This is a genomic window from Mycolicibacterium sp. XJ879 (assembly GCF_053483935.1).
In genome coordinates, this window is record NZ_JBEFTH010000002.1 from 511,640 (window position 1) to 624,820 (window position 113,181).

Here is a 113,181-nt window from a genome sequence, read left to right on the forward strand (position 1 = left end):
CCCCGGTTCGAGGCGTATTCGTTACGCCTCGAGCAGCCGCTGACCCGGCCCGACGGCTTTGCGGCCGGCTACCCGCAGGGCCGCCCACATCGTCACCTGGTTCGCGGTCACGACCGGCTTGCTCAGCTCGGCTTCCAATCGGGCGATCAGGTCATAAGTCGGCAAGTTGGTGCAGCTGATGACGATCGCCTCGGCGTCAGCCACGTCGGTGCTGCGCACCAGCTCGGCGGTTTCCTCATAGGGCACCGCCCAAATGTTCGAGGTCAGCCCCAGCCCCGACGTCGCGACCACCTCCAGGCCCGCTTCCATCAGATAGCTGGTCAACCCGATGGTCAGGTCCGTCGTGTAGGGGGTGACGGTGGCGACCCGATGCACCCCGAGGTGCCGCAGCGCGGTGAGCATCGAACCGCTGGTGGTGACCGCGGCCGGCGCGCCGGCGGCCTGCATTGCCGCGACCAACGCGGCCTCGCCGGCCATGCCCTTGACGAAGCTGCCTGCCGTGCACGCATAGGCGGTCACCAACGGCGCGACCGCGAGCACGTTGGCCGCGCCGGCGACGACGTTGTCGGCGTCCGAGACGTGCACCGCCATGTCGACGGTCACCGGTAACGGCGCATACCGCAGCCGGGTCACGTAGAGGCTGACGTCGTCGGGCACCCACCGCCATAATTCGCGGTCCAACGCGAAGTCATACGGTGTCACAACACCTATGCCGACCTGCTGCAATGGTGGGGGCGGCACCAGTTCCCCGAGGGTCATTTCCATAGTGTGAGGCCAGATCGCCAAACCGGCAACAGATTGTTGACAATCATACGGCGTGTCCTTAGCCTTCGGGACGTGTCGACCACCCGCGACAGCGATTCGATCGCCCCGTGTCATAGCTCATCCGAGCAGCTCAGACCAGGTTTCGAACCGCCTGTGGTGGCGGTGTTGTGCGCCGACGAATCCGACCGCCCCCCGGTCCTCGATGATCTGTCCGTCGAGTTCCGGTTCTGCACCGCCGCCGACCTCGCCGCCGCGGTGCGCGGAGCGCAGGCGGTGCTGCTGTGGGACTACTTCTCCACCGCGGTGCGCGACGTGTGGCAGCACGCCCAGGCACTCGAGTGGATCCACGTCACGGCCGCCGGCGTCGACACGCTGCTCTTCGACGAGCTCCGTGACTCCGACGTCGTGGTTACCAACGCGCGTAACGTCTTTGACCGCCCGATCGCCGAGTACGTGCTCGGCGCGGTGCTCGCATACGCCAAGGACAGCCGCACCAGCTTCGACCTGCAGCGCGACCGGCAATGGCGCCACCGGGAGACCCGGGGCATCGCCGGAAGCCGCGCGCTCATCGTCGGCACCGGGGCGATCGGCCGCGAGATCGCGAGGCTGCTGCGGGCGGCGGGTATGCAGGTGCGCGGCGCGGGCCGGGTGGCCAGACCCGACGACCCCGACTTCGGCGAGGTGGTGGCCAGCGCCGACCTGACCGCCGAGGTCGGCTGGTGCGATCATCTGGTGCTCGCGGCGCCGCTGACCGACTCGACCCGCGACCTCGTGGACGCGTCGGTGCTGGCTGCGATGAAGCCCGACGCGCACCTGGTGAACGTCGCCCGCGGCCCGATGGTCGTCGAGTCGGCACTGCTGGACGCGCTGCAGCGCGGCGAGATCGGCGGTGCGACCCTCGACGTGTTCGAGACGGAGCCGCTGCCGCCCGACCATCCGCTGTGGGAGGCCCCGAACGTGACCATCACCCCGCACATGTCGGGTGACGTGGTCGGCTGGCGCGAGACGCTGGCCGAGCAGTTCGTGGCCAACCTGCGGCGCTGGCTGGCCGGTGAGCCGCTTGCCAACGTGGTCGACAAGGAGCTCGGCTACGTGCCCACAAGTGGTGCGCGATGATCCCGACCGCTGCCGAGCTGGTGCAGGGATACCGCGCCAAGACCATCTCGCCGGTGGAGGCCACCCGAGAGGCGTTGGCCGCCATCGAATCCCACGACGACGCGGTGAATGCGTTCGTGCTCGTGGACGCCGAGGGCGCCCTGGCGGCGGCCAAGGCGTCGGAGGCTCGCTGGCATGGCGGCGAACCGCTCGGCCCTGGCGACGGGGTGCCGACGTCGATCAAAGACGCGCTGTGGACCAGGGGCTGGCCCACCCTGCGCGGCAGTTGGCTCATCGACGCCGCGGGCCCGTGGGACGAGGACGCCCCGAGCGTCGCGCGGTTACGCGAGACCGGCGCCGTGCTGCTCGGTAAGACGACGACGCCGGAGTACTCCTGGAAGGGCGTCACCGACTCACCTCGCTACGGGGCGACCGGCAACCCGTGGGACCCCACCAAGACGGCGGGCGGATCCAGCGGCGGCAGCGCGGCGGCCGTCGCGCTCGGAATGGGGGTGTGGTCGGTGGGCACCGACGCGGGCGGGTCGGTGCGCATCCCGGCGGCATTCACCGGGACCGTCGCGCTGAAGCCCACCTACGGGCTGATCCCTGCGTATCCGCCCAGCCCGTTCGGCACCCTGGCCCACCCCGGCCCGATGACCAGGACCGTCAGTGACACCGCGGCGCTGATGGATGTGATCACCGGGTTCGACGCGCGCGACTGGGCGGCGATGCCGACACCGGCGGAGTCGTTTCTGGTCGGCCTCGACGACGGCGTCGCGAGTCTGCGGGTCGCGTTCTCCCCGAACCTCGGTTTCGTGCGCAACGACCCCGAGGTCGACGCCGCCGTGCGGGCCGCGGTGAGCGTCCTGGCCGATGCCGGCGCCCGGGTCGAGGAGGTCGACCCGGGTTTCGCCGACCCACTGGACGCCTTCCAGGTGTTGTGGTTTTCCGGTGGGGCGAAGGTGCTGCAGGGCTACGGTGCACTCGACGACACCTGGGCTCAGCGGGTCGACCCCGGGCTGCGCCGCACCGCCGCGATCGGCGCGAAGTTCTCGGCGTCGGAGTACCTGGACGCGATGGCGGTGCGCATGCGGCTAGGCGAGCTGATGGGCCGGTTCCATCAGAGCTACGACGTGTTGGTCACCCCGACCCTGCCGCTGCCTGCGTTCACCACCGGCGCCGACGTGCCGGACGGCTGGCCGTCACCGGACTGGGCCAGCTGGACGCCCTACACCTACCCGTTCAACATGACCCAGCAGCCCGCGCTGAGCGTGCCCTGCGGCTTCACCTCGGCGGGGCTGCCGGTCGGGCTGCAGATCGTCGGGCGCCGGCACGCGGACGCGCTGGTGCTGCGGGTGGGCCGCGCGTACGAGGCGGCGACCGACTGGCATCGGCGCACCCCGGAACTGATCGCACAAGGAGTTCGATGAGCAGGCTGATCACCGTGTCCCTGGACAAGCGGGGCGTGAGGTGTGTGGCGCGGTTGCTCGACGCCGCTGCCCCACGCACCTGCGCGGCGGTGTGGGATGCGCTACCGGTATCGGCACAGGTGTTCCACGGCAAGTACGCGCGCAACGAGATCTACACGCTGCTACCGGGTTTCGCCGACGTCGACCCCGGACCGGAGAACACCACGGTGACTCCGATCCCGGGAGACCTGTGCTGGTTCACGTTCAACTCCGATCAGCTCGGCAACCCGGCCTACGGCTACGAGAACACCACCGGCACCGGCACCACCGGTGCGATCGTCGACCTCGCGTTGTTCTACGGGCGCAACAACCTGCTGATCAACGGCGACCAGGGGTGGGTGCCGGGCAATGTGTTCGGCGCGGTCATCGAAGGTCTCGACGAGATGGCCGACGCCTGTCAGGACCTGTGGATGGGCGGGGTGCGTGGCGAGACGCTGAGCTTCGCGCGCGCCTGAAGCACTCGCGGCGTCACACCGGCTGCAGGCTGATCGGTTCCTCGCTCTCCCCGGGGTCGGGGTCGCCGCAAGAACCGGGCTCCCACGCGTAACGCAGGCTTCCCGCCAAGCTCGCCGGATCGAACGAGTACGTCAGATCGGCCGGGCCGGTGCTGCCGTCGGCGCACAGACGTCCGTTGAAGACATCGTGGCGCTCGACGAGCCATGGGCCGTCGGCCTGCCTACGGATCTGAGCGATCATCCCGGTGGAGCTCGAAACCGTTCCGCCACAAAAGCCTTCGGCATTGCACTGCGAGGTGATCGACCACGTGTTCGTCGTCGGTCCGTTGACGAACCGGTACTCGCCGTCGAGTCGCCCGTCCGCCCATGCCGGGCTCGCCAATCCGATGGCGGCGCCGGTGAGCGCCACCGCAGCGACCGTCGCGGGTCTGATCACCATGACGCCAGCATCACACGTCCGGCTCGCCGGCATCGCCGCCCAACCCGGGCACGATGTCACCGAGCCTGAACGAGACCGGCTGCTCGAGCTGCTCGTAGCTGCACGAGCGCGGGTCGCGGTCGGGACGCCAACGGTTGAACTGCGCGGTGTGCCGAAACCTTTCACCCTCCATGTGGTCGTAGCGGACCTCGACCACCCGCTCGGGGCGCAGCGGCACAAACGACAGGTCCTTGCCCGCGTTCCAGCGTGAGCCCTCGTTGCGGCGCGGGGTGCGGTCACCGGCCAGCTGCGCGGCCCAGTTCCACGGATGCTCGTCGAATATGGTGACCAGCGGCTGCAGTTCGGTGAACAGCTGCCGTCGCGTGGCCATCGGGAACGCGCCGATCACCCCGACGGAGGCCAGCGTGCCGTCGTGCCGGTAGAGGCCCAGCAGCAGCGAGCCGATGGCGTCGGCGCCCGATTTGTGCACGCGGTAGCCGGCGACCACGCAGTCCGCGGTGCGCTCGTGCTTGATCTTGAACATGACGCGTTTGTCGGGCTGATAGTCGAGGGTCAGGGGTTTGGCGATCACCCCGTCGAGGCCGGCGCCCTCGAACTCCACGAACCACCGGTGTGCGGTCGCCAGGTCGGTGGTCGCCGGGGTCAGGTGAAACGACGGACCCGAGTGCGCCAGCGCGTCGGTGAGCGCGGCACGACGTTCGGTGAACGGACGTGCGGTGTAGTCGTCGTCGCCCAGGGCTAGCAGGTCGAAAGCGATGAACGACGCCGGCGTTTGTTCGGCGAGCAGGTTGACGCGGCTGGGCGCCGGATGGATGCGCTGCTGCAGCGCCTCGAAGTTGAGGCCGTGGTCGGTCGCAGTTCTGATGGGTAGGACGATCTCGCCGTCGATGACGCACCTGTCGGGCAGTTCGGCGACGGCGGCGGCGACCAGTTCGGGGAAGTAGCGGGTCATCGGCCGCTCGTTGCGGCTGCCGAACTCCACCTCGTCGCCGTGGCGGAAGCAGATCGACCGGAACCCGTCCCATTTCGGCTCGTAGGACGCATCGGGTGGGATCGAGGCGACCGATTTGGCCAGCATCGGCCGCACCGGCGGCATCACGGGCAGGTCCATCAGGGGTAGTCACATCTTTTCGCCGGGCAGCTTGCTGGCCTGTTTGATCCATGAGAAGACCTGGTCCTCGTCGAGTTCGTCCTGCTGGATGTCCAGGTAGCGCACCTCCGGGTGTTTGGAAGTCTTCGGCGGCACGGGGTCCAGCGAGGCCCCCTTGAGGAAGGTGATCTGCACGTAGTTGGTGTAGCACCGAAACGACAAAAACCAGCCTTCGTCCTTGTGGCCATAGAACGGCTGGTTCCATTTCACGGCCTTGTGCACGTCGGGGACCGCGCGTTCGATGAGGGCATCGAGGCGCTCACCGACCCCTTGCTTCCAGCCGGGCATCGCCGCGATGTAGTCCTGCACGGGGCCGTTCCCCTCACCCTTGGGGATCTGCGGGTTGCCGCCGGACAGCAGTTTGGGTTTCTTGCGATCGGTCATCGGCTCACCTCCCAGTTAAACCCGTCGGGGTCGGTGAAGGTTCCCGCCGGGCTGTTAACGACGATACGGTGCGATCCAGCACCGTCCGCGGACACGCCCGCGTTCTTGGCCAGCGCGCGACGCTTTAAGAGCGCCAACGTGACCGGTCCGGGTGCGAACGAAACATATTTACGGCCAAAGCTTTTGGCCACCTCCAGCCCACGCTCGACATAGAAGCTCTTGCTGGCTGCGACGTCGTCGACGCCGAGTTGAAGGATGAACTCCTCGATGGTATGGACCTTCTGATCGCCGCTGGGGCCCCGGTCCTTCTTCGATGACGACGCGATGGTCCAGATGGTCCCGTCCGGCCCGGTCACCCCGCCGCCGTAGCCCCACAGCGACTTCTTGGGGGGCTTCAGTTCCGTCGCGCCGGCCTGAAGTGCGGCGTCGACGTACGCGTCGACCGTGGACGGCCGCGACACCACCAACGAGAGCGTGAAACCGCGAAAACCGGTGGTCGCCGCGTCTCCGGCACGCGCGCGCACCGGCAGTTCCGCACCGAACGCGGCCGCGACAAACGCGTCGACTTTCGCGGGGTCAGGGGTTTCGAGAACGACAGCTTCGATGCCCGTCATGCATAGGTCCTTCCGATGTGTGTGGCCGCGTCTCAAATTGAGAGTAACACTCTTGATTTGAGAGAGATAGACTCAATTCGTGGTGAGCACCGGACGACCCAGCCAGGCCAGAACCCGGCTGGCACGGGCAGCCGTTATCGAAGCCGCCCGCACCTTGTTCGTCGAACGTGGTTACGCGGCGACGACGGTCGAGGCCATCAGCACCGCCTCGGGCGTACCCCCGGCCACCATCTACCGGCTCTTTTCGTCCAAGCGCGGCATCCTCAAGGCGATCCTCGACGTGTCGATCGCCGGCGACGACCAGCCTGTGGCATTGCCGCAGCGCACGAAGGTTCAAACAGTTCTCGCCCATCCCGATCCGCGTAATCAGGTGGCGGGTTTCGTCGCGATCGCCTCGGAGGTGAACTCGCGCACCGCGCCGGTCTACCGCATCCTCGTCGGCGCGGCGAGCTCTGATCCGGATGCCGCCGCGCTACTGGAGGACCTCAACCGCCAGCGGCGCACCGGTCAGGGGCGGCTGGCCCGTGCGCTGGGCAGGGCCGGCGCATTGCGGCCGGGTCTTCGGGAGGCTGAGGCCGCCGACAGCATCTATGCGTTGATGTCTCCGGAAATCTACCGGCTGCTCGTCATCGACCGGGGCTGGTCGCCGAAGCGCTACGAACGCTGGCTCACCCAGTTGCTCGTCGACGGCCTGCTCGCGCGATGACATTGCTCGTCGTGGGCGGTCTACGTGAGTATGGAACCTGTGGACCTCCCCGTGCTGCCGCCGATCGAGCCGATGCTGGCCAAGGCGCAGGCCAAAGTTCCCGACGCGGCAGGCGTCTGGTCGTATGAACCCAAGTGGGACGGATTCCGGGCGTTGGTGTTCCGCGACGGCGACGAGGTGGTGCTGCATTCGCGCAACGGTAAGGACCTCGGCCGGTATTTTCCCGAGCTGATCGAGGCGCTGCACGACGAACTGAGCAGCCGCTGCGTGCTCGACGGCGAGATCGTCGTCCCGCGCGAGATCGACGGCCGCACCCGGCTGGACTGGGAGTCGCTGAGCCAGCGCGTGCACCCCGCGGCCAGCCGGATCAAGATGCTCGCCGAGCAGACGCCCGCGCACTTCATCGGCTTCGACGCGCTGGCGACCGGAGACACGTCGCTGCTCAAGGAGCCCTTCCGCGTCCGGCGCGAGGCGCTGTCGGAAGCGCTGCACGCCAAGCAGTGGTGCCACATCACCCGCACCACCGAGGACCCCGAAATCGGCGCGCAGTGGCTCGAGGAGTTCGAGGGCGCCGGCCTCGACGGCGTGATCGCCAAACGGCTCGACGGCCCCTATCTGCCGGGCAAACGCGAGATGGTCAAGGTCAAGCACGCCCGCGACGCGGACTGCGTGGCGATGGGCTACCGGATCCACAAGAGCGGGGAGGGTATCGGTTCGATCCTGCTCGGGTTGTACCGCGACGACGACGAACTGCAGATGGTCGGCGGTGCAGCCTCTTTCACCGCCAAGGACCGGCTCAAGCTGCTGGCCGACCTCGAACCGCTGCGCGAGGGGGACGAGCTTCGTGAAGGTGACCCGAGCCGGTGGAACTCCTCGGCCGACAAGCGCTGGATCCCGGTGCGGCCGGAGAAGGTGTGTGAGGTCGCCTACGACCAGATGGAGGGAAACACCGTGAACGGCAGGCGGTTTCGGCACGCCGTGAAGTTCCGGCGCTGGCGTCCCGACCGTGACCCGCGCAGCTGCACCTTCGACCAGCTCGACGTTCCGATCAACTACGACCTCTACGACGTTCTGGAGTCCTGAAATGGCGAGTGCGGCAGAGGAAATCGATGTCGACGGGGTCAAGGTTCGGCTGACCAGCCCCGGCAAGGTGTACTTTCCAAAACTCGGCAAGAAGAAGGGCTCCAAAGGCGCGCTTGTCGACTACTACCTGGCCGTGGCGAACGGTCCGATGCTAACGGCACTCAAGGACCGACCGACGCACCTGCAGCGCTTCCCCGACGGGATCGAAGGTGAAGAGATCTACCAGAAACGGGTGCCGCAGAAGCGTCCCGACTATCTGCAGACCTGCGTCGTCACGTTCCCCTCCGGGCGCACCGCGGACGCGCTGAAGATCACCCACCCGTCGTCGATCATCTGGGCCGCGCAGATGAGCACGATCACGCTGCACCCGTGGCAGGTGCGCTGCCCGGACACCGAGCATCCCGACGAACTGCGCATCGACCTGGATCCGCAGCCCGGCACCGGTTTTGCCGAAGCCGCCGCGGTGGCGGTGGACGTGCTCAAACCGCTGCTCGACGAACTCGGGCTGGTCGGGTATGCGAAGACGTCGGGCGGTCGTGGTGTGCACGTGTTCCTGCGCATCAAGCCGGACTGGGATTTCATCGCGGTGCGCCGCGCCGGTATCGCGTTGGCCCGCGAAGTGGAGCGGCGCGCACCCGATGCCGTCACGACGGAGTGGTGGAAGGAAGAAAGGGGAGTGCGGGTCTTCATCGACTACAACCAGAACGCCCGCGACCGCACCTTTGCCTCGGCGTACTCGGTGCGCAAAACCCCGATCGCGACGGTGTCCACCCCGTTGGCGTGGAAGAAGTTACGCGACGCCGACCCCGACGACTACACCATGTCCACCGTGCCGAAACTGGTGGCAGAGCGCGACGACCCGTGGGCCGACATCGACAAGACCGCGCAGTCGCTGGCACCGCTGCTGGAGATGGTCGAGGCCGACAACGAACGCGGCCTCGGTGACCTGCCCTATCCGCCGAGCTACCCGAAGATGCCGGGTGAACCGCCTCGGGTCCAGCCCAGCAAGAAGGTGGCCGCCCACTGGGACGAGGACGGCAACCCGGTGGCGGATCGCTAGACGCGAAGCGCCCGTACACGGTTTGCTATGCATATGAAGGTTTCGGTGCTTCGCAAGTTGCTCGCCGCGCTGGCCCTGGTGGCGATGGTGGGCGGCGGCATCGGCATTGCGGCGGTGGTGATCACCGGCGGCCTGTCGCAGGACCCCGCACCGCAGGCCACGCCGCGTACCACGCTTGCTCCGCCGCCACCCAAGGTGCCGACGCCGACGGAGTTCAACGTCGACGTGGTGGTGACCGACCAACAGTGCCAACCCGGCGGCGGCTGCACCTACCAGTACACGATTCAGCCCAAATACATTGGCTTGCATCCGCTCCCGGAAACACCGTTCACGGTGTTCTACGAGGTGATCGGCGGGAACGAGCCGCAGAAGGGCGAGTTCACCGTGCACAAGGACCAGGCCAAAATCCTCAAGGACGTCACGCTGGAAGGCCCTCCGGCCGCGCAGCTCAACGCCAACGTCCTGGACGTGACCGGCTGACGATGAGCAGGCCGTCGCTGCTGCGCGCCAAGGAGGGGCTGCCGCGCGGCGTGCTGGGCGCCGCCGACGCGCGGTTTGCGACGGTCGTGCGGATTTTCGCCGGGATGTTCCCGGGTCGGCGGTTCGGCGGCGGCGCGCTGGCGGTCTTCATCGACGGCCGCCCGGTCGTCGACGTCTGGACAGGCTGGTCCGACCGCCGCGGTGAGCAGCTGTGGACAGCCGACACCGGCGCGATGGTGTTCTCCGCGACCAAGGGGGTGGCGGCCACCGTCATCCATCGGCTCGCCGACCGCGGCCTGCTCGACTACGACGAGCCCGTCGCGACGTACTGGCCTGCGTTCGGCGCCAACAACAAGGCCGACATCACGGTGCGTGATGTGTTGCGGCACCGCGCCGGGCTGTCGCACCTGCCCGGCGGCCTCACCAAGGATGAACTGTTGGACCATGAGGTGATGGAGGCCAAGATGGCCGCCGCCGCCGTCGACTACCTGCGCGGCCGGCCCGCCTATCATGCACTGACCTACGGTTGGCTGCTCTCCGGCCTGGCGCGCGCGGTGACCGGATGCGGTATGCGCGAGTTGATCCGCGAGGAGGTGGCGCGTCCGCTCAACACCGACGGGCTGCATCTGGGCCGCCCGCCCGCCGGCTCACCGACCACGGTGGCGCAGATCCTCGCGCCGCAGAGCAGCCGGGCCAACCCAGTGTTCAACTTCGTCGCGCCCAGGGTGGCCGGGCTGCCGCTTTCTGGAGCCTTCGGCGCGATGTTCTTTCCCGGCGTCAAATCCTTTGTCCAAGGCGATATCCCGTTCCTCGACGGTGAGGTCCCGGCCGCGAACGGCGTGGTGACCGCCCGCGCGCTGGCGAAGATGTACGCCGCGATCGCCAACCAAGGCCAGATCGCCGGCACACAGTTTCTCTCCGAAGAGCTGGCCCGCGGGCTGATCGGCAAGCCCAAGCCGTGGCCGGACCTCAACATCGGTTTCCCAATGCCGTTTCACCTCGGCTACCACGAGTCGCCGATCCCCGGTCTGCTCAAGGGATTCGGCCATATCGGACTGGGCGGAACGCTCGGCTGGGCCGACCCGGAAACCGGCAGCGCGTTCGCGTTCGTCCACAACCGGTTGTTGACGCCGATGGTGTTGGACATGGCGTCGTTCGCGGGTCTTGCCGGCCCGTTGCGCAGCGCGATCAGCGTCGCGCGGCGCGCCGGACCGGCTGCCGTGCCGAAATACGGTGCGCGCTACCGAGATCCGATCGTCAAAGCGAAGGGCCGGCCCTAGTTCGCCGGGACGACGCCGCGGGCCTGCGGTAGCGGCAGATCGTTGTAGGTCGCGATGCCTGGTGCGGCGGCGACCACGGCGGGGATCGCGTGGATCGGCGGCATGGCCGTCATGATGTGGCCGAGCTCGAAGAAGTCCTCGATCGAGGCGGCCTGTTCGATCATGTCCTGCGGCGGCAGGAAGCCGACCGTCATGTTGACCGTGGGCCGCCCGTCGATGGTGATCTTCCAGCCGTCACCGTCGATCGGCCAGTCCGGTTCCAGCGTCTGGCCCTTCTTCCACCGCACGCTGATCTCGACCACGTTTCGGCCGTCGACGATCCCCTGCCACCTGACGTAGACACCGGCGACGTGACCCGCAGGGATGGTCCACGACGTCATCACGAGATCCTCGGTGGTCTGCGCGTATTCGGCCACGCACTTGATTTCGTCGAGCTCGACACCGAGCGAATCGGCGACCAGCCGCACCGCCTCGGCGAACACCGCGGTCCCGGTTTCGGCCATCGGCGCCAGATCCGGATCGTCGATCGCCGTGCCGAAGCCGACCGGCCGCTCGGTGTCGGGGGAGTCGTAGAGGGTGGTGTCGGCGGACTCGGCGATGGTGATCTTGTCAACGCGGTCACACGCGGACGCGGCGACGATGGTGAGCAGTTCGGCGAAGCCCGGGCTCACCCCAGAACCGAACAGCGTGGCGCCGCCCTTCTTGCACGCCTCTTCGAGCCGGTCACGGTCGGCGCCCAGGTTGTGCCCGGTGATGAACGACGCCGACGACACCACGTTCACTCCGGCCGACAGGATCCGCACCAGTTCGTCGACGTTGATCCACATCGGGTTGTAGACCACGACCTCGGGCTTCAGCGCGAGCAGCGCGTCGACGTCGTCGGTGGCTTGGACTCCGAGCGGTTCGAGCCCGGCCAATTCGCCGGCGTCGCGGCCGACCTTGTCGTTCGACCACGCGTAGAGGCCGACCAGTTGATAGTTCGGGTTCTTGGCGATCGCCCTCACCGAACTCTTTCCGACGTTTCCGGTGGTCCATTGGACGACGCGGTAAGCAGTGTTTGGCACTTGCACAGCATAAGGTGATCTGGTGTCGAGACGCAGCTTTTTACCGAGCGGCGAAAAGTCATGCGCTTCCGTTTTAGGCTGCAATGATGAGTGGGCGAGCCCGGGGCCGTCCACCCCGGATCAGCCGCAGGAAGATCGTGGCGGCGGCGCGGCGCCTGGCGACCGACGACTTGACCATGCAGGCCGTCGCGGACGAACTCGGGGTCACCCGCAAGGCGCTGCACTACTACGTCGGTGATCGTGAAGGGCTGCTCACGCTGGTGTTGCTCGATCGGTTCGAACGCGAACTCGATACCGTCGAATTGCCGGTCACCGGCGACTGGCGCGCGGTGCTGAGCGCCTACGCCGTCGCGTTTCGCGATGGGCTGGTCCAAGTCGGAATGTCCACCGACTTCACCCAGTTACGAGGTCTCAGCGCGACGGCGGCGCTGTCGCTGGCCGATCGGCTGCTCGACACGCTGCTCACCGCGGGTCTGGATCCCGACAGCGCTCGCCACGCCCTCACGGCCGCCTCCAACATCGCGCAGTCGGCAGCGCAGAGCATCGCCGCGCAGACCGAGTCCGGCGTACACCATCACCGCGCCGAGACCGCCGTCGCGCTGCAACACGAACCCGAGGGAACCTACTCGGCGCTGCGCAGGGTGCTCGAATCCGCGCGGACCGACGTCTACGACGCCGAAGCACAGTTCGATTTCGAACTCGGCCTGCTGATCGCCGGCGTGGCACGGATTCTGATGGATTCTCGAGCCGCCGGCGACTAGCGTCGCCGATCAGACCGTCGGGGTGAGCGCGACCTTGCCCGTGCGTTGCTGACCACCGCGATCGAGCCACGTGACGTCGAGGACGTCACCGGGGTAGTGGCGGTCCAGCACGTAGGTCAGCGCGGTGGCCGAGTCCAAGGGCACGCCGTCGAGGGAGAGCAGGATGTCGCCGTCGACCAACCCCGCACGGTCGGCGGCGCCACCACGCAGCACCTCGGCGATGAATACGCCGGGGCCACGTTGTGCCGTGCGCACGCCGACGCCGAGCAGCACCGGCGGCCCGATGTGCACGCTGTCGGAGGGGATCCGGGCGCGGATCTGGTCGGCGATGGCCATCGCGTCGTTGATCGGGATCGCATAGCCTTCACCGCCCGGGCCGAGCCGGTAGTTCACCGACGCCGCCGTCGTGATCCCGACGACCTGGCCGGCCGCGTTCACCACGGGTCCGCCGGAGTCGCCGGCGACGACGGGCGCCGCGAACTCGATCAGCCCGGTCAGCTCGTCCTTGCTTCCGGTCAGGGTGTCCTCGGCGTTGACGGTGCGACCGAATCCGGTGATGGTGCCGACCTCGCGGGTCAGCGGCCGGTTGCTGCCCATCGCGTTACCCAGCGCGACCACCGGCTCACCGCCCGTCAACGTCGTGGAGTCACCGATCGGGGCGGTGGGCAACCCCAGCGCACCGATCAGTTGAAGCACCGCGATGTCGTGGCGGCGGTCATAGCCGATCAGCTCGGCGGGGTAGGTGCGCCCCGCGACGGTGGCGTTGATGCGGTCTGCGCCCGACACCACGTGGAAGTTGGTCAGCACCTGGCCGTTGGGATCGAGCACGATTCCCGCGCCGTTGCCGATCGCGTTCTGGTAGTCGATCTCGGTGTCGAGGCGCACGACGGCGGGTTCGACCTGTGTTGCCGCCGCCAGCGGGTCTGCGGGTGCGGCCATGGACGTCGCCGGGCTCAGCGGCGCGAACAGCGCCAGAATCGCGGCAAGCGCGATCAGCAGCACCGGTCGCGGGCGACGGTTGGGGTAATTGCCCATGCGCCCATATTGCCCGAAAAGTGCGTAGCTAATCGTCTAGCGCGACGCCACCACGCAGCCGTCGGCGCCGTCGGCGGGTCGGCTCGGCTTTGCCAGAAGGACGCCGGTTGCGAAGTTTCCCGTTGGTGGACGCCGATCCGGCGGCGTCGTCGTCATCGCCAGCAGAAGTGTCGTCGCCGTCCGATTCATCGTCGTCGGATGCGTCACCGGCCGAGTCTTCCGCGGTGATTTCCGCAGGGGTGTCCCCGGTGACGTCCTCATCCGCCCCATCGGTCTCTTCGGCCTCGTCGGCCTCAGCTGATGCTTCTGCCTCGTCGTCGACCGAGCCGACCGCGCCGCCCTGCTCGTCGTCCTTCTTGCGGCCGCGACGGCCCCGCGGCTTCTTGGTCTTCAGCGGTTTCGGCGGCGGGGGCGGCAACTCGGCCACATAGGCCAAATAGAACGCGAAGACACCGAGCAGCGCGATCGCGGCGGCCGCGCCGTAGCTGCCGAACAACCACTGGCCCGCAGTGTCGAGCGAAAGCCAGATCTCGCTGATGGCCGCGCCCAGGATCAGCACCCCCGCGACGACGTGCAGCACTGTCGCGGTGACCCGCAGTCGCAGCGCCAACTGAGGTGTGCGCAACTCCGGTTTCCTGGTGCGCACCCATTCGAGCACCGCAGGCAGCGCGGCCAGGCCGATGAGCACGCCGACGACGATGCGCGCCACGGTGCCCAGCGTGTGCGAGGTAGTGCCTACCAGCTCCCACCAGCGGGGCAGCACGAAAAAGAAGTACAGGACACCGGCAATCAGAGAGAACAACGCGTGCCAAATCACCGCGATGGTGCGGCTCATGCCCCTCCTACGCGCCCCGTGAGCGCTGGTCGGTGTTTTCTTGGCCGGGGTGCGACCGTAACCGTCGCACCCCGGGCCGCGTGCGGAGGATGCGGGATTTGAACCCGCGAGGGCTATTAACCCAACCCGCGTTCCAGGCGAGCGCCATAGGCCACTAGGCGAATCCTCCGCGGGCCATGGTAACCGACCTGGCCCATATGGCCGTCAAGTTGTCCGCGGCGGTGGTATTAGACTCGCCTCGGACCCCGCGTGGCGTCCATCCTGTGAACTCCCCCAGGGCCGGAAGGCAGCAAGGGTCAATGGGCTCTGGCGGGTGCGCGGGGTCCCCTCAATTTTTCCGCTCTGTCCATGGCTCGAAGTGAAAGGCGCACTGTGTCGTTTCAGTCGCTTGGCTCCGACGAGCTCGCCGCACAGCATGAGCAGCAACAGCGCAACTACGCCGAGCTGCAGGCCAAGGGCCTCAAGCTGGATTTGACCCGCGGCAAGCCGTCCTCCGCCCAGCTCGATCTGTCCAACGCCCTGCTCGAGCTGCCCGGCTCGGGCCCGGACGCGTTCCGGGACGCCGACGGCACCGACACCCGCAACTACGGGGGCGCGCACGGCCTGCCCGAACTGCGCGCGATCTTTGGCGAGTTGCTCGGCATCGCCGTGCCCAACCTGATCGCAGGCAACAACGCCAGCCTGGAGCTGATGCACGACGTCGTGGTGTTCTCGATGCTGCACGGCGGCATGGACTCGGCGCGGCCGTGGGGCGCCGAACCGGCGGTCAAGTTCTTATGCCCGGTGCCCGGCTATGACCGGCATTTCGCGATCTGCGAAACGCTGGGCATCGAGATGATTCCCGTGCCGATGCGCGACGACGGCCCGGACGTCGACCTGATCGAGGAGCTGGTGGCCGCCGACCCCGCGATCAAGGGCATGTGGTGCGTGCCGGTCTACGCCAACCCGACCGGCGTGACGTACTCCTGGGAGACCGTGCGTCGGCTGGTCCAGATGCGCACCGCGGCAACCGATTTCCGGCTGATGTGGGACAACGCGTACGCGGTGCACACCTTGACCCACGACTTCGAACGCAGCATCGACGTGCTGGGCCTGGCCGAGGCCGCGGGTAACCCGAACCGCCCGCTGGTGTTCGCCTCGACCAGCAAGATCACCTTCGCCGGCGCCGGCGTCAGCTTCCTCGGCGGCTCGCTGGGCAACATCGCCTGGTATCTGCAGTACGCGGGCAAGAAATCCATCGGCCCGGACAAGGTCAACCAGCTTCGCCACCTGCGCTTCCTTGGCGACGCCGACGGGGTGCGGCTGCACATGCAACGCCATCAGCAGCTGCTGGCCCCCAAGTTCGCGGCCGTGCTGGAGATCCTCGAAGACCGGTTCGGCGAGTCCAAGATCGCGTCGTGGACCGAACCCAAGGGCGGCTACTTCATCAGTTTGGACGTGCTGCCCGGCACCGCTCGGCGCACGGTCGCGCTGGCCAAGGACGCAGGCATCGCGGTTACCGAGGCCGGTGCCACATTCCCGTATCGAAAAGACCCGGAAGACAAGAATATTCGGATCGCGCCGACGTTCCCGCCCGAGCCCGAGCTGCGCGAGGCGATCGACGGTTTGGCCACCTGCGCGTTGTTGGCGGCCACCGAGGCGCTTGTCGGCGCGTCTGGGTAGCCTGCGAAGCGTGGCGCTCTACCGCAAGTACCGGCCCGCGACCTTCGCCGAGGTCGTCGGCCAGGAGCATGTCACCGAACCGCTGTGCACCGCGCTGACGGCCGGGCGCATCAACCACGCGTACCTGTTCTCCGGGCCGCGCGGCTGCGGTAAGACGTCGTCGGCGCGCATCCTGGCCCGCTCGCTGAACTGTGCGCAGGGGCCGACCCCGACCCCGTGCGGGGTGTGCGACTCTTGCGTGGCGCTCGCGCCTAACGGTCCCGGCAGCGTCGACGTCGTCGAACTCGACGCGGCCAGCCACGGCGGCGTCGACGACACCCGGGAGTTGCGGGACCGGGCCTTCTACGCCCCCGCCCAGTCGCGGTACCGCATCTTCATCGTCGACGAGGCGCACATGGTCACCCCCGCGGGCTTCAACGCGCTGTTGAAGATCGTCGAGGAGCCACCGGATCACCTGATCTTCGTGTTCGCCACCACCGAACCGGAGAAGGTGCTGCCGACCATCCGCTCGCGCACCCACCACTATCCGTTCCGGCTGTTGGCGCCGCGGATCATGCGTGGGCTGATCGAACGGATCTGCGCGCAGGAACAGGTCCAGGTCGACGACGCCGTCTATCCGCTGGTCATCCGGGCCGGCGGCGGATCACCGCGGGACACCCTCTCGGTGCTGGACCAGCTGTTGGCAGGGTCGGAAGCGGGTGCGACGGGCAACCACATCACCTATTCGCGGGCGCTGGCGCTGCTGGGCGCCACGGATGTGGCGCTCATCGACGTCGCGGTGGACGCGCTGGCGGCCGGGGATGCCGCCGCATTGTTCGGTGCCGTCGAGTCGGTGATCGACGCGGGCCACGATCCGCGCCGGTTCGCCAGCGATCTGCTGGAACGCTTCCGGGACCTGATCGTGTTGCAGGCGGTGCCTGACGCGATCGCCCGCGGGGTGGTGGACGGACCCGAGGACGTGCTGGACCGGATGCGCGAGCAGGCCGAGCGGATCGGCACCGCGACGCTGACCCGCTACGCCGAGGTGGTGCACGCCGGGCTGGGTGAGATGCGCGGCGCCACCGCGCCTCGGCTGCTGCTCGAGGTGGTGTGCGCGCGCCTGCTGCTGCCCTCGGCCAGCGACACCGAATCGGCGCTGCTGCAACGCGTTGAGCGCATCGAGAAGCGCCTCGACGTGTCGATACCCGCATCGGACGCGGTGGGTTCGTCGGCGCCCAAGCAGTTCGTCCGCAAGAGCCACGCGCCGCCGCCGACGCCGCAACCCGAGGCCACACCCGCGGCGCCGCCACCCGAACCCGCGCCCGCGCCGGAACGCCCGTCGGCGCCACCGCCCGCGTCGGCACCGGAACCGCCGTCGTCACCGCCGCCGGTGCGGCCACCGTCGGATCCGGTCGTGGCGGCCCCGCCGGCGGCCACCGGGCTCGACGCCGCCGCGGTGCGCCGAGTGTGGAGCACGGTGCGTGAGAAGGTACGCAACCTGCGGCGCCCCACCGACGTGATGCTCGACGGCGCCACCGTGCTCGCCGTCGAAGGCGACACGCTGGTGCTCAGCCACCCCTCCGCGCCGTTGGCCAAACGCCTTGTCGAACAGCGAAACTCCGACATCATCCGGGAAGCGCTCAAGGACGTCCTCGGTGTCGATTGGAAGATTCGGTGTGAGGCGGGTGCCGCCCCGCCCACCCCCGCTGCGGCCAGCCCCGGTTCCCCCGCGCCCAGCCAGCACCACGACGACGAGGAGAGCATGCTGGCCGAGGCCAGCAGCGAAACCTCCGAGACGCCGCGTCGCGACCCCGAAGAAGCCGCGCTGGAACTGCTGCAGAACGAACTGGGTGCCCGCCGCATCGACGGCTAGCGACGAAAGGCTAGGCCGTCCACCACGGGCGCAGCGGAAGACCGCCGTCGTCGCCCTGGTTGTTGGGCTTGACCGCAAGCACCTGGTGCAGCTGAACGGTGTTGGTCTCGAAGCCCAGCCGCGAGCCGGCCATGTACAGCCCCCACACCTTGGCGGTCGGCAGGCCCACCTCGGCGACGGCCTCATCCCAGTGCTCGACGAGGTTGCGGCACCAGTCGCGCAGCGTGAGCGCGTAATGGTTGCGCAGGTTCTCTTCGTGCACCACCTCGAGGCCGACGTCCTGGGCTTGGGTGATGATGCGGCCCGAGCCGGTGAGCTCGCCGTCGGGAAACACGTAGCGGTCAATAAAGCCGCCTGCGGTCGGCGCGGACCTGTTGTCGGGGCGGGTGATGCAGTGGTTGAGCAGAAGCCCGCCGGTGCGCAGCTTCGAGCGCAGGAACCGGAAGTACGCCGGGTAGTTGTGCACGCCGATGTGCTCGGTCAGACCGATCGAGGACACCGCGTCGAAACCGGATTCGCGCACGTCGCGGTAGTCGCCGTGGCGCACCTCGGCCAGATCGGACAGCCCGTCCTCGGCGATGGCCTTCTGCGCCCAGATGGCTTGCGCCTTGGACAGCGTCACGCCGACCGCCGACACCCCCTGGCTCGCGGCGTAGCGCACCATGCCGCCCCAGCCGCACCCCACGTCGAGCAGGCGATCACCGGGTTCGAGGTTGAGCTTCTCGAACACCAGCCGGTACTTGTTGTCCTGCGCCTCCTCCAGCGTGGCGTCGGCGTGCGGATAGCAGGCGCAGGTGTAGGTCATCGACGGGCCCAGCACCCACTCATAGAAGGTGTTGGACACGTCGTAGTGGTGGTGGATGGCTTCGGCGTCACGGGTTTTACTGTGCCGCAACCCTTCTGCGATGCGACGCCACCGCGGCAGTGCCTCCTGCGGCGGCGGCGCGATCGGCTTGAGGTGCTCGAAGCCCAGCGATCGCACGATGTTGGCCAGCACCCGCGGCGACGGCCGCTTGAACTCCATCTTGTCCGCGAGCGCCTTGAGTAGGTCATAGGGGTCGCCCGGATGCACACCGCGGGCCTCCAGATCACCTGACACGTACGCCCGCGCCAGCCCCAGATCCCCTGGCGCGGTGGCGAGATACGTTGTGCCGCGCGGTGTCAACAGGTCCAGGCCCAGCGAGGCGTCCTGCGGCCCGGCCGTGCTGCCGTCGTACGCGCTGAACCGCAGCGGCAACCGGCCGCCGGCGAGGATCTCGAGGATCTCGGCGAGCGTGAACTTGCGGGTAGGTGTGGAAGTCGAGTGTTCTTTGAACGTCGTCATCGTCGTTGCACCGCCTTCGCATACAGGTCGAGGAGACGTGAGTCGGGATCATAACTTTTTTTGACGGTCTTGTAGGTTTCACCGCCGTAGAGGTCGTCAAACTCGTCGCGGCTGTAATACGCATCGGAATACAGCGATTTGTGCCCGTCGAGTTCGCTGACCTTACGTTCGATGAGTCGGTTCGTGTGGCCCTGCTCGGCTGGCCAATCCGGGCCGACCGGCACCGACGACCAGAAACCGATGTTGACGTAGGTGCGGTCGGGCCGGATCGGATACAGCGGCCAGGTGTCGCCCGAGTTCTGGTCTCCGCGAAGTTTCAGGGGGCACAACCAGATCGGTTCGATGGGCACGTTGTCGACGAACCAGTGCAGGAACTCGGTGGTCCGCTCGATCGGCACCTCGATGTCTTGGACGACCCGTTCGCGAAGCGGGTTGGTCGGCCTGGAGAGCGTGCGTGCCTCGATGCGGTCGGCGACGTTGAACCGCTGGTCGACTGCGATCAGCTTCCAGTAGAAGCTGCTGCGCCGCAAGCGCCGCGGCCAGATCCGTCTGATCCGCGGGTTCTGCACGCCGAACGCGCGCGAACACCAGAACCAGTCGGTGTCCCATCGCCACAGGTAGTCGTGGATGGTGAGCCGATCGTCCTTGGCGCCCTCGGAATGCTGAATCGAGCGGTAGTAGATCTGCTGGCCGGTGTAGTCGCTGACCGGACCCGGCGTCGAGGTCTGCGTGCCCAACACCAGATAGCTCTCGTCGGTGGAGAACACCACACCGTCGAGGTAGTCCACTGGTGTGCCGTCGTGGTCGCGGGTCGCCACGATGCGCTCCATGGCGGCGACCATGTCCTCGAGCGTGTGAAAACGTAGATGGCGCAACGCGACGAACGGTTTGACGGTCTCCAGCTCGATCTTGAGGCGCACCGAATAGCCAAGCGTGCCATAGGAGTTGGGAAACGCCCGATACAGCTCGACGTGTTGGTCGGGGGAGGCGGTGAGCACCTCGCCGGTGCCGGTCAGGATGTCCATCTCCAACACCGACTCATGGGGCAACCCGTTGCGGAACGACGTTGACTCGATGCCGAGCCCGGTGACCGCCCCGCCCAGGGTGATCGTCTTCAGCTGCGGCACCACCAGCGGGGACAGCCCGTAGGGCAGGGTGGCCGCGACGAGGTTCTCGTAGGTGCACATGCCGGCGACGTCGGCGGTGCGAGCATCGGGGTCGACGGAGATGACACCGGTCAGGCCCGAGACGTCGAGTCCCTTGGTCGTGGTCTTGGCGCGAGCCCGGAACAAATTGGAGGTCGGTTTGGCAAGACGTACGGTGGCGTTCGGCGGGATCGCCCGGTAGCTGGCCAGCAGCCGCTGGACCCCCGCCGCGTGGGCAGCACGTGCGTCGGTCTCATCAGCAGACACAGATATACGCTAGTCGGCGTTCGCAGCCGATGCGACCGCACGATCAAACCAGGAGATATCCAGATGGCACAGGTCAGCGCAGCCAGCACGGTCTTGATCGACGCGCCGCCGGAGACGGTGCTGGCGGCGATCGCCGACTATGCGACCGTGCGCCCCAAGATCCTGTCGGAGCACTACCGCGACTACCGGGTGCTCGAAGGCGGACAGGGTGCGGGCTCGGTCGCGACGTGGAAACTGCAGGCCACCAAGTCGCGGGTGCGTGACGTCAAGGCCAACGTCGACGTCGCGGGCCACACCGTCATCGAGAAGGACGCCAACTCGTCGATGATCACCAACTGGACCGTGGCGCCTGCGGGTCCGGGGTCGTCGGTCACCGTCAAGACGTCCTGGCAGGGCGCCGGCGGGGTCGGCGGTTTCTTCGAGAAGACGTTCGCGCCGCTGGGTCTGCGCAGGATCCAGGACGAGGTGCTGGCCAACCTCAAATCCCACGTCGAGCGGGAATCTCGTTAAGGGTCGATTAACAAGCACCTGCGGTGCAGGCAATCAACCCCTTAGAGCGCAAAGCGGCTAGCTGGTGGCCAGGAACCCCGCGATGCCGCGCACTACCGCGTCGGCGTACTTCTGTCTGCCTTCGGGCGTCTTCATCAGCCCGGAGTCGACCGGGTTCTTCATATTGCCCAACTCGACCAGGATCGACGGGTACTGCGCGAGGTTCAGGCCCGCGATGTCCGAGCGCGGGTTGAGCCCACCCTCGCCGATGTAGGTGGCGGGCACGAAGCCGGACGCCTTGAGCTGGTCCCGCATGATCTGCGCGAACCGCGGCGACGGCCCCGCCTGCGCCTGGTTGAGCGGCGGCGAGGAGTACAGCACATGGAAACCGCGCCCCGTCGGAGGTCCGCCGTCGGCGTGGATGCTCACGATCGCGTTGGGCTTCAGCGAATTGGCCATCGCGGCGCGCTGGTCGACACATGGGCCGAGCGCATTGTCATTGCCACGAGACATCGCGGTGCGCACGCCGAGCTTGGTGAGCGCCTGGCGGATGCGCAAGGTGGTGTCCCAGGTGAACGTGTGCTCGGCGTAGCCGTCGTCGGTCGACGTGCCGCTGGCCTGGCAGTCCTTGGTGCCGCCGCGGCCGGTCGGCACTTGGCGGCCGATCGAGTCGTCGTTGGCGCCGTTGTGGCCGGGGTCGAGGAAGACGATCTTGCCGGCGATGTTGGACGGGGCGGCGCGGACGTCACTGGCAGGGATGATGAGCGTCGACGCGGCGACGATCAGACCGGCGGCCACCGCGGCTGAGCCGCGTATTGCTGTGGCGGCGCCGACACGCAGGCGGGCAAGCACGGGCGTCACCGTAGCCTCGAGCACGACTACGCTGAAAGGCCAAACCGCCCCATGCGGGCGACAGCAACCAAGTCGAGACCAATACGCAAGGGGACCGTCATGCAACCCGGAGGCATGCAGCCCGGAGGCCAGCCCGATATGTCGGCGCTCCTCGCCCAGGCACAGCAGGTGCAGCAGCAGTTGATGGAGGCGCAGGAGGCGCTGGCCAACTCGCAGGTGCACGGTCAGGCCGGCGGCGGGCTGGTGCAGGTCACCATGAAGGGCAGCGGCGAGGTGGTCGCGGTGTCGATCGACCCGAAGGTGATCGACCCGAACGACGCCGAGACGCTGCAGGACCTCATCGTCGGCGCCATCGCCGACGCGGCCAAGCAGGTCACCATCCTGGCGCACGACCGGCTCGGGCCGCTCGCGGGCGGGATGGGCGACCTGGGTCTGCCGGGAATGTAATTGTTCGAGGGCCCGGTCCAAGACCTGATCGACGAGCTCGGCAAGCTGCCCGGCATCGGGCCGAAGAGCGCGCAGCGGATCGCGTTTCACTTGCTGTCGGTCGAGCCGCCCGACATCGACCGGTTGACCGCGGTGCTGTCGAAGGTGCGCGACGGCGTCAAACACTGCGCGGTGTGTGGCAACGTATCCGACGACGACCGCTGCCGCATCTGCTCGGATGCCCGCCGCGACGGGTCGGTGGTGTGCGTGGTCGAGGAACCCAAGGACGTGCAGGCCGTCGAACGCACCCGCGAGTTCCGAGGCCGCTACCACGTGCTCGGAGGTGCGCTGGATCCGTTGTCGGGCGTCGGACCGGATCAACTGCGGATTCGCGAGCTGCTCAACAGGATTGGTGAACGCGTCGACGGCGTCGACATCACCGAGGTGATCATCGCGACCGACCCGAACACCGAGGGGGAGGCCACCGCGACGTATCTGGTGCGGATGCTGCGCGACATTCCGGGGTTGACCGTGACCCGGATCGCGTCGGGCTTACCGATGGGCGGTGATCTGGAGTTCGCCGACGAATTGACGCTGGGCCGGGCGCTGGCGGGCCGCCGCGCGCTGGCGTAGCGCGGCGAGTTTCCGCGGGTTTTCCGCGAAACGTACGTTAGCGCGGCCGCCTCTCGCACTTTTCCTCGTTAACGTACATCTCGCGAAGGTGTCGGTGCGCGGGTGCAGTATTCGCGCATGGGGGACGTCTTTCTGGGCAGCGAAGCCCTCGCCGAAGGCAAGCTCACCGAGCACCAACTGCGTCGGTGGTATCGGACCGTCTTCCGCGATGTGTACATCTCAAAGGACTCCGAGCTCTCGCTGCGAGATCGGATCAGGGGCGCGTGGCTGCGATCGCATCGTAACGGCGTCATCTCCGGCGTCGCAGCCTCGGCTCTGCACGGTGCTTCCTGGGTGGACGTGGATACGCCGATCGAGCTGATATCGCCACGTCTACGCCCCCAGCAGGGACTCGTGGTGCGCAACGAGACGGTGGCGCCTGATGAAATCACCAAAATCGCGGGGTTACCTGTGACAACACCTGCGCGAACGGCATTCGACCTAGGCCGATATCTCCCCAGAAGTCAGGCGGTCGCCAGACTCGACGCGCTGACACGGGCCGCACCATATTCAACCGAGGACGTAGCACTACTTGCCAAACGCTATTGCGGTGCGCGCGGCCTCAAAGCGTTGCGTATCGCGCTACCGCTTGTGGATGGCGGGGCGGCCTCGCCTAGGGAAACCTGGCTCCGGCTGTTGTACATCGATGCGGGATTGCCCAAGCCCGCCACGCAGATTCCGATTGTCGGTGCGAATGCCCGAGTCATCCGCTGGGCGGACATGGGTTGGGACGACTACATGGTGGTGTCCGAGTACGACGGGGATCAGCATCGCGCTCGCCGGCAATATGCGAAAGACATTCGCGCTTTGCGGCAAGCGAGGAGTCTCGGCTGGATCGTCGATCAGGTGATCAAGGAGGACCGCGACGCCGAGATCATCAAGCGGGCCTGGGATGCGATGGTTTCCCGCGGTTGGCGGCCGACGACGCCGCCTCGATATCCGTGACTGCGGCCTCGCGGGCGCACCGCACCTAGGCCCGGCGGGGGGCGACCAGCCGCTCGCGGCGCAACTGCTCGACCTCGGGCAGCTCCAAGGGCGCCAGCTCGCCGACGACCCGAGACAACAGGTGATCGGCCAACTGCGGGTTGCGCGCCAGACACGGCCCGTGCAGGTAGGTGGCGACGACGCTGCCCTGCACCGCACCGTCGATGCCGTCGCCGTCCCGGTTGCCCGCCCCGCTGACCACCCGGCCGAGGGGCCGAGCCATAGCACCCAAAACCGTTCCCCCGCGGTGGTTCTCGAAACCGGTGAGCCGCTCAGTGAGCCCTTCCAGCAACGGCTGCGACACCACCTCACCGATCGAGCGGTCATCCTGCGGCGCCGTCGTCGCATCCAGGAGGCCGACCCCCTCGACCCGTTCGCCCGACGATGTCTCATACCAATGCCCCAGCACCTGGATCGCCGCGCAGATCGCCAGCACCGGGGCGCCGCGCGAAACAGCTCGCTGCAGACCCGGATAGCGCAGCAAGTGTGTGGTGGCCAGCCGCTGCGCGTAATCCTCCGCTCCGCCCAACGTGTACAGGTCCAGCTCGGCGGGCACCGGATCCGCTAGCGTGATCTCGATGATCTCGGCGTCATACCCGCGAAGCCGCAACCGCTCCCGCAGCACCACCGCATTGCCGCCGTCGCCGTAGGTGCCCATCACGTCGGGCAGCACCAACCCGATCCGCACCCTCGACTCAGCCACGGCGCTCCAATACCCGGTTCAGTTGCAGAAACGCGGTGTAGTTCGCGATCACCTCGACGTGCCCCGGCGGACACGACGCGATCGCAGCGACGGTGTCGTGCACCAGCGTGTGCTCGACGCCCGCATACCCGAGCCGCACCGCGAGATCGGTGCCGCGCTCACCGGCCGCCACCACCTTCGTATCGCCGAAGTGCTCGAAGCGCACATCCCACAGCCACGACAGATCCTCGCCGTCGGGCACCTGCCCGTTGACCGAGATCACCACGCCCGCACCGTGTTTATCGACCATCGACAGCGCCTCCTGCCACCCCGCGGGGTTCTTAGCCAACAGCATGCGCACGGTGTGCTCACCGAGCCGCACCGTGCGGTAGCGCCCGGCGACCTCGTCGACCGCCGACACCGCCGCCACCGCCGCAGCAGGATCGGCGCCCATGGTCACCGCCGCCGCCACCGCCTGGGTGGCGTTGCCGCGGTTCACCGCTCCGGGCAGCGCCAACGTCATCGGCAAGGTAAACCCGTCCGGTCCATAGATATTCGTCTCGTCGAACCACCAGTGCGGGCGGGGACGTTTGAAATCCGTTCCGGTGGAACGCCACTGCGCACCATCGCGCACGATGATCTCGCCGGAGCGCGGGCAGCTCACCGAATCGTTGGCCCATCCGCCGCCGGCGGCCACCCACACCACGTGCGGGCTGTCATAGGCCGCCGACGTCATCAGCACGTCGTCGCAGTTGGCCACCACCACCGCCGCGGGATGCCGGGCCAGCCCGGCCCGCAGCGTGCGCTCGATGTGGTTGATCTCGCCGACGCGGTCCAGCTGGTCGCGTGACAGGTTCAGCAGCACGATCACCTCCGGATCGACGGCATCGGCCACGTGCGGCACGTGCATCTCGTCGACCTCCAACGCGGCCAGCGGCGCGTCACGGGCCCCGGCGAGTGCGGCCACCAGCCCGGCGTCCATGTTGGCGCCGGTGTCGTTGGTCGCGACGGTTTCAGCGGCACCGGGTGCCGCGCCGATCGTGCGCAGCGCCGCGGCGGTCATCCGGGTGGTCGTCGACTTGCCGTTGGTCCCGGTCACCACCACGGTGCGACGGCCCCGCCCCAGCTGCCGCAGCAGCGACTTGTCCAGCGTCAACGCCACCAGGCCGCCGATCATCGCGCCGGCGCCGCGTCCGGTGACCCGCGACGCCCAGCGCGCCGCGGAACCGGCCGCCAGCGCGCCGCGCCCTCGTATGGTGACCATTCCCGGAAGTCTATGAGGGCGCCGAAACCGCGGCCGACACGCTGCACCGCCGACCGGCGAGGTCCCTGGTTTGTCGGACTACCGTGCCATCCTCAAACTGTGAGCCACTTGTGGGGCCGACCGGCACACGAGGCCGGCGCCGGCTGGGCGGTCGTCGACGTGGAAACCACCGGTTTCCGCCCCGGCCAGGCTCGCATCGTCAGCATCGCCGCGCTTGCCCTCGGCGACGACGGCAACGTCGAACAGAGCCTGTACAGCCTGCTCAATCCCGGCGTCGACCCGGGCCCCACCCACGTGCACGGGCTGACCGCCGAGATGCTGGAGGGCCAGCCGTGTTTCGGCGACGTCGTCGGGCCGCTGATCGAACTGCTCGACGGTCGCACCCTGGTCGCCCACAACGTCGGTTTCGACTACTCGTTTCTGGCCGCCGAAGCCGAGCTGGTGAACGAGGAGCTGCCCACCGACACGGTGATGTGCACCGTGGAGCTGGCCCGCCGCCTCAGTCTGGGCACCGAGAACCTGCGGCTGGAGACGCTGGCCGCGCACTGGGGCGTCACACAGATGAAGCCGCACGACGCCCTCGACGATGCGCTGGTGCTCGCCCAGATCCTCAAACCCGTGCTGGTGCGCGCACGCGAACGCAAGGTGTGGCTGCCGGTGCATCCGGTGACGCGGCGACGCTGGCCCAACGGCCTGGTCACCCACGACGAGGTCCGCCCGCTGAAGATGTTGGCGTCGCGGATGCCGTGCCCGTACCTGAACCCCGGCCGCCACATCGACGGCAGGCCCCTGGTGCAGGGCATGCGCGTCGCGTTGTCGGCCGAGGTCGACCACACCCACGAAGAGCTGGTCGAACGGATCCTGCACACCGGGCTGGCCTACACCGACACCGTCGACATGTTGACGTCGCTGATCATCTGCAACGAGCCCGAACCTCAGCAGGGCAAGGGCTATCAGGCCAAGACGCTCGGGGTGCCGCTGGTCAACGACGCCGACTTCCTGGCCCGCCTCGACGACGTCGTCACCGGCACCGGTATCGAGGAGTTCACCGACACCCGAGCCGCCGGCGAGCAGTTCGCGCTGTTCTGACCCGAAGCGCTACCGGGGTCGGTTGCGTGTGGGCTTCAGCTCGGCTGAGGGCGTGCGGCCCGGTTCACCGCCGACACCACCGCGCGCAGTGACGCGGTCGTGATCGACGTCGCGATACCGACGCCCCACACTGTGCGGCCGTTGATCGACGCCTCGACATACGCGGCGGCCTTGGCCTCCTCGCCCGACGACATGGCGTGCTCGGAGTAGTCCAGCACGTTGACGTTGATGTCGATCGCGCCGAGCGCGTCGACGAACGCCGCGAGCGGACCGTTTCCCGCGCCGACGATCTCGTGCTCCACACCATCGACGGCAACGACCGCCTCCACGGTGTCGGTGCCACCGTCGACCTCGGCGGCGGTCACCTTCTGCCGGATCCGTTCCAGCGGACGCACCGGCGCCAGGTACTCGTCGTAGAAGACGTCCCACATCTCCTTGGGCGACACCTCGCCGCCCTCGCCGTCGGTGATCGCCTGGATCGCCTGGGAGAACTCGATCTGCAGCCGCCGCGGCAGCGCCAGGCCGTGGTCGGCCTTCATGATGTAGGCCACACCGCCCTTGCCCGACTGCGAGTTCACCCGGATGACGGCCTCGTAGGTGCGGCCCACGTCGCGCGGATCGATCGGCAGATAGGGCACCTGCCACAGGATGTCGTCGACGTCGGAATCCGCTTCGTCGGCAGCGACTTTCATCGCGTCCAGGCCCTTGTTGATGGCGTCCTGATGGCTGCCGGAGAACGCGGTGTACACCAGATCGCCGCCGTAGGGGTGGCGTTCGGGCACCGGCAGCTGGTTGCAGTACTCGACGGTGCGGCGGATCTCGTCGATGTTGGAGAAGTCGATCTGCGGGTCGACGCCGCGGGAGAACAGGTTCATGCCCAGCGTGACGATGCACACGTTGCCGGTGCGCTCGCCGTTGCCGAACAGGCAGCCCTCGATCCGGTCCGCGCCGGCCGCGTAGCCCAATTCCGCTGCGGCGACGGCGGTTCCGCGGTCGTTGTGCGGGTGCAGCGACAGCACGATGCTGTCGCGGCGGTTCAGGTTGCGGCTCATCCACTCGATCGAGTCGGCGTAGACGTTGGGGGTGGCCATCTCCACGGTGGCGGGCAGGTTGATGATCAGCGGCCACTCCGGTGTGGGGGCGATGATGTCGCTGACCGCGTCGCAGACCTCTTTGGCGTACACCAGCTCGGTGCCGGTGTAGGACTCCGGGGAGTACTCGAACCGCCACTGGGTGCCGGGGTATTTCTTGGCTTCCTCGACACACTTACGCGCCCCATCGACGGCGATGGCCTTGACTTGCTCGCGATCGCCCTTGAACACCACGCGGCGCTGCAGGATCGACGTCGAGTTGTAGAAGTGCACGATCGCCCGCGGCGCGCCCTCGCACGCCTGGAAGGTCCGCTCGATGAGCTCCGGGCGGCACTGCGTGAGCACCTGGATGGTGACGTCGTCGGGGATCGCGCCCTGCTCGATGATCTCGCGGACGAAGTCGTAGTCGGTCTGGCTGGCCGACGGGAAACCGACCTCGATCTCCTTGTAACCCATCCGCACCAGCAGGTCGAACATGCGGCGTTTGCGGGCCGGGCTCATCGGATCGATCAGCGCCTGGTTGCCGTCGCGCAGGTCCACCGCACACCACATCGGTGAGGTGTCGATGATCCGGTCGGGCCAGGTGCGGTCAAACGGGATCTGGGCGGTACCTGACGCCGGGTTCCCGCCCGGCACCTCGTCAGTGAAGCTGCGGTAGCGGTGCACCGGCATCGCCGACCCGCGCTGGGTGTTCCAGGCGGGCTGCTTGGGGTGGGGTGCGCCGGCGGGTGTGGTGATGGTGCGCACGGACGCGAAGGCGTCAGGGGAATCGGGGGAAGATTTCGAGAAAGTGGTCACGATGGTTGCTCCGGGAGTTTGGACGGGACTCGACCGGCGCATCGTCGAACACCCGCGACGGGAAGCCGGTCTGGATCAGACCCCGTCGCGGCTGCCGAGAAGGAGCACCCGCTGCACCCGGCCACTCTAGCAAGCCCGCCGGTGCTGAGAAAACCCCTGGTGATGCAGGCGCGCAACGCCGATCGTTAGAGTTCAGGCGGTGAAGGTCGATCGGCGGTGGTGGGTGGCCATCGGGGTGGTGATTCTGGTCGTGGCGGCCCTTGTCTACAGCATGTTCAACCGCCCGCCCGAGGAGTGCGACGCGGTGCGGGAGTTGTTGGAGTACAACCAGTCTCAGGCCGCGCTGATCGAGTCGAAATCCGGTGAGGGTGACGGCTTGCCCACCATGGCCGAAGAGACCGCGTACCGGGCCTGGGCCGACGGGTTGTCCGAACGTGCGCAGAAGGTCAGCCGTAGCGCACCGGATCTGGAGTGGACCAGCTCACAGTTGGCGAACCTCGCCGACGAGTTCGTCCGCAAGATGTCCACCGTGCGCGCTGAAACCGAAGCGCGCGCCCCCGGCGCCCCGCCGCCGCCGACGTTTTACGAGATGGCCGCCATCAACGCCCAGATCAGCCAGAAGCTCGCCCATCTCTCGGAGGCCTGTCCCGGGTAACGCCGCAGGGGACCTCAGCGCCGCGTCGGACCTGCGGCTAGAGCCGGCGCCGCTACCGGCGGGTAAAACCGGATGCGACCAACCTCTATCCTTGATGAGGACCTCCCCGAAATGCGAAAGGCTTGTTCAGTGGCGCTCGTCGTACAGAAATACGGCGGATCCTCGTTGTCGGACGCCGAGCGGATCCGTCGCGTCGCCGAGCGCATCGTGGAGACCAGGAAGGCCGGCAACGACGTGGTCGTCGTGTGCTCTGCGATGGGCGACACCACCGATGACCTGCTGGATTTGGCCAGGCAGGTGTGTCCGGCGCCGCCGGCGCGCGAGATGGACATGCTGCTTACCGCGGGGGAGCGGATCTCCAACGCGCTGGTCGCGATGGCCATCGACTCGCTGGGCGCCCAGGCGCGCTCGTTCACCGGATCGCAGGCCGGCGTGATCACCACCAGCGTCCACGGCAAGGCCAAGATCATCGAGGTCACGCCGGGCCGGCTGCGCGATGCGCTCGACGAGGGCTACATCGTGCTGGTCGCCGGGTTTCAGGGCGTCAGCCAGGACAGCAAGGACGTCACCACGCTGGGCCGCGGCGGCTCGGACACCACCGCCGTCGCGCTGGCCGCGGCGCTGAACGCCGACGTGTGCGAGATCTACAGCGACGTCGACGGCATCTTCACCGCCGACCCGCGCATCGTGTCCAACGCGCGCCACCTCGACCAGGTCAGCTTCGAGGAGATGCTGGAGATGGCGGCGTGCGGGGCCAAGGTGCTGATGCTGCGCTGCGTGGAATACGCCCGCCGCTACAACGTTCCCATCCACGTCCGCTCGTCGTACTCGGACAAACCCGGCACCCTGGTGACCGGATCGATAGAGGACATACCCATGGAAGACGCCATCCTGACCGGAGTCGCCCACGACCGTAGCGAAGCCAAGGTGACCGTGGTCGGCATCCCCGACGTGCCCGGCTACGCCGCCAAGGTGTTCCGCGCCGTCGCCGACGCCGACATCAACATCGACATGGTGCTGCAGAACATTTCCAAGGTCGAGGACGGCAAGACGGACATCACCTTCACCTGCCCCCGCGACAATGGGCCCGCCGCGGTGGAGACGTTGTCTGCACTGCAGAAGGAGATCGGCTTCACCAAGGTGCTCTACGACGACCACATCGGCAAGGTGTCGCTGGTCGGGGCGGGGATGAAGAGCCATCCGGGCGTCACCGCGAAGTTCTGCGAGACGCTCGCCGAGGTCGGCGTGAACATCGACCTGATCTCCACCTCCGAGATCCGCATCTCGGTGCTGATCAAGGACACCGAACTCGACAAGGCGGTGGCGGCCCTGCACGAGGCGTTCGGGCTGGGCGGCGAGGAGCAGGCCATGGTCTACGCGGGAACGGGCCGGTAACCGTGGGGCGAGCGCAGCGACGGGAGAGATAGATGGTCGCGATCGGTGTAGTCGGTGCTACGGGCCAGGTCGGCCAGGTCATGCGCAACCTGCTCGAGCAGCGCGATTTCCCCGCCTCCAGCGTGCGGTTCTTCGCGTCGGCGCGTTCCCAGGGTAAGAAGCTGCCGTTCCGCGGCCAGGAGATCGAGGTCGAGGACGCCGCGACCGCCGACCCCTCCGGGCTGGACATCGCACTGTTCTCCGCGGGCGGGGCGATGTCGAAAGTACAGGCGCCGCGGTTCGCGGAGGCCGGCGCCATCGTCGTCGACAACTCCTCGGCGTGGCGCAAGGACCCCGACGTGCCGCTGGTGGTCAGCGAGGTCAACTTCGAACGCGACGTGCGGGGCGTGAAGCTGGCGAAGAACATCATCGCCAACCCGAACTGCACCACGATGGCCGCGATGCCGGTGCTCAAGCCGTTGCACGACGAAGCCGGGCTGGTGCGCATGATCGCCTCGACGTATCAGGCGGTTTCGGGCAGCGGGCTGGCTGGTGTCGAGGAACTCTACGGTCAGGCGCAGGCGGCCATCTCCGGCAGCCGCGACCTGGTGCACGACGGCGGCGCGGTGGACTTTCCCGCCCCGGACACCTACGTCGCGCCGATCGCGTTCAACGTGGTGCCGCTGGCGGGCTCATACGTCGACGACGGCTCCGGTGAGACCGACGAAGACCAGAAGCTACGCAACGAGAGCCGCAAGATACTCGGCATTCCCGACCTCGCAGTCAGCGGCACCTGCGTGCGGGTGCCGGTCTACACCGGGCACTCGCTGTCGATCAACGCCGAGTTCTCCCAGCCGCTTTCGGTGCAGCGCGCCTCGGAGATCCTGGGTGCGGCGTCGGGGGTGAGGTTGGTCGACGTGCCGACACCGCTGGCCGCCGCGGGTGTCGACGACACGCTGGTGGGGCGCATTCGCCAGGATCCGGGTGTGCCCGACGGGCGCGGGCTTGCGCTGTTCGTCTCGGGTGACAACCTGCGAAAAGGCGCGGCTCTCAACACGATCCAGATCGCCGAGCTGCTGGCCGCCGAGCTGTAGCGCGCCGCCTTGCGTCGAAACTGCATTCCAGCAGGCCTTCTCTCGATCTTTCTCTGCTGGAATACAGTTTCGGCGATCGTCGCCGTCGCGCAACCGGCGCCCATCCCTGACCCGGTGCTGCCGCCGCTGGTACCGGGGCAGGTGATCCGCATCGGAACGGCAGCGGGAACCGGCACGCCGACACAGGATTACGGCATCGGCGCCACCGATCTGTGCGAGTTCATGGAGTTCCCCAGCGGAATCCTGCAGATCTGCGGAGACAGCTTCGCGGGTCAGGGCGTCGGCTACGGCGGTTGGTACTCGCCGATCGCGCTGCACGTCGACACCGAATCCATCAACGACGAGGGCGGCGTGCGCTACGACGGCGTCACGGGCATCGACAAACCGCTGCTGGCCGACCCGACACCGCCGGGAGCATCCCAGCTTCCTGCCGGCGTCGTGTCGATAAACCGCGAGAACTACATGATGGTCACCACCGTGCGTGACCTGGACCCGCAGACCTCCCGGCTGGTGAAAGCTGAACCGGGCCAAGGTAACTGGCAGACGGTACCGGGATCGGAACGGCCCGCCGACTACGCGCAGGGGCGGCAGACCCAGATCAGCGGATACTACGACCCGATCCCCAAACCGGACTCGCCGAGCGGCTTTGTCTACATCGTCGCCAACAACTTCGACCGCAGCGGGCCCGCGGTGCTGTACCGGGCCACCCCGCAGAGTTTCCCCGACCGCGCCAGCTGGCAGGGCTGGTCCTCGACGCTGGGCTGGGGGCATCCGCCGACACCGCTGTGGCCCGACCGCATCGGCGAGATGAGCGTGCGGCAGCTCGACGGCAGGACCGTGCTGTCCTACTTCAATGCCACCACCGGCAACATGGAGGTGCGTGTCGCCAACGATCCGACGCAGCTGGGCGCCGCGCCGGTCACGACGGTCGTCGTCGCCGCCGAATGGCCCGAGCCCGCCGAACATCTCGGGCCGCCGGAGAACAACCGGCTCGCCCAGCCCTACGGCGGCTACATCTCGCCGGGCTCGACGATCGACGAGGTGCGGGTGTTCGTCAGCCAGTGGAACACCGGACCGCGCGGCGGTGCGCCATACCGGGTGATTCAGTTCGCGGTCAACCCGTTCAAGCCGTGAGACAGTCAGCGCGCACAGTGTCAGACCCGGTTCGCGAGGTAGATCGTGGCCGCAGACCGACCTCGGGTGATCGGATTGTCGAACCAAATCTGCTGGGCCGCAACGTCGGTGAAGACCGATTCGAGTACGGAGCCGAAGTCGTCGTCCGGTTCGTCGTCGGACCACATCGCGAACGCCCCACCTGGAGTCAGATGTGCTGATAGGGCTCGCAGGCCGTCGACGGTATAGAACGCGGAGTGCGGATCGTGCAGCACATGCCGCGGCGAGTGGTCGATGTCGAGCAGGATGGCATCGTAGGTCCGGCCGGGATGGTCGGGATCGAATGCGGCCAGATCAGTTGCAGCGGCGAAGAAGTTCACGCACACCAGCGCGACGCGCGGGTCGGCGGCGAGGCCGACCGTATCCGGCAGCAGGTCGCGCTCGTGCCAGTCGATCACCGCATCCGAGTATTCGACGACCGTGAGCGATCGAATCCGTCGATCCGCCAAGGCCTCGAGCGCGGTGTAGCCGAGCCCTAATCCGCCGATGACCACGTCGAGTTCCGTTCCGGACGTGCGCGCCAGCCCCAGCCGCGCCAGCTCACGTTCGGCAACGGTGAACAGGCTCGACATCACGTGCTCGTCGTCGAGTTTGACCTCGTAGACGTCGGCGCGCACCGTCAGATCGAAGCGACGTCGCAGGCTGATGACACCCATCGGCGTCTGCCGCCAACCCAGCTCCTCGAAACGCGCGCTCACCGAGGCGACCCTAGCCCACGGCCGCCCCGATCAGGCGACGCTTCCGACGTGTGAGGCGGACTCGCCGATCGTGGCGTCGGTGTCGCCGATGATCGTGCGCATCAACACCTTCTGCTCACGGTCACCGCGCGCGGCGGCACGGGCGATCCCGTCGGGCCGAACGACGGCGGCCGCGCTGCGGGCCAGGTTCACCGGCAGCCGCAGCACCGGATACCACGGCGGCACCCAGCGCGGCAGACCCAGCGCCGCCATGGTGCGCGGTCCCAGGAAGCTGCTGGTGACCGAAAGATGTTGCGCCCGTGCGATACGACGCCGGATCGCGGGCACGGTGTCGTAGTGCCAGATCAACGGGTCGTCGACCATGGGCATCGCCAACTGCTTGGACGATTCGTCGGGCTCGGCCAGCGCGCCCAGCGTGTGGTACAGCACCCGGATGCTGTCGCGGAAGTCGCGCGGCAGCCACTCGTCCTCGACGCCCATCAGCCAGCCGACGTAGCGAGTCAGGTGCGCGACGGCCGCATAATCCTTGGGCCGCAACACAACTCCCATGCCGGCCACGCCCACGGACGGCGCGACCAGCGCCCCGACGAGCGTCGCCGCCATATCGGTCTGGTTGACCGGCACACCCCATTCGTCGGCGCGCCAATCCGGCATCGCGCCCACATGTTTGCGCACCAACGAATGGATGAACCGCACGCGCAGCGTGGCCTGATAGCCCGAGCCCAGCACCTGCAGGCCGCCTTCGGCGATGACGTCCATCGCCCACTGCATCGTCTCGGCGAACCGCTTGTTGGACCCCTTCTCCAACGCGCCGGTGCGCAGCAGCGTCTTGTTGAAGCCGGAGAACTGATAGCCGCCCAGCAGCGACACGTCACGGGCGATGTACATGCCGTCGGCGCCACCGCGCCGCAACGCCCGCTGACCGCGCTCCAGCATCGTGCGGTCGACCCACGACGGCTCCGTCTCGGCCTCGCGGAAGAACTCGACCAGCGGTTCGGGCGCGTCGGGCACCGCGTCGATGCCCGAGGCGAGCGCGCGGTCGAAGAGCGGGCGCGTCTCTTTCAGGCCCACAGAGGACATCCACGAGACGAGTCGGTCCATCGGCTCGTCGCCGACCGTCAATCGCTCACCGAGCCTGCGCCACTGCTGGGGGGTCGGCGCGCTGATACGCATCGCCTGAGCCATCAGCCGGATGGTCGCGGGTATCGGCCGGGGCCGATCCGGATGACGGGTCGGGATTGGCCTGCTCATCGCCACTTTCCCTTCGGTGCGCATTTTGACAACGTTTATAGTCAAACCGTCCGCCGCGCCGTTGTCAAAAGCCACTCACAGCTGATTCTCAGCCGCAACCACAAGCGGCGCCGAGTATGCAGCGCGATGATCGACGTCATGAGCGAACCAACATCTGAACCGGTCACCACCCCCGTCACGGCGACGACCGAACCCGCGCGGCGCAACCGGCTCACCTCTGCAGCCGCCGTGGTGGGCATCGTCGCCGGCGTGATCTTCATCGTCGCCGTGATCTTTTTCGCCGGCTTCGTCCTCGGCGCGCACTCCGGCGGCCATCACGACGGACACCGGGGCCATCACGGCGACCGCGGCTTCTCGATGTTCCATCGCGGCCCGCCTCCGATGTTCCCGATGGGTCCGAGCGGCGAAGTTGAACGGCCGGCCCCACCGTTCGGCCCCGGCGGTCGGATGACGCCGCCACAATCCCCGGAGCCGCCCTCGCCTGCGCCGACGCCGCCCGCCCGACCCTGACTGCCGCCGCGACCGGCGTTCTCCTCAACCGAGAGTCGACCCGGGACCGACGCCGTCCTGCCACGTTTGGAACCGGTCCACATTGGGGGACTCCGTTACGTGGGCGGCTCAGCCACTTGCCGCCGATCCAAGGAGATGAGCTAGATGACCGAGAACTACACGACCAACGACGCTGGCAACCCTGCCCCGAGTCTCGAGCACTCGCTCACGGTCGGTCCGGACGGCCCGATTCTGCTGCAGGATCACTACCTGATCGAGCAGATGGCCAACTTCAACCGGGAACGCATCCCGGAACGACAACCGCACGCGAAGGGCGGTGGTGCGTTCGGTCAATTCGAGGTGACCCACGACGTCACTGAGTACACCAAGGCCGCGTTCTTGCAACCAGGCTCCAAAACCGAGATGATCGCGCGGTTCTCCACGGTCGCCGGCGAGCGCGGCAGCCCGGACACCTGGCGCGACCCGCGCGGCTTCGCGCTGAAGTTCTACACCGACGACGGCATCTTCGACCTCGTCTGCAACAACACCCCGGTGTTCTTCATGCGTGACCCGATGAAGTTCCAGCACTTCATCCGTAGCCAGAAGCGGTTGCAGGCCAACAATCTGCGCGACCACAACATGCAGTGGGACTTCTGGTCGCTCTCACCGGAAAGCGCCCACCAGGTCACCTGGTTGATGGGCGATCGCGGGATCCCGAAGACCTGGCGGCACATGAACGGCTACTCCAGCCACACCTACAGCTGGCTCAACGACGCCGGCGAGTTGTTCTGGGTGAAGTACCACTTCAAGACCGACCAGGGCATCGATTTCCTCACCCAGGAGGACGCCGACCGCCTTGCCGGCGAAGACAGCGACTACCACCAGCGCGACCTGTTCACCTCGATCGAGGACGGCAACTTCCCGAGTTGGACGTTGCACGTGCAGATCATGCCGTTCGAGGAGGCCAAGACCTACCGGTTCAACCCGTTCGATCTGACCAAGGTGTGGCCGCACGGCGACTACCCGCTGCACGAGGTCGGCAAGATGACGCTGAACCGCAACGTCACCGACTTCCACACGGAGATGGAGCAGCTGGCGTTCGAGCCGAACAACCTGGTACCGGGAACCGGGCTCAGCCCCGACAAGATGCTGCTGGCCCGCGGGTTCTCCTACGCCGACGCGCACCGCGCCCGCCTCGGGGTGAACTACAAGCAGATACCGGTCAACGAGCCCAAGAACGAGGTGCGCGCGTACTCCAAGGACGGCGCCATGCGCATCCGCAACGTGCCCGACCCGGTGTACGCACCGAACTCGATGGGCGGTCCGGCCGCCGACGCGAAGCGTGCCGCCGAGGCGCACTGGGCGTCCGACGGCGACATGGTGCGCATGGCCTACACCATGCGGCCCGACGATGACGACTGGGGTCAGCCCGGGACGCTGGTGCGCGAGGTGCTCGACGACGAAGCCCGGGAACGTTTGGCGCACAACATCATCGGCCATGTGTCCGATGGCGTTCGCGAGCCGGTGCTCTCGCGTGTCTTCGAGTACTGGCGCAACGTCGACCCCGACTTGGGCAAGAAGGTCGAAGAGGGCGTGCGGGCCAAACAGAACGGAGCCGGCGGCTAGCGATCGAGGGGCGTCTTGCCGTTCATGGCCTGGCTGGCATGATCAGAGCCATGAGCATCGAAGTCGTATTCACCCAGGAATCAACTGCAACTGGTGGCGGCCGCGAAGGCCACGTGAAGTCGTCGACCGGCAAGATCGACCTGAACACCAACCACCCGAAAGAAATGGGCGGCAGCGGCGAGGGCACCAACCCCGAGGAACTGTTCTCGGCCGCTTACGCCGCCTGCTTCCTCGGGGCGCTGCGGTTGGTGGCCAAGAACAACGACATCAACCTCGACGACGCGACGGCGATCACCGCGCAGGTCGGGTTCGGTAAGGACGCCGACGGCGGCTTCGCCATCAACGCCCACCTCATCGGTTACCTGCCCGGCCTTGACCAGAGCGGCGCCGACGACCTGATGAACAAGGCGCATCAGGTGTGCCCGTACTCCAAGGCCACCCGCGGCAACGTCGACGTCAAGCTGTCGGCGAAGGTCTGATGCGGATCGCCGCCGCTGTCGGCGTCGCCCTCGTGGGTCTGACGCTGGCGGCGCCGGCCGGTGCCCGCCCGTCAGACCCGGGAGTGGTCAACTACGCGGTGCTGCCCAAGGGCTCGGTCGGCAACATCGTCGGCGCGACGATGCGGTTCGAGTGGACCTTCTCCGATCCGTTCCAGTCCTTCTACGTCGACAACCCCGCCTGCAACAACTGGGCCGACATCGGGCTGCCCGACGTCTACGCCGACCCCGACCTCGCGTCGTTCAACGGTGCGGTGACCCAGACCGCGCCGGACGACCAGAGCCACTTCGTCAAACAGGCCGTCGGGGTCTACGCCAACACCGACGCCGCCGAACGGGCGTTCCGCCGCGTCGTCGACCGTACCGTTGGCTGCAACGGGCAGACCACCGCGATACACCTGGACAACTTCACCACCCAGGTGTGGACGTACACCAGCGGGCCGACCACGGCGACCGAGGCGGACTGGGTCAAGCAGGAGGCCGGCACCGACCGGCGCTGCTTCGTCACCACCCGCAAGCGGGAAAACGTTTTGCTGCAAGCGAAAGTCTGCCAGTCCGGCAACGGTGGTCCCGCGGTGAACGTGCTGGCCGGAGCCATGCAGAACACGCTCGGCCAATAATCGCGGCGCCGGCTTAACCGATAGTTCACAAAAAAGGGCTCGGGATTTGTCGGAGGTCTCCTTCAAGATGGTCTGAACGCCGCGATCGCGCCGGACCCGGAAGGGGATGGGAAAATGGCCTTCACCATCACGTCCGAGGTCGACGACGCACGCACCGGCCCGCCCGAGCTCTCCAGCGCGTACAGCGCCGCGCTGCACATCGGCGGTAACTGCCTGCGCGACGGGCCGGTCGGCCGGGTCGGCCTGGAGGTCGAGGCGCACTGTTTCGACCTGACCGATCCGATGCGACGGCCGAGCTGGGCTGAGCTGAGCGACGTCATCGCCGACCTGCCGCCGCTGCCGGGCGGCAGCCGGGTGACCGTTGAACCCGGCGGCGCCGTCGAACTGTCCGGCCCGCCCTGCGACGGACCGATGTCGGCCATTTCCGCGATGACGGCCGACCGCGCGGTGCTGCGCGACGCCTTCGCCCGCGCGGGGTTCGGGCTGGTGCTGCTCGGGGCCGACCCGCTGCGGCCCGCCCGACGGATCAACCCCGGTGCCCGCTACGCCGCCATGGAGACGTTCTTTCACGCCAGCCGCACCGGTGTCGCCGGCGCGGCGATGATGACGTCGACGGCGTCGGTGCAGATCAACGTCGACGCCGGACCGCGCGCCGGCTGGGCCGACCGGGTGCGCCTGGCGCATGCGCTCGGGCCGACCATGATCGCCGTCGCCGCCAACTCCCCGCTGCTGGGCGGAAAGTTCTGTGGGTGGCGCTCGGCGCGGCAGCGCGTGTGGAGCCAGCTGGACTCCGCGCGCTGCGGCCCGGTGCTCGGCGAACGCGGCGACGACCCCGCCAGCGACTGGGCGCGGTACGCGCTCAAGGCGCCGGTGATGCTGCTGACCACCCCGCAGGTCGTCCCGGTGACCGAATGGGTTCCGTTCGCCGACTGGGCCGACGGGCGGGCGCCGCTGGGCAACCGCCAACCCACCGAGGCTGACGTCGACTACCACCTCACCACGCTGTTCCCGCCGGTGCGACCGCGTGGCTGGCTGGAGATCCGCTACCTCGACAGCGTGCCCGACGGCAGCTGGCCGGCCCTGGTGTTCACGCTCGTCACGCTGCTCGACGATCCCGCGGCCGCGGCCGTGGCCGCGGAGGCCACCGAACCGGTCGCCACGGCCTGGGACCGCGCGGCGCAACAAGGCCTCGGCGACCGACGGCTGCGGCAGGCCGCGATCCGGTGCGTGACGGCCGCAGCCGAACGGGCGCCGCGCGAGCTGATGGAATCGATGCAGCGGCTGGTGCGTTCGGTCGAACAGGGACGGTGTCCGGCCGACGATATCGCCGACCGGGTGGTCAAGAACGGGCTCGCATCCGCCGTCGTCGACCTGGCGCGAGAGGAGACGTGACGGTTCGCGAAATACTCGCGCGTGAACTGACCGCCGCCCGTGAGCGCACGCTTCGGCTGGTGGACTTCGACGACGCCGAACTCGGCCGCCAGTACCACCCGCTGATGAGCCCACTGGTGTGGGACCTCGCCCACGTCGGCCAACAGGAAGAACTCTGGCTGCTGCGCGACGGCAACCCCAACCGGCCGGGCATGCTGCCCCCCGACGTGGAGCGTCTCTACGACGCGTTCGTTCATCCCCGCGCCGACCGCGCCGACCTGCCGCTGCTGGCCCCGACCGACGCCCGCGCCTACTGCCGCACCGTGCGCGACAAGGTGCTCGACGTGCTCGACGCGCTGCCCGATAGCGGTTCCGGATTCAACTTCGGCTTGGTGATCAGCCATGAGAACCAGCACGACGAGACCATGCTGCAGGCGTTGAACCTGCGGTCCGGGCCGCCGCTGCTCGACGGCGGCGCGGCGCTGCCCGCCGGTCGCCCTGGCGTGGCGGGCACGTCCGTGCTGGTGCCCGGCGGCGAGTTCGTCCTCGGTGTCGACGCGGTGACCGAACCGCACTCGCTGGACAACGAGCGCCCCGCCCACGTCGTCGATATCCCGTCGTTTCGCATCGGCCGGGTGCCGGTCACCAACGGCGAGTGGCAACAGTTCATCGACGACGGCGGCTATTCCCAGCCGCGGTGGTGGTCGCAAGCCGGCTGGGCGCACCGGATGCAGGCCGCATTGGTGGCCCCGCAGTTCTGGAACCCGGACGGCACCCGCACCCGGTTCGGCCGAGTCGAGGACATCGCCCCCAACGAACCCGTGCAACACGTCTCGTATTTCGAGGCCGAGGCGTATGCGGCGTGGGCGGGCGCCCGGCTGCCCACCGAGATCGAGTGGGAGAAAGCCTGCGCGTGGGATCCCGCGGTGGGCGCGCGGCGCCGCTACCCGTGGGGCGCGTCGGCGCCGACGGCGGATCTGGCCAACCTCGGCGGCGACGCGCTGCGGCCCGCGCCGGTCGGGGCGTACCCCGCGGGTGCGTCGGCCTACGGCGCCGAACAGATGCTCGGCGACGTGTGGGAGTGGACCACCTCGCCGCTGCGGCCCTGGCCCGGCTTCACGCCGATGATCTACGAGCGCTACTCGCAGCCGTTTTTTGACGGCGACTACCAGGTGCTGCGCGGCGGATCCTGGGCGGTGGCGGCCAACATCCTGCGGCCCAGCTTCCGCAACTGGGACCATCCGATCCGGCGCCAGATCTTCTCGGGCGTGCGGCTGGCCTGGTCCGTTGCGGAAGGTCAAGCCTGATGTGCCGGCATCTGGGCTGGCTCGGTGACCCGGCGTCGGTGGCGTCGTTGGTATCGGAGCCCGCCAACGGCCTTGTGGTGCAGTCGTATGCGCCGCGCCGCCAGAAACACGGCCTGATGAACGCCGACGGGTGGGGTGTCGGGTTCTTCTCCTCCGATGTGCCCGACGGCACGCCCCGACGGTGGCGCAGCGCCACACCGCTGTGGGGGGATGCATCGTTCGCGTCGGTGGCGCCCGCGCTGCGCGGCGGCTGCATCGTGGCGGCCGTGCGATCGGCCAGCATCGGCATGCCGATCGAGGCGTCGGCGTCGGCGCCGTTCACCGACGGCCAGTGGCTGCTGTCGCACAACGGCCTCGTCGACCGGGCCGTGCTGCCGCCCTCGCCGCACGCAGAATCCACCAACGACAGTGCGCTGCTGGCGGCGCTGATCTTCGACCGCGGCCTCGACCGGCTCGCCGACACCATCGCGGAAATCGGCGCCGCCGACCCCGACGCACGGCTGAACATCCTGGCCGCCAACGGATCCCGCATGCTCGCTACCACATGGGGCGACACCCTTTCGATGTTGAGCAGACCCGACGGCACCGTACTTGCCAGCGAACCCTACGACGACGACCCGCGGTGGCGGGAGCTGCCGGACCGGCATCTGGTATCGGTCGTCGGCCGCTCGGAGGTCGAGCTGATCCCGTTGAAAGGACCGTCATGACCATCTCGCTGTCCAACCACCTGCCGGCCAACTCGGCCGCGCAGGCGCTGCGCCGTGATGTGCTAGACGGCTTAACGCAGACCCCGAAGACGTTGCCTCCCAAATGGTTCTACGACTCGGTCGGCAGCGACCTGTTCGACCAGATCACCCGGCTGCCCGAGTACTACCCGACCCGCACCGAGGCGCAGATCCTGCGCAGCCGATCCGCCGAGATCGCCGAAGCATCAACGGCAGACACGCTGGTGGAGCTGGGCAGCGGCACCTCGGAGAAGACCCGCATGCTGCTGAATGCGGTGCGTGACAACCGAACCCTGCGTCGGTTTGTCCCGTTCGACGTGGACGCCGGCGTGCTCAACGCCGCGGGGGCGGCGATCCAGCGCGAGTACCCGGGTATCGAGGTTGATGCGGTGTGCGGCGACTTCGAAGAGCACCTCGGCGAGATCCCCCGGGGCGGCCGGCGGCTGATCGCCTTTCTCGGCTCGACAATCGGCAACCTGACCGCGCGACCGCGGGCGCGGTTCTTGGCCGCGCTGGCGCAGACGATGCGGCCCGGCGACAGCCTGCTATTGGGCACCGATCTGGTGAAAGATGCGGGACGTCTGGTGCGCGCCTACGACGACAGCGCCGGTGTGACGGCACAGTTCAACCGCAATGTGCTGGCGGTCATCAACCGTGAACTCGGCGCCGACTTCGACCTCGACGCGTTCGAGCACGTCGCCACGTGGAACGACGCCGAGGAACGAATCGAGATGTGGCTGCGCGCCCGCGGTGCACAGCGGGTGTATGTGCGCGACCTGGACCTGACCGTCGCCTTCGCCGACGGTGAGGAGATGCTCACCGAGGTGTCGTGCAAGTTCCGCCCCGACGGGGTCGCCGCGGAACTGGCCGCCGCCGGGTTGCGCCGCACCCGTTGGTGGACCGACCCGGCAGGCGATTTCGGCCTGTCCCTCGCGGCCAGATGAGCCTCGCCGAGCAGTGGCGGTCGGCGCGGCCGAAGGTCGCCGGCCTGCATCTGGACAGCGCGGCGTGCTCGCGGCAGAGCTTCGCGGTCATCGACGCTACCGCGCAACACGCTCGCCACGAGGCCGAGGTCGGCGCATACGTCGCCGCCGAGGCGGCCGCGCCGGTGCTGGACGCCGGCCGCGCCGCCGTCGCCGCCCTGACCGGCCTGCCCGCCGACCATGTCGTCTTCACCACCGGCGCCAACCACGCACTGGATCTGCTGCTGTCCAGTTGGCCGCAGAAGCGCACGCTCGCCTGCCTGCCCGGTGAGTACGGACCCAACCTGGCGATCATGGCCGCCAACGGTTTCGACGTGCGGCCGCTGCCCGCCGACGATCACGGGCGGCTCGACGTCGACGCCGCCGCTCGGCAGTTGGGCGCCGACCCGCCCGCCCTCGTGCATCTCACCGCGCTGGCCAGCCACCGCGGTGTCGCGCAGCCGCTGGCCGCCATGGCCGACGTGTGCCGAAACCTCGGTCTCCCGTTGGTCGTCGACGCCGCCCAGGCCCTCGGGCACCTCGATTGTGCCGTGCGCCCCGCAGCGATCTACAGCGCGTCGCGCAAATGGCTCGCCGGCCCGCGCGGTGTCGGCGTGCTGGCCATCGAACCCGAACTGGCGCAGCGGCTCCAGCCCCGGCTGCCGCCCCCGGAATGGGGGGTGCCGCTGACCGTGACCCAGCGCCTCGAACACGGTGAGGCCAACCTTGCTGCCCGCGTGGGGTTTTCGCTCGCGGTGGGGGAGCACCTCGCGGCGGGGCCGCAGCACGTGCGCGACCGGCTGGCCGAAGTCGGACGGTGGACGCGGCAGGCGTTGGCCGGCGCCGACGGCTGGCGGGTGGTCGAACCGCTCGACGAACCCACCGCGATCACCACCCTGGCCCCTACCGACGGCGCCGATCCGCAGAAGGTGCGGGCCTGGCTGATCGCGCAGCGGGGCATCGTCACGACATATGCCGACGCGCAGCGCGCGCCGTTCGAACTGACCACGCCGGTGCTGCGGGCCTCCCCGCACGTCGACACCGCACCTGAGGAGCTGGCGCAGTTCGCCGAGGCACTGACCGCCGCGACCGCCGAGGCCTAAGCTAAGGCTGGTCCCAGGTGTGCACAGGTTCGTTGCTGTGCATGCGTTCGCAGTACAGCCGCAACATCTCGGCCAACGCGTTCGGGCGGCTGAGCCCGCGCTCCTGAAGCGCCTTCACCGTGGCCACCTGCCAGGCCGACCCGTTGCGGCCGGTCTTGGCGCGGCCCTCGATCACCCCGAGGTAGCGGTCGCGGACCTCACCGGCCACCTGCCAGCGGCGCAGCCCCTCGTCGGCCATCGGCAGCAGTTGACGCAGCACCAGTTCGTCGGGGGTCACCTCGCCCAGGCCGGGCCAGTACAGCCGGGCGTCCATGCCGTTGCGTGCCGACTCCAGGAAATTGTGTTGGGCCGCAGCGAAACTCATCTTCGTCCACAGCGGCCGGTCCTCTTCGGAGAGCGTCCGTAACGCGCCGTAATAGAACGCGGCGTTGGCCATCATGTCGACCACCGTCGGCCCCGCGGGCAGCACCCGGTTCTCCACCCGCAGGTGCGGGCGGCCCTCCACCACGTCATACACCGGCCGGTTCCAGCGGTAGATGGTGCCGTTGTGCAGCCGCAGTTCGGCCAGTCGCGGAGTGCGGCCTTCCGCGAGTTCACGGGCCGGGTCCTCGTCGGTCAGCTCGGGCAGCAGCGACGGGAAATAACGCACGTTCTCCTCGAACAGATCGAAGATCGAGGTGATCCACCGCTCGCCGAACCATACCCGCGGCCGCACCCCCTGCGCCTTGAGTTCGTCGGGACGGGTGTCGGTGGCCTGCATGAACAGCTCGATGCGGGTCTCATTCCACAACTGGTGGCCGAAGAAGTACGGGGAGTTGGCGCCCAGCGCGAGTTGGGGGCCGGCCAGCACCTGCGCGGCGTTCCAGTTCTGCGCGAAGTCCGCAGGCGAAACCTGAAGGTGCAGTTGCATGCTGGTGCACGCCGACTCCGGGGCGATCGACTCGGTCTGCAGGCTGAGGCGTTCGGGACCGGTGATGTCGATGAGGATGTCCTCGCCCCTCGCGGTGAAGATGGAATCGTTGAGCGCTTGGTAGCGCGTCGATTCGCTCATCCACCGGCCCGACAGATGCTCGGGCATCAGCGTCGGCAGGATGCCGACCATCACGATGTGCGCGTCGTGGTCGTTGGCCTTGGCCTCGGCGGCGTTGAGGCTCGCCCGCACGTCGTTCTCCAGCTCGAGCGCCGCGCGGCCGGGCAGCCGCCGCGGCGGAACATTGAATTCGATGTTGTAGGCGCCTAATTCGGTCTGGTACGCCGGGTCGGCGATCGCCTCGAGCACTTCCTGGTTGGTCATGGCGGGCTGATACGCGTCGTCGACCAGGTTGCACTCGATCTCCATGCCGGTCAGCGGCCGCTCGAACTCGAAGCTGGATTGGTTGAGCATGGTTTCGAACACGTCGAGGCACTGCTGCACCTTGCGCCGGTACTCGCGCCGGTGCGCGCGGCTGAACTCGGTCTGCTTCAGTTGTTCGCCCACACCGCCGATGCTTCAGCGTCGGTGACGCTTGCGCAAGTAACCGGAGCACAAACCACGCGTGAACGCCGCCGTGCGGGGTAGCCCAGGGTCGTGGACATCACCGTCACCTTCATCGGCAACGCCACCACGCTGATCACCGCAGGCGATGTCACGCTGCTGACCGATCCCAACTTCCTGCACGCCGGCCAACACGCCTACCTCGGATACGGGTTGCTGTCCAAGCGGCTGTACGACCCGGCGCTGGATATCGCCGAGCTGCCGCCGCTGGACGCGGTGGTGCTCTCGCATATGCACGGCGATCACTGGGACCGCGTCGCGCAGGCGCAACTGGACCGCGCGCTGCCGATCCTGACCACCCCGCACGCCGCCAAACGGCTGGTACGGCGCGGGTTCGGGCGCGCAGAGCCGATGGCGACGTGGGACAGCCACACGATCACCAAGGTCGCCACGACGGTCACCGTGACGTCGTTGCCGGGACGGCACGGACCCGCCCCGATCCACCGGGCGCTGCCCCCGGTGATGGGGTCGATGATCGAGGCGAGCACGCCCGGTGAGCCGACCCGGCGGCTCTACGTCTCCGGGGACACCCTGGTGATCGAAGAACTCGACGAGATACCCCGGCGGTTCCCCGACGTCGACGCCGGGTTGCTGCACCTGGGCGGCACCCGGCTGCCGTTCGGCAGGCACCTGCCGTTCGGGTTGACGGTCACGATGGACGGCCGTCGCGGCACCGCCCTGACCGAACGGTTGAACCTGCCGCGCGTGATCCCCATCCACTTCAACGACTACGGGGTGTTCGCCTCGCCGCTTTCGGATTTTCTCGCCGAAATGGCGCGACGCGGGCTCGCCGAGCGGGTCATCGAGGTGGGCCGCGGGGAGAGCGTCACGATCTGACGAGCTTGCCGCGTTTGTCGCGCACCGAATCGGGAAGCCGTCGAAAACAGCCACCGGGTCGGGCCGATTACCTGCAGCTGCCGGTCGACCAGCGTGACATGGAACCACTTGCATCCCAGACGCTTTCCGAAGACGACGAGCAGCGACGACAGAGCCTCGGCAAGAACGGGCCGCGCGACGTATCGGATCTGAAGATGACGCACTGCGTGCCGAACGAACGGGTGGTGCTGGCAAGGGACTGATCGTCGTCTCGTAAGCGGCATACTGGCCGGGTGAGCGGGCCGGCAGCCGACGACGTCGACCAGGGCGGGCTGGAGCAGGTCGCCGCCGTCGACCGCGTCGCCTCGCTCACCGGCGTGCGGGCTGTGGCGGCGCTGCTGGTCATGGGCACCCATGCCGCCTACGGCACCGGCACCTACAACCGCGGATACGTCGGGCTGGTGTTCGCGCGCATGGAGATCGGGGTCGCGATCTTCTTCGTGCTGTCGGGCTTTCTGCTGTTCGGCGGGTGGGTGCGCGCCGCCGCGGCGGGCACTGCCGCACCGTCGGTAACCCGCTATGCCCGCAACCGGGTGCGCCGCATCATGCCGGCCTACGTGGTGACGGTGCTGATCGCATACCTGGTCTACGAGTTCCGCGACATCACACCCAACCCCGGCCACACCTGGCACGGCCTGATCCGTAACCTCACCCTGACGCAGATCTACAGTGGCAACTACTTGACCGCCTACATGCATCAGGGCCTGACCCAGATGTGGAGCTTGGCCGTCGAAGTGGCGTTCTACGCGGCGCTGCCGCTGCTGGCGTACCTGCTGCTGGTGGTGCTGTGCCGGCGGCACTGGCGACCCGGATTGCTGTTGGCGGGCCTGGCCGTGCTCGGTGCCGTCAGCCCGCTGTGGCTGCTGGTGATGCATACCACCGACTGGCTGCCCAACGGGGCGGGGCTGTGGCTGCCGCACTACCTAGTCTGGTTCGTCGGCGGGATGGCGCTTGCGGTGTTGGCGGTCAAGGGCGTTCGATGCTACGCCGCGGCGGCGCTGCCGGTGGCGCTGGTGGCCTACCTGATCGTGGCCACCCCGATCGCCGGTGAAACCGACGCCCCCGCATTGGGTTTGAGTGAGGACATCGCGAAGGTGGTGCTCTACGCGGTGATCGCCACCCTGGTGGTCGCGCCGCTGGGGCTCAGCGGGCCGCGCCGGGGCTGGTATGAGGGGATGTTGGGCAGCAGGGTGATGGTGTGGCTGGGCGAGATTTCCTACGAAATCTTCTTGGTGCACGTGGTCGTGATGGAGATCGTGATGGTTTCGGTGCTGCACTGGCCGGTCTATTCCGGCTCGGTGACGGGGCTGTTCGCCGCGACGCTGGCGTTCACCATCCCGGTCGCGTGGCTGCTGCACCGGCTGACCAGGCCTCGGGTCCGACGGTGACCGTTTAAACCGCCTTGCGCCGGGAATTACCTAGCTGTGACTACAGTGCGGCGGGCAGTGTTGACCTACATCGCGGCGCATCCGCAGGTGTACGACATCCTGCATGCGGTGGTCGGCCTCTACGTCGAGCGCAGGCGTTCACCGGCGGACGATCACCACCTGCGAGCTCAGCAGCCCGCCGCGCAGTTCTACGTCGATCGCGGGGTCGGCATGCGTCGCCAGAGCGCGTAGCGCCGACGGGCTGTACGACCGCAGCGAACTGATCACGCCGTCGTGCAGAAACGGGACCACCGGGGCGAGCGGCATCATCACCGCGAGCCGCATCAGGTGCAGCGGCGACGGCGGCCGAGGCAGGTCGATGATCAGCAGTTTGTCGGCCACCCGGGTGCCCTCGGCCAATGCGAGCGACGCCTGCGGCGGCGACAGGTGATGAAACGACAACGCGAACACCGCCAGGTCGAAGTGGCGGTCGGGCGCATCGATGGCGGTGGCGTCCAACCGGCGCACCGACGCGCGCGGGTGCGCGCCCAGATCCCCGGTTGTCATCGCGACCACCGACGCGGCATCGACGTCGGTGACGGTCAGCTCGGCGGTGGGGTGCCAGTCAAGCAATTTACGGGCCAGCGCACCGTGTCCGGCGCCGAGCTCCAGGATCTTTGGGTCAGGGACGTCGGCCACTTCATCGAGCGCCAGACGCGCGAAATGTTCGGTCTCGCCGAAGAATTGGCCGACCCACTCCAGCGAACGGATCACCGCGCGTTTGCGCGCTTCGCCCGCGGCGTCCCCGACGGTGTCGCGGTCGAGATATTCCAGGCGGTCAGTTTGCAGCAGGCGATCCACACACGACGCGTCCGGGCCGCCGCGGGGCATGCGCGCGATGTCGGCGACTGAACGGGTCATGTAGACCATGATGGACGATTGTGGACGTCCTCAACCAGGTGGAGTGAGAGGAGCACGACGTTGGCCGACTTTGTCGCCGCTATCGACCAGGGCACCACCAGCACCCGGTGCATGATTTTCGACCACGGCGGCGCCGAGATCGGCCGCCATCAGCTCGAACACGAGCAGATCCTGCCCAAGTCAGGCTGGGTCGAGCACAACCCTGTCGAGATTTGGGAACGCACGGCAGCGGTCATCATGTCGGCGCTGAACAACACGAAACTGTCGGCCACCGACCTGGCCGCGCTGGGCGTCACCAACCAGCGCGAGACGGCGCTGGTGTGGAACCGGCGAACCGGGCGGCCGTATTACAACGCGATCGTGTGGCAGGACACCCGCACCGATCGCATCGCCTCGGCCCTGGAGCGCGACGGCCACGGCGACGTGATCCGGCGCAAGGCGGGCCTGCCGCCCGCCACCTACTTCTCCGGCGGCAAGGTGCAGTGGATCCTGGACAACGTCGACGGGGTACGTCGCGACGCCGAGAACGGCGACGCGTTGTTCGGCACAGCCGACACCTGGGTGCTGTGGAACCTCACCGGCGGCACCCGCGGCGGCATACACGCCACCGATGTGACCAATGCCAGCCGCACGATGCTGATGAACCTGGAGACCCTGGATTGGGACGACGAACTGTTGTCGTTCTTCGGGATTCCGCGGCAGATGCTGCCGCAGATCCGGCCGTCGTCGTGTCCGGAGTCGTTCGGCATCACCCGCGACGACGGCCCGCTCGCCGGACAGGTGGCGTTGACCGGCATCCTCGGTGACCAGCAGGCCGCGATGGTCGGGCAGGTCTGCCTCGATGCCGGTGAGGCCAAGAACACCTATGGCACAGGTAATTTCCTGCTGCTCAACACCGGCGAGAAGATCGTGCGCTCGGAGAACGGGCTGCTCACCACGCTGTGCTACCAGTTCGCGTCCAGAGACGGGGACGCAGCCAAACCCGTTTATGCACTTGAAGGTTCGATCGCGGTCACCGGTTCAGCGGTGCAGTGGCTGCGAGACCAGCTCGGCATCATCAGCGGCGCCGCGCAGAGCGAGGCGCTGGCGCGGCAGGTCTCCGACAACGGCGGCGTGTATTTCGTGCCCGCCTTCTCGGGACTGTTCGCGCCGTACTGGCGTTCGGACGCACGCGGCGCGATCGTCGGGCTGTCGCGCTACAACACCAACGCCCATCTGGCCCGCGCGACGCTCGAGGCGATCTGCTACCAGAGCCGCGATGTCGTCGACGCGATGGAAGCCGACTCCGGCGTGCACATGGAGGTGCTCAAGGTCGACGGCGGCGTCACCGCCAACGATCTCTGCATGCAGATCCAGGCCGACGTGCTCGGTGTGGACGTCGTCAAACCCGTCATCGCCGAGACGACGGCGCTGGGCGCCGCCTACGCCGCTGGGTTGGCCGTCGGGTTCTGGGAGAACACCGATGATCTGCGGTCCAACTGGCACGAGGACAAGCGCTGGACGCCCGCATGGAGCGACCAGCAGCGCGCCGACGGGTACGCGGGCTGGCAGAAGGCGGTACAACGCACGCTGGACTGGGTCGACGTCGAGTGAGCGATTTGTGTGCGTTTACGCGCGCTGACCGCAACAAGACGCACACAAGTCGCTGATTTCAGGCGGGATGGTGTGCATGGTCCATGCCTACACCGCTCCCGCCGGGCTTATTCCGCTATTCCGACTCGCCGAGGATCCGGTAGATCTGGCAGCGGGCGTTGTTGACGATGTCGAGATGCGTTGCTGCTGTTCCTCATCGGCCGTGACGGCCGACTTGGCGTCGATCCAACGCCTCGATCACCGACCGCGCCCACTGCTCTTGCATCTCGTGGGTGCGCAAGCCGTATTCGAGGGCAGCATGCGAATAGAACGACCCGTCGTCGTCGCCCCAGTCGACGGAGTCGCGAAGCGCCTCGAGTCGTTTGATCTCGGCGGCCGCGTTTTCGGCCAGCGCGGTCAACTGTGCGCGGGCCTGGTCCATTGGTATCTCGCCGAGCAAGAACACCCGCAGCAACCCCGCGCTGCGAAACGGCGGATCGTCCTGCGGGTTGGTCACCCACCGACGCAACTCCTCGCGGCCGGCGTCGGTGATGCGGTACTCCTTGCGCCCGCGCGGTCCGATGTCGGAGACCTCGATCAGCCCGGCGCCGGCGAGCTTGTTGAGCTCGCCGTACAGCTGGCTCTGGGTGGCCGGCCACACGTTGGCCATCGACTCTTCGAAGAGTCGCAGCAGGTCATATCCGCTGCCGGGCCGTTGGGCCAGCAGTCCCAATGCCGCAATCCGCAGGCTCACGAACGTGATGATACCTCCACTATTGACATGTCACTACAGACATGTCAGTGTCGGCATGTCGCCGCGTTAGGAGATGCAGATGACCGACACCTCAGAGACCTCGACTGACCAGTTCTTCATGCGGGGCAACTACGCCCCCGTCACCCATGAACTCACCGAATTCGACCTGCCGGTGGAAGGCACGATCCCGACCGAACTCGACGGTTGGTATCTGCGCAACGGACCCAACCCACGGCAGGCCAGCGCGCACTGGTTCGTCGGCGACGGGATGGTCCACGGCGTCCGGATCGAAGGCGGCCGCGCGGCCTGGTACCGCAACCGCTGGGTGCGTACCGAGAGCTTCGAGAACGACTTTCCGCTCTACAACGCCGACGGCACCCGCAACCTGCGCTCCAGCGTCGCCAACACCCATGTGGTCAACCACGCCGGCAAGACGCTGGCGCTCGTCGAATCGTCACTGCCCTACGAAATCAGCAACGACCTGGAAACGCTGGGGGCCTACGATTTTGGCGGCAAGCTGGTCGACTCGATGACCGCTCACCCGAAGATCTGCCCGACCACCGGGGAGATGCACTTCTTCGGCTACGGCAACATCTTCGCACCGCACGTCACCTATCACCGCGTTGACGCCGACGGTGAGTTGGCGGTCAACCGACCGCTGGACGTGCCGGCGCTGACGATGATGCACGACTTCGCGCTGACCGCTAACTACGTGGTGTTTCTGGATCTGCCGATCGTGTTCGACCTCGACATCGCGTTGAAGGCAGAGGCCGATATGCCCTACCGCTGGAACGACGACTACGGTGCCCGCTTCGGGGTGCTGCGCCGCGACGACCCGTTCGGTGAGGTGCGGTGGTTCGACATCGACCCCTGCTACGTATTCCACGTCGCCAACGCCTATGACACCGGTGACCGGATCGAGTTGGCTGCGGCGCGCTATCCCGAATTATGGCGCGGCAGCGGCGGATTCGACGCTGAAGCCGTGTTGTGGAACTGGACCGTCGACCTGTCGACCGGCGTCGTCACCGAGCGCCAACTCGACGACCGCGCGGTGGAGTTCCCCCGCATCGACGACCGGCTGGCCACGCTGCCCGCCCGGTACTCGGTCTCCGTCGGCGACAACCGGCTGGTGCGCTATGACCTGAGCACCGGTGACGCCGTCGAGCACGCGTTCGGCACCGCCGCCTCACCCGGTGTGCCCGGTGAGGCGGTGTTCGTGCCGTCGACGTCGGGGCCCGCCGACGAGAGCAGCGGTTGGTACCTCGCCTACGTCTACGATCCGGCGCGCGACGGCAGCGACCTGGTCATCATCGACGCATCCGAGTTCGCAGGCTCGCCCGTGGCGAGGATCCAGATGCCGCAGCGGGTTCCGTTCGGGTTTCACGGAAACTGGATCAGCGCCTGACGTTCGCGGGGCGCTAGCCGGGCGGGGTCAGCCCGCCCGGCGATGACGACGGCGGCGGCGGTGCTGGCGGTCCGGAGCCCGGCCATGGCGGTTGCGCGGCGGCAGCGGTTGGCTGCAGCCTGGCGAGCTCACGACGATGCCGTTCGGCCAGCACCGCAGCCAGCACCAGCTGCGGAGGAGTGCCGGGCGGCGGTGGCGGCGAAATCTGCGCGACGACCTCACCGGCGATCCGGTAGGCCATCTGGTCGCGCACGGTTGAGTTCAACTGCGATGCGCGACTGAGGAATTGGCGTGCCAGCTCAGCCTGCTCGGGACGTAGTCCGGACAGCTGCAGCGACGACGCCCACCATGCCAGTTGCGGTGGCATCATCGGCGGCGGCGCCAGCCGCGGTGCGCGCTCGCTGATCACCACGGTGCCGGCGAAGATGTCACCGATCCGCTTCCCCTTGGGCGACAACAGGCTACAGATCACCGCTGGCCCGCCGGTGAGCATCCAGATTTCGATCACCCCGGCCAACGCGCGAAACAGCGCTTGGCGAAAGCGTTCCGGGCCGCCGTCCTCGGACACCACCCGCAGTCCCATCACTAACTTGCCCAGCGACCGACCGCGCGTCGTCGTCTCCCAGACCAGCGGGTAGCCCACCAGGGCGAGCACGGTGAAGATGATCAGCACCGCGCCCGACAACGCCGGGTCGAACTGGTCCAGCGTGGTCGCCCACAACACCACCCCGGTGATGTAGAAGATCAACACCACGGTCAGATCGATGAGGGCCGACGCGACGCGAACGGGTAGCTGGGCGATCTGAACATCCAGGACCACGGCGTCACCGGTGACGACGGCGGGTTGTTGCTGGCCGACCATAACGGCAACGCTACTAGGATTCGCGGGTGTGGATGTCGACGCGTTCGTCCAGACGCACCGCCCGACGTGGGCCCGGCTCGAGCAGCTGGTCAAGCGGCGGCGGAAGCTGACCGGTGCCGAGGTCGACGAGCTGGTCGACCTCTACCAGCGGGTGTCGACCCATCTGTCGATGGTGCGCACCGCGTCCAACGATGCGGTGCTCATCGGGCGGCTGTCTGGGCTGGTGGCGCGGGCTCGGTCGGTGGTGACCGGGGCGCACGCGCCGCTGTGGCGGGAGTTCGCGCGGTTCTGGACGGTGTCGTTCCCGGTGGTGGCATACCGGTCGTGGCGCTGGTGGCTGGCCAGCGCGGTGGCCTTCTTGATCGTCGCTGCGGTGATCGCCATCTGGGTGGCCGGCAGCCCCGAAGTGCGGGCCACCATCGGAACGCCCAGCGAAATCGAGCAGCTGGTCAACAACGACTTCGCGTCGTACTACAGCGAGAACCCCGCTGGCTCGTTCGCGCTGCAAGTGTGGGTGAACAACGCGTGGATTGCCGTGCAGTGCATAGCATTTGCTGTCCTGCTCGGCATACCGATTCCCTACATCCTGTTTCAGAACGCTGCCAATCTGGGGATCGGCGCGGGTCTGATGTTCGGCGCGGGCAAGGGCGACATCTTCCTCGGCCTCATCACACCGCACGGGTTGATCGAGTTGACCGCGGTGTTCCTGGCGGCCGCCGTCGGGATGCGGCTGGGGTGGTCGGTGGTGGCGCCGGGCAACCGGCCGCGGTCGCAGGTACTGGCCGAACAGGGCCGCGCCGTCGGGGCCGCGGCAGTCGGTCTGGTCGCGGTATTCCTGGTCGCCGGTGTGGTCGAGGCGGTGGTGACGCCGTCGCCGCTGCCGACGTTCGCCCGCATCGCGATCGGGGTGGCCGTCGAAGTCGCGTTCCTGGCCTACATCGTGCACTTCGGCCGCAAGGCGGAGCGGGCCGGTGAGACCGGAGACCTCGAGGACGCGCCCGACGTCGTGCCCATCCGCTAGGGTCCCGTTCCCTCCGGGAACAGACACAGAAGCGTGTCATTTGGCGACGCATCGCAACCGTCTGCGCCTGCTCGCCGCCAACCGGGCTACAGCCGGCCGGCGGCCTTCATCGCCAGATAGTGGTCGGCCAGCGCCGGTGCGAGATCTTCGGGCGGCGCGTCGACGACGTCGACGCCCGTGCGCCGCAGTCGGGCGGCGATCGACCGCCTGGCGTTGCGGGACCGTTCGGCCGCGGCCGCGTCGTAGACCTGCGCGGCGTCGGCGCGCCCGTCCGCCAGCTTCTCCACCCGGGGGTCGGCCACGGAGGCGAGCAGCACCTCGTGCTTGGCCGACAGCTGCGGCAGGATGCCCATCAAGCCCTCGTCGAGCGCCGATGCGTTGAGGTCGGTCAGCAACACCACGAAGGCGCGGCGGCGAACGCGGCGCTGCACCGCGGAAACCATTGCCCGGGCGTCGGATTCGACCAGGGCCGGCTCCAGGGGCGCCATCGCCTCGACCAGCTGGGCGAGCAGTTCGGTGCGCGACGCGTTGAACACTCCGGCGCGGGTCACCCGGTCGTGGGCCAGGAAGTCGACGTGGTCACCGGCCCGCGACGCCAACGCCGCCAGCAGAAGCGCGGCATCCATGAACCAGTCCAGCCGCGGCCAGCCCGCAGGGTCATTGGCGGTCGGGTCCACCCCGACGCGACCGGCCGACGTGCGTCCGGTGTCGAGCACGATGACCACCCGCTGGTCGCGTTCCGGGCGCCAGGTGCGTACCACCACGTCGCCGCGGCGGGCGGTGGCGCGCCAGTCGATCGAGCGGACGTCGTCGCCGATGACATACTCACGCAGCGAGTCGAACTCGGTGCCCTGGCCGCGGATCAGCACCGGCGTATTACCTTCCAACTCGCGCAGCCGGGCCAACCGCGACGGCAGATGTTTGCGCGACAAAAACGGCGGCAGTATCCGGATCTCCCACGGCACCCGGTGCGAACTCTGCCTGCCCGCCAACCCCAGCGGCCCGACCGAACGCGCCGTGACCAAATCCGAACGCTGGTCGCCGCGGCGCACCGGAGACAGCGTCGTCGAAACCCGAACCCGCTGTCCCGCAGCAATATCGACCGGATGAGTGCGGGGGTGCGCCCGCCCGCTCGGCGGCCACGCGTCGCGGACCGCCCCGCGCAGCCGACGGCCGCTGAGGTTTTCGACCAGCAAGGTGGCGTCCACCGACTGGCCCAACCGCGCCGCCGTATCCCCGGACCGTTCGAATCGCAGCCCACGCGGGCTCGCAGCCAACCCGACATCGGCGCCCACCGCCGCGACGAGTACCGCCAGCAGCAACACGAAAGTAGCTGCTGGCCAGGGCGATACCGCGATCGGCAGCACGAAGAAGAGCGCGACCAGGCCGGCTCGGCCGGTGAGAACCACTAGCGCGGTACCGGCACGGCCGCCAGGATGCCGTCCAGCACACCATCGGGGGTCGCGCCCTCGAGTTCAGCCTCCGGGCGCAGCTGGATCCGGTGCCGCAACGTCGACCGGGACATCGCCTTGACGTCATCGGGCGTCACGTAGTTCCGCCCCGACAACCACGCCCACGACCGGGCGGTCGCCAACAACGCCGTCGCACCGCGCGGCGACACCCCGAGCTGAAGCGATGGCGAATGCCGTGTGGCCGCGGCGATGTCGACGATGTAGCCGAGCACCTCGTCGGCCACCAGCACCTGCTGCACCGCTTCGCGCCCGGCACGCAGATCGGCGGCCCCGGCGACCGGTCGCACCGCCGACAGGTCGCGGGGATCGAAACCGCGGGCGTGCCGGTCCAGGATCGAGATCTCCTGCTCACGGCCGGGCAGCGGAACGTTGAGCTTGAGCAGGAACCGATCGAGTTGGGCTTCGGGCAACTGATAGGTGCCCTCGTATTCGATGGGGTTCTGTGTGGCCGCGACGATGAACGGATCGGGCAGCGGCCGCGCCTCGCCCTCGACGCTGACCTGACGTTCCTCCATGGCCTCCAGCAGAGCGGCCTGGGTCTTGGGCGGGGTCCGGTTGATCTCGTCGGCCAGCAACAAGTTGGTGAACACCGGCCCCTTGTGGAACTCGAACTCCGCGGTGCGGGCGTCGTAGACCAGGGATCCGGTGACGTCACCGGGCATCAAGTCCGGGGTGAACTGGACGCGTTTGAAGTCGAGCTGCAACGCCGACGCCAACGTGCGCACCAACAGCGTCTTGGCCACGCCGGGTACGCCTTCGAGCAGCACGTGCCCGCGGCACAGCAGCGCGATCACCAAGCCGCTGACGACGGCATCTTGCCCGACGACGGCTTTGGCGATCTCTGTGCGCAGTTCCAGCAACGCGTTTCGCGCCTGTTCCGATGCGGCTGTCGGGCCAGCTGGCTGAGTCACGACTGTGCGACCTGCCTTTCGATGTTGTCGAGTTCACGGGCGAGGTTTACCAATTGGGTGTCGTCGGCCGGCGCCGGGCCGAACAGCGAGTAGGCCACCGTTTGCGGTGGCTGCCCGCACCGTTCGGACACCGATTGCACGACGGCGGTCTGGTCAGCGCCGGGCCCGAGGCCCAGCCGCGGCGACATCCGCTGCACGGCGGCCGTCCGCAACGCTTCGGCGGCGCGGTCGCGTGAGCGCGTGGACCGGTACAGCCGACCGCGGCCCTCGACGGTCTCCGACGCGCGCACCACCACGGGCAGCTTCTCGGCGACCAACGGCCCGATGCGCCGGCCGCGCCAAATCGCGAGCAGCAAAACGACCAGGCACAGTTGCCAGACGATCCAATTCACCCGGTCGGGGATCATATCGAAAAGCGATGCCGCCCCGTCTGATTCGCCTTCGGTTTGCTGCGGCGCGTACCAGATCACCCGAGGATTGGTGCCGACGAGGTTCATCGCCAACGCGGCGTTGCCCTCCTTGAGCAGTTCCGAGTTGGTCATGAAGTCGGCGGTGCTGACGACGGTGATGTCGCGTCCGTCAGCGGTGTAACGCACCAACGCGCCGCCGTAGCACCGGGTCACCGCAATGTCACCGGCCGCCTCGAAGGCATCGCTCATGCCGAACTGCACTGACCCGGCGCGGGTGGCCTCCCGCAGGTCGCAGCCCGGCGCATCATTGCCGTAGTCCGTGGTTCCGCTGCGCTTGACCTCGGGCGCCAGAATCTCACGGGTGCGCGATATCGGTTGCACCACAAGACGATCACCGGGAAGAGCGGCCAACCGGTGCATGATCTCCTCGTCGATGAGGAAATAGGTCTGAACCACCACCACCAAGGTGTCGGGCCTGGCAGCGGCTTCGACCGCGGCGATATCGGATGCCTCGACAACCTCGACACCGCGGTCACGAACCAGGCTGACCAGGGCCCGCGCGCCGTCGGCCGACGTGGAGGACGGGTCCATCCGGGCGCCCGGTGTCGGTGTGGTCAGGTACGTGGTCAGCAGCGCAACACCGATGATGACGATCAGCGCAACCACCACCCAGCGGGCGCTGCGCAACCGCTGGCGCACCGTCGGCGCCACCGCGGTCTCGGTGTCGGCCGTCATCGCACCTCCGCCCAGCCGCCGGTCGATACCGGCGTGGCCGTGCCGGCGGAGTCGGTCGCCGGCTGGATGCGGCTGAGCTGGTCATCGAGCTCCACAACCTGCCGGTAGGCCGCCTCGCTGCCCGGCCGCTCACCGTAGGTAACGTCGTTGAAAGCGGTTGCGGCGGCTTGCAGTTCATCGGTGAGGTTCGGCAGCGCGCGCCCCGCGTCGCGGGCGAGTTCGGTGGCCGTGCGGCCGGGAACGGGTTCGAGGACCGCCGACTCTTCCAGTTGGCGCGCGACGGCGCGTAACCGGTGGCGGATGGCCGCAGCCCAATCCTGTGTCGTGGCAGCCTGTTCCGCGGAGAGTCGATGTTGGGCCGCGCTCAGATCACGGTCGGAAAGCAGTGCGTACTCGCCTCCCCGGGCGGTGCGCATGGTGCGTCGAAGTACCCGCACCGCGACGATCAACGCCACCGCGACCAGCACCGCGAGGACGGTGATCGTCAGCCAGCCACCCGGTACCGACGCGGCCTCGTTGAACAACCGGTACAGCAGATCGTTGAACCAGTCACCGAGCCGGTCGGTCAGAGATGCCTTGGGGTAGATCGGCTTTGCCAGCTCGCGTTCCGCAGCTTCGTGGGCAGCATCGCGGTCGATGTCTATGGTCGGCACGTCAGCTCTGGCCGGTCAGCCACAGATGGTCGGTCGACTCGGGCGGGGCGCCGGGGCCGTATCCGGCGCCGGTCTGCAACACCAGGTCGAAAGCCTCGGTGCGGATTCGGCTGTCGGTGTACTGCAGCACCACCACACCGGCGCTGAACGGCGCGGTGATGATCTGGCCGATCGCGCTGCCGACGGACAGCACAGCCAGCGCCACCAGCGCCATGACCGTAGATGACGCAGCCATGACGAGCATTTGGCCACCGATACTGAACGGGACCGACACCGCGACAGCGATCATCTGCGCGACGATGGCGGCCAGCAACCGGATGCCGAACACCCGCCAGAAGTTCGGTTTGACCAACCGGAACGACCGCAGCACGGCCGCGACGATGCCGTGGCGCTCCAACACGATGATCGGCGGTACGAAGGTCAGCATGGTGCCGAGATAGATCAGCACCGCGATCAGGGCGAACACCAGCGGGACGGCCAGCACCACCGCTGCCGCACCGCCAGCCGCGTAGCCGATCCACACGATGAGCCCGACCACTGCGGCGACCAACAGGACCGCGCCAAGCACTTCGAGCAGCGAGAAGCCGATCAACGCCCACAGCCGCCCCCGAAGACGTTGCCACGCTTGGCCGATCGTGATCCCTGCGCCGAACACCGCGCGGCCGACGACGACGGTGAGCAGACCGCTCAGCAGGATCGCCGACAGCCCGGTGGCGACGCCGCCGGCGACGCTCGACAAAGACGAGCCGAGCAGCACGTCCGTGGACACCTCTTCGCCGCTGAGGGTCGGATCGAGTTGCCCCGCGATGGCAAGCGGACCCACCGACAACACCAGGGCGAGCAGTTGGGTGGTCACCACCACCACGGTGGTCAGACCCAGAGTGGCCTTGGGGTTGGCCCGGATGTAGGTGATGGCGCCGTTGAAGATGTCGGCCAGGGTCAGGGGCCGCAGCGGGATGACGCCGGGTTTGAGCGGCGGCGGCGGACCATAACCCGGTGCCCCATAACCCGGTGCCCCGTAACCCGGTGGCGGATATCCGGGCGGCCCACCATAACCCTGCGGCGGGTAGCCCGGGGGCGGGTAGCCCGGCGGCGCGGGATAACCCGGCGGCGGATACCCGGCGGGTGGGTAACCCGGCGTCGGCGGCCCAGGCGTGGCGAACCCACCGGCGTCGGTACTCATGGCCACCATCCTGTCGGCCGCGACGCAAATTGACAACGTGGTCGGGGGTGCGCCGGACCCCGATTTGGGTACGTTTGAACCATGTCCGAAGGTCCTGTCCTCAAGAATCGGTTGCGCTCGGACCTCACGGCCGCGATGAAATCTCAGGACAAACTGCGCACCGCCACGCTGCGGATGCTGCTCACGGCGATCGGAAACGAGGAGGTGGCGGGCAAGGAGTCGCGGGAGTTGACCGACGACGAGGTGCTCAAAGTGCTCGCCAGGGAGTCCAGGAAGAGGGGCGAAGCCGCCGAGATCTACACGCAGAACAACCGCGGTGAATTGGCCGCCAACGAACACGCCGAGGCGCAGGTCATCGATGAGTATCTGCCGACGCCGCTGACGGAGGCCGAACTAGCCGATGTCGCCGATACCGCGATCGCGCACGTCGCCGAGGTGATCGGGGAGCGCCCGACCATGAAGCAGATGGGCGAGGTGATGAAGGCCGCGAAGGCCATCGCCGCAGGTAAGGCCGACGGCGCGCGGCTCTCGGAGGCGGTCAAGGCCCGGCTGTAGCCGGTTTTCCGGTCGTCGACCGGGGTACCCCGATTCCATGACACGGTTCGGATACACCCTGTTTACAGAACAAAGCGGTCCCAAAGAGCTTGTCAATTACGCCGTTTCGGCTGAACGCGTGGGTTTCGACTTCGAAGTGAGCTCGGATCACTACTTCCCGTGGCTGTCGTCGCAGGGCCACGCGTCCTACGCATGGTCGGTGCTGGGCGCCGTCGCGCATGCCACCGAGCGGGTCGAGTTGTTCACCTACGTCACCTGTCCGACCATGCGCTACCACCCCGCGATCGTCGCCCAGAAAGCCGCCACGCTGCAGATCCTGGCAGACGGGCGGTTCACCCTCGGGCTCGGCACCGGTGAGAACCTCAACGAGCACGTCGTCGGCAAACGGTGGCCCACGATCGCCAGACGACAGGAGATGCTGCGCGAGGCCATTCAGATCATCCGTGAGCTGTTCACCGGTGAGCTGGTCGACTGGAAGGGTGATTACTTCGAGGTCGACTCGGCGCGGCTGTGGGACATCCCCGACACACCGGTGGCCATCGCCGCCGCCGTCTCCGGCGAACGGTCCGTGGAGGCGTTCGCACCGCTGGCCGACCATTTGATCGCGGTCGAGCCGAACAAGGACTTCGTCACCGCCTGGCACGACATCCGGCGTGGTACCGGTCTGCCCGGTGATGTGCGCGTTGTCGGGCAGATCCCGATCTGCTGGGATCCCGACCGCGACGCCGCCGTCGCGCGCGCCCACGACCAGTTCCGGTGGTTCGGCGGGGGCTGGGCAGTCAACTCCGATCTACCGACGACGGCCGGTTTCGACGGTGCGACGCAGTACGTTCGGCCGGAGGACGTCGCGGCGTCTATCCCGTGCGGACCGGATCTGGACGCGATCGTCGACGCGGTGAGCAAGTATTGGGAAGCCGGGTTCACCGATATCGCACTGGTGCAGATCGGCGACGAAAGCCAGGACATGTTCCTCAAGCAGGCTGCCGGCCCGCTGCTGGAAATGTTGCGAACCGCATCTTCCTGAACCTGTTTGGCGGTATCTGACGGGGGTACCCCGGCCCGACCTGAACAGTCCAAAAGCCGGGAGGCGATACATGTTCGTTCACAACAAAGATCTGCAGTTCGAGGTGCGGGTCTCCAGGCCTGACCCTCGATTTGCCACGCTGCTCCAGGAGCAGTTCGGCGGCGCCAACGGCGAACTCAAGGCCGCGATGCAGTACTTCACCCAGGCCTTCGTGCTGCGCCAGAAGAGCCCGAAGATGTACGACCTCTTCATGGATATCGCCACCGAGGAGTTCAGCCACCTGGAAATGGTCGGTTCGATGATCACGATGCTGCTCGACGGGCTCAACGACGACCTCAAGATGGCCAACGAACGCTGTGACTGGATGCCCGCGGTGGCCAGCCGCGACGGTCGCGACGAAATCATCCACAGCGTCGCGGTCAACCCGCTGTACTTCACGCTCAGCGGCGGCGGCCCCGATGTGAAGGACTCCGCCGGTGTCCCCTGGCAGGGCACCTTCGTCAACGCCAACGGCGACCCGACCGTCGACCTGCGCAGCAACTTGGCGGCCGAATCGCGGGCGAAGATCGTCTACGAATACCTCAAGCAGTTCACCGACGATCCCGGCGTGCAGGACACGCTGACGTTCCTGATGACCAGGGAGGTCGCCCACTTCCAGCAGTTCACCGCCGCACTCAACGAACTACCGGTGAACTTCCCGCCCGGACAGCTGCCCGGCGACGACCGGTTCCAGAACGTGGCGTTCAACATGTCCGACGGGGCCGGATCGGTACGCGGACCGTGGAACGAGGGCCAGGGCCCGTGGCCCGAGGGCATGAAGTGGGATTACGTCGAAAAGCCAGAGCAGCAGTGGCTTGGGACCAAGAAGCGGGAGAACAAGGGCGACCAGCGGTGCCCCGAGGGCCAGCCCGCTGTGCAGGGCGAAAAGCCGTTCACCCACGAGCAACACACCGCCACCAGCTGATCGAGCCCGGAAAAGGCCGGTGCCCAACGGGCACCGGCCTTTTCAGGTAGCTACTTCATCTGAGGATCGGGTGGGTTCTCGGCTTCCCGGCCGGTGGCGGCATCGCGGATGTGGTCGACCATCGCCGCCCCCATCCCCATCGTCTTCTGCACCATCGGGTTGGCCGGTGTGTCGGGATGCGGTCGCGTCGGCGCCACCTTCTTCGCCGCTTCCAGTTTGTCGCCCAGCTTTTCGCGGTCCTGCGTGCTCACCGCGGCCTCGAACTTCGGCCACACCGCCTCTTGTTCGTAGCGGATGTGCTCGCGTCCGATCTTGACGAACTCCTGCAGTGCCTCGTGATAGTCGTCATCCCCGGGTTGACCGTTCTCGAGACGCTGCAGCAGCTCCTTGCCGGCCTGCTCCTGGCTGATCGCCTCATCGGCCAGCTCGTCGCCGTCTTCGAGCGCGTCGCGAACCGCCGGCCAAAAGAACTGCTGCTCGATCGCCTCGTGTTGGGACTCGGCGATCACCAGGTTGGTCACCATGGTTTCCAGCCCACTGCGCTGGGCGCCCTCCCCGGTCGGTGCCCCGTCGAGCACCTCGAGCATCCCCAGAACGCTCTTGTGGTCTTCACGCAGAAACTTCAGTGCGTCCATATTCTTTGCCTCTTACTTTCGCGGTCACGGTCCGCTGCGCATACCCGCGGCCAGGGGGTTGAAACAGGGCCGCTGCGGGTAGTTCGTCCGGTGACGAAAGGACTTTCATGCCGCGCGGAAAAGGGATCTACGACGACGAAGACGCCGACGAGCCCAAGGGTGGTCGGCCAGGTCCGAAGGACGAAGGTAACGAAGGCGGTATGGCTACCCGCGAGAACGCACCCGACGTCGCGGAATCCGGTGGGGAGCCCACCGCCTGAACGTCACTGCGCGTCTCGGCCCTGCCGGCTGCGCTGATACGCCGCCCGGCGAAATTCCCCGAGCCACCGGGGCAGGAGCGTGACATCGGGGTCGCTGTGCAACGTGGGGTCGAAGGCGATGTCGTCGGTGCTGGGGTCGGTGTGGCGAAGCGTCAGCCGCGCCAGCGGCCTGAACCCGTCCGTACCGGGGGCTTGGTCGATATCGAAAACCAGTCCGTCTGAACTGATTCGGTCACGGATCGCGTCCAGCGACAACCCGCGCCCCTCCAGACTGGTCACCAGGCGAGCGCGGACCCACCATGCGGTATCGCGATACTGCAGCGGCATCAGGCTGGAGAACGACGCACCCGCCCACGTCGCGACCGGCGAAAGCACGATCCGACTGTTGGCCACCGTGGAGGCCAACAACACATCCCAAGGCGTGCATCCGTGCAGGTCCTGCGGCGGCGGCAGCCGCCACGCCAGCCCTGCCACATCCGGCAGCGCACCGGGTAACCCGATACCCTTCGACACCCGAGCGATCACGTCGCACGAGGTCATCGGCAGACCTTCACCGTCCGGGGCGATCCGCTCGAGCAGTCCCTCGGCCATCACGCCGTTGGGATGGAATAACCGGCGACCGCGGATCGCCGCCCCGAGTCGGACGGGCAACGCGGCGAACTCAGAAGCGCGCACAGTGATGGGGTGCCCACGCGGCGTTGTGGCAAAACCGGGTTTTAACCACCCCGAGACCGGGCATTAAATCTCCGCTAGTGCTGCGACGGCGCAGTGAACTTTGTCGAAAGGCCGATGTGACTACCGCGTACACCGACCTGGGTAGCCCGATCATCGCCGAGGGTGTCTATGCCCCGCAAGAGGACTCCCAACTGCTCATCGATGTCATGGAGAAAGCCGGCCTGGCAGAGGGTCATCGGGTAGCCGACCTGTGCACGGGCTCCGGAGTCGCGGCTATCGCGGCAAGCGAGCAGAACGCCAAGGAGGTCACCGCCTTCGACATCTGCGCGCGTGCGGTGCACTGCGCGCGCACGAATGCTGCGGCCGCAGGCGCCGAAGTGGCTGTGCACCTGGGTTCGTGGGCGCGAGCGGTCGAATTCGGACCGTTTGATCTGGTGATCTGCAACCCCCCGTACGTGCCGCACGATCCGAGTTTCGACGACGCGCTGCCGTCGCACGTCGGCCCGGCCCGCGCCTGGGATGCCGGGTTCGACGGACGCCTCGTTTTGGACCCGCTGTGCGCGGCGGTGCCTGACCTTCTGGCCGACGGCGGATCTTTCCTTGTGGTGCAGTCCGAATTCGCATGCCCGCGTCAGACGCTGGGCGCGTTGGCGGCCGCCGGAATGGACGCTGAAATCGTTGCATACCAATGGATTCCGTTCGGGCCCGTGCTGACGTCGCGGGCCGAGTGGTTGGAGCAGACGGGCCGTCTCGAGCCGGGCCGCCGTGAAGAAGAACTCGTCGTCATCCGGGCCGACAAGCCATGAGCGACAGCCAGCCGCGCACCGTGCGGATCGTTCCGTCAGGGCCGGTGATGGTCCAGGGCCCCGTGCGCATCGAGATGCCCGACGGCCAAGTGGTGGAATCCGACCGGTTCATGGTCGCGATCTGCGCGTGCAAACGCAGCAAGGATTATCCGTTGTGCGACACCAGCCATCGCTGCCGGCGCCGCGCTGAGCCGACCGACAAGCCCTCAGACAAGCGGTCGGCGTAGCGACGAGCGGTTGCCGGTCCAGCAGGCCATCATGTGGTCGGCCAGTCGGTGCTCCACGACGTCGCGGGCCCGAATCCCGAACACCACATCGCGTTCCAGCTGCGGCTCGCGTGCGATGAGATTCCCGACCACGTCGGTGCGCACGACCTGTTCGTGCACGGCGTCGGCCACGACGTGCTCCTGGTAGAAGGCCACGCACGCATCGGGCGCGCCCATCCGTTCGAGGGCCTGAACCAGGCGCCGGGAACCGGGTGAGGAGGTGATCTCGGTGGACGCGAAGTGCCCGATCGTCGCCCCGCGCAACTCCCGGTGCAGTCCGAACAGCGACATCAGGTTGACCGACGCCAGCGCGTCGGCCGGCACCGCGTCGAGGTAACCCAGATACGACGAATCCAGCCGCGCGGCGTCCATCAACTCGGCGTACAGCTGCTGGTGAACGTGATCGCCACGGCCGCCGCCGAATTCGTCGAACTCGACCGCGACGAACGCGGCCTTGGAATGTCCGATCAGCCGCGGAATCGCCCATGCGTGCGGGTCGCCCTCCTTGAGGTGGTAGACCGAGCGGTGCACGAAGTACTCCTGCATCTGCTCCCAGGTGCCCTTGTCGCGCAGGTAGTAGGACGGGCCTTCGCCGTCGACCGGCTCGACCGAGAGCTTGTCCATCTCGGCAGCGGCGGTGTCGTCGGCCGTGATCTCACCGACGTCCTGGCGCACCGCGCTGAGGAAGGTCTCTTCCAGGCGGCCACGCAGGTGCAGCAGCGAGGGATTCCACTCCCAGCGGGGGCTGACGCCGGTGAATCCGCGGTAGTGCAGCTCGTAGCAGACGTACAGCGCCAGCTGCAGGTCGAGCCCGTACGGGTCGGCCTCGGCGACCGGCAAGTCGATCGGGCGGATGTGCAGCGCGGGCCGATCCCTGCGCAGCAGCTCGATGACGGTGGCGGACAGGGGGCCGACGGCCCGGGGCAGCGCGGGTTCGACAAAGACCGAAGGCATAGAAGACGTGGTCACGACCTTGTTAATTCCCCGCATCGATGCCGGTCAAACACCGTTTATCGACGTCGACGAGGGGGTAGTTCGACTCATACTGGCCGTGGCGAGGGGATCGGAAATGTTCGAGCTGGATGTGCTTCTGGCGATCTATCTCTGCGGCTGGGTCGTTGTCACGCTGGGCCTGTATGTCGCGGGTACGCGGCTTGCCGCACGCAGGACGACGGCACCACACACGCTGGGTGTCAGCGCTCTCGGCGGCGCGCTGTGGCCGCTGCTGCTCGTCGGTGTGGTGGAGGCGAGTTCCATCGTCGTGTTGACCAAGCTCGGGGCGAAGACGACACCGCAGATGGGTGTACTCGCGTAGCTGACGCAGTCGGGGTGGCGGGATTCGAACCCACGACCTCTTCGTCCCGAACGAAGCGCGCTACCAAGCTGCGCCACACCCCGCGTGAAGCCACGACAGCGTATCGCACCGGCGGGGTGCGAGGCCAAACGCTCACCCCGCGACCAGGACGCCCAACTTTGGGCTGCGACACGCCGCGGGATGGAAGTCGTTGTCGGTGGCGTTATGCACACTGACGACAGAGACCCGACGAAGCGAGGCATGAGATGACCGTGTTAGGCGCATCCATCTACGTGGGATTCTTCGTGCTGGCCGCGCTGTGGCTGTTCCTGACGTCCGAGGGCCCCCTGGTCGACCGCTCCGACGATTCCGGCCAGCGCCCCGAGCGCTCGAACTCGGCCAGCACCGACGCGGACTGCGCGGGATCCAGCCGCTGGCTGGTCAGCCACTCGTCGCAGAAGTAGGTGTCGGCGTAGCGGTCGCCGCTGTCGGCCAGCAGTGTGACCACCGAACCGCTGCGGCCCTCGACCAGCATCTCGGCCAGTAACCCGAACGCGCCCCACAGATTGGTTCCCGTCGACGGGCCCACCCGCCGGCCCAGTACGGCGCTGGCATGACGCGCGGCGGCCACCGATGCGGCGTCGGGAACCATGACCATCCGGTCGACCACGTCGGGCAGAAACGACGGTTCCACCCGCGGTCTGCCGATCCCTTCGATGCGCGACGACATCGACGTCACCACGTCGTCGCGGCGCTGCGCGTACGACGGGAAGAACGCCGAGTTCTCCGGGTCCACCACGCACAGCCGGGTGGCGTGGCGGCGGTAGCGGATGAACCGGCCGATCGTGGCGCAGGTTCCGCCGGTGCCCGCGCCGACGACGATCCACTCCGGAACCGGATGGGTCTCCTCACGCATCTGGTCGAAGATCGACTCGGCGATGTTGTTGTTGCCGCGCCAGTCGGTGGCCCGCTCGGCGTTGGTGAACTGGTCGAGATAGTGCCCACCCGTCTGCGCGGCCAGCCGCTCGGCCTCCGCGTACATCTGCGCCGACTCGTCCACGAAATGGCAACGCCCGCCTTGTGATTCGATGAGCTCGACCTTGCTGGCGCTGGTCGACGCCGGCATCACCGCGATGAACGGCAGACCCAGCAACGCCGCGAAGTAGGCCTCCGACACCGCCGTCGACCCCGACGACGCCTCGATGACGGTGGTGTTCTCGTCGATCCAGCCGTTGCACAGCCCGTAGAGGAACAATGACCGCGCGAGCCGGTGCTTGAGGCTTCCGGTGATGTGCGTGGACTCGTCCTTGAGGTACAGGTTCAGGTCGCAGTCACCGGCCCACGCGGACGGCAGCGGATACCGCAGCAGATGCGTGTCCGCGCTGCGCCTGGCGTCGGCCTCGATCAACCGGACCGCGTTATCGGCCCACGCGCGTGAACGGCTCCGGTCTGCGACAGTCACTCGGCAAGGCTCACCGCACGGACACGCTGGGGTGCGACTGGCCCGCTTTGCTGCCGACGTCACGGCCGCCGATGGGAGCCGGCACCAGCGTGAGCAGCGTGGCCTCCGGACGGCAGCAGAACCGCAGCGGCGCATACGGTGACGTGCCGATCCCCGCCGACACGTGCAGCTGCATATTCGCACCCCACCGCGACGGCCCCTTCGCCCGCGACCGATCCAGGTCGCAGTTGGTCACCAGCGCGCCGTAGAACGGCAGGCAAAGCTGGCCGCCGTGGGTGTGGCCGGCCATCACCAGCTGATAGCCGTCGGCGGCGAAGCGGTCGAGCACCCGCGGCTCAGGCGAATGCGTCAGCCCCAGCTTCAGATCCGCCGCGGCCGGCGCGGCGCCCGCGATCGTCTCGTAGCGATCCCTCGACAGGTGTGGGTCATCGACACCCGCGGCCGCGATCCGCAGCCCGTTGACGGCGAACTCGCGCCGATTGTGGGTCAAGTCCAGCCAACCGCGCTCGGTGAACGCCGCGCGCAGATCCTGCCACGGCAGCGGCTCACCGTGCACCCGGTGGCCAGGGTTGGACAGGTAGTTCAGCGGGTTCTTCGGGCGCGGGGCGAAGTAGTCGTTGCTGCCGAAGATGAACACACCGGGCACCGCGAGCAGTTCGGTCAGCGACTGCACGACGGCGGGCACCGCCTTCGGGTGCGACAGGTTGTCGCCGGTGTTGACCACCAGGTCGGGTTCCAGCGCCACCAGCTCACGCAGAAACGCCTGCTTGCGGCGTTGCGTCGGCCGCATGTGGATGTCGCTGATGTGCAGCACCTTCAACGGCGACGTCCCCGGCGACAGCACCGGCATGGTCACCTCGCGCAACACGAAGGCGTTGCGCTCGATGAGCGAGGCGTAGGCGATGCCGGCTACCAGCGCACCCGCGCCCGCGGCGGCGGTGCGTTTCAAGGTCGACGGTGACGAACGGGGTGAACGAGCAGGCATGCCTGTGAGCCTACTGCCACTCGCCTGCAGTTACCGATTTCCGCGGGCGGTCGTGGGCAACTCCACAGCACGGGTCAGCCCGGTGGCGGCGGCGGAGCCGGAGGCGGGGGCCCGAGCACCGGAACCGTGATCGGCGGCAGGCCCGGGATCTGCACCACGGTCTCGCCGACCGGGGCCGGAAGGCCCGGGATGCCCGGCGGACGGTCGGGCGCGGGCGGCGGCGGCGGCGCGATGCCGTTGGAGACCAGCAGCGTGATGATCGACCCCGGCACCGTATTCCCGGTGGGCGACGTGCCGACCACCGTGCCCCGCGACGATGAACTGTTCACCGGGTTGGCGTCGTCGGCGACCTGGAAGCCGGCGTCGCGCAGCCGCTGCCGGGCATTGCTCTCCGAGAGCCCGGCGACGCTGGGCACCTTGGAGCCGGGCCCCCCGTCGACGAAGCGCGGATCGGTCGGCGGCAGGCTGACCTCGCCGAAGGCGGTGGCGATCGGCTTCATCGCCGCGAACCAGGTGCGGGCGGGCTCGTTACCGCCGTACAGGTTGCCGTTACCGCCGCACTTGCGCAGCGGGAACGAGCACAGCGATCCCGGCGAGGACGAGTCGTCGTAGATGTAGTTCGCCGCGGCCAGCTGATTGGTGAAGCCCAAAAACCCCGACGAGCGGTGTGCCTCGGTGGTGCCGGTCTTACCCGACATCGGCAGATCCCAGCCCACCGAGCCGGCGGCGCCCGCGGCGGTGCCCGCGCCCTCGTCGTCCTTGCTCAACGCGTTGGCCAGCGTGTTGGCCAGCCCGTCCGGCACCACCTGTTCGCACGTCTCGGTGGTGACCGCGACCTGCTCGCCGTGCCGGTCGATGACCTCGGCGATCGGGTTCGGCGGACACCACACCCCACCGGACGCCAGCGTCGCGGCGACGTTGGACAACTCGAGCGGGTTGACCTCGATCGGGCCCAGCGTGAACGACCCGATGTTCTGCCGTTTGACGAAATCGGCGAGGCTCTCGTTGCTTTCGGGGTCGTAGTCCCGTGCGGTGCCGGGCAGCGCATAGGAGCGCAGGCCCAGCTTGACGGCCATGTCGACCGCGCGCGGCACGCCGATCTGCGAGATCAGCTTGGCGAACGCGGTGTTGGGGGAGGTGGCCAACGCGTCGGTGACGTTCATGCTGCCGCGGTAGTTGCCCGCGTTCTCCACGCACCACGTCGCCGGCGGGCAGCCCCTGGCGCCGCCGCTACCCAGGCCCTTGGCCTGGAACCGGGCCGGCGCGTCCAGCTGGGCGTTGATCCCCAGCCCCATCTCCATGGCGGCGGCCACGGTGAAGACCTTGAAGATCGACCCCGCGCCGTCACCGACCAGCGAGAACGGCTGCGGCTGCATCGTCTCGCCGGCCTCGGTGTTCAGGCCGTAGGTACGGCTGCTGGCCATCGCCAGCACCGGGTGGGACTCCTTGCCAGGCCGGATCACGCTCATCACGCTGGCGACGCCCTCGCGCCCGGGGTCGGCGAACTGGTTGACCGCCGCCTTCACCGGTGCCTGCACATCGGGATCCAGCGTGGTCTTGATCAGGTAGCCGCCCTTGGCGACCTGCTCCTTGCTGATGCCCGCGCGGGCCAGATACTCCAACGCGTAGTCGCAGAAGAACGCCCGGTCACCAGCGGCGATGCAGCCGCGGGGCAGCTCCTTGGGCTGCGGCAGCACGCCGAGGGGCTTCTCCTTGGCCGCCCGCAGCGCCGCGGCCTCCTCGGGGATGTTCTCGATCATCGTGTCCAGCACGACGTTGCGGCGCGCCAGCGCACCGTCGGGGTTGGTGTACGGGTTCAACGTGCTGGTGGACTGCACCAGCCCGGCCAGCAGCGCCGCCTGCTCCCAGTCCAGCTCGGAGGCGTCGATGCCGAAGTAGGTCTGCGCCGCATCCTGCACGCCGAACGCCCCGTTGCCGAACGACACCAGGTTCAGGTAGCGGGTCAGGATCTCGGGCTTGGTGAACGTCTTGTCCAGCGTCAACGCCATCCGGATCTCGCGCAGCTTGCGGGCAGGCGTGGTTTCCACGGCCGCGCGCCGTTCGGCCTCGGTCTGCGCGATGACCAGCAGTTGATAGTTCTTGACGTACTGCTGCTCGATGGTGGAGCCGCCGCGGGTGTCGAGGTTTCCGGACAGATAGCCCGACAGGCCGGTCAGGGTGCCCTGCCAGTCCACGCCGTTGTGCTCGGCAAACCGTTTGTCCTCGATGGACACGATCGCCAGCTTCATGGTGTTGGCGATGTCCTCGCTGGACACCTCGAACCGGCGCTGCGAGTACAGCCAGGCGATCACGTTGCCCTTGGCGTCGACCATCGTCGAGACCTGCGGAACCTCGCCCTCGACCAACTGCGCAGAACCGTTGGCAACCACGTCGGAGGCCCGGTTCGAGATCAGGCCGATGCCCCCGACCACTGGGAACATCAACGCGGCGGCCAGCACACTGGCCAGCAGAGCGCACCAGGCGAGCTTGATGAGCGTGACCGTCGTGGGCGGTCGCGTCGGCTGGTGCTCGGGCATGGCTACAGACTAACGACGCGAATTCCGCCGCAAAACGGGCAGCGTGGATCGGGGGACGGAAAAACGCCCAAGCAGCACACATATCCGCGTGGACGTCAATTTCCGGGCCTGACGGCACGGTCGTCCCAAAAAAGTAGGGAAACACCCATTGCGCGAAACCCTCTGACCACCTAAGTTGACAACACAGTGCGATGCAGGTCACATTAGGCCCCCGTACTGTGGCGTAGATCGCAGACGCTTTCTACACCGGACGACATGGCCGCCACGGCGTTGCCGAGGCGACAGGGAAAGAAGGGAAATCTCGGGTGTCAGCAACTAGGCCCGCGGCTCGCAGGACAAGCACGAACTCTTCCGCCCACACTGTTGCCCACGGCGCCGAAGCCGAAGCCCGTATCGCCTGGGTATCCCAGGCTCGATGCCGTCAGACAGATCCCGACGAGCTATTCGTACGAGGCGCCGCGCAGCGCAAAGCCGCGGTCATCTGTCGACACTGCCCGGTGATCTTGGAATGTGGCGCCGACGCCCTCGACAATCGCGTCGAGTTCGGAGTGTGGGGTGGGATGACCGAGCGTCAGCGTCGCGCCTTGCTCAAGCAGCACCCCGAGGTGGTTTCCTGGGCCGATTTCTTCGCCGCCCAGCGCAAACACCGCAGCGCCGTCTAGGCCACTAGGCCACGGAAACCTCACCGGTCATCTGATCGGCGATGGCCCGCAGTGCATCCAGATCCGAGACGTCGAACGGCAGCGACGGCACCCCGACGATCGCCACGTGCGGATTGGCGCCCGTGAACCGCGACAGCAGCCGGATCTCCCGCTTCGCCGTCATCGCGCGGTCGGCGTGAATCCGCAGCACGCCTTCCGTCAACGAGCCCGGGCCGGTCTTCTCGATTTCCTCGGCGGTTTCCTCGGCCTTCTCCGCGTGCAGCTCCTCGCACAGCGTCGGGTGGGTACGGTTGAGGATCAGCCCGGCCAGCGGCATGTGCTCTTCGGAGAGCCGGTCGACGAAGAACGACGCCTCGCGCAGCGCGTCCGGTTCGGCCGCCGACACCACGACGAACTGCGTCCCGCGACGCTTGAGCAGGTCGTAGGTGCGCTCGGCCTTCTCCCGGAACCCGCCGAACGTGGCGTCCAATGATTGGACGAAACTCGCGGCGTCGGAAAGCATTTGCGAACCCAGCACCGTCGACAGCGCCTTCATGGCCAACCCGACGGCTCCGGTGACGAGACGTCCGAAGCCCCGGCCCGGCGCCAGCAGCAGCCGCCACAGCCGGCTATCCATGAAGCTGCCCAACCGTTTTGGCGCGTCGAGGAAGTCCAGGGCGTTGCGCGACGGCGGAGTGTCGACCACCACGAGGTCCCATTTGTCCTGCGCGAGAAGCTGACCCAGCTTCTCCATCGCCATGTATTCCTGTGTGCCCGCCAGCGACGTGGCGACGGTCTGATAGAACTGGTTGTCCAGAATCGCGTTAGCGCGGTCGGCGCCGGAATACTGGACCACCATCTCGTCGAACGTCCGGCGCATGTCGAGCATCATCGCGTGCAACTCGCCGCGCACCTCCGGCGCCAGCGGTACGCGCTGCGGGGTGTTGCCCAGATCGGTGATGCCCAGCGCCTGGGCGAGACGCCGGGCCGGGTCGATCGTCAACACCACCACCGTGCGGCCGTATTCGGCCGCCCGTAACGCCAATGCGGCCGCCGTGGTGGTCTTGCCGACACCGCCGGCGCCGCAGCACACCACGACGCGGTTGGAAGTGTCCTCGATGATCGCGCGCATATCGAGCGCAGGGGGGTGGGTGCTCATCTACGTCTCCTCTAGTGGTCCGATGCGTCTACCGGACGCCCTGCTGTGCGAGCACTTCGGCGAGTTCATAGAGGCTGCCCAGATCCACGCCGTCAGTGATCTGCGGCAACTCGAGGCGCGCCACGTCCAACGCGTCGAGTTGCTCAGAACTCTCGGCGCGCGCCTTGATCCGGGTAGCGTGCTGGATGGTCTCGGTGAGCAGACCCGCGAAATCACTGTCAGACAACGTGATTCCGTGATCGGCCAGCGTCGCGCGGACCTCGTCGGCGTCGATGTGGCCTTCGGCGGCCTTGGCCAGATCCTGCGGTGACAGGTAGGCCGGGATGTTGCGGTTGACGATGACGCTGCCGATCGGCAGGTCCAGACCCTTGAGTTCGTCGATGGCTTCCAGCGTCTCCTGGATGGGCAGCGCCTCCAACAGCGTCACCAGGTGGATCGCGGTGAGGTCGGAATGCAACACCTTGACGACGCTTTCGGCCTGCCCGTGCACCGGCCCGCCCTTGGCCAGATCCGAGACCGCCTTGGTGACGTCGAGGAACCGGGCGATGCGCCCGGTCGGCGGCGCGTCCACCACGATGGCGTCATACACCGGTTGCTTACCCTTCTCGGCGCGCGTGACGATCTCGCGGATCTTTCCGGTGAGCAGCACATCACGTAACCCGGGTGCGATCGTCGTGGCGAACTCCACCGCGCCGATCCTGCGCATCGCCCGCCCGGCCAGGCCGAGGTTGTAGAACATGTCGAGGTATTCGAGGAACGCCGCCTCGGTGTCGATCGCCAGCGCGTTGACCTGACCGCCACCGTCGGCGGTGGCGATCTTGACCTCTTCGTAGGGCAGCGGCGGGACGTCGAATAACTGCGCAATCCCTTGGCGCCCTTCAACTTCCACCAGCAGCACCTTGCGGCCGCCGACTGCGAGGGCCAACGCCAGGGCTGCGGCGATCGTCGACTTGCCGGTGCCGCCCTTGCCGGTGATGAAGTGCAGGCGCGCCTTGGTCAGGCGAGACGGCCAGCCGACGGATTTGCCGCCATTGGTAGTGGAAGCCACGTGTGCATGCTAAACGACTGGTCTGCGCCTCCATGACGCCCGCAGCCTCATTTGACCGCCCGATAAGCTCGGCATATGACCGAACCGACCCGCTGGGAGTACTCCACCGTCCCGTTGCTCACCCACGCCACCAAACAGATCCTCGACCAGTGGGGCGAGGACGGCTGGGAACTGGTGTCGGTGCTGCCCGGGCCGACCGGTGAGCAGCACGTCGCCTATCTCAAACGACCGAAATGACGCCGGCGCCGGAGGGCCGACATCAGACCCCGGCCGCCCGGTTGGCCGAGCTGGGCATCGAACTGCCCGCCGTGGTGCCGCCGGTGGCGGCCTACGTGCCCGCGGTGCGCACCGGAAACCTGGTCTACACCGCCGGTCAGTTGCCGATGAAGGACGGCGCGCTGCTGCAGGCCGGCAAGGTCGGCGCCGAGGTCAGCCCCGAGGGCGCCAAGGCGCTGGCCCGGGTGTGCGCGCTCAACGCCTTGGCCGCAGTGGACTCGCTGGCCGGCATCGACGCGGTCGCGCGGGTGGTCAAGGTGGTCGGGTTCGTCGCGTCGGCCCCGGGCTTCCACGGCCAGCCGGGGGTGATCAACGGGGCCTCCGAACTGTTCGGTGAGGTCTTCGGCGCCGCGGGCGCGCACGCGCGGTCGGCGGTCGGGGTGTCGGCGCTACCCCTTGATGCGCCGGTCGAAGTAGAAGTCATCGTCGAGCTGACGTGAGCGAACCGGTGACCCTCGAGCACCCCGCGTACCGGCTTCTGCGGCCGGTCACCGAAACCGCGTCGGTGCTGCTGTGCGATAACCCGGGGATGATGACGCTCGACGGCACCAACACGTGGGTGCTGCGCGGGCCGGGCAGCGACGAGATGGTGCTCGTCGACCCCGGTCCCGAGGACGACGACGAGCACGTCGCACGGCTCGCCGACCTCGGCGAGATTTCGCTGATTTTGATCAGCCACCGCCACGAGGACCACGCCGGCGCCATCGACAAGATCGTTGAACGAACCGGCGCGGTGGTCCGCTCGATGGGCAGCGGTTTCCTGCGCGGTCTCGGCGCGCCGCTGACCGACGGCGAGGTCATCGACGCCGCGGGGCTGCGGATCACCGTGCTGGCCACCCCCGGCCACACCGCGGACTCGGTGTCTTTCGTCCTCGACGACGCGGTGCTGACCGCCGACACAGTGCTGGGCCGCGGCACCACGGTGATCGACAAGGAGAACGGCAGCCTGCAGGAGTACCTCGACTCGTTGCAGCGGCTGCGTGGCCTCGGCCAGCGCACGGTGTTGCCCGGCCACGGCCCCGAACTCGCGGACGTGGCAACGGTCAGCGACATGTATTTGGCGCACCGCGAGGAGCGGCTCGATCAGGTGCGCGGCGCGCTGCACGAGTTGGGTGAGGACGCCACCGTCCGCCAGATCGTCGAACATGTCTACACCGACGTCGACGAAAAGCTTTGGGACGTGGCCGAATGGTCGGTCCAGGCCCAGGTGGACTACCTGCGAGGTTAGCGAGTTCGGCGCGCTGAGGGACGCTGACGGGCCGCGAGCGCGCCGAAATCGCCGGGAGGACTCAACGCGCGCGGCGGGCCAGACGTTCGGAGTCCGAAATCAGCACGCTCTTGCCTTCCAACCGAATCCAGCCGCGGTGGGCGAAGTCGGCCAGCGCCTTGTTGACCGTCTCACGCGAGGCGCCGACGAGCTGAGCGATCTCCTCCTGCGTCAGGTCGTGCGTCACGCGTAGCGCGCCGCCCTCCTGGGTGCCGAACCGCTGTGCCAGCTGCAGCAGCTGCTTGGCAACCCGGCCGGGCACGTCGGTGAAGATGAGGTCGGCCAAGTTGTTGTTGGTGCGGCGCAGGCGACGGGCCAGCACCCGCAGCAGCTGTTCGGCGATCTCCGGGCGGTCGGAGATCCAGGCCCGCAGCGCGTCGCGGTCCATCGTCACGGCGCGCACCTCGGTGATGGTGGTGGCGCTCGACGTCCGCGGCCCGGGGTCGAAGATCGACAACTCGCCGAACATGTCCGACGGTCCCATGATCGTGAGCAGATTCTCCCGGCCGTCCGGCGATCGTCGACCGATCTTGATCTTCCCGGACACGATGATGTACAGCCGGTCACCGGGTTCCCCTTCGGCGAACACGGTGTGTCCGCGGGGGAAGTCGACGGGTTGCAGTTGCTTGGTCAGCGCGGATACGGCGCTGGGTTCGACCCCCTGGAAGATTCCGGCCCGCGCCAGGATCTCGTCCACGTTGCCCCTCTTAAGCTGTTAGGTGATATGACTGCGCAAAGCCGAGCTCTAGCCTGGTTAGCGAAATCAGTCTAGAGGTACCCCGTTTCGCGACCAGCCCACGCTACACACGATTGGCATGTCGAGTCCGCTGAAACTCAGGATTGACTGCCCGGTGTGGGTAATCGCGCGTGGGCAAATCCGGTGCCGCACCGTTGCGGGTCAGCGCGTGAATCGTCGACTCGTGCGCATGCCTGGGTTGCCGTATCCGGTCCGCGCGGGTCAGCGTGTCGACATCGGCGGCCCCGGTACGGGAGAGCAGGGTGGCCACGTCGGTGGCCGACACCGTGTCTCGGTGCAGGCCCGCTTCGAGACGGTCGAGGCCGAACGTTGCCAGCATCAGCAACCCCGGAATCAATCCGACCAGCAACCATGACACAACGCTGAAGTAAACACGGCCAAGGTCTCAGCGGGATCACAAATTGCCACCGGTCCGCGGCAGCGCCGTTCGGCGATGTCAGACGTCGTCAGTAGGCTTGCGGATGTGACCGTGGGCGACACATCAACGGGTAAGGCGGCCGCGGCCAAACGCGCCCGAAAATGGGACAGCGAAACCCGCATCGGCCTCGTGCGTCGGGCTCGGCGAATGAATCGGACGCTCGCGCAGGCGTTTCCGCATGTGTACTGCGAGCTGGACTTCACCAACCCGCTCGAGCTCACGGTCGCCACGATCCTGTCGGCGCAGAGCACCGACAAGCGGGTCAACCTCACCACCCCGGCGTTGTTCAAGCGCTACCGCACCGCACTGGACTACGCCCAGGCTGACCGTGCCGAGCTCGAGGAGTTCATCCGGCCCACCGGCTTCTTCCGGAACAAGGCCAGCTCGCTGATTCGATTGGGCCAGGAACTGGTCGAGCGGTTCGACGGCCAGGTGCCCGCCACCATGGCGGAGCTCGTCACGCTGCCCGGGGTGGGCCGCAAGACAGCCAACGTCATCCTCGGCAACGCGTTCGGCATCCCCGGCATCACCGTCGACACCCATTTCGGCAGGCTGGTGCGGCGGTGGCGGTGGACGGCTGAGGAAGACCCGGTCAAGGTCGAACACGCCGTCGGCGAACTGATCCCGCGCAAGGAGTGGACCGACCTGAGTCACCGGGTGATCTTTCACGGCCGCCGGGTCTGTCACGCGCGCAAACCCGCGTGCGGGGTGTGCGTGCTGGCCAACGACTGCCCCTCCTACGGGATCGGGCCGACCGACCCGATGACCGCTGCGCCGCTGGTCAAGGGCCCCGAAACCGAGCACCTGCTGGCGCTGGCCGGGCTGTAGCCCGGCCGGGGTGACACGACATGCGCAGTTCGACCCGGTGGACCGTGGCCGTGCTAGTGATCCTGGTCGCCCTCGGCGTGGCGCTGTGGAGCGAGCTCGGCGGCGACGACGACGGCGCCGACGGGCCGGGCACCGCCCGCGACCGCCGCGCCGCCGACACCGCCGTGGCGCTGGCCGGTCCCCGGGCACGTGCGGATCTTCGGCCGTGCCCGTCATCCGGCGTCGGCACCGGGCCCGAGGCGCTACGCGGTATCACGCTGGAATGCGCGGGTGACGGTGCGATGGTCGACGTCGCCGAGGCGTTGGCCGGCCGCACCGTCGTGCTCAACCTGTGGGCCTACTGGTGCGCGCCGTGCGCGGCGGAGCTGCCCGCGATGGCCGAATACCAGCGCCGCGTCGGCCCGGAGGTCACCGTGCTGACGGTGCATCAGGACGAGAACGAGTCGGCCGCCCTCGTGCGCTTGGCCGAGCTCGAGGTGCGGCTGCCGACGCTGCAGGACGGTCGCCGGTTAATCGCGGCTGCGCTGCGGGTACCGAACGTCATGCCCGCAACCGTGGTCCTTCGCGCAGACGGTAGCGTGGCCGACGTCCTGCCGCGCTCGTTTGACAACGCCGACGAGATCGCCGCAGCGATCAACCCGTCGATAGGAGTACCGGGGTGAACTGGGTCAGCGAAGACAGTCCGCTGACCCCTGAGGCCGCGCCGTCCTGGCTCAAACCGCTGCTCGACAACACCGACCTGGTCAAGCGGGCCTATCGACGCCGGGTGCCCCCCGAAGTGCTGGCCGCGATGGGGGTCAACGCGACGCCCGGCGCCGGCCGCGACGCGGCGGTGCTGGTGCTGTTCTCCGGTCCGCCACAGGCACCCGGCGGCGGGGCACCGCAGGACGTGGACCTGTTGGTCACCGTCCGCGCCGCCACGCTGCGCCACCACGCCGGGCAGGCCGCGTTCCCCGGCGGCGCGGCCGACCCCGGCGACCTCACCCCCGTGCACACCGCGCTGCGCGAGGCCAACGAGGAGACCGGCATCGACGTCCGACGGCTGCATCCGATCGCCACGCTGGAACGGCTGTTCATTCCGCCCTCCGGCTTCCATGTCGTACCGGTGCTGGCGTACTCCCCGGACCCCGGCCCGGTCGCCGTCGTCGACGAAGGTGAAACCGCGCACGTCGCACGCGTTCCGCTGCGGGCGTTCATCAACCCCAAGAACCGGATCATGGTGTACCGCAAGGAGAACACCCGCCGGTTGGCCGGGCCGGCGTTCCTGCTCCACGAGATGCTGGTGTGGGGGTTCACCGGCCAGGTGGTCTCGGCGATGCTCGACGTCGCCGGCTGGTCGCGTCCGTGGAACACCGACGACGTGCGTGAACTCGACGAGGCAATGGCGCTCGTCGGCGACGACTCAAGTTACGGTGAAACCCAACCATGACTTCGTCGCAGTGGCTCGACCTCGTTGTCCTCGCCGTCGCCTTCATCGCCGGTATCTCCGGATGGCGATCGGGGGCGCTCGGTTCGTTGCTGTCGTTCCTGGGCGTGGTGCTCGGGGCCGTGGCCGGTGTGCTGCTCGCGCCGCACCTGGTCGCCAACATCGACGGTCCCCGCACCAAACTGTTCGTGACGTTGTTTCTAATCCTTGCCCTGGTGGTCGTCGGCGAGATCGCCGGTGTCGTACTGGGCCGGGCGGTGCGCGGCGCTATCCGCAACGGCGGGCTACGCGCCATCGACTCCCTGATCGGGGTGGCACTGCAGATCGTCGCGGTGCTGGTGGCCGCGTGGATGCTGACCTATCCGCTGCAGACCTCGGATCAGCCGAACCTGGCTGCCGCGGTGCGCGGCTCGCAGGTGCTCAAGGAGGTCAACGACCTCGCACCGGACTGGTTGAGGCAGGTGCCTGCCCGGCTGTCGGCACTGTTGGACACCTCGGGCTTGCCTGACGTGTTGCAGCCGTTCGGGCGCACCCCGATCGTGGCCGTCGACGCCCCCGATGCCGCGCTGGCCGTCGACCCCGTAGTGGCGGCAGCGCGGCCCAGCGTGGTGAAGATCCGCGGCGTCGCGCCGGGCTGCCAGAAGGTGTTGGAGGGCAGCGGATTCGTTGTGGGGCCGGACCGGGTGATGTCGAACGCGCACGTGGTGGCCGGTTCCGACAGTGTCACGATCGAGGCCGACGGCCGGACCTACGAGGCCTACGTGGTGTCCTATGACCCCGACGCCGACATCTCGATCCTCGACGTGCCCGACCTGGCGTCCGAGCCGCTGCAGTTCGCCGAGACGCCGGCGTCGACGGGAACCGACGCGATCGTGATGGGTTATCCCGGCGGCGGCGACTTCGTCGCGACACCGGCCCGGGTGCGCGAGATCATCGAGCTGTCCGGACCCGACATCTACCGCACCAACACGGTGGAACGGGAGGTGTACACGATCAGAGGCACTGTGCGCCAAGGCAATTCAGGCGGACCCATGATCGACCTGGACGGCAACGTGCTGGGCGTGGTGTTCGGCGCCGCCGTGGACGACGCCGACACCGGGTTCGTGCTGACCGCCAACGAGGTGTCGCGTCAGCTCGCCGCGATCGGCAACACCGAACGCGTGGCCACCGGCACCTGCATCACTTAACGCGGTACACCTGCGCCACAAAGCGCGACAGTTGCTCGTTGACCGCTTCCGGTGCCTCTTCGTGGGCGAAATGGCCTGCGCCGGCGATCGATACGTAGCGGCCGTGCGGTGCGTAGTGCTGGGTGCGATACACCGGATCGGCCAGCACGTACGGGTCGGCGTCCCCGCGGAGGTGAAGCACGGGAACGTTGATCGGGCGCCGCATCGACTGCATGAACCGTCGGCCTTCGCCGCGCAGCTGGCTGCGTACGGCCCAGCGCTGGTACTCCAGCGCCGAATGCGCCGCCGACGGGATCTGGACCGCGCGCCGCAGATGACCGATGGTCTCGGAGAAGTCTTCTGAGGCAACCCATTTCGCGCCCGCCCTGCGGTGCACCAGACGTTCCAGTTCCTCGGCGTCGTGCCGGGTCAACGCCCGCTCGGGCCACATCGGCACCTGGTAGCGCAGCAGCCACGGCAGCAGCGCCGCGCGTTGGTCGCGCCGCCGCAGCACCGAGGCGCGAAGGGCGACCGGATGCGGCGAGCTGACCACGGCGATCGCCCGCACCGCGCGCGGGTGCAGCACCGCGGTGGCCCAACAGACCAGCCCGCCGTCGGCGTGGCCTACCAACGTGGCCTCGTTGTGGCCGAGCGCGCGCACCAGGCCGGCGGTGTCCCCGGCCAGGGTCCAGCCGTCGTAGCCGCGCGGCGGTTTGTCGCTGCCGCCGTAGCCGCGCAGATCCACGGCCACCACCCGCGCGCCGGTCAGCCCGCGCAACTGGTGGCGCCACGACCACCAGAACGATCCGAAGCCGTGCAGCAGGATGACCAGCGGCCGTTCGGTTGCCAGCGTCGTGGACGCGTCGGGGGAGTCGGCCTCCACGACGTGGAAGCGAATTCCGTTGGCGTGCACATCACGATGACGCCATGGGCCGTCGATTCGGACTACCGACGGATCGGGCGGTGGCCCGGAGGGCATTACCAGCCTGATGGGTCGGTCGCCGGCTTACCGTCGCCGGCGGCGGTCTTGGCCTTGTCGTGGCCCGGGGTCAGCGCTTCGGGGATCTCCTTGACCGATTCGATGGTCTGCTGCGGACCGCGGATGCGCCGCACCTTGAGGTAGCCGAGCAGGCCGAAGATCGCGGTGACCACGACCATGATGCCGAACACGATCAAAAACGCCGCCCAGCGCCAGATCCAGGTGTCGAGCAGTTCGGCGACGAAAAAGAAGAAGAAGAACGTGGAGTAGAACAGCACCACCAGCGCCAGGATGAAGTAGACGCTGCCGGTCAAGCCCTTCTTGACGTCGCGGGTGATCTCGGCCTTGGCGAGTTCGACCTCCGCGCGTACCAACGTCGATACCTGCGTCGTGGCGTCCTTGACCAGGTCTCCGATGGACGGGTCGGCCTTGGCGGCGTGCGGGTCGACCAGTGGTATCGACGTCACGGTGGTCGGCGCGCCATTGCTGCGATCGCTCACGGACAGTTCCTCCCGCCTCGGCTATCGGTCGCGGTTCATGTTGCCATGTCGGGTGGCGGCATGTGGCGTGCGGCCGACCGCGGGCCGACCGGCGATAGACTGACCGGGTTCCAGCACGGCAGGTCGGGCTCGCGATTGAGGAGACATCTTTGAGGACCAGCGGCCGCTGCCTGCGTCGTCTCGCTACCACGTTCGTCGCCCTTGCCGGGCTGATGGGACTCGTCGCGTTCGCTCCCACGGCATACGCCGCCGACCCGGTGGTGCTGGGCGGCGGGTCGGGTCTGGTCGTCAACGGCGAGACGATGTGCACGCTGACCGCGATCGGCCATGACAACCGCGGCAACCTGATCGGCTTCACCTCCGCGCACTGCGGCGGACCCGGCGCACAGGTGGCGGCCGAAGCCGCGCCGAACGCCGGCGTGGTGGGCACGATGGTCGCCGGCAACGACGCGCTGGATTACGCGGTCATCCAGTTCGACCCGGCCAAGGTGCGACCGGTCAACAACATCGACGGGTTCCAGATCGACGGGCTCGGCCCCGACCCCGTCGTCGGCGACATCGCCTGCAAGCTGGGCCGTACCACCGGCTACTCGTGCGGCGTCACGTGGGGTCCGGGCACCGAACCCGGCACCTTCGTCAACCAGGTGTGCGGTGGGCCGGGTGACTCCGGTGCACCCGTCACCGTCCACAACCGGCTTGTCGGCATGATCCACGGTGCGTTCTCCGAGAACCTGCCGACGTGCATCATCAAGTACATCCCGCTGCACACGCCCGCGGTGACAATGTCGTTCAACACCCAGCTGGCCGATATCACCGCGAAGAACCGGCCGGGTACGGGTTTCGTTCCGATCGGCGCGTCGTAGCGCGCTTACTTGCTGGTCCGGATGTTCTCGAAGACGCTGGGGTCCACCAGGGTTGAGGTGTCTCCGAGATCGCGGCCCTCGGCGACGTCGCGCAACAGCCGACGCATGATCTTGCCGCTGCGGGTCTTGGGCAGCTCGGGTACGACGTGGATTTCGCGGGGCCGGGCGATCTTTCCGATCTCCTTGGCGACCTGCTCGCGCAGCACGTCGACCATCTCGTCGCCGCTGGACTTGGCGTGCGCCTCCAGGATGACGAACGCGCAAATAGCCTGTCCGGTCTGCGCATCGCTGGCGCCCACCACGGCGGCCTCGGCGACGTTCTGGTGCCCGACGAGCGCCGACTCCACCTCCGCGGTCGAGATGCGGTGTCCGGACACGTTCATCACGTCGTCGATACGGCCCAGCACCCAGATGTCGCCGTCGGCGTCGTAGCGCGCCCCGTCGCCGGCGAAGTACCACCCCTGCTTTTCGAACCGCTTCCAGTACGTGTCCTTGTAGCGCTCCGGGTCGTTCCAGATGCCGCGCAGCATCGCCGGCCAGGGCTGGTCGAGCACCAGGTAACCGGTGACCGGTTCGGCGTCGGGCGGGCTGGGCGGGATGCGCTGGCCGTCCTCGTCGACGATCTGCGCCGAGATGCCCGGCAGCGCCGCCATGGCCGCACCCGGCTTGGCCGCCGTCACGCCGGGCAGCGGGGAGATCATGATGGCGCCCGTCTCGGTCTGCCACCAGGTGTCGACCACCGGTGTCTTGTCCGCGCCGATCACCTTGCGATACCAGCGCCACGCCTCGGGGTTGATCGGCTCGCCGACCGAGCCCAGCAGCCGCAGGCTGGACAGATCGTGCGCGTCGGGAATCTCACGACCCCACTTCATGAACGTTCGGATCAACGTCGGCGCCGTGTAATAGACCGTGACACCGTACTTTTCGATGATCTCGAAGTGCCGATGCTCGTTGGGCGAGTTGGGCGTGCCCTCGTAGACCACCTGGGTGGCGCCGTTGGCCAACGGTCCGAACACGATGTAGCTGTGCCCGGTGACCCACCCGATGTCGGCGGTGCACCAGTACACGTCGGTCTCGGGTTTGGAATCGAACACGTAGTGCTGGGTGTAGGCGGCCTGGGTCAAAAAGCCGCCGGTGGTGTGGACGATCCCCTTGGGTTTGCCGGTGGTGCCCGAGGTGTAGAGCAAGAACAGCGGATGCTCGGAGTCGAACGCGTCAGGCGCGTGCTCGGGTGAGGCGCTGTCGACGACGTCGTGCCACCACACGTCGCGGCCTTCGGTCCAGGGCACATCGATGCCGCAGCGGCGCACCACCAGCACATGCTGCACCGACGGCTGGTCGGCCACCGCCTGATCGGCGCCCTCTTTGAGCGGCATGGCCTGGCCGCGCCGGTATTGGCCGTCGGAGGTGATCACCAACTTGGCTTCGGCGTCCTGGATGCGCGCGGCGAGCGCGGAACTCGAGAAGCCGGCGAACACCACCGAATGCAGCACACCCAACCGCGCGCATGCCAGCATCGCAACGAGTGCCTCCGGGACCATGGGCATGTAGATCGCCACGCGATCGCCGGTGGCCAGGCCGAGATCGGTCAACGCGTTGGCCGCCTTGCACACCTGCTCCTGCAGTTCGGCGTAGGTGATCGAGCGGCTGTCGCCGACCGGCTCACCCTCCCAGTGCAGCGCCACCCGGTCACCGTGGCCGGCCTCGACGTGGCGGTCCACGCAGTTGTAGGCGACGTTGAGCTTGCCGCCCACGAACCACTTCGCGAACGGTGCGTCCGACCAGTCCAGCACCTCAGTGAACGGCGTGGCCCAGTGCAGTCGCTCGGCCTGTTTGGCCCAGAACGCCAACCGGTCGCGCTCGGCCTCTTCATACATCTCGGCCGTCGCGTTCGACTGGGCGGCGAACTCATTGGAGGGCGGATAGACGGCAGGTGCTTCGGTGTGCGTCTCGGTCATATCTGTGAGGGTAGTCACCGAACGCGACGCGCGGTGAGCATGTCACAACGGATGGGCGGGCCTGCGATACGCGGCGGCTGACGCAGGTGTCGGTTCGGCTAGCGTGGGCTGCCGTGACCGCTTCCGCCGATCCGTTGTCCCCGCTCGTCGAGTTGCCCGGGGTGGCGCAGGCGTGCGAGGAAGCGGGTGAGGCGCTGGGCCGCGCGCACCGGCACCGCACCAACTTGCGCGGCTGGCCCGCGACCGCCGCGGAGTCCGCACTGCGCGGTGCGCGGGCGTCGTCGGTGCTCGACGGCGGCTCGTTGAAGTTGGGCGACGGCGACGACATCGACCCCGTGCTCGCCGGCGCGATCCGGGTGTCCGAAGCGCTCGAGGGTGGCGATACCACGCTGGTGCGGGTGTGGCGGCGCGCGCCGCTGCAGGCGCTGGCCCGGTTGCATGCGCTGGCGGCCGCCGACCTTGTCGACGACGACCGCCTCGGGCGTCCCCGCGCCGACGCCGACGTGGGGGACCGGCTTGCGCTGCTGTCCGACATCGTGACGAGTGGCACGCGGGTGCCCGCCGCGATCCTGGCCGCCGTCGCGCACGGTGAACTGCTGACGCTCGCCCCGTTCGGCAGCGCCGACGGTGTGGTGGCCCGGGCGGTGTCGCGGTTGGTGACCATGGCCAGTGGCCTCGATCCGCACGGGCTGGGCGTGCCGGAGGTCTATCTGATGCGGCAGTCCGGTGACTACACGGCCGCCGCACGCGGCTTCTCGTCCGGGACGCCGGACGGCCTGACGGCATGGCTGTTGTTGAGTTGCCGGGCGCTGCACGCCGGTGCGCGCGAAGCGTTGTCGATCGCGCAGGCGATGGGTTCGTAGGCGTCTGTAGAACAACAACGTGAAGCGGGCGGCGTTCCGAGTGATTCGGCTCGCCGCCCGCTAGCGCGGGGACCCGGTTACCAAGCGTGCTGTGGTGGGCTGCGTGGGTGGCCTCGGCGTCTTGTCGATGCGCTCCGGCTGCGACCCCACCCAAAGGGTCATCTTGGGAAAACTCCCGTGGGAAAACTCCCGCCGTCCGCTTTTCGCAAATACGCAGGCCCGCAACACTTCTGCCTATTTCGCGGCATGTGCTCCGCGTGGGTGCCGGGATCCGCGCTAGGGAGCCTGGTTCGGGAGTCCGAGCCTTCTCTTCCGGCTCGGCCTTGGCCTTGCCAAGCTTCCGTGCTTCCATTTGTACCCCGTGACCGCGGTCACAGCAAGGGCTAAAACCGGCACCGGGTCCGGATCGTTACGGATCGCGAAACCGGGTGCCCGGACGGCTCAGAATGCGAAGCGCCGCAGCAGCGAATAGGTAAGTGCGCCAGCCGCCAACGCGCTCACCCCGACCGCTGCGGTGGTAGCCACCGCGGCGCCCGACGGCGCGGGGATGCGGTCGCGCAGCGACACCGGTTTGGAGAACGTGAGCACCGGCCAGTTGCGCGCGGCGGCTTCTTTGCGCAACGTGCGATCCGGGTTTACCACGGCCGGGTGGCCGACGATTTCGAGCATCGGCAGATCGGTGATCGAGTCGGTGTAGGCGTAGCAATGCTCCAGGGCGTAGCCCTCGGTGGAGGCGAGCTGGCGAATCGCCTCAACTTTGCCTTCGCCGTAGCAGTAGAAGGCGATTTCACCGGTGTAGCGGCCATCCTCGACGACCATCCGCGTGGCCATGGCGTGGGTGGCGCCGAGCGCCCGAGCGATCGGCGCGACGATTTCCTCACCCGACGCCGAGACTACGACCACGTCGCGGCCGCAGAGCTTGTGATCGGCGATCAGCTCGGCGGCTTCTGCGAACACCAACGGGTTGACGACCTCGTGCAAGGTCTCGCCGACGATCGACTTCACCTGCTCGACATCCCAGCCGGCGCACATGTTGGTCAAGTACGCGCGCATCCGGTCCATCTGGTCGTGGTCGGCGCCCGACATCAGGAACAGGAACTGGGCGTAGGCGGACTTGAGAACGGTTCGCCGATTGATTAGCCCTTGGGCGAAGAAGGGTTTGCTGAAAGCCAAGGTGCTCGATTTGGCGATCACCGTCTTGTCGAGGTCGAAGAACGCAGCGGTTTTCAGCGGCTCGCCCGCCGGCCGGGCCGGTTGCGGAACTGTCGACCGTCCGGTCGGCGGTTGCAGTTCTGTCACGGCGCCAGCATAGGTGCGCGCGCGTGACACCAGCGAGGCGGCTGTACAAACTGGCAGTTCACGACACGTGGCGGTGACTGTAACCTTTCGCGTTTCCGCTGCTTTCTTCGGCAATCAACTCTTGCGCCCCGCCATACTGGCGTGTGTATAGTGAGGCTTACCCGGCTTGTGTCGGGTGTGCATCAGCCCGACCCCCCGGGGCTGATACACGACGACCTCCGCCTCCTCCCCCCCTGGCGGGGGTCGTCACTTTTTCCGGAACCTTTCGCATGGCGGATAAGCAGGGCAGTTATCCAAGGTTGCGGAACGCGGTTTTCGCGGGCGGCCGATTCGGGCGTTATCCCCAACGGCGAACCCATCCCCAGATCTCGGGTGCACCCATGGCGCGGTGTCGGGTTTGCCCGCAATGGTTGCCCCATGGGCGCACCCAACGGCATCCTCGCGCTGATCCACGACCCCACCCTGCGGGCCGATATCGACCGGGTCTGCGCTGCGGTGGGCCTGCACGCCGTGTATGCATCCGAGCCGTCGAGCCGCAAAGTGTGGACCGCCGCGGCGGCCGTGCTGCTCGATCTCGGGGCCGCCCGCCGCTGTGCCGAGCGGGCCCTGCCCCGGCGTGCCCGCGTCGTCCTGGTGGGCCGGTGCGAACCCGTTGCCGCCGAGTGGGAAGCCGCGATCGCGGTCGGTGCACAGCGGGTGATCGCGCTGCCCGACCAGGACGCCGAACTGATGGCGGAGTTGGCCGACGCGGCCGAACAGGTCCGCGAGGATGCACCCCGCGGAGCCGTGGTCGCGGCCATCGCCGGCCGGGGCGGCGCTGGGGCTTCGGTGTTCGCTACCGCACTCGCCCGCACAGCATCACAGGTCACTCACGCCTCAGGAGCACTGCTCGTCGACGCCGACCCGTGGAGCGGCGGCATCGACCTGGTTTTGGGCAGCGAAGCCGTGCCCGGGCTGCGCTGGCCGGACCTGATGCTGCAGGGCGGCAGGCTCACCTACACCGCGCTGCGCGACGCGCTGCCACACCGCCACGGCGTGACGGTGCTGTCCTGCACCCGCGCCGGCGGCGACATCGACCCGGCCCCGTTGGGCTCGGTGATCGACGCGGGTAGCCGCGGCGGGGTGACGGTGGTCTGCGACGTTCCGAGGCGATCGACGACGGCCGCTGAAACCGCGCTGGCATCCGCCGATCTCGTCGTCATCGTGGTCCCCGCCGACGTCCGGTCTTGTGCCGCGGCGGCCGCGACGGCGCGTTGGGTCACGACGGTCAACCCCAACGCGGGACTTGTGGTCCGTGGTCCCGCGCCGGGCGGCCTGCAGTCGCGTCAGGTCGCCGACATCGTCGAGTTGCCGTTGTTGGCCGCGATGCGTCCGCAGCCGTCGGTGGCGCGCATCCTCGAATGCGACGGCCTGCGGTTGCGTCGACGATCGCCGCTGGCGCTGGCCGCCGGCCGGGTGCTGACGGTGCTGCGCGAGCATCCGGTGGTGGCCGCGGGATGAGCGGGTCGCTGATCGACCGGGTCCGTGAACGCCTGGCGGTCGAGTCGGCGCCGCTGCGCCCCGATGTGGTCGCCGAGGCGATCCGCGCCGAATCGGGCGGGCTGCTCGGCGACAGCGAGGTGTTGCGCGGGCTGCGGGCGGTACAGACCGAGCTGACCGGCGCCGGGGTGCTGGAGCCGCTGCTGTGCGCCGAGGGCATCACCGACGTACTGGTGACAGCTCCTGATGCGGTGTGGGTGGACGACGGGGCAGGGCTGCGTCGCAGCACGATTCGGTTCGCCGACGAGACCGCGGTGCGTCGGCTGGCCCAACGGTTGGCGTTGGCGGCGGGCCGGCGCCTCGATGAGGCCCAGCCGTGGGTGGACGGCCAACTGCACGGGTTGGGCACCGGCGAGTTCAGCGTGCGGTTGCACGCGGTGCTGCCGCCCGTCGCCGTCGGCGGGACGTGTCTTTCGCTGCGCGTGTTGCGGCCCGCGACCCAGGATCTGGCCGCGCTGATCCGGGCCGGCGCCATCGAACCGGCCGCCGCGGCGCTGCTCGACGACATCGTCGACGCGCGCCTGGCCATGCTGATCTCAGGCGGCACGGGCGCCGGCAAGACAACGCTGTTGTCGGCCCTGCTGGGTGCCGTGCCCGCCGACGAACGCATCGTCTGTGTGGAGGATGCCGCCGAACTCGCCCCCGCCCATCCACACTTGGTGAAGCTCGTGGCCCGCTGCCCCAACGTCGAAGGGGTCGGCGAGGTGACCGTGCGCGACCTGGTGAAGCAGGCGTTGCGGATGAGGCCCGACCGCATCGTGGTCGGCGAGGTGCGCGGCGCCGAAGTGGTCGACCTGCTCGCGGCGCTCAACACCGGCCACGACGGTGGCGCGGGCACCGTGCACGCCAACAGCCCCGCCGAGGTGCCGGCCCGGCTCGAGGCGCTGGCCGGTCTCGGCGGACTCGACCGCGCCGCGCTGCACAGCCAACTCGCCGCTGCGGTCCAGGTGGTCGTGCACGTTAGCCGTGACCGCAGCCGAAGCCGCCGATTGACCGAGATCTCGGTGCTCGAGCGCGGTCCCGACGCCAGGGTGCAAGCCGTAACGGCCTGGCACGTCGACCGTGGGCCCGGGTGCGGCGCAGAGCAGCTGCGACGCCTGATCGACGACCGGCGGCGCGGATGAGCGCGGCGGCCCTGGCGCTCGCGCTCGCCCTGTTGATCGCCCCCGCACCGGCCCGCCACGTCGCCCTGCGGCGCCACGCGCAACGCCCGCCATGGACACGGTTCCTGAGGCTGACGTGGCCGGTGGTTACCGCGCTGGTGTTGGCGGTCATCGCGCCGCTGGGCATCGTGGTGGCCGCCGCGATCGTCGCCACCACCGTGGAAGTGCGCCGTCGACGCCGGGTCCGGAAACGAGACAGCGCGGCCGAGGCCGTCGCCCTGCAAGGCGCGCTGGACGTTCTCGTCGGCGAGCTTCGCGTCGGCGCGCACCCGGCGGCGGCGTTCGCCACGGCCGCCAAAGAGGTCGACGGCGGTGTGGCGGCGTCGCTGCGCACCGTCGCTGCGCGGGCCCGGATGGGTGGCGATGTCGCCGCGGGGTTGCGTAGCGTCGCGGCGCGCTCGGCGCTGTCGACGCACTGGGAACGTCTCGCGCTGTGTTGGCAGCTGGCGCAGGCGCACGGCTTGGCGATCGCGACGCTGATCCGCACCGCCCACAGCGACATCGTTGAGCGCGAGCGCTTCTCGGCTCAGGTCACCGCCGCTATGGCAGGCGCGCGCACCACCGCGGCGGTGCTGGCCGGACTGCCGGTCCTCGGCATCGGCCTCGGCCAGTTGATCGGCGCCGATCCGCTGCGCTTCCTGTGCTCCGACGGCGCGGGGCAGTGGTTGTTGGCCATTGGTGTCGCGTTGGCGTGTGCCGGGCTGGCGTGGTCGGACCGCATCACCGATCGGGTTTCGACATGACGGCCGCGGCGCTGTTGTTGGCGGCGGCCATGCTGGTCGGTCCGGGTGCAACGCCCAGGCTGGCACCCGTGGCGCCGAAACCGGTTCAGCCGCACCGCGACCACGGTAAAGATCCGTTGGCCGCCGCTTCCGCGCTCGACGTATTCGCCGCCTGCCTGCGTTCCGGTATGGCGGTGTCGACGGCGGCGGCGGTGTCGGCGGCGCTGGCTCCGCAACACCTGGGCCGGGTGCTGACGCGGGCGGCCGACCTGCTGGCGCTGGGCTCGGATCCGGCGGTGGCGTGGTCGGAGCCCACCGCACACCGCGACCAGCACACCGACGCGCTGCTGCGGTTGGCGCGCCGCTCGGCCGCATCGGGTGCCGCGCTGGCTGACGGCATCACGGACCTGGCCGCCCGAACCCGCGACGACGCCGCAGCCGGCGCCCGGGCGGCGGCCGAACGCGCGTCGGTGTTGATCGCCGGACCGTTGGGGCTGTGCTACCTGCCGGCCTTCCTGTGCCTGGGCATCGTCCCGGTGGTCGTCGGGTTGGCCGGTGACGTGTTGCGGTCAGGAGTCCTGTGATTGAAAACAAGGAAGGGAAACACCATGCTGGCGAACAAGATTCGGGCGGCCCAAGCGCGGTTCACGCTTTTGTTGGTCGACGAGCAGGGGATGTCGACCGTCGAGTACGCGATCGGGACGGTGGCCGCGGCGGCGTTCGGCGCGATCCTGTACACGGTGGTCACCGGCGACTCGATCGTCAGCGCGCTGACCAACATCATCAACCGCGCACTGAGTACCAACGCCTAGGTGGGGAGTCCGGGGCCGCGACGGTGGAGGCGGCGTTCGCGCTCGCGGGTCTGGTGGCGGTGCTCATCGTGTGCGTGGCCGGGCTCACCGCGGTCTCGATGCACATCCGCTGTGTTGACGCCGCGCGGGAGGCCGCGCGGCTCGCGGCGCGCGGTGACGACGGCGCGGCCGTCGCGCGCCGCGTCGCACCCGACGGCGCGGAAGTGGAGATGCGGCGCGACGGCGGGTTCGTCGTCGCGACGATCAGGACTCGGTCGGTGCTGCTGCCGGGGATCACGGTGGCAGCGCGGGCGGTGGCCGCCGTGGAGCCCGGCGCGCGGTGAGGACGGATCGGCCACCTTGCTGGCCGTCGCGGCGATGGCGGTGCTGTTGGCGGTCACCGTCGGCGCGGTGTATGTCGGTGCGGCGGTGATCGGGCGACACCGCGCGCAGGCGGCCGCCGACCTGGCTGCGGTGGCGGCCGCGACGTCTCTGGCCGACGGCGCTCCGGCGGCGTGCACACGGGCGGGCGCGATCGCGCACGCCATGGAGGCCACTGTTATCCGCTGTGACGTCGAGGACTTGGATGTCGTTGTGACCGTCGACGTTCCCGTTGCGGTGGGACGGCTCGCAGTCGGCCCTGCCCGCGCCGTCGCGCGCGCCGGACCGGTCGAAATGAAGCCTTGAGGCTGCGGAGAGCAGGGGAGGGGGCTATGGCATCGGCATTTCGGTTCACACCTTCACCACGGATAGCGCAGGACAGGCGCGGGCGATCTGGTCGAAGTCGGCATCCTGCGTGACGACGGGAAGACCGTGCTCGATCGCCGTGGCCGCGATGAGAGCGTCCGTCAGCTTCACTGCTCGATGCACGCCTGCGGCTCGGCAGTCCGCCACAAGTCGGGCCCACGAAACCATCACCGCTTCAGTGATCGGGATGGGGTCTGCCGCGCGCGCCAGCGCGAGCGTATCCGCCCGACGGGCTCGGGTCGCGGCATCGCCTGCGTTCAGCATGCCGAGTTGTAGTTCGCCGATCGTGATGACCGAAAGCGCCACTCTTTCAGGAAGTTTCGCCATGGCGCGGCCGCCCTCACGAGTGATGAAGACTGACGTGTCCAGCAAGCCAACTGAAACCTCGACGTCGATCACAGGTCGTCGATGGTCTGACCGGCAAGGTGGACGAGTTCGTCGGCCAAGCGCGCGTCTGCCGAGCGTTCGACGAGTTCGCTTTGTAAACGCTCCCCCGACAGCCACCGGCTGCGACGCGTATGCGGCACGATATCGGCGACCGGCTCGCCATGCACCGTCAGCGTTACCTGCTGCCCGGCCTTCACTGCGTCGATCACCCGGCTCGTGTGATTCCGCAGGTCCCGCACACCAACCTCCATGTGCGACAGCGTAGCACTGTAGCTGCCACTTCCGGTTTGAGGCGGCTGCGTCCAACCAGGTCATCGTGTATTTCGGCCTCGTTCAGGTGGGTTGGCGGCGGCGAAGGCGGCGCGGCTGAGTCCACACCAATCGCGAAACTGTATTCCGGCAGGCCGCTACTCGAACTGTTCCAGCTGGAATACAGTTTCGCGGCACAATGGCCTAGCCGCCACCTGGCATCGCTATTCCCCGGTGAGTTCGTCGGCGCTGGGCTGACGCAGCATCGCCAAGCCGGCGTAGGTGCCTTCCTCGAGCTCGATCCGGTTGACCGTGATGTGCACCGGCGTCCAGCCGCCGTCGGTCGCGGTCATCCGCAGCACACCCGACGCGGTGCCGGACGCGAATTGCCGTGCCATCTCATCCATCCGGGGACGGTCATCGGGGTGCACGGCGTGTTCACCGGCCATGCTGGTGCGCCAGTCGAAGAACGGCGCCGGATCGTCGAGCCACTTGAGCAGCGTCCAATCGGTCAGATCGACCAGCGCGCGGTGCACACCCGGCTGGGCCAGCCCGGCGAGGATCCGCTGGGCCAGGTAGTCGGGCGGTTGGCTCGCTTCGTCACGCTCGGCGCGCCAGTTCATCGCCCGGCACAGCAGGCGTGCATCGTCGTCGTCTTCGTCGGTTTCGAGCACCGCGCGCACCACGAACCCGACGGTGATCGGCTCGCCGCGATAGTCGGTGATGTCCCAGGTGCTGCAGAACGTCGTGCCGGGCTCGCGCCCGATCACCATCGACAACACCTTGGCCTCGCTGGGGTTCAAGTCGCGCTTGGGCAGATCGTCGGCGAACGTGCGGCCCTGCGTCGGTTCGACCTCGGGGTCCCACCCGCTGTTGGTCAGCGATTCGGTCGTGCCGGTGGCCAGCCCGCTGGCCAGATCCCACACCAACGGCCCGACGACCGGACGTTCGGGCGGCTCCATATCGGGCGGGCCCGCCCACACCTGCACGCCGTGGATGCGCCCGTCGGTCATCTGCACGACCTCGGTGCTGATCACCCGGTCGTTCTTCGGGGTGATGCTGGACAGCCCCTGGCCGGCGCGCACGGTCTCACCGATGGCCGTCTGGATCGCCATCAGGTGCGGATTTCGCCGTAAGAACGTGCTGATGGGAATCAAGTTGTGGGTGCGACGACCCTGGGCGACCACCGCAGGCTCGCTGCCGAGAGTTTCCACGAGCAGCCAGTCGTGGGTCATGGCCGGAAGTTTACCGGCGCCGCGTGGGCCCGAACCGCCCGACCGACCGCTGCGCGGGCTCATCAGCGCGTCCCCGAAATCGCGGTCAGGACCAACCGCAGCACCCGCAGCGCGCCGTCTTTGTCCAACGGGTCATTTCCGTTGCCACACTTCGGTGATTGCACACACGACGGGCAACCCGACGGGCACTCGCAGGCCTCGATGGCCGCCGCCGTCGCCGACCACCAGGTGTCGATGCGCCGGAAACCGCGGTCGGCGAAACCGGCGCCGCCGGGATAGCCGTCGTAGACGAAAATCGTTGGCAGCCCGTCCACCGGCCCGATCGCCGTGGACACCCCACCGATGTCGCCGCGGTCGCAGCTGGCGATCAGCGGCAGCAGCCCGATCGCGGCATGTTCGGCGGCGTGCAACGCCCCCGGCACCCGCAACAGATCTAACCCGTTGCGCTGCAGGGCTTCCGCGGTGATGGTGCACATCACCGCGGTGGTGTCCAGGGTGCGGGTCGGCATGTCGAGTTCGACGAAGTCGATCACCTCCCCGCTCAACCGGCGGCGCAGATACCCGATCACGGTGTTGGTCACCGACACCGGCACAAGACCGATGGTGACCTCACCGTGGTGCGTTCGTTCACCGTCGCCGGTGACCACAATGTCGGTCAGCTCGCGCGCGAACGTCGTGTATCCGGGGTCCTCGGCGTGCACGAACGCCACCCCGTCTTCGAGGTCCAGGGAGTCGACCACGTAGCTCTCACCCTGATGCAGATAGACCGCCCCGGCATGCACCGATGCGTAGGCCTGACCCACCGCGGTGCTGCCCAGCATCCGGCCGGTGTCGGCCTCCAGGATGGCGATCTGGCCCCCCGATGAGCCCCGGATGTCCACCGCCGGATGGGGATCGACGCCTGGGGTGGGGAAGTAGCCGTTGGTGCGTCGGCGCAGCAGCCCGTCGTCGACCAGCGACTCGGCCACCACCTCCGCGTTCCACATCCGCACCTCCGCATCGGCGAGCGGCAGTTCGGTGGCCGCGCAAAGCAGTTGGGGGCCAAGAACGTACGGGTTGGTGGGGTCGATGACGACACGTTCGATGGGTTTGTCCAGCAGCGCTGCCGGGTGGTGCACCAGGTAGGTGTCGAGCGGATCGTCGCGCGCGATCAGCACGATCAGCGCGCCCTGACCGCGCCGCCCCGACCGGCCCGCCTGCTGCCAGAACGAGGTCACGGTGCCGGGAAACCCGGCCAGCACCACGGCGTCCAGGCCGGCGATATCGACGCCCAGCTCCAACGCGTTGGTGGTCGCCAGCCCGCGCAGCTCACCGTCGGACAGGGCACGCTCCAGCGCGCGGCGGTCTTCGGCCAGATAGCCGGCCCGGTACGACGCCACCCGCTCGACCAGTTCGGGCGCGAGTTCCTCCAACCGGGACCGCGCGCCGAGCGCGGTGAGTTCGGCACCGCGTCGGGACCGCACGAAGGTCAGCATGCGCGCGCCCTCGGCGACCAGGTGCGCCATCAGCTGCGCGGCCTCCGCTCCGGCCGAACGCCGTACCGGCGCGCCGTTTTCACCGACCAGTTCGGCCAGCAACGGCGGCTCCCACAGCGCGACGGTGCGCGCCCCCTGCGGGGAGCCGTCGTCGACGACCTCGGCGACCGTCTGACCGATCAGCTCCGAGGCGGTGGCGGCGGGTTCAGAGGTGGTCGCGCTGGCGAAGATCACGGTAGGTGACGACGAGTAGCGCGCGCACAGCCGGAGCAGCCGGCGCAGCACCATCGCCACGTTGGATCCGAAAACACCACGGTAGTAATGGCATTCGTCGACCACGAGGTAGCGCAAGTTGCGCAGGAACACCGCCCAGCGGCCGTGGTTGCGCAGCAGCGACAGGTGGATCATGTCGGGGTTGGAGAAGATCCACCGCGACCGCTCGCGGGCGAAGCGGCGCACGTCGGCCGGGCTGTCACCGTCGTACGCGCTCGGCGCGACGTCACGCAGTGGCACCGCCTCGGTGAGCTCCACGGCGGCCCGCAGTTGGTCGTGGCCCAGCGCCTTGGTCGGCGACAGGTACAACGCCCGCGCCCGTGAATCGGTCCGCAGAGCCGTCAGTATCGGTAGTTGGTACGCCAGCGATTTACCCGACGCGGTCCCGGTGCTCAGCACCACGTGGCGTCCGTCGTGGGCGAGGTCGGCGGCGAGGCGTTGGTGTGACCACGGCGCGGCGATACCGCGATCAAGGAACGCCCGCACCACATCTGGGTCGGCCCACGGTGGCCACGTCTGCGGCCGGCCCTGGCGCGCGGGTAGATCCGCGACGTGACGCAACGGACTGGCCCCGTTGGCGGTGATGTCCTCGACCACGCCGGCGAGTAGCTCGCGGCCGAAATCCGCCATTATTTGGCCCTCCTGAAGAGTCTCCTAGCGCAATTGTGCCCACTTGCTTGTGCCGAGAACTGTCGCAGCAGCGCCGAACGTGGTTGACTAACGGCGGTCGCAGCTTCTGTGTTCGTGTATTTGCACTCGCAGGATCGACGTTGCGATCGCGGTTCCTGCGAGGGTTGTAGGTCGGGTCGAGTTCCGAACACTCCACGAAGGTATGGCGGTCGGAACGGGCCCGGGCTACCGAACCACGGTGGACCGCACCCGGAGAATAAGAGAAGGAAACAACAGGAAATGCCACAGGGAACTGTGAAGTGGTTCAACGCGGAGAAGGGCTTCGGCTTCATTGCGCCGGAGGACGGCTCCGCTGACGTTTTCGTCCACTACACGGAAATTCAGGGCAGCGGATTCCGCACCCTGGAGGAGAACCAGAAGGTCGAGTTCGAGGTCGGCCAAAGCCCCAAGGGGCCGCAGGCCACGGGTGTTCGGGCCGTCTAGAAAGACCACCCCAAACCAGGCAACACCCCGCACGAATCCGGAACCGGATGACGCGGGGTGTTCTCTTTTGCCTGCCGCTGCGGCCCGGCGCACCCGGCTGAGGCCCGAAGCTGGCTTACTGTCGGCATGTGAGCCAGCTGTCGTTCTTCTCGGCAGAGTCGGTGCCGCCCGCGGTGGCCGACCTGACGGGGCTGCTCGCTGCGCCCGGCCAGGCGGTGCTCGTCGGGGCCGGGAAAGACCAGGCTGCGCGCCTTTCCGTGGTGGTCGAGGCGATGTGGCGGGCCGAGGGCATCGCCGAAATGGTGATCGAGGCCGGTCTGCAGCCCGAGATCACCCGCACCGAGGAGCACACGCCGTTGGTGCGCACGGCGGTGGACCCGCTGCTGGTGCCGATGGCCCTGGCGTGGACCCGCGGGGCCGTCAAGACGGTGCCGCCGCAGTGGATGCCTGGACCCAGGGAGCTTCGGGCCTGGACGCTGGCCGCGGGCACCCCCGAGGCCGACCGATATCTGCTCGGGCTGGATCCGCACGCACCCGACACGTACGCGCCGCTGGCGTCGGCGATGATGCGGGTCGGCATCGCTCCGACCCTGATCGGCACCCGCGGAGCCCATCCGGCGTTGCGGATCAGCGGGCGCCGACGGCTATCGCGCCTGGTAGAGAACGTGGGGGAACCGCCGGACAACGTGGACGCGTTGCCCCAGTGGCCACGCGTATAACGGTAGACAGATAGGGGGGCAGTTTGCGTCGGCTCGCGCGGGGTGCCAAATTGTCAGTTGCCTTTCGCGGCGACGATCCGTCGATGCATGGATTGCGCCGCGGATGGGCAACAGAGAAGTGGAGCGTAGACACAAGTGGTTGACGGGGACCGCGGCAGCGGCCGCAATGGAAGCGTCCGGCGGCTCGTCATAGTCGAGTCGCCAACCAAAGCACGCAAAATTGCTGGTTACCTCGGCTCGGACTACATCGTGGAGTCCTCCCGCGGCCACATCCGTGACCTGCCCAGAAACGCCGCCGACGTGCCCGCGAAGTACAAATCCGAGCCGTGGGCGCGCCTCGGGGTCAACGTCGAGCAGAACTTCGAGCCGCTCTACATCATCAGCCCGGAGAAAAAGAGCACGGTCAACGAGCTGAAAGACCTGGTCAAAGATGTCGACGAGGTCTATCTGGCCACGGACGGTGACCGCGAGGGCGAGGCCATCGCCTGGCACCTGCTCGAAACCCTCAAACCGCGTGTGCCGGTCAAGCGCATGGTGTTCCACGAGATCACCGAGCCGGCCATCCGCGCAGCCGCCGAAGACCCCCGCGACCTGGACAACGACCTGGTCGACGCGCAGGAGACCCGCCGGATCCTGGACCGGCTATACGGCTACGAGGTCAGCCCCGTGCTGTGGAAAAAGGTCGCGCCGAAGCTGTCGGCGGGCCGGGTGCAGTCGGTGGCCACGCGCATCATCGTGCAGCGCGAACGGGAGCGCATGGCGTTCCGCAGCGCCTCCTACTGGGACGTCACCGCGGAACTGGACGCCAGCGTGTCCAACGCCCAAGCCACCCCGCCCACGTTCACCGCGAAGCTGAACACCGTCGACGGGCGCCGGGTCGCCACCGGACGCGATTTCGACTCGCTGGGCGCGGTGCGCAAGCCCGACGAGGTGCGGGTGCTCGACGAGGCCGCGGCCACCGCGCTGGCCAACGGGCTGCGCGGCGCGCAGCTGACGGTGTCCTCCGTCGAGCAGAAGCCCTACACCCGGCGGCCCTACGCGCCGTTCATGACCTCCACGCTGCAGCAGGAGGCCGGGCGCAAACTGCGGTTCTCCTCGGAGCGCACGATGAGCATCGCGCAGCGGCTCTACGAGAACGGCTATATCACCTACATGCGCACCGACTCGACCACGCTGTCGCAGTCGGCCATCACCGCGGCCCGCAACCAGGCCCGCCAGCTCTACGGCGAGGAGTATCTGCACCCGTCGCCGCGCCAGTACACCCGCAAGGTGAAAAACGCCCAGGAGGCCCACGAGGCCATCCGCCCCGCCGGTGATGTGTTCTCCACGCCCGGCCAGCTGCACAGCCAGCTCGACACCGACGAGTTCCGGCTCTACGAGCTGATCTGGCAGCGCACGGTGGCCTCGCAGATGGCCGACGCGCGCGGCACGACGCTGAGCCTGCGTATCTCCGGTGCCTCCAACGACGGCCAGCAAGTGGTGTTCAACGCCAGCGGGCGCACCATCACGTTCTCGGGCTTCTTGAAGGCCTACGTCGAGAGCATCGACGACCAGGCCGGCGGCGAGGCCGACGACGCCGAGAGCCGACTGCCCCAGCTCGAGCAGGGCCAGCGCGTGGATGCCAAGGACCTGACCGCCGACGGGCACCACACCAGCCCGCCGGCGCGCTACACCGAGGCGTCGCTGATCAAGGCGCTCGAGGAGCTCGGCATCGGAAGGCCCTCGACCTACAGCTCGATCATCAAGACCATCCAGGACCGCGGCTACGTGCACAAGAAGGGCAGCGCCTTGGTGCCGTCCTGGGTGGCGTTCGCGGTCATCGGACTGCTCGAACAGCACTTCAGCCGACTGGTCGACTACGGGTTCACCGCCGCGATGGAGGACGAGCTCGACGAGATCGCCGCCGGCAACGAGCGACGGACCAACTGGCTCAACAACTTCTACTTCGGCGGCGATCACGGGGTGGAGGACTCGATCGCCCGCTCGGGCGGGCTGAAGAAGCTCGTCGGCGTCAACCTCGAGGAGATCGACGCCCGACAGATCAACTCCATCAAGCTGTTTGACGACGAGCAGGGCCGCCCGGTCTATGTGCGGGTGGGCAAGAACGGCGCCTACCTGGAGCGGATGGTCACCGGCGACGACGGCGAGCCTACCCCGCAGCGGGCTAACCTCAAGGACGAGCTGACGCCCGACGAGCTGACCCTGGAGCTTGCCGAAAAGGCCTTCGCCACACCGCAAGAAGGCCGGCTGCTGGGCATCGACCCGGCGACCGGGCACGAGATAGTCGCCAAGGACGGCCGCTACGGTCCGTACGTCACCGAGGTGCTGCCGCCATCGTCCGAGGGCGACGACGGTTCGGCGGGCAGTACGGCCAAGAAGGGCAAGAAACCCACCGGACCCAAGCCGCGGACGGGTTCGCTGCTGCGGTCGATGGACCTCGAGACGGTCACGTTGGACGACGCGTTGCGGCTGCTGTCGCTGCCGCGGGTGGTCGGTGTCGACCCGAACACCGGTGAGGAGATCACCGCGCAGAACGGCCGCTACGGCCCGTACCTGAAGCGCGGCACCGACTCCCGGTCGCTGGCCACCGAAGAGCAGATGTTCGACATCACGCTCGAGGAAGCGTTGAAGATCTACGCCGAGCCCAAACGTCGTGGTGGACAGCGGGCTTCGACTCCGCCGCTGCGCGAGCTGGGTGAGGATCCGGCGACCGGCAAGCAGATGGTGATCAAGGACGGCCGGTTTGGTCCGTACGTGACCGACGGCGAGACCAACGCCAGCCTGCGCAAGGGCGATGACGTGCTGTCGCTGACCGACGAGCGTGCGGCCGAACTGTTGGCTGATCGCCGCGCCCGCGGCCCGGTGAAGCGGACGAAGAAGGCCGCCAAGAAGAAGGCGCCGGCGAAGAAGAAAGCCGCCAAGAAGTAGCTTCCGTTGCCTTTCCGCCCACCCCGCTCAAAGGGACATTCGGGCGGGAAAGTGCGAGTAAAACTCACCAAAACGTCGATGCCGGCGCTGCGGGATGGCTCGGCTAGGGCTGCGGGGAGGTCGCGTCGGCGTCGACGGGCTCGGTCGACGCCCGGTTCAGCGGCCGGGCCAACTGGGTCGGCGCGACACGGCCGCGCAACTCCACCACCTCGCCGACGTCCCAGCACAATGCCTCCGCGTCGAGCGCACCGCTGACGGCCACCGCCGACGCCAACACGTGGCCTTCCTCCAGCTTGGCCAGCTCGGTCAGCCGGGCGGCCTCGTTGACGGGGTCGCCGATCACGGTGTACTCGAAGCGGGCCTTGGCGCCGATGTGTCCGGCGATGGCGCGACCCGCCGACACCCCGATGCCGAACTCGGTCTGGCCCAACACCTCGATCAGCTCGTCGTGCAGCTCACGCGACGCGGCCAGAGCCGCCCCGCACGCGTCGGGATGCTCGATCGGCGCGCCAAAGATCGCCAGCGCCGCGTCGCCCTGGAACTTGTTGACGAACCCGCCGTGGCGGTTCACCGTGTCGACGACGACGCGGAAGAAGTCGTTGAGCAGGTTGACGACGTCGGCGGCGGGGATGGTCGCGGCCAGCTGCGTCGAGCCGACCAGGTCGACGAACAGCACGGCGACGTCGCGTTCCTGGCCGCCCAGCTCGGTGCCCCGCTCCAGCGCGCGACGGGCCACGTCCTCACCGACGTAGCGACCGAAGAGGTCACGCAGCCGCTGCCGCTCGGCCAGATCGCGCACCATGTCGTTGAAACCCGCCTGCAGCAAACCCAATTCGCTGGCGTCGTAGATTTGCATGTGAGCGTTGTAGTTACCGCGCTGCACTTCACCCAGCGCCCAACGCAACTGCCGCAGCGGGTCGGCGATCGACATCGCCACCAGCACAGTGCCCGCCAAGCCGACCACCAGCGCGGTGATCGCGAGGATCAGGATCGGCGTGTTGAGCCGGCTTGCCGGAGCGGTCAGGATCTCGAACTTGCTGGCCACCAACGCCAGCACGATCGCCAGAATCGGGACCGCGGTCGACAGCACCCACGTCATCACCTGGCGCCGCACCACGCCTGGGGCGCGGAAGTTCTCCGGAACCCCGCCGCGCAACGCGGCCACGGCCACGGGGCGCAGGATCCGCTCGGACTGCAGATAGCCGATGATCGCCGTCGCGGTGGCACCCAGCCCACTGGCGACCGCGATGACCGGCGCCGACCTGGCCGCCACCGGCCAGCTGGCGACGATGAACACGATCGAACCGAGGAACCAGTTCATCACGTTGATCAGCGACCGGTAGTACGGCATCCGAAGCGCCCTGGTGCGGGCGAGCTCGGTTTCGGCCGGATCGCGGTCGCCGAGCAGCATGTCGCGCCGTTGCCAGCGCATGACCGGGATCAGCAGCCGCAAACTCAGGTACGACGCGGCGGTGAACGAGACGAAAAGGAAGCCGAGGAACACCGCCAGGTTGAACACCGGCAGGTCCTGCAGCTGGATGCGGTCCTCGGGCGGTAGGCCGAACCGCAAAAAGCTCACGACCAGCAGCGCACCGATGATGTCGGCCTGCAGCATGCCCAGGGTGAATACCGGCCACGGGGTGCGCGCCACCCATCGGACGAATGCGCTGATCCGCCCGATCGGCAGTGCTTCTGCGGCCACGCGTCAACCGTATCGGGCATCGGCGACGACGACGGATGGTGTGAGACGGACGTGTCGGTTCGCAGCACTACTGTTATCTGCGATGACGGGTGTTTTTTCGCGTCTGGTTGGCCAGGACGCCGTGGAAGCGGAGCTGGTAGCTGCGGCGCAGGCGGCACGCGGTGATTCGCCTCACAGCGACGGTTCGGGGGTGTCCACGCCACACACGATGACGCACGCCTGGCTGATCACCGGGCCGCCGGGGTCGGGCCGCTCGGTGGCGGCGTTGTGCTTCGCGGCGGCGCTGCAGTGCACCTCCGACGGTGTGCCCGGGTGCGGGGAATGCCGGGCCTGCGCGACGACGATGGCCGGCACCCATGCTGACGTGCGCCGGATCATCCCGGAGGGGCTGTCGATCGGCGTGGGTGACATGCGGGCGATCGTGCAGATCGCCTCGCGGCGGCCCGCGACCGGCCGCTGGCAGATCGTGTTGATCGAAGACGCCGACCGCCTTACCGAAGGTGCGGCGAACGCGCTGCTCAAGGTGGTGGAGGAGCCCCCGCCGTCGACGGTGTTCCTGCTGTGCGCGCCGTCGGTGGACCCCGAGGACATCGCGATCACGCTGCGCTCCCGGTGCAGGCACGTCGCGCTGGTCACGCCGCCCGTGGACGCCATCGCCAGGGTGCTGATCGAGACCGACGGGTTGGCTGACGACGAGGCCCGGTGGGCGGCGTCGGTCAGCGGCGGTCACGTCGGCCGGGCGCGACGGCTGGCCACCGACGACGACGCCCGCCAGCGCAGGCAGCGGGCGCTGGGGTTGGCCCGCGACGCCGCGACGCCGACGCGGGCCTATGCGGCCGCCGAGGAATTGGTGGCCGCCGCGGAGGCCGAGGCCCTGGCGTTGACGGTGGACCGCAACGAGTCCGAGACCGAGGAGTTGCGCACGGCGCTGGGCGCCGGCGGGTCGGGGAAGGGTACCGCGGGGGCATTGCGCGGCACCGCGGGCGCGATCAAAGACCTTGAGAAGCGCCAGAAGTCACGACAAACTCGGGCTTCGCGCGACGCGCTGGATCGCGCGCTGATCGACCTGGCCACCTACTTTCGCGATGCGCTGCTGGTGGCCACGGAGGCCGGCGATGTTCAGGCCAACCATCCCGACATGGCCGAGCGGGTCGGCGCGATGGCCGCGCACGCGTCACCGGAGAGGCTGCTGCGCTGCATCGAGGCGGTGCTGGAGTGCCGCGAGGCGTTGGCCGTCAACGTCAAGCCGAAGTTCGCCGTCGACGCCATGGTGGCCACCGTCGGTCAGGCGCTGCGCGACTGAGTTGGGTCCGCGCCGGGGCCTGCCGTAGACTCGTGCCGCCGCAGTGCGGTCTGCTCTTCGCGCAGGCGCTCATCGCGGGCACGCCACCTTAGCTCAGTCGGCAGAGCGGCTCACTCGTAATGAGCAGGTCAGGAGTTCGATTCTCCTAGGTGGCTCCATCACCTCCGTGCAGTACCTCCTGGGCGACCCGCATCGCCGAGTTGGCCGCCGGGAATCCGGCGTAGCCGGCAGCTACCTCGGTGCCACGAAACCGACCGGCCCCGAGGCGACGCATACCGACAACGCGGCCGTGTTCGCGCGCACGTCGATTGCCTCGCCCGCGCCGGGCAGCCGGACGTAAACCCTGTTCAAACCCGGTCGCACCGGCACCTTGACCTCCTGGCCCTCCGACAGCGACATCGTCATCGACCCGTCGCTGTTGGCCAGGTAGTTGATCTCGGCCGTCCAGTCCGCCGGCAGTAGCGGACCGTCCAGCGCCATCCGCACCGGCGCATCGGGCTGCACCAGATATCCGCAACCCGGCGCCGGACCCTCGGTGATGGTGCGCACCCAGGTGACCTTCGCGTCCACCAGCCGGCCAGAGCTGTCGAGCATGCGCAGATCCGTTGTCGCCGCGGCGAACTCGGGTCGATCCCGTACCAACGCGAACATTCGGCTGGCGCGGTTCTCCGGCCCGACGACGCGCTGCAGCACCATCGGGTCGACCTCCTGGTCCAGTATCGGCGCGCTGGACCGCCGCGCGGCCTCGCCCAACCCCGCCACTGCGTTCTGCAGATACGGCTTCGCCGGGTTGTCGCGCCAACTCGTCAGGAACGTCGCGGTCGAATACATGCTGCTGGCCACGAACGCCGCGGCCAGCACGCACACCACCACCGTGCGACGCCGCGACGCGTCCAGCCAGCCCGTGCCCGGCCGGTTCGGCGCGCATAGGCCGACGGCGGCCAGCAACGTCAACACCACCACCAGGTCCGGCAAATACCGCAGCGTCTGCGCCAACTCCAACGCCGTGAAGCGCGACGACCGCATCAGATAGATCGGGATCTGACACGCAGCCGCGTAGCCGAGCGCGGCCAGCCACACCGGAGCGATGCGCTGCTTGCGGATAAAGCCGACCGCCACCAGCGCGGCCAGCGCCACCCAGCCCAACACCATCACCGTCACCGGCGGCGTCCCCCACGGCGACGCCGGCGCCCAGCGCTGCCACTCCCACGGCCCACCGACCAGGCCCGGGATGATGCCGTGCGTCACCGAGCGGTGCAGCAGTTCCCACGTCATCGCCACATCGCCGCTCCAGCGCTTCTGATCCACCACGATGACGTACACGACGATCCACGCCGCCGTCACCGCCAGACACGGCATCCACAGCCGACTCCCGCGGCGCCACACCGCCGCGACCGACCCGGAGGCGGTGACGTGCGCCAGCAGCGCGGCGATCGTGAACGCGACTAACGGGATGACGGCCGCCTTCTCGAAGAACAACAGGCCACCGAAGTAGACCAGCGTGCCCGTCACCGCGTAACGCCGATTGCCGGTGCGTACCAACAGGACCGCGTCCCCACACACCCAAGTCAGCGCCGCCAGCATCGGCAGCGAGTTCAGCGCCGCCGCCCACCACGCGAACCCCGGCACCGCCAGCGGAGTGAACAACGCGAACGTCAACGGCAACAATAGGACCGGACGCCAGCCGAGGATGACATGCAAGGTACGCAGCAACGCCAGCGAAGCCAGCAGCTGCAGCACCACCAAGCTGATCGCCGGTCCGAACCAATTCAACGGGGCCAACCTGGTGATGCCGCCGGCCAGCAGGAACGCCGCCGGCATGACGTGGCCGTCGTGGTCGTCGAACAAGTACTGCGGCGACAGCAGGTTGTGCGTGCCCGCCCGGCCGATCAGGATCAGATCGTCCCAGTAGAAGTAACCGCCGAACGCCAGCGTCGCCCGGACGGCCAGCTGCACCAGGATCAGTACCACCGCAGCGCAGGCCACCCGGTTGCGAAGTAGGGCCCTAGCCGGGATAGGCCTCTCCTGCCTGCTGACGGGCGACCCACGCCGAGCGCACCATCTCCTGCAACGAATGGCGCATCTGCCAGTCGAGATCGCGGGCGGCCAGGTCTTGCGACGCGACGATGCGGGCGGGGTCACCGGGTCGGCGCGGCCCGACGGCCGGTTCGAAGTCGACGCCGGTGACCTCGCGGATGGCGGTCATGATCTCGCGCACCGACGTGCCGCTGCCGCTGCCCAGGTTGTACACCACCTCGACCGGCGCGCCCGCCTCCAACCGCCTGGCCGCGGCGACGTGCGCGGCCGCCAGGTCCGACACGTGCACGTAGTCACGTACGCAGGTGCCGTCCGGGGTGGGGTAGTCGTCGCCGTTGATCCGCGGTGTCTCGCCGCGGTAGAGCATGTCGAAGACGACGGGAAAAAGGTTGTGCGGGCTGACGTCGAACAACTCCGGTGAACCCGACCCCACCACGTTGAAGTAGCGCAGGCTGGTGTGTCGTAACCCGGTGGCGCGTGCGACGTCGCGCATGATCCATTCGCCCACCAATTTGCTTACCCCGTACGGTGATTCGGGTGTGGTTGGGGTCTGTTCGGTGACGGTGTCGACGTCCGGGGTGCCGTAGGTGGCGGCGCTGGAGGAGAACACCAGCTTGTCGGTCCCGACGGTCGTCATCGCCTTGAGCAGGTTGACCATCGCGGCGACGTTCTGCTCGTAGGTGTGTAGCGGTTCACGCACCGAAACACCGGCGTACTTGAACCCCGCGATGTGGATGACGCCGGAGACCCGATGGTCGCGCAGGGTCTGCGCGACGAGGTCGGTGTCGAGCAGGGTGCCGCGCACCAACGGCACGCCGGGCGGGACGAACGCCTCCAGACCGGTCGACAGGTCATCGATCACCACCACCGGCAGGTCGGCGTCGCGCAGCGCACGCACCACGTGCGAGCCGATGTAGCCGGCCCCGCCGGTCACCAGCCAGGTCATCTGCTCTCCGTTGCGATCGATCGAATTCGCACCTCGGCAGCATAGGTGCGGTTCGTCACCGGGTGCTCTTGGCCAGCGCGGCCAGGTGCATGGCGATGCCCAGCAGCGGGCCGCACAGCAGCGCGATCACCGTGCGGGTCTCCAGGTCCAGCGGAAGCAGCAGCAGAAGCGTCGAGGCGACCGTGGCCGACACCCAGCCCACCGAGTACGCCCGGTGCAGGGCCGCCGCGACGGCCGCCGCGCCGGTCAGCGTCAGCAGCGCGATGGCCACTGCCGCCGCGGTCAGCCAGGCCAGCAGCGCACCGTCGGCCAGGTACTCGGGCCCGAACCCGACGCGCAGCAGCGACGGCCCGAACACCCCGGCCGCCAGCACCCCGACCAGCCCCACACCGGTCACCACGGCCGCCGGCGCCACCAGCGCCCGCAGCCGTTCGGTGCGCTGGTCGACGAAGTGGGCGATCAGGTTGCCCTGCATCGCGGTCAACGGAACCAGAAGCGGGGCGCGGGTCAGCGTGACCGCCAGGATCACCACCCCGCCGGCCGCGCCCAGCTCACCCGTCGTCGCCTTGAGCAGCACCGGAAAACCCATCACCAGGACCGCGCTGGCCCCTGCTGCGGCGATGGAATGGGCGGCGCCGCGCAGAAACGTCGCCGTGCCGCCCGGGGTGCGCAGCCCGGCGGCCACCCGGGTGATCGGCGACACGACCAGCATGAGCAGCCATGCGACCGCACCGGCCACGGTCGCCCACAGGTAGCCGACCAGCCCCCAGCCGACGCCGAACGTCACCGCGGCCACCACCACCCGAAGCCCCGCATCGGTGACCATCAGCGACCCGTAGGGGGTCCACCGGTTCAATCCGGCCAACATGCCCAGCAGCGCGGCGTGCAGGCAGAAACCGGCCAGGCCGACGGCCAACAACACCACGCTCAGCCACCGGGCCTCGACGAACACCTGTGCCGCCCACAGCGGCGAACTGACGACGATAAGCGCGGCAGCGGCCACCCCCACCATGGCCGCGACCCTGACCGGATGGGTGCGCGGGCCCTCGGCGACCGCGACGTAGCCGGCCGAGCGCACCTCCCTGGTGGCCTCCTGCAGCAGCCCGAACGCCGCGCCGGTGACCAGACCGAACGCGCCCCAGAACACGCCGAACACCGCGAACCCCGACGGCTCCAGATCGCGCGCGGCCAGATACAGCACCGCGTAGCCACACAGCGCCGACACCGCGGTCGCCGCACCCACCCGCGCCACGCTGCCTTTGGTGACCGGGCCGGTGGGGGTGGCGGCGTCGGTCACGGCGGCGCATCCAGCGCAGGCAACGCCGCGGAGTGCAACCACACCTCGAACAGGGAGTCCAGCGACTCGTTCGCGTACTGCGTTGCCAGCGCAGTGAAGTCGTCGGTGACCACCGTGCTGTGCCGGTAGCGTTGGGTCCAGTCCCGAAGCAGCGCAAAGAATCGCTCGTCACCGAGGCGCCCGCGGAGCGCGTGCAGGGTTAGCGCGCCGCGCTTGTACACGCGGTCGTCGAACAGCCCCCGAACCCCCGGATCGGCCAGAACCAGATCCTGCGGCGCATCGGCCAGCCTCCGGTGGTAGTGCCGCGCCCACGCGTCGGCGCTGCGGTCTCCGGAATGCTCGGACCACAACCACTCGGCGTAGCAGGCGAAGCCCTCGTGCAGCCAGATGTGTTGCCATTGCTTGGCGGTGACCGAGTTGCCAAACCACTGATGCGCCAGTTCGTGAGCGATCAGCCGCTCGGCGCGCCGGCCGCGACCCGCGCAGTGGTTGGCCCCGAAAATTGAAACACCTTGTGCCTCAAGGGGTATTTCGAGATCATCGTCGGTGACCACCACCGTGTACCCGGCGGCGAGCGGATAAGGTCCGAACAACTCGACGAACAGCTGCATCATCTGCTGCTGGCGGGCGAAGTCGGAGGCGAAGTTCTTGCGCAGCCGGTCGGGCAGCACCGCAGCGATCGGCACGCCGTCGTCGGACACCGGATGCCGCTGGTACCTGCCGATCTGCAGCGTCACCAGATACGTCGACGTCGGCTCCGGCTGTTCGTAGGTCCACGTGGTCATCCCGGCGTGTACCCGCCGGGAGACCAGTTCGCCGTTGGCGACCGCGTAGTAGGGGCTTTCGGTGCGGATCCGGACGCCGACGCTGGCTTTGGCGCCGGGCCGGTCGTCGCACGGAAACCACGAGGGGGCGCCGTTGGGCTGGCCCGCCACCAGCGCGCCGTCGGTGAGTTCCTCGAATCCCACGTCGCCCCAATGGGATCGGACCGGTCGAGGGTTGCCGTTGTAGCGCACGACGATCGTCATCGTGGTGTCGGCGGGCAGGGCGTCCGCCAAGGTGATGTGCAGTTTGCCTGCGGAGGTCCGGAACCTGGTCGGGCGCGCACCGTTGACGGCCACCTTTGTCACCGAAAGCGCATCGGAGAGATCGAGCGTCGCCGTGCGCAACTGCACCGTCGTCTCCGCGGCGATGGTGGCGGTGCCCGACAACCGGTTTGTCGCCACCTTGTACTCCAGGTCGAGTTCGTAGCGCGAGACCCGGTAGCCGGAATTGCCGCTGTTGGGCAGGTACGGATCGACGACGCGGTCGGTGCTCTCGGCGTCGGTCACGCTGCGGTGTCTTCTGGCTTCTTGGACTTGCCCGCCGATTTGCTTTCCCGCTTCTTGCCCACGGACGTCCACGGCGCGATCGGGTTGCCCAGCCACCGGGTCGAGGCGGGCACCTCGTCGCCGCGCATGACGAGCGAGGCCGGTCCGACGGTGGTATTTCGGCCGATGCGCGACGCGGGTAGCGCCACGCAGTGCGGACCCAGCGTCGAACCTCCCTCGAGGGCAACGGTGTCCATCGCCATGATCCGGTCGTGGAACAGATGGGTCTGGACCACGCATCCGCGGTTGACGGTCGCCCCGTCCTCGATCGTGACCAGGTCCGCCTCCGGCAGCCAGTACGTTTCGCACCACACCCCGCGTCCGATCGACGCGCCCAGTGCGCGCAGCCACCAGTTCATCACCGGTGTACCGCTGGCCGCGCGGGCGAACCACGGTGCGGCGACCGTCTCCACGAAGGTGTCCGACACCTCGTTTCGCCACACGAACGACGACCACAGCGGGTGCGCACCCGCGCCGATCCGTCCGACCACAACCCATTTCGCGAGAACCGCGACGGCACCGGCCACCGCACCCGCGGCCAGCAGCACCACGCCGCTGCCCAACGCCGCCCACAGCCAACCGAATTCGACCGCCAGCCACTGCAGCCCGAACAGCACCGCGACACCGATCGCGAACGTCACCACCACCGGAACCATTCGGCAGGCTTCCACCAGCGCGCGTAGCGTCTTCAGCTGCAGCGGCGGGTCGAAGGTGCGCACCGTGTCGGTCGCGGCCGGCTTGCGGCGCAACCGAACCGGAGGGCTGCCCAGCCATGACGAGCCCGCCTTGGCCTTGTGTGGCGCCGCCGACAACACCGCGACCAGGCCGTCGTCGGGCACCTTGCGGCCCGGTTGTGTGATACCGGAGTTGCCGAGGAACGCGCGCTTGCCGATCGTCGCCTGCGCGACGTGCAGCCAGCCGCCGCCCAACTCGTAGGACGCCACCATGGTGTCGTCAGCCAAAAACGCGCCGTCTTGGACCACCGTGAACTTCGGTGTCAGCAGCACCGTTGAGATCTCGGTCCCGCGACCGACTTTCGCGCCGAGGATTCGTAGCCACCACGGCGTCAACAGGCTGGCGTACACCGGGAACAGGTAGGTGCGCGCGGCGTCCATGAGCCGCTCGGTGGCCCAGATCTGCCATCCGACGCGGCTGCGCACCGGGTGATAGCCGTCGCGCAATCCCAGCGATAACATCCGCACACCGATCACCGTCAGCAGCGCATAGGTGAGGACCGCGGCCAGTGTGGCCACCGGGGCCCACAGCAGCGCCGGCCCGATCGCCGCGGTCACCGAGGCGGTATCGCGCACGGCCCAACCGATCACGGCCAGGCCCGCACCCAGCGCCAGCAGCGGCAGACCGGCCAACAGAACCGACATCACCCCGTAGACCGCGACCCACCCCGGCGCCCGCGGCGGCCGATGGTCGGGCCACGGATGGCGGGCCTTGCCCGACTTGGCTGCCGGCGAGCCCTTCCAGTACTGGCCGTTCTTGACCTTGCCGATCACCCCGGAGCCTGGCGCCACGTCAGCGTTCTTGCCGACGACAGCCCCGGGGAGCAGCGTGGTTCGGGCCCCGATGCTGGCGTCGTTGCCGACCGTGATCGGGCCGACGTGGAAGTTGTCGCCGTCGACCCAGTACCCGCACAGATCCACTTCGGGTTCGACCGAGCTTCGGTGCCCGAGCTTGAGCATTCCGGTCACCGGCGGGGTGGAGTGCAGGTCGACGCCCTTGCCCACCCTGTTGCCCAGAGCGCGTGCGTAGTAGACCAACCACGGTGCGCCCGCGAGGTTTTCGGCGCCGCTGGCCTGCGCCAGCCGTTCGGCCAACCAAACCCGCAGATGCACCGGCCCGCCGCGCCGATATGTGCCTGGCTGCAGCCCGCCGAGCAGCATCCGGGCGCACAAAGCCGCGATGCCCATTCGGCCCAGCGGGGTGACGAACAGCACGAAACCCGCTGCCACCCACCACCAGTTGACCGGCCGGGCCCACGTCACCATGGTGGCCGCGATGTTGTTGGCGATCGCCAGCCAGACCACCCACTGCAGCCCGGTCAGCGTGGCCAGCGGCAGTGCAAGCGCGATCTGGGCTGCCTGGGTCAGCCGCGACACGGGGTTGACCGTGCGCGGCGCGACCGGCGGCGGCGCCCCGAGCTCGTCGAGGAAACCCGCGAGCGACCCGAGCCGGGGATGGTCGTACAAATCGCCGACCGTGACCTGCGGATAGCGTTGGCGCAGCGCCGACACCAGCTGCGCCGCGGCCAACGAGCCGCCGCCGAGCGCGAAGAAGTCGGCTTCGGAACCAGTGACCGGCGCCGCCAGCACCTCTTGCCACAGCCCGGCGACCCAGCCCGCTGTTCCGGACAGATCCGTTACCTCCTCGTCGGTGTCGCCGGGGACGGGCCACGGCAGCGCGTCGCGGTCGACCTTGCCCGAGGTGCGGGTCGGCAGTTCGTCGACCTGCACCAGACGCGGCACCAGCGCGGCGGGCAGGCGCTGGGCCAGCGTGGCGCGGGCTTCGGCGAGGTCGAACGACGCGTCGGTGCTGACGACGTAGCCGACCAGAACCGGTGTGCCGTTCGTCGTTTGCCGTACCGCGGCCGCGCCGCCGCTGACCCCGGGCAGGTTGACCAACGCGGAGTCGACCTCCCCGAGCTCGATGCGGCGTCCGCCGAGCTTGACCTGGTCGTCGGCGCGTCCCACGAAGTACAGCCCGTCGGTTTCCAGCCGCACCAGGTCCCCGCTGCGGTAGGCGCGCTGCCATGCCAACCTGGTGACGGGCGCGTATTTTTCGGCGTCCTTCTCCGCGTCCAGATAGCGCGCCAGGCCGACCCCGCCGATCACCAGTTCGCCCACCTCGCCGTAGGACACCTGTGCGCCGTCCTCGTCGACCACGGCCAGATCCCACCCGGCCAGCGGCAGCCCGATGCTCACCGGGCTGCGCCCGTCCAGTTTGGCCGCACACGCGACGACGGTGGCTTCGGTCGGGCCGTAGGTGTTCCACACCTCGCGGCCGGCCGAGTCGGGACCCGCGGCGAGCCGCTCGGCCAGCTCCGGCGGGCAGGCCTCACCGCCGAAGATCAACAGCCGCACGGACTCCAGCGCTTCGGCCGGCCACAGCGCCGCCAGTGTCGGCACCGTGGAAACCACGGTGATGTCGCGCGCCACCAGCCACGGCCCCAGGTCCATGCCGCTGCGCACCAGCGAGCGGGGGGCGGGAACCAGGCAGGCGCCGTGCCGCCAGGCCAGCCACATCTCCTCGCAGGACGCGTCGAACGCCACCGACAGCCCGGCCAGCACCCGGTCGCCCGGGCCGATCGGGTTGTCTTGTACGAACATTCGCGCTTCGGCGTCGACGAAGGCCGCCGCGCTGCGATGCGTCACCGCGACGCCTTTGGGGGTGCCGGTGGAACCCGAGGTGAAGATGATCCACGCGTCGTCTCGGGCCAGCGGACGCACTGCGCGCCAACCCCGTGACGAGCCGGGTCCGCGGATCAGCCCCTGTTCGGTGATGACCGCCACCACCTGCGCCTCGGTGAACACCAGCTCGGCGCGTTCGACGGGATCGTCGGCGTCGACCGGCACATAGGCGGCGCCGGTCGCCAGCGTCGCCAGGATCGCCACGTAGAGCGCGTAGCTGCCCGACGGCATCCGAACGCCGATGCGGTCACCCCGGCCGATCCCGCGCGCGGCCAGCCATTCGACGGTTTCCTCGATATCGCCGATCAACTCCGCATAGGTCAGCTGCACCGTGCCGTCGTCGAGCGCGGGCGCATCCGGATAGCGCTGTGCGGTCTCGTAGAGGATGTCGATGAGCGTGCGCGATTCGGGTGCGTACGACGACAACGCGTACTGAGGGGGCACCTCGGAAACAAAATCCCCAGTCACGCCTACAAAGTACTAAGCCGACCCGGCCGCGCCGCCGCGCCGCACACGACGGCTGATCACAATTGCGACAACGACGGCGGGGCCGGCATCGGGCCGCGGTGTAGCCGCTGGTTCTGGGGGTATCCCGCGGTCGGGATTTCTTGTCGGGCCGACCGACCTGGCAGACTCGCAGCTGGAGGGGAGTATTCCTTCGCCGCGGTATCGTCATCACGTTGGCCGTCATCGGACGACCGGTGCCGCGGGCCGACACGACGGTTTCGTGCGGTGGAAGAGACCTCCGGCGCTTTGACGACCGGAGGTTTTGGTGAACGTAAGCGGACTCGAGTGGGCGATCACGCTGAGCGTGACGATCGCGATCCTGCTCTTCGACGTGGTCATCATCGGCCGCCGCCCGCACGAACCGACCAAGCGCGAAACCGGAACGTACCTGTCGATCTACATCAGCCTCGCGATCGCGTTCGGGCTGTGGACCTGGTTCTTCCACGGCAGCCAGT

General features: G+C 68.2%; 110 protein-coding genes, 3 tRNA genes, 1 other RNA gene and 3 pseudogenes (1 of these 117 running past the window's edge). 66 read left to right on the top strand and 51 right to left on the bottom strand.

The window, feature by feature from the left end; all coding sequences use genetic code 11:
* Nucleotides 1-21 precede the first annotated feature (21 nt).
* Nucleotides 22-765: a maleate cis-trans isomerase family protein gene (locus tag ABQF13_RS06200; RefSeq protein WP_448391834.1), complete on the bottom strand. Its 744-nt coding sequence runs from the start codon at nt 763-765 to the stop codon at nt 22-24.
* Between the two features lie 99 nt (nt 766-864).
* Here ABQF13_RS06200 and ABQF13_RS06205 point away from each other — a divergent pair, with 99 nt between their 5' ends.
* From ABQF13_RS06205 to ABQF13_RS06215, 3 genes are read left to right on the top strand one after another with little or no spacing between them, the layout of a single operon-like run.
* A complete protein-coding gene (locus ABQF13_RS06205) occupies nt 865-1,881 on the top strand; it encodes a D-2-hydroxyacid dehydrogenase (protein ID WP_448392035.1) in 1,017 nt (338 codons plus the stop codon).
* Nucleotides 1,878-3,290, top strand: a complete 1,413-nt coding sequence (locus tag ABQF13_RS06210; RefSeq protein ID WP_448391835.1) for an amidase — start codon at nt 1,878-1,880, stop codon at nt 3,288-3,290. Before ABQF13_RS06205 ends, ABQF13_RS06210 begins: the two co-directional genes overlap by 4 nt.
* Nucleotides 3,287-3,784: a DUF3830 family protein gene (locus tag ABQF13_RS06215; protein WP_448391836.1), complete on the top strand. Its 498-nt coding sequence runs from the start codon at nt 3,287-3,289 to the stop codon at nt 3,782-3,784. Before ABQF13_RS06210 ends, ABQF13_RS06215 begins: the two co-directional genes overlap by 4 nt.
* Before the next feature lie 13 nt (nt 3,785-3,797).
* On the opposite strand, the gene ABQF13_RS06220 is transcribed toward ABQF13_RS06215, so the two are convergent.
* Genes ABQF13_RS06220 through ABQF13_RS06235 form a run of 4 tightly spaced genes read right to left on the bottom strand, consistent with a single transcriptional unit; the run spans nt 3,798 to nt 6,371 of the window.
* Nucleotides 3,798-4,223 carry a hypothetical protein gene (locus tag ABQF13_RS06220; RefSeq protein WP_448391837.1) on the bottom strand — a complete coding sequence of 142 codons (426 nt, stop codon included), beginning with the start codon at nt 4,221-4,223 and terminating at the stop codon, nt 3,798-3,800.
* Nucleotides 4,224-4,233: 10 nt separating this feature from the next.
* Nucleotides 4,234-5,334 (bottom strand): ATP-dependent DNA ligase, encoded by a 1,101-nt coding sequence (locus ABQF13_RS06225; RefSeq protein ID WP_448391838.1) that lies wholly within the window; start codon nt 5,332-5,334, stop codon nt 4,234-4,236.
* Nucleotides 5,335-5,343: 9 nt separating this feature from the next.
* Complete coding sequence (locus ABQF13_RS06230; RefSeq protein WP_448391839.1) at nt 5,344-5,757, bottom strand: DUF1801 domain-containing protein; 414 nt, start codon at nt 5,755-5,757, stop codon at nt 5,344-5,346.
* Nucleotides 5,754-6,371, bottom strand: a complete 618-nt coding sequence (locus tag ABQF13_RS06235) for a glyoxalase (protein WP_448391840.1) — start codon at nt 6,369-6,371, stop codon at nt 5,754-5,756. The genes ABQF13_RS06230 and ABQF13_RS06235 overlap by 4 nt, the downstream gene beginning before the upstream one ends.
* A 79-nt stretch (nt 6,372-6,450) precedes the next feature.
* Between ABQF13_RS06235 and ABQF13_RS06240 the strand changes: the two genes are divergently transcribed.
* From ABQF13_RS06240 to lipL, 5 genes are read left to right on the top strand one after another with little or no spacing between them, the layout of a single operon-like run.
* Complete coding sequence (locus ABQF13_RS06240; RefSeq protein WP_448391841.1) at nt 6,451-7,077, top strand: TetR/AcrR family transcriptional regulator; 627 nt, start codon at nt 6,451-6,453, stop codon at nt 7,075-7,077.
* 30 nt (nt 7,078-7,107) lie between these two features.
* Entirely contained in the window at nt 7,108-8,160 is a 1,053-nt protein-coding gene (locus tag ABQF13_RS06245; protein ID WP_448392036.1) for an ATP-dependent DNA ligase, read from the top strand.
* 1 nt (nt 8,161) lies between these two features.
* Nucleotides 8,162-9,220, top strand: coding sequence for a DNA polymerase domain-containing protein (locus tag ABQF13_RS06250; RefSeq protein WP_448391842.1), 1,059 nt, complete (start codon nt 8,162-8,164; stop codon nt 9,218-9,220).
* 33 nt (nt 9,221-9,253) lie between these two features.
* Nucleotides 9,254-9,700, top strand: coding sequence for a hypothetical protein (locus tag ABQF13_RS06255; RefSeq protein ID WP_448391843.1), 447 nt, complete (start codon nt 9,254-9,256; stop codon nt 9,698-9,700).
* A gap of 2 nt (nt 9,701-9,702) precedes the next feature.
* Nucleotides 9,703-10,980 carry an esterase/beta-lactamase LipL gene (lipL, locus tag ABQF13_RS06260; protein WP_448391844.1) on the top strand — a complete coding sequence of 426 codons (1,278 nt, stop codon included), beginning with the start codon at nt 9,703-9,705 and terminating at the stop codon, nt 10,978-10,980.
* Here lipL and ABQF13_RS06265 read toward each other — a convergent pair.
* Complete coding sequence (locus tag ABQF13_RS06265) at nt 10,977-12,044, bottom strand: NAD(P)H-dependent amine dehydrogenase family protein (protein ID WP_448391845.1); 1,068 nt, start codon at nt 12,042-12,044, stop codon at nt 10,977-10,979. The two genes, lipL and ABQF13_RS06265, sit on opposite strands and share 4 nt — an antisense overlap.
* An 86-nt stretch (nt 12,045-12,130) precedes the next feature.
* Here ABQF13_RS06265 and ABQF13_RS06270 point away from each other — a divergent pair, with 86 nt between their 5' ends.
* The gene (locus tag ABQF13_RS06270; protein ID WP_448391846.1) at nt 12,131-12,805 is read left to right on the top strand and encodes a TetR/AcrR family transcriptional regulator; all 675 of its coding nucleotides are present in this window, start codon (nt 12,131-12,133) and stop codon (nt 12,803-12,805) included.
* Between the two features lie 9 nt (nt 12,806-12,814).
* Here ABQF13_RS06270 and ABQF13_RS06275 read toward each other — a convergent pair whose 3' ends face one another.
* The 3 genes from ABQF13_RS06275 to ABQF13_RS06285 all read right to left on the bottom strand — a co-directional run bounded on the left by ABQF13_RS06275 (nt 12,815) and on the right by ABQF13_RS06285 (nt 14,844).
* Entirely contained in the window at nt 12,815-13,840 is a 1,026-nt protein-coding gene (locus ABQF13_RS06275) for a S1C family serine protease (protein ID WP_448391847.1), read from the bottom strand.
* 28 nt (nt 13,841-13,868) lie between these two features.
* A complete protein-coding gene (locus ABQF13_RS06280) occupies nt 13,869-14,675 on the bottom strand; it encodes a lipid uptake coordinator LucA (protein ID WP_448391848.1) in 807 nt (268 codons plus the stop codon).
* Nucleotides 14,676-14,758: 83 nt separating this feature from the next.
* Nucleotides 14,759-14,844 (bottom strand) — tRNA-Ser (locus tag ABQF13_RS06285).
* A gap of 68 nt (nt 14,845-14,912) precedes the next feature.
* Here ABQF13_RS06285 and ffs point away from each other — a divergent pair.
* The 3 genes from ffs (at nt 14,913) to ABQF13_RS06300 (ending at nt 18,189) form a co-directional block, all read left to right on the top strand.
* Nucleotides 14,913-15,007, top strand: an RNA gene (ffs, locus tag ABQF13_RS06290) — signal recognition particle sRNA small type.
* Between the two features lie 40 nt (nt 15,008-15,047).
* Entirely contained in the window at nt 15,048-16,337 is a 1,290-nt protein-coding gene (locus tag ABQF13_RS06295; RefSeq protein ID WP_448392037.1) for an aspartate aminotransferase type Ic, read from the top strand.
* Between the two features lie 10 nt (nt 16,338-16,347).
* Entirely contained in the window at nt 16,348-18,189 is a 1,842-nt protein-coding gene (locus tag ABQF13_RS06300) for a DNA polymerase III subunits gamma/tau (RefSeq protein ID WP_448391849.1), read from the top strand.
* A gap of 10 nt (nt 18,190-18,199) precedes the next feature.
* On the opposite strand, the gene ABQF13_RS06305 is transcribed toward ABQF13_RS06300, so the two are convergent.
* On the bottom strand, nt 18,200-19,513 hold the full coding sequence (locus tag ABQF13_RS06305) for a class I SAM-dependent methyltransferase (RefSeq protein WP_448391850.1): 1,314 nt from the start codon (nt 19,511-19,513) through the stop codon (nt 18,200-18,202).
* Nucleotides 19,510-20,925, bottom strand: a complete 1,416-nt coding sequence (locus ABQF13_RS06310) for an FAD-binding oxidoreductase (RefSeq protein ID WP_448391851.1) — start codon at nt 20,923-20,925, stop codon at nt 19,510-19,512. The genes ABQF13_RS06305 and ABQF13_RS06310 overlap by 4 nt, the downstream gene beginning before the upstream one ends.
* A 63-nt stretch (nt 20,926-20,988) precedes the next feature.
* On the opposite strand from ABQF13_RS06310, the gene ABQF13_RS06315 reads away from it, so the two are divergent.
* The gene (locus ABQF13_RS06315; RefSeq protein ID WP_448391852.1) at nt 20,989-21,435 is read left to right on the top strand and encodes an SRPBCC family protein; all 447 of its coding nucleotides are present in this window, start codon (nt 20,989-20,991) and stop codon (nt 21,433-21,435) included.
* Nucleotides 21,436-21,492: 57 nt separating this feature from the next.
* Here ABQF13_RS06315 and ABQF13_RS06320 read toward each other — a convergent pair whose 3' ends face one another.
* Nucleotides 21,493-22,266 carry an Rv3717 family N-acetylmuramoyl-L-alanine amidase gene (locus ABQF13_RS06320; RefSeq protein WP_448391853.1) on the bottom strand — a complete coding sequence of 258 codons (774 nt, stop codon included), beginning with the start codon at nt 22,264-22,266 and terminating at the stop codon, nt 21,493-21,495.
* A gap of 114 nt (nt 22,267-22,380) precedes the next feature.
* Here ABQF13_RS06320 and ABQF13_RS06325 point away from each other — a divergent pair, with 114 nt between their 5' ends.
* The 3 genes from ABQF13_RS06325 (at nt 22,381) to ABQF13_RS06335 (ending at nt 24,309) form a co-directional block, all read left to right on the top strand.
* Complete coding sequence (locus ABQF13_RS06325; protein ID WP_448392038.1) at nt 22,381-22,713, top strand: YbaB/EbfC family nucleoid-associated protein; 333 nt, start codon at nt 22,381-22,383, stop codon at nt 22,711-22,713.
* Nucleotides 22,714-23,325 (top strand): recombination mediator RecR, encoded by a 612-nt coding sequence (gene recR, locus ABQF13_RS06330; protein ID WP_448391854.1) that lies wholly within the window; start codon nt 22,714-22,716, stop codon nt 23,323-23,325.
* A gap of 117 nt (nt 23,326-23,442) precedes the next feature.
* Complete coding sequence (locus tag ABQF13_RS06335; RefSeq protein WP_448392039.1) at nt 23,443-24,309, top strand: type IV toxin-antitoxin system AbiEi family antitoxin; 867 nt, start codon at nt 23,443-23,445, stop codon at nt 24,307-24,309.
* A 25-nt stretch (nt 24,310-24,334) separates the two neighbouring features.
* Here ABQF13_RS06335 and ABQF13_RS06340 read toward each other — a convergent pair whose 3' ends face one another.
* Nucleotides 24,335-25,051, bottom strand: coding sequence for a type 1 glutamine amidotransferase (locus ABQF13_RS06340; RefSeq protein WP_448391855.1), 717 nt, complete (start codon nt 25,049-25,051; stop codon nt 24,335-24,337).
* The gene (locus ABQF13_RS06345) at nt 25,044-26,294 is read right to left on the bottom strand and encodes a Mur ligase family protein (protein ID WP_448391856.1); all 1,251 of its coding nucleotides are present in this window, start codon (nt 26,292-26,294) and stop codon (nt 25,044-25,046) included. Before ABQF13_RS06345 ends, ABQF13_RS06340 begins: the two co-directional genes overlap by 8 nt.
* Nucleotides 26,295-26,393: 99 nt before the next feature.
* Between ABQF13_RS06345 and ABQF13_RS06350 the strand changes: the two genes are divergently transcribed.
* Complete coding sequence (locus ABQF13_RS06350; protein ID WP_448391857.1) at nt 26,394-27,383, top strand: DEDDh family exonuclease; 990 nt, start codon at nt 26,394-26,396, stop codon at nt 27,381-27,383.
* Nucleotides 27,384-27,418: 35 nt separating this feature from the next.
* Here ABQF13_RS06350 and leuA read toward each other — a convergent pair whose 3' ends face one another.
* A complete protein-coding gene (gene leuA / locus ABQF13_RS06355; RefSeq protein ID WP_448391858.1) occupies nt 27,419-29,314 on the bottom strand; it encodes a 2-isopropylmalate synthase in 1,896 nt (631 codons plus the stop codon).
* 157 nt (nt 29,315-29,471) lie between these two features.
* On the opposite strand from leuA, the gene ABQF13_RS06360 reads away from it, so the two are divergent.
* The 4 genes from ABQF13_RS06360 to ABQF13_RS06375 all read left to right on the top strand — a co-directional run bounded on the left by ABQF13_RS06360 (nt 29,472) and on the right by ABQF13_RS06375 (nt 33,529).
* A complete protein-coding gene (locus ABQF13_RS06360; RefSeq protein WP_448391859.1) occupies nt 29,472-29,927 on the top strand; it encodes a hypothetical protein in 456 nt (151 codons plus the stop codon).
* A gap of 129 nt (nt 29,928-30,056) precedes the next feature.
* Nucleotides 30,057-31,322 carry an aspartate kinase gene (locus tag ABQF13_RS06365; protein WP_448391860.1) on the top strand — a complete coding sequence of 422 codons (1,266 nt, stop codon included), beginning with the start codon at nt 30,057-30,059 and terminating at the stop codon, nt 31,320-31,322.
* 32 nt (nt 31,323-31,354) lie between these two features.
* Nucleotides 31,355-32,395, top strand: coding sequence for an aspartate-semialdehyde dehydrogenase (locus ABQF13_RS06370; RefSeq protein WP_448391861.1), 1,041 nt, complete (start codon nt 31,355-31,357; stop codon nt 32,393-32,395).
* A gap of 45 nt (nt 32,396-32,440) precedes the next feature.
* On the top strand, nt 32,441-33,529 hold the full coding sequence (locus ABQF13_RS06375) for a DUF4185 domain-containing protein (protein WP_448392040.1): 1,089 nt from the start codon (nt 32,441-32,443) through the stop codon (nt 33,527-33,529).
* 20 nt (nt 33,530-33,549) lie between these two features.
* On the opposite strand, the gene ABQF13_RS06380 is transcribed toward ABQF13_RS06375, so the two are convergent.
* Both ABQF13_RS06380 and ABQF13_RS06385 read right to left on the bottom strand, forming a co-directional pair.
* Nucleotides 33,550-34,266, bottom strand: coding sequence for a polyamine aminopropyltransferase (locus tag ABQF13_RS06380; RefSeq protein WP_448391862.1), 717 nt, complete (start codon nt 34,264-34,266; stop codon nt 33,550-33,552).
* A 30-nt stretch (nt 34,267-34,296) separates the two neighbouring features.
* Nucleotides 34,297-35,517, bottom strand: coding sequence for an oxygenase MpaB family protein (locus ABQF13_RS06385; protein WP_448391863.1), 1,221 nt, complete (start codon nt 35,515-35,517; stop codon nt 34,297-34,299).
* Nucleotides 35,518-35,655: 138 nt separating this feature from the next.
* Between ABQF13_RS06385 and ABQF13_RS06390 the strand changes: the two genes are divergently transcribed.
* From ABQF13_RS06390 to egtE, 9 genes are all read left to right on the top strand, one after another.
* Entirely contained in the window at nt 35,656-36,027 is a 372-nt protein-coding gene (locus ABQF13_RS06390) for a hypothetical protein (RefSeq protein WP_448391864.1), read from the top strand.
* A gap of 144 nt (nt 36,028-36,171) precedes the next feature.
* Nucleotides 36,172-37,632 (top strand): catalase, encoded by a 1,461-nt coding sequence (locus ABQF13_RS06395; RefSeq protein WP_448391865.1) that lies wholly within the window; start codon nt 36,172-36,174, stop codon nt 37,630-37,632.
* Nucleotides 37,633-37,682: 50 nt separating this feature from the next.
* Nucleotides 37,683-38,111 (top strand): organic hydroperoxide resistance protein, encoded by a 429-nt coding sequence (locus ABQF13_RS06400; protein WP_448391866.1) that lies wholly within the window; start codon nt 37,683-37,685, stop codon nt 38,109-38,111.
* Nucleotides 38,111-38,749, top strand: coding sequence for a sensor domain-containing protein (locus ABQF13_RS06405; RefSeq protein ID WP_448391867.1), 639 nt, complete (start codon nt 38,111-38,113; stop codon nt 38,747-38,749). Before ABQF13_RS06400 ends, ABQF13_RS06405 begins: the two co-directional genes overlap by 1 nt.
* 114 nt (nt 38,750-38,863) lie before the next feature.
* Nucleotides 38,864-40,141 (top strand): ergothioneine biosynthesis glutamate--cysteine ligase EgtA, encoded by a 1,278-nt coding sequence (gene egtA / locus ABQF13_RS06410; RefSeq protein ID WP_448391868.1) that lies wholly within the window; start codon nt 38,864-38,866, stop codon nt 40,139-40,141.
* Nucleotides 40,138-41,427 (top strand): ergothioneine biosynthesis protein EgtB, encoded by a 1,290-nt coding sequence (gene egtB / locus ABQF13_RS06415; RefSeq protein WP_448391869.1) that lies wholly within the window; start codon nt 40,138-40,140, stop codon nt 41,425-41,427. Before egtA ends, egtB begins: the two co-directional genes overlap by 4 nt.
* Nucleotides 41,427-42,134: an ergothioneine biosynthesis protein EgtC gene (egtC, locus tag ABQF13_RS06420; RefSeq protein WP_448391870.1), complete on the top strand. Its 708-nt coding sequence runs from the start codon at nt 41,427-41,429 to the stop codon at nt 42,132-42,134. The genes egtB and egtC overlap by 1 nt, the downstream gene beginning before the upstream one ends.
* Nucleotides 42,131-43,096: an L-histidine N(alpha)-methyltransferase gene (egtD, locus tag ABQF13_RS06425; protein ID WP_448391871.1), complete on the top strand. Its 966-nt coding sequence runs from the start codon at nt 42,131-42,133 to the stop codon at nt 43,094-43,096. The genes egtC and egtD overlap by 4 nt, the downstream gene beginning before the upstream one ends.
* Nucleotides 43,093-44,217, top strand: coding sequence for an ergothioneine biosynthesis PLP-dependent enzyme EgtE (gene egtE, locus ABQF13_RS06430; RefSeq protein ID WP_448391872.1), 1,125 nt, complete (start codon nt 43,093-43,095; stop codon nt 44,215-44,217). The genes egtD and egtE overlap by 4 nt, the downstream gene beginning before the upstream one ends.
* Before the next feature lies 1 nt (nt 44,218).
* Here the strand turns inward: egtE and ABQF13_RS06435 are convergent, their stop codons facing one another.
* Entirely contained in the window at nt 44,219-45,694 is a 1,476-nt protein-coding gene (locus tag ABQF13_RS06435) for a glutamate-cysteine ligase family protein (RefSeq protein ID WP_448391873.1), read from the bottom strand.
* A gap of 90 nt (nt 45,695-45,784) precedes the next feature.
* On the opposite strand from ABQF13_RS06435, the gene ABQF13_RS06440 reads away from it, so the two are divergent.
* From ABQF13_RS06440 to ABQF13_RS06450, 3 genes are all read left to right on the top strand, one after another.
* Nucleotides 45,785-46,588, top strand: coding sequence for an MBL fold metallo-hydrolase (locus tag ABQF13_RS06440; RefSeq protein ID WP_448391874.1), 804 nt, complete (start codon nt 45,785-45,787; stop codon nt 46,586-46,588).
* A 98-nt stretch (nt 46,589-46,686) separates the two neighbouring features.
* Nucleotides 46,687-46,830 carry a hypothetical protein gene (locus ABQF13_RS06445; RefSeq protein ID WP_448391875.1) on the top strand — a complete coding sequence of 48 codons (144 nt, stop codon included), beginning with the start codon at nt 46,687-46,689 and terminating at the stop codon, nt 46,828-46,830.
* Nucleotides 46,831-46,860: 30 nt separating this feature from the next.
* Nucleotides 46,861-48,015 (top strand): acyltransferase family protein, encoded by a 1,155-nt coding sequence (locus tag ABQF13_RS06450; RefSeq protein WP_448391876.1) that lies wholly within the window; start codon nt 46,861-46,863, stop codon nt 48,013-48,015.
* Between the two features lie 138 nt (nt 48,016-48,153).
* On the opposite strand, the gene ABQF13_RS06455 is transcribed toward ABQF13_RS06450, so the two are convergent.
* A complete protein-coding gene (locus tag ABQF13_RS06455; protein ID WP_448391877.1) occupies nt 48,154-48,924 on the bottom strand; it encodes a class I SAM-dependent methyltransferase in 771 nt (256 codons plus the stop codon).
* Between the two features lie 51 nt (nt 48,925-48,975).
* On the opposite strand from ABQF13_RS06455, the gene glpK reads away from it, so the two are divergent.
* Entirely contained in the window at nt 48,976-50,508 is a 1,533-nt protein-coding gene (gene glpK / locus ABQF13_RS06460; RefSeq protein ID WP_448391878.1) for a glycerol kinase GlpK, read from the top strand.
* 193 nt (nt 50,509-50,701) lie between these two features.
* Here glpK and ABQF13_RS06465 read toward each other — a convergent pair whose 3' ends face one another.
* Nucleotides 50,702-51,241, bottom strand: a complete 540-nt coding sequence (locus ABQF13_RS06465) for a PadR family transcriptional regulator (RefSeq protein WP_448391879.1) — start codon at nt 51,239-51,241, stop codon at nt 50,702-50,704.
* A gap of 79 nt (nt 51,242-51,320) precedes the next feature.
* Here ABQF13_RS06465 and ABQF13_RS06470 point away from each other — a divergent pair, with 79 nt between their 5' ends.
* Entirely contained in the window at nt 51,321-52,646 is a 1,326-nt protein-coding gene (locus ABQF13_RS06470; RefSeq protein ID WP_448391880.1) for a carotenoid oxygenase family protein, read from the top strand.
* 13 nt (nt 52,647-52,659) lie between these two features.
* Here ABQF13_RS06470 and ABQF13_RS06475 read toward each other — a convergent pair whose 3' ends face one another.
* The gene (locus ABQF13_RS06475) at nt 52,660-53,508 is read right to left on the bottom strand and encodes an RDD family protein (protein ID WP_448391881.1); all 849 of its coding nucleotides are present in this window, start codon (nt 53,506-53,508) and stop codon (nt 52,660-52,662) included.
* Between the two features lie 28 nt (nt 53,509-53,536).
* Between ABQF13_RS06475 and ABQF13_RS06480 the strand changes: the two genes are divergently transcribed.
* Nucleotides 53,537-54,529, top strand: a complete 993-nt coding sequence (locus ABQF13_RS06480) for a stage II sporulation protein M (protein WP_448391882.1) — start codon at nt 53,537-53,539, stop codon at nt 54,527-54,529.
* Between the two features lie 86 nt (nt 54,530-54,615).
* On the opposite strand, the gene ABQF13_RS06485 is transcribed toward ABQF13_RS06480, so the two are convergent.
* From ABQF13_RS06485 to ABQF13_RS06505, 5 genes are read right to left on the bottom strand one after another with little or no spacing between them, the layout of a single operon-like run.
* Nucleotides 54,616-55,938 carry a DUF58 domain-containing protein gene (locus ABQF13_RS06485; protein ID WP_448391883.1) on the bottom strand — a complete coding sequence of 441 codons (1,323 nt, stop codon included), beginning with the start codon at nt 55,936-55,938 and terminating at the stop codon, nt 54,616-54,618.
* Nucleotides 55,938-56,912, bottom strand: a complete 975-nt coding sequence (locus ABQF13_RS06490) for an AAA family ATPase (protein WP_448391884.1) — start codon at nt 56,910-56,912, stop codon at nt 55,938-55,940. The genes ABQF13_RS06485 and ABQF13_RS06490 overlap by 1 nt, the downstream gene beginning before the upstream one ends.
* Nucleotides 56,909-58,057, bottom strand: a complete 1,149-nt coding sequence (locus ABQF13_RS06495; RefSeq protein ID WP_448391885.1) for a DUF4350 domain-containing protein — start codon at nt 58,055-58,057, stop codon at nt 56,909-56,911. Before ABQF13_RS06495 ends, ABQF13_RS06490 begins: the two co-directional genes overlap by 4 nt.
* The gene (locus tag ABQF13_RS06500) at nt 58,054-58,710 is read right to left on the bottom strand and encodes a DUF4129 domain-containing protein (protein WP_448391886.1); all 657 of its coding nucleotides are present in this window, start codon (nt 58,708-58,710) and stop codon (nt 58,054-58,056) included. The genes ABQF13_RS06495 and ABQF13_RS06500 overlap by 4 nt, the downstream gene beginning before the upstream one ends.
* Nucleotide 58,711: 1 nt before the next feature.
* The gene (locus ABQF13_RS06505; protein WP_448391887.1) at nt 58,712-59,893 is read right to left on the bottom strand and encodes a DUF7847 domain-containing protein; all 1,182 of its coding nucleotides are present in this window, start codon (nt 59,891-59,893) and stop codon (nt 58,712-58,714) included.
* Nucleotides 59,894-59,974: 81 nt separating this feature from the next.
* Between ABQF13_RS06505 and ABQF13_RS06510 the strand changes: the two genes are divergently transcribed.
* The 3 genes from ABQF13_RS06510 (at nt 59,975) to ABQF13_RS06520 (ending at nt 62,436) form a co-directional block, all read left to right on the top strand.
* Nucleotides 59,975-60,448 carry a GatB/YqeY domain-containing protein gene (locus tag ABQF13_RS06510; protein ID WP_448391888.1) on the top strand — a complete coding sequence of 158 codons (474 nt, stop codon included), beginning with the start codon at nt 59,975-59,977 and terminating at the stop codon, nt 60,446-60,448.
* A 37-nt stretch (nt 60,449-60,485) separates the two neighbouring features.
* Complete coding sequence (locus tag ABQF13_RS06515) at nt 60,486-61,472, top strand: LLM class F420-dependent oxidoreductase (protein ID WP_448391889.1); 987 nt, start codon at nt 60,486-60,488, stop codon at nt 61,470-61,472.
* Nucleotides 61,473-61,542: 70 nt separating this feature from the next.
* A complete protein-coding gene (locus ABQF13_RS06520) occupies nt 61,543-62,436 on the top strand; it encodes a manganese catalase family protein (RefSeq protein ID WP_448391890.1) in 894 nt (297 codons plus the stop codon).
* A gap of 50 nt (nt 62,437-62,486) precedes the next feature.
* Here the strand turns inward: ABQF13_RS06520 and ABQF13_RS06525 are convergent, their stop codons facing one another.
* Complete coding sequence (locus tag ABQF13_RS06525) at nt 62,487-63,071, bottom strand: hemerythrin domain-containing protein (protein WP_448391891.1); 585 nt, start codon at nt 63,069-63,071, stop codon at nt 62,487-62,489.
* A gap of 107 nt (nt 63,072-63,178) precedes the next feature.
* Here ABQF13_RS06525 and ABQF13_RS06530 point away from each other — a divergent pair, with 107 nt between their 5' ends.
* Nucleotides 63,179-63,331, top strand: a complete 153-nt coding sequence (locus ABQF13_RS06530) for a hypothetical protein (RefSeq protein ID WP_448391892.1) — start codon at nt 63,179-63,181, stop codon at nt 63,329-63,331.
* A gap of 3 nt (nt 63,332-63,334) precedes the next feature.
* On the opposite strand, the gene ABQF13_RS06535 is transcribed toward ABQF13_RS06530, so the two are convergent.
* Entirely contained in the window at nt 63,335-64,006 is a 672-nt protein-coding gene (locus ABQF13_RS06535; RefSeq protein WP_448391893.1) for a phosphodiesterase, read from the bottom strand.
* A gap of 116 nt (nt 64,007-64,122) precedes the next feature.
* On the opposite strand from ABQF13_RS06535, the gene ABQF13_RS06540 reads away from it, so the two are divergent.
* Together ABQF13_RS06540 and ABQF13_RS06545 are read left to right on the top strand one after the other, a co-directional pair.
* Entirely contained in the window at nt 64,123-64,812 is a 690-nt protein-coding gene (locus tag ABQF13_RS06540) for a HemK2/MTQ2 family protein methyltransferase (RefSeq protein WP_448391894.1), read from the top strand.
* A complete protein-coding gene (locus ABQF13_RS06545) occupies nt 64,809-65,039 on the top strand; it encodes a CDGSH iron-sulfur domain-containing protein (RefSeq protein WP_448391895.1) in 231 nt (76 codons plus the stop codon). Before ABQF13_RS06540 ends, ABQF13_RS06545 begins: the two co-directional genes overlap by 4 nt.
* Here ABQF13_RS06545 and ABQF13_RS06550 read toward each other — a convergent pair.
* A complete protein-coding gene (locus ABQF13_RS06550) occupies nt 65,019-66,032 on the bottom strand; it encodes an iron-containing redox enzyme family protein (protein ID WP_448392041.1) in 1,014 nt (337 codons plus the stop codon). The two genes, ABQF13_RS06545 and ABQF13_RS06550, sit on opposite strands and share 21 nt — an antisense overlap.
* A gap of 7 nt (nt 66,033-66,039) precedes the next feature.
* On the opposite strand from ABQF13_RS06550, the gene ABQF13_RS06555 reads away from it, so the two are divergent.
* Complete coding sequence (locus ABQF13_RS06555; protein WP_448391896.1) at nt 66,040-66,393, top strand: hypothetical protein; 354 nt, start codon at nt 66,040-66,042, stop codon at nt 66,391-66,393.
* A gap of 9 nt (nt 66,394-66,402) precedes the next feature.
* Here ABQF13_RS06555 and ABQF13_RS06560 read toward each other — a convergent pair.
* From ABQF13_RS06560 to ponA2, 4 genes and pseudogenes are all read right to left on the bottom strand, one after another.
* Nucleotides 66,403-66,476 (bottom strand) — tRNA-Pro (locus ABQF13_RS06560).
* A 269-nt stretch (nt 66,477-66,745) separates the two neighbouring features.
* A pseudogene (locus tag ABQF13_RS06565) lies at nt 66,746-67,834 on the bottom strand (PLP-dependent cysteine synthase family protein); the annotation flags it as partial.
* A 10-nt stretch (nt 67,835-67,844) separates the two neighbouring features.
* Complete coding sequence (locus ABQF13_RS06570; RefSeq protein WP_448391897.1) at nt 67,845-68,819, bottom strand: metallophosphoesterase; 975 nt, start codon at nt 68,817-68,819, stop codon at nt 67,845-67,847.
* Between the two features lie 74 nt (nt 68,820-68,893).
* Nucleotides 68,894-71,356 carry a transglycosylase/D,D-transpeptidase PonA2 gene (gene ponA2, locus ABQF13_RS06575; protein ID WP_448391898.1) on the bottom strand — a complete coding sequence of 821 codons (2,463 nt, stop codon included), beginning with the start codon at nt 71,354-71,356 and terminating at the stop codon, nt 68,894-68,896.
* Between the two features lie 305 nt (nt 71,357-71,661).
* Between ponA2 and ABQF13_RS06580 the strand changes: the two genes are divergently transcribed.
* Nucleotides 71,662-72,018, top strand: coding sequence for a WhiB family transcriptional regulator (locus tag ABQF13_RS06580; protein WP_448391899.1), 357 nt, complete (start codon nt 71,662-71,664; stop codon nt 72,016-72,018).
* A gap of 4 nt (nt 72,019-72,022) precedes the next feature.
* Here the strand turns inward: ABQF13_RS06580 and ABQF13_RS06585 are convergent, their stop codons facing one another.
* Nucleotides 72,023-73,156, bottom strand: coding sequence for an ATPase BagB (locus tag ABQF13_RS06585; RefSeq protein ID WP_448391900.1), 1,134 nt, complete (start codon nt 73,154-73,156; stop codon nt 72,023-72,025).
* 28 nt (nt 73,157-73,184) lie between these two features.
* Complete coding sequence (locus ABQF13_RS06590) at nt 73,185-74,204, bottom strand: ATPase BagA (RefSeq protein ID WP_448391901.1); 1,020 nt, start codon at nt 74,202-74,204, stop codon at nt 73,185-73,187.
* 75 nt (nt 74,205-74,279) lie between these two features.
* Here ABQF13_RS06590 and ABQF13_RS06595 point away from each other — a divergent pair, with 75 nt between their 5' ends.
* From ABQF13_RS06595 to ABQF13_RS06605, 3 genes are read left to right on the top strand one after another with little or no spacing between them, the layout of a single operon-like run.
* Entirely contained in the window at nt 74,280-74,441 is a 162-nt protein-coding gene (locus ABQF13_RS06595; RefSeq protein WP_109747120.1) for a Sp36 family protein, read from the top strand.
* Nucleotides 74,438-74,920: a RidA family protein gene (locus ABQF13_RS06600; RefSeq protein WP_448391902.1), complete on the top strand. Its 483-nt coding sequence runs from the start codon at nt 74,438-74,440 to the stop codon at nt 74,918-74,920. The genes ABQF13_RS06595 and ABQF13_RS06600 overlap by 4 nt, the downstream gene beginning before the upstream one ends.
* Before the next feature lie 8 nt (nt 74,921-74,928).
* Nucleotides 74,929-75,708 carry an MBL fold metallo-hydrolase gene (locus ABQF13_RS06605; RefSeq protein ID WP_448392042.1) on the top strand — a complete coding sequence of 260 codons (780 nt, stop codon included), beginning with the start codon at nt 74,929-74,931 and terminating at the stop codon, nt 75,706-75,708.
* A gap of 61 nt (nt 75,709-75,769) precedes the next feature.
* On the opposite strand, the gene crp is transcribed toward ABQF13_RS06605, so the two are convergent.
* The gene (gene crp / locus ABQF13_RS06610; RefSeq protein WP_069405269.1) at nt 75,770-76,444 is read right to left on the bottom strand and encodes a cAMP-activated global transcriptional regulator CRP; all 675 of its coding nucleotides are present in this window, start codon (nt 76,442-76,444) and stop codon (nt 75,770-75,772) included.
* A gap of 103 nt (nt 76,445-76,547) precedes the next feature.
* Nucleotides 76,548-76,823: a hypothetical protein gene (locus ABQF13_RS06615; protein WP_448392043.1), complete on the bottom strand. Its 276-nt coding sequence runs from the start codon at nt 76,821-76,823 to the stop codon at nt 76,548-76,550.
* 144 nt (nt 76,824-76,967) lie between these two features.
* Between ABQF13_RS06615 and nth the strand changes: the two genes are divergently transcribed.
* The 4 genes from nth to marP are packed head-to-tail and all read left to right on the top strand — an operon-like array spanning nt 76,968 to nt 80,363.
* Nucleotides 76,968-77,750: an endonuclease III gene (gene nth, locus ABQF13_RS06620; protein WP_448391903.1), complete on the top strand. Its 783-nt coding sequence runs from the start codon at nt 76,968-76,970 to the stop codon at nt 77,748-77,750.
* A gap of 20 nt (nt 77,751-77,770) precedes the next feature.
* Nucleotides 77,771-78,412: a TlpA family protein disulfide reductase gene (locus ABQF13_RS06625; RefSeq protein WP_448391904.1), complete on the top strand. Its 642-nt coding sequence runs from the start codon at nt 77,771-77,773 to the stop codon at nt 78,410-78,412.
* The gene (locus tag ABQF13_RS06630) at nt 78,409-79,179 is read left to right on the top strand and encodes an NUDIX hydrolase (protein ID WP_448391905.1); all 771 of its coding nucleotides are present in this window, start codon (nt 78,409-78,411) and stop codon (nt 79,177-79,179) included. Before ABQF13_RS06625 ends, ABQF13_RS06630 begins: the two co-directional genes overlap by 4 nt.
* Nucleotides 79,176-80,363 (top strand): acid resistance serine protease MarP, encoded by a 1,188-nt coding sequence (gene marP, locus ABQF13_RS06635; RefSeq protein ID WP_448391906.1) that lies wholly within the window; start codon nt 79,176-79,178, stop codon nt 80,361-80,363. Before ABQF13_RS06630 ends, marP begins: the two co-directional genes overlap by 4 nt.
* Here the strand turns inward: marP and ABQF13_RS06640 are convergent.
* Together ABQF13_RS06640 and ABQF13_RS06645 are read right to left on the bottom strand one after the other, a co-directional pair.
* A complete protein-coding gene (locus ABQF13_RS06640) occupies nt 80,356-81,321 on the bottom strand; it encodes an alpha/beta fold hydrolase (RefSeq protein ID WP_448391907.1) in 966 nt (321 codons plus the stop codon). The genes marP and ABQF13_RS06640 overlap by 8 nt on opposite strands.
* Entirely contained in the window at nt 81,321-81,827 is a 507-nt protein-coding gene (locus ABQF13_RS06645; RefSeq protein WP_448392044.1) for a phage holin family protein, read from the bottom strand. Before ABQF13_RS06645 ends, ABQF13_RS06640 begins: the two co-directional genes overlap by 1 nt.
* Before the next feature lie 206 nt (nt 81,828-82,033).
* Between ABQF13_RS06645 and ABQF13_RS06650 the strand changes: the two genes are divergently transcribed.
* On the top strand, nt 82,034-82,684 hold the full coding sequence (locus tag ABQF13_RS06650; RefSeq protein WP_448392045.1) for a S1 family peptidase: 651 nt from the start codon (nt 82,034-82,036) through the stop codon (nt 82,682-82,684).
* Between the two features lie 5 nt (nt 82,685-82,689).
* Here ABQF13_RS06650 and acs read toward each other — a convergent pair whose 3' ends face one another.
* The gene (gene acs, locus ABQF13_RS06655) at nt 82,690-84,642 is read right to left on the bottom strand and encodes an acetate--CoA ligase (protein ID WP_448391908.1); all 1,953 of its coding nucleotides are present in this window, start codon (nt 84,640-84,642) and stop codon (nt 82,690-82,692) included.
* A 113-nt stretch (nt 84,643-84,755) separates the two neighbouring features.
* Between acs and ABQF13_RS06660 the strand changes: the two genes are divergently transcribed.
* A complete protein-coding gene (locus tag ABQF13_RS06660; RefSeq protein WP_448391909.1) occupies nt 84,756-85,505 on the top strand; it encodes a Fic family protein in 750 nt (249 codons plus the stop codon).
* A 441-nt stretch (nt 85,506-85,946) separates the two neighbouring features.
* Here ABQF13_RS06660 and ABQF13_RS06665 read toward each other — a convergent pair whose 3' ends face one another.
* Nucleotides 85,947-86,795: an HAD-IB family hydrolase gene (locus ABQF13_RS06665; RefSeq protein WP_448392046.1), complete on the bottom strand. Its 849-nt coding sequence runs from the start codon at nt 86,793-86,795 to the stop codon at nt 85,947-85,949.
* A 426-nt stretch (nt 86,796-87,221) separates the two neighbouring features.
* Between ABQF13_RS06665 and ssd the strand changes: the two genes are divergently transcribed.
* The 7 genes and pseudogenes from ssd to ABQF13_RS06700 all read left to right on the top strand — a co-directional run.
* Nucleotides 87,222-88,304 carry a septum site-determining protein Ssd gene (gene ssd / locus ABQF13_RS06670; protein ID WP_448391910.1) on the top strand — a complete coding sequence of 361 codons (1,083 nt, stop codon included), beginning with the start codon at nt 87,222-87,224 and terminating at the stop codon, nt 88,302-88,304.
* A complete protein-coding gene (locus tag ABQF13_RS06675) occupies nt 88,301-89,467 on the top strand; it encodes a TadA family conjugal transfer-associated ATPase (RefSeq protein ID WP_448391911.1) in 1,167 nt (388 codons plus the stop codon). Before ssd ends, ABQF13_RS06675 begins: the two co-directional genes overlap by 4 nt.
* Nucleotides 89,464-90,249, top strand: coding sequence for a type II secretion system F family protein (locus ABQF13_RS06680; RefSeq protein ID WP_448391912.1), 786 nt, complete (start codon nt 89,464-89,466; stop codon nt 90,247-90,249). Before ABQF13_RS06675 ends, ABQF13_RS06680 begins: the two co-directional genes overlap by 4 nt.
* Nucleotides 90,246-90,812: a type II secretion system F family protein gene (locus ABQF13_RS06685; protein WP_448391913.1), complete on the top strand. Its 567-nt coding sequence runs from the start codon at nt 90,246-90,248 to the stop codon at nt 90,810-90,812. Before ABQF13_RS06680 ends, ABQF13_RS06685 begins: the two co-directional genes overlap by 4 nt.
* A 24-nt stretch (nt 90,813-90,836) precedes the next feature.
* The gene (locus tag ABQF13_RS06690; RefSeq protein ID WP_448391914.1) at nt 90,837-91,040 is read left to right on the top strand and encodes a DUF4244 domain-containing protein; all 204 of its coding nucleotides are present in this window, start codon (nt 90,837-90,839) and stop codon (nt 91,038-91,040) included.
* Nucleotides 91,041-91,063: 23 nt separating this feature from the next.
* A complete protein-coding gene (locus tag ABQF13_RS06695) occupies nt 91,064-91,363 on the top strand; it encodes a TadE family type IV pilus minor pilin (RefSeq protein ID WP_448391915.1) in 300 nt (99 codons plus the stop codon).
* Nucleotides 91,364-91,373: 10 nt separating this feature from the next.
* Nucleotides 91,374-91,706: pseudogene (locus ABQF13_RS06700) on the top strand (Rv3654c family TadE-like protein); the annotation flags it as partial.
* A gap of 135 nt (nt 91,707-91,841) precedes the next feature.
* On the opposite strand, the pseudogene ABQF13_RS06705 reads toward ABQF13_RS06700, so the two are convergent.
* From ABQF13_RS06705 to ABQF13_RS06720, 4 genes and pseudogenes are all read right to left on the bottom strand, one after another.
* Nucleotides 91,842-92,165, bottom strand: a pseudogene (locus ABQF13_RS06705) (PIN domain-containing protein); the annotation flags it as partial.
* A complete protein-coding gene (locus ABQF13_RS06710) occupies nt 92,162-92,404 on the bottom strand; it encodes a type II toxin-antitoxin system Phd/YefM family antitoxin (protein WP_448391916.1) in 243 nt (80 codons plus the stop codon). The pseudogene ABQF13_RS06705 and the gene ABQF13_RS06710, both read right to left, overlap by 4 nt.
* 222 nt (nt 92,405-92,626) lie before the next feature.
* Complete coding sequence (locus ABQF13_RS06715) at nt 92,627-93,637, bottom strand: PAS domain-containing protein (protein ID WP_448391917.1); 1,011 nt, start codon at nt 93,635-93,637, stop codon at nt 92,627-92,629.
* Between the two features lie 62 nt (nt 93,638-93,699).
* Nucleotides 93,700-96,015, bottom strand: a complete 2,316-nt coding sequence (locus ABQF13_RS06720; RefSeq protein WP_448391918.1) for a DNA 3'-5' helicase SftH — start codon at nt 96,013-96,015, stop codon at nt 93,700-93,702.
* A gap of 279 nt (nt 96,016-96,294) precedes the next feature.
* Between ABQF13_RS06720 and ABQF13_RS06725 the strand changes: the two genes are divergently transcribed.
* The 3 genes from ABQF13_RS06725 (at nt 96,295) to topA (ending at nt 100,145) form a co-directional block, all read left to right on the top strand.
* On the top strand, nt 96,295-96,498 hold the full coding sequence (locus tag ABQF13_RS06725; RefSeq protein ID WP_006243848.1) for a cold-shock protein: 204 nt from the start codon (nt 96,295-96,297) through the stop codon (nt 96,496-96,498).
* A gap of 128 nt (nt 96,499-96,626) precedes the next feature.
* The gene (locus tag ABQF13_RS06730; protein ID WP_448391919.1) at nt 96,627-97,217 is read left to right on the top strand and encodes a hypothetical protein; all 591 of its coding nucleotides are present in this window, start codon (nt 96,627-96,629) and stop codon (nt 97,215-97,217) included.
* A gap of 135 nt (nt 97,218-97,352) precedes the next feature.
* Complete coding sequence (gene topA, locus ABQF13_RS06735; protein ID WP_448391920.1) at nt 97,353-100,145, top strand: type I DNA topoisomerase; 2,793 nt, start codon at nt 97,353-97,355, stop codon at nt 100,143-100,145.
* Nucleotides 100,146-100,248: 103 nt separating this feature from the next.
* Here the strand turns inward: topA and ABQF13_RS06740 are convergent, their stop codons facing one another.
* A complete protein-coding gene (locus ABQF13_RS06740) occupies nt 100,249-101,847 on the bottom strand; it encodes an adenylate/guanylate cyclase domain-containing protein (RefSeq protein WP_448391921.1) in 1,599 nt (532 codons plus the stop codon).
* Nucleotides 101,848-101,929: 82 nt separating this feature from the next.
* On the opposite strand from ABQF13_RS06740, the gene ABQF13_RS06745 reads away from it, so the two are divergent.
* Both ABQF13_RS06745 and ABQF13_RS06750 read left to right on the top strand, forming a co-directional pair.
* Nucleotides 101,930-103,150 carry a DNA polymerase III subunit delta' gene (locus ABQF13_RS06745; RefSeq protein WP_448391922.1) on the top strand — a complete coding sequence of 407 codons (1,221 nt, stop codon included), beginning with the start codon at nt 101,930-101,932 and terminating at the stop codon, nt 103,148-103,150.
* 82 nt (nt 103,151-103,232) lie between these two features.
* Nucleotides 103,233-103,308: transfer RNA gene (locus ABQF13_RS06750), tRNA-Thr, on the top strand.
* Between the two features lie 73 nt (nt 103,309-103,381).
* Here ABQF13_RS06750 and ABQF13_RS06755 read toward each other — a convergent pair.
* From ABQF13_RS06755 to ABQF13_RS06775, 5 genes are read right to left on the bottom strand one after another with little or no spacing between them, the layout of a single operon-like run.
* Nucleotides 103,382-105,166 carry a hypothetical protein gene (locus tag ABQF13_RS06755; protein ID WP_448392047.1) on the bottom strand — a complete coding sequence of 595 codons (1,785 nt, stop codon included), beginning with the start codon at nt 105,164-105,166 and terminating at the stop codon, nt 103,382-103,384.
* Entirely contained in the window at nt 105,156-106,133 is a 978-nt protein-coding gene (gene galE / locus ABQF13_RS06760; RefSeq protein ID WP_448391923.1) for a UDP-glucose 4-epimerase GalE, read from the bottom strand. Before galE ends, ABQF13_RS06755 begins: the two co-directional genes overlap by 11 nt.
* A gap of 55 nt (nt 106,134-106,188) precedes the next feature.
* A complete protein-coding gene (locus tag ABQF13_RS06765; RefSeq protein WP_448391924.1) occupies nt 106,189-107,472 on the bottom strand; it encodes a hypothetical protein in 1,284 nt (427 codons plus the stop codon).
* Complete coding sequence (locus ABQF13_RS06770; RefSeq protein WP_448391925.1) at nt 107,427-108,761, bottom strand: M1 family metallopeptidase; 1,335 nt, start codon at nt 108,759-108,761, stop codon at nt 107,427-107,429. The genes ABQF13_RS06765 and ABQF13_RS06770 overlap by 46 nt, the downstream gene beginning before the upstream one ends.
* Nucleotides 108,758-112,687 carry a Pls/PosA family non-ribosomal peptide synthetase gene (locus tag ABQF13_RS06775; protein ID WP_448391926.1) on the bottom strand — a complete coding sequence of 1,310 codons (3,930 nt, stop codon included), beginning with the start codon at nt 112,685-112,687 and terminating at the stop codon, nt 108,758-108,760. The genes ABQF13_RS06770 and ABQF13_RS06775 overlap by 4 nt, the downstream gene beginning before the upstream one ends.
* Nucleotides 112,688-112,991: 304 nt before the next feature.
* Between ABQF13_RS06775 and ABQF13_RS06780 the strand changes: the two genes are divergently transcribed.
* Nucleotides 112,992-113,181, top strand: partial view of a TerC family protein gene (locus tag ABQF13_RS06780; protein WP_448391927.1) — the start only. 839 nt of this gene lie beyond the right edge of the window; only the first 190 of its 1,029 coding nucleotides appear in the window; it begins with the start codon at nt 112,992-112,994; its stop codon lies beyond the right edge, outside the window.

What these genes read in the sequence shown, in the direction of transcription:
- ABQF13_RS06230 (WP_448391839.1), bottom strand. Translation starts at nt 5,757, where the DNA reads ATGACCGATCGCAAGAAACCCAAACTGCTGTCCGGCGGCAACCCGCAG.
- ABQF13_RS06270 (WP_448391846.1), top strand. Translation starts at nt 12,131, where the DNA reads ATGAGTGGGCGAGCCCGGGGCCGTCCACCCCGGATCAGCCGCAGGAAG.
- ABQF13_RS06370 (WP_448391861.1), top strand. Translation starts at nt 31,355, where the DNA reads ATGGTCGCGATCGGTGTAGTCGGTGCTACGGGCCAGGTCGGCCAGGTC.
- lipL (WP_448391844.1), top strand. Translation starts at nt 9,703, where the DNA reads ATGAGCAGGCCGTCGCTGCTGCGCGCCAAGGAGGGGCTGCCGCGCGGC.
- ABQF13_RS06625 (WP_448391904.1), top strand. Translation starts at nt 77,771, where the DNA reads ATGCGCAGTTCGACCCGGTGGACCGTGGCCGTGCTAGTGATCCTGGTC.
- ABQF13_RS06600 (WP_448391902.1), top strand. Translation starts at nt 74,438, where the DNA reads ATGACGCCGGCGCCGGAGGGCCGACATCAGACCCCGGCCGCCCGGTTG.
- egtC (WP_448391870.1), top strand. Translation starts at nt 41,427, where the DNA reads ATGTGCCGGCATCTGGGCTGGCTCGGTGACCCGGCGTCGGTGGCGTCG.
- ABQF13_RS06530 (WP_448391892.1), top strand. Translation starts at nt 63,179, where the DNA reads ATGCCGCGCGGAAAAGGGATCTACGACGACGAAGACGCCGACGAGCCC.
- ABQF13_RS06470 (WP_448391880.1), top strand. Translation starts at nt 51,321, where the DNA reads ATGACCGACACCTCAGAGACCTCGACTGACCAGTTCTTCATGCGGGGC.
- ABQF13_RS06385 (WP_448391863.1), bottom strand. Translation starts at nt 35,517, where the DNA reads ATGAGCAGGCCAATCCCGACCCGTCATCCGGATCGGCCCCGGCCGATA.
- galE (WP_448391923.1), bottom strand. Translation starts at nt 106,133, where the DNA reads ATGACCTGGCTGGTGACCGGCGGGGCCGGCTACATCGGCTCGCACGTG.
- ABQF13_RS06315 (WP_448391852.1), top strand. Translation starts at nt 20,989, where the DNA reads ATGGCACAGGTCAGCGCAGCCAGCACGGTCTTGATCGACGCGCCGCCG.
- ABQF13_RS06405 (WP_448391867.1), top strand. Translation starts at nt 38,111, where the DNA reads ATGCGGATCGCCGCCGCTGTCGGCGTCGCCCTCGTGGGTCTGACGCTG.
- egtD (WP_448391871.1), top strand. Translation starts at nt 42,131, where the DNA reads ATGACCATCTCGCTGTCCAACCACCTGCCGGCCAACTCGGCCGCGCAG.
- ABQF13_RS06275 (WP_448391847.1), bottom strand. Translation starts at nt 13,840, where the DNA reads ATGGGCAATTACCCCAACCGTCGCCCGCGACCGGTGCTGCTGATCGCG.
- ABQF13_RS06335 (WP_448392039.1), top strand. Translation starts at nt 23,443, where the DNA reads ATGGGGGACGTCTTTCTGGGCAGCGAAGCCCTCGCCGAAGGCAAGCTC.
- ABQF13_RS06545 (WP_448391895.1), top strand. Translation starts at nt 64,809, where the DNA reads ATGAGCGACAGCCAGCCGCGCACCGTGCGGATCGTTCCGTCAGGGCCG.
- ABQF13_RS06475 (WP_448391881.1), bottom strand. Translation starts at nt 53,508, where the DNA reads ATGGTCGGCCAGCAACAACCCGCCGTCGTCACCGGTGACGCCGTGGTC.
- ponA2 (WP_448391898.1), bottom strand. Translation starts at nt 71,356, where the DNA reads ATGCCCGAGCACCAGCCGACGCGACCGCCCACGACGGTCACGCTCATC.
- ABQF13_RS06390 (WP_448391864.1), top strand. Translation starts at nt 35,656, where the DNA reads ATGAGCGAACCAACATCTGAACCGGTCACCACCCCCGTCACGGCGACG.
- ssd (WP_448391910.1), top strand. Translation starts at nt 87,222, where the DNA reads ATGGGCGCACCCAACGGCATCCTCGCGCTGATCCACGACCCCACCCTG.
- ABQF13_RS06345 (WP_448391856.1), bottom strand. Translation starts at nt 26,294, where the DNA reads ATGGTCACCATACGAGGGCGCGGCGCGCTGGCGGCCGGTTCCGCGGCG.
- ABQF13_RS06520 (WP_448391890.1), top strand. Translation starts at nt 61,543, where the DNA reads ATGTTCGTTCACAACAAAGATCTGCAGTTCGAGGTGCGGGTCTCCAGG.
- ABQF13_RS06235 (WP_448391840.1), bottom strand. Translation starts at nt 6,371, where the DNA reads ATGACGGGCATCGAAGCTGTCGTTCTCGAAACCCCTGACCCCGCGAAA.
- ABQF13_RS06690 (WP_448391914.1), top strand. Translation starts at nt 90,837, where the DNA reads ATGCTGGCGAACAAGATTCGGGCGGCCCAAGCGCGGTTCACGCTTTTG.
- ABQF13_RS06570 (WP_448391897.1), bottom strand. Translation starts at nt 68,819, where the DNA reads ATGCCTGCTCGTTCACCCCGTTCGTCACCGTCGACCTTGAAACGCACC.
- ABQF13_RS06550 (WP_448392041.1), bottom strand. Translation starts at nt 66,032, where the DNA reads ATGCCTTCGGTCTTTGTCGAACCCGCGCTGCCCCGGGCCGTCGGCCCC.
- ABQF13_RS06505 (WP_448391887.1), bottom strand. Translation starts at nt 59,893, where the DNA reads ATGAGTACCGACGCCGGTGGGTTCGCCACGCCTGGGCCGCCGACGCCG.
- ABQF13_RS06725 (WP_006243848.1), top strand. Translation starts at nt 96,295, where the DNA reads ATGCCACAGGGAACTGTGAAGTGGTTCAACGCGGAGAAGGGCTTCGGC.
- ABQF13_RS06515 (WP_448391889.1), top strand. Translation starts at nt 60,486, where the DNA reads ATGACACGGTTCGGATACACCCTGTTTACAGAACAAAGCGGTCCCAAA.
- ABQF13_RS06510 (WP_448391888.1), top strand. Translation starts at nt 59,975, where the DNA reads ATGTCCGAAGGTCCTGTCCTCAAGAATCGGTTGCGCTCGGACCTCACG.
- acs (WP_448391908.1), bottom strand. Translation starts at nt 84,642, where the DNA reads ATGACCGAGACGCACACCGAAGCACCTGCCGTCTATCCGCCCTCCAAT.
- ABQF13_RS06445 (WP_448391875.1), top strand. Translation starts at nt 46,687, where the DNA reads ATGGAACCACTTGCATCCCAGACGCTTTCCGAAGACGACGAGCAGCGA.
- ABQF13_RS06225 (WP_448391838.1), bottom strand. Translation starts at nt 5,334, where the DNA reads ATGGACCTGCCCGTGATGCCGCCGGTGCGGCCGATGCTGGCCAAATCG.
- ABQF13_RS06250 (WP_448391842.1), top strand. Translation starts at nt 8,162, where the DNA reads ATGGCGAGTGCGGCAGAGGAAATCGATGTCGACGGGGTCAAGGTTCGG.
- ABQF13_RS06220 (WP_448391837.1), bottom strand. Translation starts at nt 4,223, where the DNA reads ATGGTGATCAGACCCGCGACGGTCGCTGCGGTGGCGCTCACCGGCGCC.
- ABQF13_RS06525 (WP_448391891.1), bottom strand. Translation starts at nt 63,071, where the DNA reads ATGGACGCACTGAAGTTTCTGCGTGAAGACCACAAGAGCGTTCTGGGG.
- ABQF13_RS06595 (WP_109747120.1), top strand. Translation starts at nt 74,280, where the DNA reads ATGACCGAACCGACCCGCTGGGAGTACTCCACCGTCCCGTTGCTCACC.
- ABQF13_RS06720 (WP_448391918.1), bottom strand. Translation starts at nt 96,015, where the DNA reads ATGGCGGATTTCGGCCGCGAGCTACTCGCCGGCGTGGTCGAGGACATC.
- ABQF13_RS06745 (WP_448391922.1), top strand. Translation starts at nt 101,930, where the DNA reads ATGACGGGTGTTTTTTCGCGTCTGGTTGGCCAGGACGCCGTGGAAGCG.
- ABQF13_RS06715 (WP_448391917.1), bottom strand. Translation starts at nt 93,637, where the DNA reads ATGACCCACGACTGGCTGCTCGTGGAAACTCTCGGCAGCGAGCCTGCG.
- ABQF13_RS06710 (WP_448391916.1), bottom strand. Translation starts at nt 92,404, where the DNA reads ATGGAGGTTGGTGTGCGGGACCTGCGGAATCACACGAGCCGGGTGATC.
- egtE (WP_448391872.1), top strand. Translation starts at nt 43,093, where the DNA reads ATGAGCCTCGCCGAGCAGTGGCGGTCGGCGCGGCCGAAGGTCGCCGGC.
- marP (WP_448391906.1), top strand. Translation starts at nt 79,176, where the DNA reads ATGACTTCGTCGCAGTGGCTCGACCTCGTTGTCCTCGCCGTCGCCTTC.
- ABQF13_RS06650 (WP_448392045.1), top strand. Translation starts at nt 82,034, where the DNA reads ATGGGACTCGTCGCGTTCGCTCCCACGGCATACGCCGCCGACCCGGTG.
- ABQF13_RS06280 (WP_448391848.1), bottom strand. Translation starts at nt 14,675, where the DNA reads ATGAGCCGCACCATCGCGGTGATTTGGCACGCGTTGTTCTCTCTGATT.
- ABQF13_RS06215 (WP_448391836.1), top strand. Translation starts at nt 3,287, where the DNA reads ATGAGCAGGCTGATCACCGTGTCCCTGGACAAGCGGGGCGTGAGGTGT.
- ABQF13_RS06255 (WP_448391843.1), top strand. Translation starts at nt 9,254, where the DNA reads ATGAAGGTTTCGGTGCTTCGCAAGTTGCTCGCCGCGCTGGCCCTGGTG.
- ABQF13_RS06210 (WP_448391835.1), top strand. Translation starts at nt 1,878, where the DNA reads ATGATCCCGACCGCTGCCGAGCTGGTGCAGGGATACCGCGCCAAGACC.
- ABQF13_RS06245 (WP_448392036.1), top strand. Translation starts at nt 7,108, where the DNA reads ATGGAACCTGTGGACCTCCCCGTGCTGCCGCCGATCGAGCCGATGCTG.
- ABQF13_RS06675 (WP_448391911.1), top strand. Translation starts at nt 88,301, where the DNA reads ATGAGCGGGTCGCTGATCGACCGGGTCCGTGAACGCCTGGCGGTCGAG.
- ABQF13_RS06640 (WP_448391907.1), bottom strand. Translation starts at nt 81,321, where the DNA reads ATGCCCTCCGGGCCACCGCCCGATCCGTCGGTAGTCCGAATCGACGGC.
- ABQF13_RS06615 (WP_448392043.1), bottom strand. Translation starts at nt 76,823, where the DNA reads ATGCTGGCAACGTTCGGCCTCGACCGTCTCGAAGCGGGCCTGCACCGA.
- egtA (WP_448391868.1), top strand. Translation starts at nt 38,864, where the DNA reads ATGGCCTTCACCATCACGTCCGAGGTCGACGACGCACGCACCGGCCCG.
- ABQF13_RS06400 (WP_448391866.1), top strand. Translation starts at nt 37,683, where the DNA reads ATGAGCATCGAAGTCGTATTCACCCAGGAATCAACTGCAACTGGTGGC.
- ABQF13_RS06680 (WP_448391912.1), top strand. Translation starts at nt 89,464, where the DNA reads ATGAGCGCGGCGGCCCTGGCGCTCGCGCTCGCCCTGTTGATCGCCCCC.
- ABQF13_RS06200 (WP_448391834.1), bottom strand. Translation starts at nt 765, where the DNA reads ATGGAAATGACCCTCGGGGAACTGGTGCCGCCCCCACCATTGCAGCAG.
- ABQF13_RS06585 (WP_448391900.1), bottom strand. Translation starts at nt 73,156, where the DNA reads ATGAGCACCCACCCCCCTGCGCTCGATATGCGCGCGATCATCGAGGAC.
- ABQF13_RS06455 (WP_448391877.1), bottom strand. Translation starts at nt 48,924, where the DNA reads ATGGTCTACATGACCCGTTCAGTCGCCGACATCGCGCGCATGCCCCGC.
- ABQF13_RS06395 (WP_448391865.1), top strand. Translation starts at nt 36,172, where the DNA reads ATGACCGAGAACTACACGACCAACGACGCTGGCAACCCTGCCCCGAGT.
- ABQF13_RS06305 (WP_448391850.1), bottom strand. Translation starts at nt 19,513, where the DNA reads ATGACGACGTTCAAAGAACACTCGACTTCCACACCTACCCGCAAGTTC.
- ABQF13_RS06685 (WP_448391913.1), top strand. Translation starts at nt 90,246, where the DNA reads ATGACGGCCGCGGCGCTGTTGTTGGCGGCGGCCATGCTGGTCGGTCCG.
- leuA (WP_448391858.1), bottom strand. Translation starts at nt 29,314, where the DNA reads ATGCGCCGGTCGAGTCCCGTCCAAACTCCCGGAGCAACCATCGTGACC.
- ABQF13_RS06325 (WP_448392038.1), top strand. Translation starts at nt 22,381, where the DNA reads ATGCAGCCCGGAGGCCAGCCCGATATGTCGGCGCTCCTCGCCCAGGCA.
- ABQF13_RS06495 (WP_448391885.1), bottom strand. Translation starts at nt 58,057, where the DNA reads ATGACGGCCGACACCGAGACCGCGGTGGCGCCGACGGTGCGCCAGCGG.